73 protein-coding genes and 1 tRNA gene (2 of these 74 running past the window's edge) are annotated in these 115343 nt (G+C 30.1%); 61 read left to right on the forward strand and 13 right to left on the reverse strand.

Annotated elements, in window-relative coordinates; translation table 11 throughout:
* The 15 genes from nrfD to KO506_RS07580 form a co-directional block, all read left to right on the forward strand.
* A protein-coding gene (nrfD, locus tag KO506_RS07510; RefSeq protein WP_215994280.1) for an NrfD/PsrC family molybdoenzyme membrane anchor subunit crosses the window boundary here: on the forward strand, window positions 1-710 show its 3' end. Its footprint begins 745 nt before the window's first position; the window shows 710 of its 1455 coding nt (coding positions 746-1455); the start codon falls outside the window, past its left edge; the stop codon is at window positions 708-710.
* A gap of 2 nt (window positions 711-712) precedes the next feature.
* Window positions 713-1240 (forward strand): DUF3341 domain-containing protein, encoded by a 528-nt coding sequence (locus tag KO506_RS07515; RefSeq protein ID WP_215994281.1) that lies wholly within the window; start codon window positions 713-715, stop codon window positions 1238-1240.
* A gap of 10 nt (window positions 1241-1250) precedes the next feature.
* Complete coding sequence (locus KO506_RS07520; protein ID WP_215994282.1) at window positions 1251-1793, forward strand: c-type cytochrome; 543 nt, start codon at window positions 1251-1253, stop codon at window positions 1791-1793.
* A gap of 31 nt (window positions 1794-1824) precedes the next feature.
* Window positions 1825-3270, forward strand: coding sequence for a quinol:cytochrome C oxidoreductase (locus tag KO506_RS07525; protein ID WP_215994283.1), 1446 nt, complete (start codon window positions 1825-1827; stop codon window positions 3268-3270).
* Window positions 3271-3303: 33 nt separating this feature from the next.
* Entirely contained in the window at window positions 3304-4308 is a 1005-nt protein-coding gene (locus KO506_RS07530; protein WP_215994284.1) for a cytochrome c oxidase subunit II, read from the forward strand.
* A 33-nt stretch (window positions 4309-4341) separates the two neighbouring features.
* Window positions 4342-6123, forward strand: a complete 1782-nt coding sequence (locus KO506_RS07535; RefSeq protein WP_215994285.1) for a cytochrome c oxidase subunit I — start codon at window positions 4342-4344, stop codon at window positions 6121-6123.
* A 107-nt stretch (window positions 6124-6230) separates the two neighbouring features.
* Window positions 6231-7253, forward strand: coding sequence for a Holliday junction branch migration DNA helicase RuvB (ruvB, locus tag KO506_RS07540; protein ID WP_215994286.1), 1023 nt, complete (start codon window positions 6231-6233; stop codon window positions 7251-7253).
* A 50-nt stretch (window positions 7254-7303) separates the two neighbouring features.
* Window positions 7304-9031 carry a SulP family inorganic anion transporter gene (locus KO506_RS07545; RefSeq protein ID WP_215994287.1) on the forward strand — a complete coding sequence of 576 codons (1728 nt, stop codon included), beginning with the start codon at window positions 7304-7306 and terminating at the stop codon, window positions 9029-9031.
* Between the two features lie 72 nt (window positions 9032-9103).
* On the forward strand, window positions 9104-10513 hold the full coding sequence (locus tag KO506_RS07550; RefSeq protein ID WP_215994288.1) for an MBL fold metallo-hydrolase: 1410 nt from the start codon (window positions 9104-9106) through the stop codon (window positions 10511-10513).
* Window positions 10514-10517: 4 nt separating this feature from the next.
* Window positions 10518-10883: a rhodanese-like domain-containing protein gene (locus tag KO506_RS07555; RefSeq protein ID WP_215994289.1), complete on the forward strand. Its 366-nt coding sequence runs from the start codon at window positions 10518-10520 to the stop codon at window positions 10881-10883.
* A complete protein-coding gene (locus tag KO506_RS07560) occupies window positions 10865-11155 on the forward strand; it encodes a heavy-metal-associated domain-containing protein (RefSeq protein WP_252726817.1) in 291 nt (96 codons plus the stop codon). The genes KO506_RS07555 and KO506_RS07560 overlap by 19 nt, the downstream gene beginning before the upstream one ends.
* Window positions 11156-11233: 78 nt before the next feature.
* Complete coding sequence (locus tag KO506_RS07565) at window positions 11234-14524, forward strand: toxin-antitoxin system YwqK family antitoxin (protein ID WP_215994290.1); 3291 nt, start codon at window positions 11234-11236, stop codon at window positions 14522-14524.
* Window positions 14508-16433 (forward strand): DUF3857 domain-containing protein, encoded by a 1926-nt coding sequence (locus tag KO506_RS07570; RefSeq protein WP_252726818.1) that lies wholly within the window; start codon window positions 14508-14510, stop codon window positions 16431-16433. Before KO506_RS07565 ends, KO506_RS07570 begins: the two co-directional genes overlap by 17 nt.
* Window positions 16434-16439: 6 nt before the next feature.
* Window positions 16440-18404 carry a DUF3857 domain-containing protein gene (locus tag KO506_RS07575; protein WP_215994292.1) on the forward strand — a complete coding sequence of 655 codons (1965 nt, stop codon included), beginning with the start codon at window positions 16440-16442 and terminating at the stop codon, window positions 18402-18404.
* Window positions 18405-18453: 49 nt separating this feature from the next.
* Window positions 18454-18990 (forward strand): hypothetical protein, encoded by a 537-nt coding sequence (locus KO506_RS07580; protein ID WP_215994293.1) that lies wholly within the window; start codon window positions 18454-18456, stop codon window positions 18988-18990.
* Window positions 18991-19030: 40 nt separating this feature from the next.
* Here KO506_RS07580 and KO506_RS07585 read toward each other — a convergent pair whose 3' ends face one another.
* From KO506_RS07585 to KO506_RS07610, 6 genes are all read right to left on the reverse strand, one after another.
* Window positions 19031-23464, reverse strand: coding sequence for a chemotaxis protein CheB (locus KO506_RS07585; RefSeq protein WP_215994294.1), 4434 nt, complete (start codon window positions 23462-23464; stop codon window positions 19031-19033).
* A gap of 112 nt (window positions 23465-23576) precedes the next feature.
* A complete protein-coding gene (tsf, locus tag KO506_RS07590) occupies window positions 23577-24548 on the reverse strand; it encodes a translation elongation factor Ts (protein ID WP_215994295.1) in 972 nt (323 codons plus the stop codon).
* 25 nt (window positions 24549-24573) lie between these two features.
* The gene (gene rpsB / locus KO506_RS07595; protein ID WP_068362191.1) at window positions 24574-25356 is read right to left on the reverse strand and encodes a 30S ribosomal protein S2; all 783 of its coding nucleotides are present in this window, start codon (window positions 25354-25356) and stop codon (window positions 24574-24576) included.
* A 153-nt stretch (window positions 25357-25509) separates the two neighbouring features.
* Window positions 25510-25896: a 30S ribosomal protein S9 gene (gene rpsI, locus KO506_RS07600; protein WP_215994296.1), complete on the reverse strand. Its 387-nt coding sequence runs from the start codon at window positions 25894-25896 to the stop codon at window positions 25510-25512.
* Window positions 25896-26351 carry a 50S ribosomal protein L13 gene (gene rplM, locus KO506_RS07605; protein ID WP_215994297.1) on the reverse strand — a complete coding sequence of 152 codons (456 nt, stop codon included), beginning with the start codon at window positions 26349-26351 and terminating at the stop codon, window positions 25896-25898. The genes rpsI and rplM overlap by 1 nt, the downstream gene beginning before the upstream one ends.
* 996 nt (window positions 26352-27347) lie before the next feature.
* Entirely contained in the window at window positions 27348-28172 is an 825-nt protein-coding gene (locus tag KO506_RS07610) for an alpha/beta fold hydrolase (RefSeq protein ID WP_215994298.1), read from the reverse strand.
* Between the two features lie 185 nt (window positions 28173-28357).
* Here KO506_RS07610 and KO506_RS07615 point away from each other — a divergent pair, with 185 nt between their 5' ends.
* From KO506_RS07615 to KO506_RS07635, 5 genes are read left to right on the forward strand one after another with little or no spacing between them, the layout of a single operon-like run.
* Window positions 28358-29167, forward strand: coding sequence for a helix-turn-helix domain-containing protein (locus KO506_RS07615; protein WP_215994299.1), 810 nt, complete (start codon window positions 28358-28360; stop codon window positions 29165-29167).
* Window positions 29168-29196: 29 nt separating this feature from the next.
* Entirely contained in the window at window positions 29197-30120 is a 924-nt protein-coding gene (locus KO506_RS07620) for a phage tail protein (protein ID WP_215994300.1), read from the forward strand.
* Window positions 30121-30139: 19 nt separating this feature from the next.
* The gene (locus tag KO506_RS07625; protein WP_215994301.1) at window positions 30140-38635 is read left to right on the forward strand and encodes a LamG-like jellyroll fold domain-containing protein; all 8496 of its coding nucleotides are present in this window, start codon (window positions 30140-30142) and stop codon (window positions 38633-38635) included.
* A 3-nt stretch (window positions 38636-38638) separates the two neighbouring features.
* The gene (locus KO506_RS07630; RefSeq protein WP_215994302.1) at window positions 38639-39925 is read left to right on the forward strand and encodes a hypothetical protein; all 1287 of its coding nucleotides are present in this window, start codon (window positions 38639-38641) and stop codon (window positions 39923-39925) included.
* Window positions 39922-41940 carry a T9SS type A sorting domain-containing protein gene (locus KO506_RS07635; RefSeq protein ID WP_215994303.1) on the forward strand — a complete coding sequence of 673 codons (2019 nt, stop codon included), beginning with the start codon at window positions 39922-39924 and terminating at the stop codon, window positions 41938-41940. The genes KO506_RS07630 and KO506_RS07635 overlap by 4 nt, the downstream gene beginning before the upstream one ends.
* Here the strand turns inward: KO506_RS07635 and KO506_RS07640 are convergent.
* The 4 genes from KO506_RS07640 to KO506_RS07655 form a co-directional block, all read right to left on the reverse strand.
* Window positions 41929-42195 carry a type II toxin-antitoxin system RelE family toxin gene (locus KO506_RS07640; protein ID WP_215994304.1) on the reverse strand — a complete coding sequence of 89 codons (267 nt, stop codon included), beginning with the start codon at window positions 42193-42195 and terminating at the stop codon, window positions 41929-41931. The genes KO506_RS07635 and KO506_RS07640 overlap by 12 nt on opposite strands.
* A 1-nt stretch (window position 42196) precedes the next feature.
* Entirely contained in the window at window positions 42197-42445 is a 249-nt protein-coding gene (locus tag KO506_RS07645; RefSeq protein WP_215994305.1) for a hypothetical protein, read from the reverse strand.
* Between the two features lie 138 nt (window positions 42446-42583).
* Complete coding sequence (locus KO506_RS07650) at window positions 42584-42886, reverse strand: DUF6370 family protein (RefSeq protein ID WP_215994306.1); 303 nt, start codon at window positions 42884-42886, stop codon at window positions 42584-42586.
* A 73-nt stretch (window positions 42887-42959) separates the two neighbouring features.
* Window positions 42960-44645, reverse strand: coding sequence for a glutamine--tRNA ligase/YqeY domain fusion protein (locus KO506_RS07655; protein WP_215994307.1), 1686 nt, complete (start codon window positions 44643-44645; stop codon window positions 42960-42962).
* A gap of 111 nt (window positions 44646-44756) precedes the next feature.
* Here KO506_RS07655 and KO506_RS07660 point away from each other — a divergent pair, with 111 nt between their 5' ends.
* The 6 genes from KO506_RS07660 (at window position 44757) to KO506_RS07685 (ending at window position 46742) form a co-directional block, all read left to right on the forward strand.
* Window positions 44757-44972 (forward strand): zinc ribbon domain-containing protein, encoded by a 216-nt coding sequence (locus KO506_RS07660; RefSeq protein ID WP_068362205.1) that lies wholly within the window; start codon window positions 44757-44759, stop codon window positions 44970-44972.
* Between the two features lie 60 nt (window positions 44973-45032).
* Window positions 45033-45416, forward strand: a complete 384-nt coding sequence (locus KO506_RS07665; RefSeq protein ID WP_215994308.1) for a VOC family protein — start codon at window positions 45033-45035, stop codon at window positions 45414-45416.
* Window positions 45417-45436: 20 nt separating this feature from the next.
* The gene (locus KO506_RS07670) at window positions 45437-45865 is read left to right on the forward strand and encodes a DUF2452 domain-containing protein (RefSeq protein ID WP_215994309.1); all 429 of its coding nucleotides are present in this window, start codon (window positions 45437-45439) and stop codon (window positions 45863-45865) included.
* Window positions 45866-45872: 7 nt separating this feature from the next.
* Complete coding sequence (gene folB / locus KO506_RS07675; protein ID WP_215994310.1) at window positions 45873-46229, forward strand: dihydroneopterin aldolase; 357 nt, start codon at window positions 45873-45875, stop codon at window positions 46227-46229.
* A gap of 7 nt (window positions 46230-46236) precedes the next feature.
* The gene (locus KO506_RS07680) at window positions 46237-46617 is read left to right on the forward strand and encodes a VOC family protein (protein WP_215994311.1); all 381 of its coding nucleotides are present in this window, start codon (window positions 46237-46239) and stop codon (window positions 46615-46617) included.
* 54 nt (window positions 46618-46671) lie between these two features.
* Window positions 46672-46742: transfer RNA gene (locus tag KO506_RS07685), tRNA-Cys, on the forward strand.
* Window positions 46743-47123: 381 nt separating this feature from the next.
* On the opposite strand, the gene KO506_RS07690 is transcribed toward KO506_RS07685, so the two are convergent.
* Both KO506_RS07690 and KO506_RS07695 read right to left on the reverse strand, forming a co-directional pair.
* The gene (locus tag KO506_RS07690) at window positions 47124-48752 is read right to left on the reverse strand and encodes a sodium/sugar symporter (RefSeq protein ID WP_215994312.1); all 1629 of its coding nucleotides are present in this window, start codon (window positions 48750-48752) and stop codon (window positions 47124-47126) included.
* 195 nt (window positions 48753-48947) lie between these two features.
* Window positions 48948-53108, reverse strand: coding sequence for a hybrid sensor histidine kinase/response regulator transcription factor (locus KO506_RS07695; protein WP_215994313.1), 4161 nt, complete (start codon window positions 53106-53108; stop codon window positions 48948-48950).
* Window positions 53109-53606: 498 nt separating this feature from the next.
* Here KO506_RS07695 and KO506_RS07700 point away from each other — a divergent pair, with 498 nt between their 5' ends.
* The 13 genes from KO506_RS07700 to KO506_RS07760 all read left to right on the forward strand — a co-directional run bounded on the left by KO506_RS07700 (window position 53607) and on the right by KO506_RS07760 (window position 81604).
* Window positions 53607-55058: an arylsulfatase gene (locus tag KO506_RS07700; RefSeq protein ID WP_215994314.1), complete on the forward strand. Its 1452-nt coding sequence runs from the start codon at window positions 53607-53609 to the stop codon at window positions 55056-55058.
* A gap of 130 nt (window positions 55059-55188) precedes the next feature.
* A complete protein-coding gene (locus tag KO506_RS07705) occupies window positions 55189-57744 on the forward strand; it encodes a fibronectin type III domain-containing protein (RefSeq protein WP_215994315.1) in 2556 nt (851 codons plus the stop codon).
* A 34-nt stretch (window positions 57745-57778) separates the two neighbouring features.
* Window positions 57779-60931 (forward strand): glycoside hydrolase family 2 TIM barrel-domain containing protein, encoded by a 3153-nt coding sequence (locus tag KO506_RS07710; RefSeq protein WP_215994316.1) that lies wholly within the window; start codon window positions 57779-57781, stop codon window positions 60929-60931.
* A gap of 86 nt (window positions 60932-61017) precedes the next feature.
* Window positions 61018-64077 carry a glycoside hydrolase family 2 TIM barrel-domain containing protein gene (locus tag KO506_RS07715; RefSeq protein ID WP_215994317.1) on the forward strand — a complete coding sequence of 1020 codons (3060 nt, stop codon included), beginning with the start codon at window positions 61018-61020 and terminating at the stop codon, window positions 64075-64077.
* A gap of 202 nt (window positions 64078-64279) precedes the next feature.
* Window positions 64280-65785 (forward strand): sialate O-acetylesterase, encoded by a 1506-nt coding sequence (locus KO506_RS07720; protein ID WP_215994318.1) that lies wholly within the window; start codon window positions 64280-64282, stop codon window positions 65783-65785.
* Between the two features lie 16 nt (window positions 65786-65801).
* Window positions 65802-67316 (forward strand): sulfatase-like hydrolase/transferase, encoded by a 1515-nt coding sequence (locus tag KO506_RS07725; protein WP_215994319.1) that lies wholly within the window; start codon window positions 65802-65804, stop codon window positions 67314-67316.
* A 28-nt stretch (window positions 67317-67344) separates the two neighbouring features.
* Window positions 67345-68469 carry an alpha-L-fucosidase gene (locus KO506_RS07730; RefSeq protein ID WP_215994320.1) on the forward strand — a complete coding sequence of 375 codons (1125 nt, stop codon included), beginning with the start codon at window positions 67345-67347 and terminating at the stop codon, window positions 68467-68469.
* A gap of 305 nt (window positions 68470-68774) precedes the next feature.
* Complete coding sequence (locus KO506_RS07735) at window positions 68775-71843, forward strand: SusC/RagA family TonB-linked outer membrane protein (protein WP_215994321.1); 3069 nt, start codon at window positions 68775-68777, stop codon at window positions 71841-71843.
* A gap of 14 nt (window positions 71844-71857) precedes the next feature.
* Window positions 71858-73756 (forward strand): RagB/SusD family nutrient uptake outer membrane protein, encoded by a 1899-nt coding sequence (locus KO506_RS07740; RefSeq protein ID WP_215994322.1) that lies wholly within the window; start codon window positions 71858-71860, stop codon window positions 73754-73756.
* Window positions 73757-73821: 65 nt separating this feature from the next.
* Window positions 73822-76611 (forward strand): SusC/RagA family TonB-linked outer membrane protein, encoded by a 2790-nt coding sequence (locus KO506_RS07745; RefSeq protein ID WP_215994323.1) that lies wholly within the window; start codon window positions 73822-73824, stop codon window positions 76609-76611.
* Between the two features lie 28 nt (window positions 76612-76639).
* Window positions 76640-78373: a RagB/SusD family nutrient uptake outer membrane protein gene (locus KO506_RS07750; RefSeq protein WP_215994324.1), complete on the forward strand. Its 1734-nt coding sequence runs from the start codon at window positions 76640-76642 to the stop codon at window positions 78371-78373.
* 20 nt (window positions 78374-78393) lie between these two features.
* Window positions 78394-79305 carry a DUF1735 domain-containing protein gene (locus tag KO506_RS07755; protein ID WP_215994325.1) on the forward strand — a complete coding sequence of 304 codons (912 nt, stop codon included), beginning with the start codon at window positions 78394-78396 and terminating at the stop codon, window positions 79303-79305.
* Between the two features lie 133 nt (window positions 79306-79438).
* A complete protein-coding gene (locus KO506_RS07760) occupies window positions 79439-81604 on the forward strand; it encodes a hypothetical protein (protein WP_215994326.1) in 2166 nt (721 codons plus the stop codon).
* An 898-nt stretch (window positions 81605-82502) separates the two neighbouring features.
* Here KO506_RS07760 and KO506_RS07765 read toward each other — a convergent pair.
* Complete coding sequence (locus tag KO506_RS07765; protein ID WP_215994327.1) at window positions 82503-83465, reverse strand: T9SS type A sorting domain-containing protein; 963 nt, start codon at window positions 83463-83465, stop codon at window positions 82503-82505.
* Between the two features lie 868 nt (window positions 83466-84333).
* Between KO506_RS07765 and KO506_RS07770 the strand changes: the two genes are divergently transcribed.
* From KO506_RS07770 to KO506_RS07875, 22 genes are all read left to right on the forward strand, one after another.
* Window positions 84334-85914 carry a sulfatase family protein gene (locus KO506_RS07770; RefSeq protein WP_215994328.1) on the forward strand — a complete coding sequence of 527 codons (1581 nt, stop codon included), beginning with the start codon at window positions 84334-84336 and terminating at the stop codon, window positions 85912-85914.
* A 20-nt stretch (window positions 85915-85934) separates the two neighbouring features.
* Entirely contained in the window at window positions 85935-87515 is a 1581-nt protein-coding gene (locus KO506_RS07775; protein WP_215994329.1) for a sulfatase family protein, read from the forward strand.
* 90 nt (window positions 87516-87605) lie between these two features.
* Entirely contained in the window at window positions 87606-88514 is a 909-nt protein-coding gene (locus tag KO506_RS07780; protein ID WP_215994330.1) for a family 43 glycosylhydrolase, read from the forward strand.
* 75 nt (window positions 88515-88589) lie between these two features.
* A complete protein-coding gene (locus tag KO506_RS07785) occupies window positions 88590-90479 on the forward strand; it encodes a glycoside hydrolase family 97 protein (protein WP_215994331.1) in 1890 nt (629 codons plus the stop codon).
* A 68-nt stretch (window positions 90480-90547) separates the two neighbouring features.
* On the forward strand, window positions 90548-92089 hold the full coding sequence (locus KO506_RS07790) for a sulfatase-like hydrolase/transferase (protein ID WP_215994332.1): 1542 nt from the start codon (window positions 90548-90550) through the stop codon (window positions 92087-92089).
* Window positions 92090-92111: 22 nt separating this feature from the next.
* The gene (locus KO506_RS07795) at window positions 92112-94529 is read left to right on the forward strand and encodes a glycoside hydrolase family 95 protein (RefSeq protein WP_215994333.1); all 2418 of its coding nucleotides are present in this window, start codon (window positions 92112-92114) and stop codon (window positions 94527-94529) included.
* Between the two features lie 195 nt (window positions 94530-94724).
* Window positions 94725-96686 carry a Sip1-related alpha-galactosidase gene (locus tag KO506_RS07800; protein WP_215994334.1) on the forward strand — a complete coding sequence of 654 codons (1962 nt, stop codon included), beginning with the start codon at window positions 94725-94727 and terminating at the stop codon, window positions 96684-96686.
* A gap of 2 nt (window positions 96687-96688) precedes the next feature.
* A complete protein-coding gene (locus tag KO506_RS07805; RefSeq protein WP_215994335.1) occupies window positions 96689-99169 on the forward strand; it encodes a glycoside hydrolase family 95 protein in 2481 nt (826 codons plus the stop codon).
* A 1-nt stretch (window position 99170) separates the two neighbouring features.
* Entirely contained in the window at window positions 99171-101744 is a 2574-nt protein-coding gene (locus KO506_RS07810) for a GH116 family glycosyl-hydrolase (RefSeq protein WP_215994336.1), read from the forward strand.
* Window positions 101745-101748: 4 nt separating this feature from the next.
* Window positions 101749-102786, forward strand: coding sequence for a family 43 glycosylhydrolase (locus tag KO506_RS07815; RefSeq protein ID WP_215994337.1), 1038 nt, complete (start codon window positions 101749-101751; stop codon window positions 102784-102786).
* A 161-nt stretch (window positions 102787-102947) separates the two neighbouring features.
* Entirely contained in the window at window positions 102948-103190 is a 243-nt protein-coding gene (locus KO506_RS07820; RefSeq protein WP_215994338.1) for a hypothetical protein, read from the forward strand.
* Window positions 103191-103222: 32 nt separating this feature from the next.
* Window positions 103223-103342, forward strand: coding sequence for a hypothetical protein (locus KO506_RS17190; RefSeq protein ID WP_354667549.1), 120 nt, complete (start codon window positions 103223-103225; stop codon window positions 103340-103342).
* Between the two features lie 48 nt (window positions 103343-103390).
* The gene (locus KO506_RS07830; protein WP_215994339.1) at window positions 103391-105082 is read left to right on the forward strand and encodes a T9SS type A sorting domain-containing protein; all 1692 of its coding nucleotides are present in this window, start codon (window positions 103391-103393) and stop codon (window positions 105080-105082) included.
* A 28-nt stretch (window positions 105083-105110) separates the two neighbouring features.
* A complete protein-coding gene (locus KO506_RS07835; RefSeq protein ID WP_215994340.1) occupies window positions 105111-106250 on the forward strand; it encodes a lactonase family protein in 1140 nt (379 codons plus the stop codon).
* 111 nt (window positions 106251-106361) lie between these two features.
* On the forward strand, window positions 106362-107849 hold the full coding sequence (locus KO506_RS07840; RefSeq protein WP_215994341.1) for a ThuA domain-containing protein: 1488 nt from the start codon (window positions 106362-106364) through the stop codon (window positions 107847-107849).
* The gene (locus tag KO506_RS07845; protein ID WP_215994342.1) at window positions 107846-110386 is read left to right on the forward strand and encodes a GH116 family glycosyl-hydrolase; all 2541 of its coding nucleotides are present in this window, start codon (window positions 107846-107848) and stop codon (window positions 110384-110386) included. Before KO506_RS07840 ends, KO506_RS07845 begins: the two co-directional genes overlap by 4 nt.
* 5 nt (window positions 110387-110391) lie before the next feature.
* Complete coding sequence (locus KO506_RS07850; RefSeq protein WP_215994343.1) at window positions 110392-111057, forward strand: SGNH/GDSL hydrolase family protein; 666 nt, start codon at window positions 110392-110394, stop codon at window positions 111055-111057.
* Window positions 111044-111898: a sulfatase-like hydrolase/transferase gene (locus KO506_RS07855; protein WP_215994344.1), complete on the forward strand. Its 855-nt coding sequence runs from the start codon at window positions 111044-111046 to the stop codon at window positions 111896-111898. The genes KO506_RS07850 and KO506_RS07855 overlap by 14 nt, the downstream gene beginning before the upstream one ends.
* A 43-nt stretch (window positions 111899-111941) precedes the next feature.
* Window positions 111942-112439, forward strand: coding sequence for a sulfatase/phosphatase domain-containing protein (locus KO506_RS07860; protein WP_303436393.1), 498 nt, complete (start codon window positions 111942-111944; stop codon window positions 112437-112439).
* 12 nt (window positions 112440-112451) lie between these two features.
* On the forward strand, window positions 112452-113852 hold the full coding sequence (locus KO506_RS07865; RefSeq protein WP_215994345.1) for a sulfatase family protein: 1401 nt from the start codon (window positions 112452-112454) through the stop codon (window positions 113850-113852).
* Window positions 113849-115276, forward strand: a complete 1428-nt coding sequence (locus KO506_RS07870) for a sulfatase family protein (protein ID WP_215994346.1) — start codon at window positions 113849-113851, stop codon at window positions 115274-115276. Before KO506_RS07865 ends, KO506_RS07870 begins: the two co-directional genes overlap by 4 nt.
* Window positions 115277-115283: 7 nt before the next feature.
* On the forward strand, window positions 115284-115343 hold the 5' end (the start) of the coding sequence (locus tag KO506_RS07875; protein ID WP_215994347.1) for a sialate O-acetylesterase. 1473 nt of this gene lie beyond the right edge of the window; 60 of the gene's 1533 nt are visible here — the first part of the coding sequence; its start codon is at window positions 115284-115286; the stop codon falls past the right edge of the window.

Here is a 115343-nt window from a genome sequence, read left to right on the forward strand (position 1 = left end):
TTAATCCAGGTTGGCACTCAACTATTTTTCCACCTTATTTTGTAGCAGGAGCAATTTTCTCAGGATTCGCAATGGTACAAACCTTATTAGGTATAATGCGTAAGGTTACTAATATGGAATCTTATATTACACGTATGCACGTAGAGTATATGAATATCGTAATTATTTTAACAGGTGGTATTGTAGCTGTTGCATACGCAACTGAGTTTTTTATAGCTTGGTATACTGGTTCACCTTATGAATATTATACATACTTATCTATTGGTGCTGAAACAGGTCCTTATGGTTGGGCATTTTGGTCATTATTAATATGTAATATTTTTACACCACAATTATTATGGTTCAAAAAAATTAGAAGAAGTTTTATATGGTCTTTTATTATATCAATAGTTATTAATATTGGTATGTGGTTTGAACGTTTTGATATTATTGCAATCGTATTAAGTAAAGGTCATTTACCATCAACTTGGTGGCGTTTTGAGCCAACTTTTGTAGATGTTGGTATATTTATAGGAACTATAGGTTTTTTCTTTGTATTATTCTTATTATACGCAAGAACATTCCCTGTAATTCCGATTGCAGAAATGAAGACAATATTAAAGTCTTCTGGGGAGTCTTATAAAAAAATGAGAGAACAAGGTTTACCAACTAAACCAGCTATTAATGTAGTTGAAACAGAAGGTACATCAGATAAATCAACTAAAGAATAATTATGGAATCATCAAAAGTTATTCACGCGTTTTATAATGATGACGAAATTGTATTAGATGCAGTTAAGGCTGTTAAGGCAGATGGTCATCACATAGAAGAAGTATTTTGTCCTTTTCCAGTTCATGGATTAGATAAGGCAATGGGTTTAGCACCAACTAAATTGGCTATTACTGCTTTCTTTTATGGAATTACAGGTTTGTCTGTTGCTATATGGATGACAAATTACATGATGATTCAAGATTGGCCACAAGATATTGGAGGTAAACCAAGTTTTTCTTGGGCAGAAAATATGCCTGCTTTTGTGCCAATTATGTTTGAATTAACTGTGTTTTTTGCTGCACACTTAATGGTGATTACTTTTTATATGAGAAGTAAAATATGGCCATTTAAAAAAGCAGAAAATCCAGATCCAAGAACTACTGATGATCATTTTTTAATGGAAATACCTGTACATAATAATGTAGATGAATTAACATCTTTATTAGAAAAGACAGGAGCAGTAGAAATTAATTTAGTAGATAAGCACTAATAAATAGATAATGAAGAATTTTAAATTATTTATCGCTTTAATAGTTTTTGCAAGTATTATTTCTTGTAATAACAAAAGAAAACCGCAATTAGAATATATGCCAGATATGTATGAATCTGTTGCTTATGATGCTAATGGTGCTGAAGGAATAAACAATAAGCCAGTTAATAGTAAACCTGTTGCAGGTACTATACCTAGAGGAGGACATCCTGCTTATGATATTCCTGATACAGCAGAAGGTTATGATAAAGCAAAGGCTGAATTAAAAAATCCTTTAGAAGCTTCTGAAGAGAATTTAGAAAAGGGAAAAGCGCTTTATGAAATATATTGTATTTCTTGTCATGGTAAAAAAGGTGATGGAAATGGATATTTATCACAAGCTGAAAAATTTGAAGGAATACCAAGTTATAATGATAGAGACATAAATGCAGGTAGTATTTATCATGTTATTATGTATGGTAAAAACTTAATGGGTTCTCATTCATCTCAATTAACTTATAACGAACGTTGGCAGATAATTCATTACGTAGAAAATTTACGAGCTGAATTATAATATAATTACAAAAAGATAGAATACTAAAGATATGTATCAATTCTCAGGTAAATTAAAAACATTTTCATTAGCCCTAATAGCATTAGGTTTAATAGGAATTGTAATAAGTTTTGCTTCTGCTCCATCTACAATAGATGAGGCTAAGGAAATTATTGCACATCAATCTTCTCATGGAGATGATCATGCTAATACTCATGAAGATGTAAAAGAAACTCATCAAAGTACTGATGCTCATCATTCTCAGGAAGATGCTCATCATTCTGAAGTAAAAAAAGAACATCATGTAGAAACTGCTCATGGAGAACATCATGATGATGCTCATGCAGAACACGTTTTACATCAATTACAAAACAAGCCTTGGTCTGCTTTGTATGTTTCTTTGTTTTTCTTTTTAGGAATTTCATTATTAGTTTTAGCATTTTATGCAGCACAAAGAGTAGCACAGTCTGGTTGGTCTATTGTTTTATTCAGAGTGATGGAAGCAATTACGGCTAATTTAGTGCCAACTTCTATTGTTATGTTAATTGTAGTTATAGCTGCTGCTATGCACATGAACCATATGTTCCCTTGGATGGCTGAAGGTGTTTTTACTGTTGGACATGAAAATTATGATCCTATTGTAGATGGTAAGTCTTGGTGGATTAATTTACCAGGTTGGACTATTAGAAGTATTGTTTATTTAGCTATATGGAATGCTTACAGATGGTTTATACGCAAAAACTCTATTAAGGAAGATACAGCAAATGATAACAACAAAACATTTAAGTTAAATTATAATGTATCTGTAGGATTTATTTTCTTATTTATGTTAACAGAATCTATGATGTCATGGGACTGGATTATGGGGTTAGATCCTCACTGGTTTTCAACGTTATTTGGTTGGTATGTATTAGCAAGTTTGTTAGTAAGTGCATTAACAGTTATTGCCTTTGTAACAATTTATTTACGTTCAAAAGGTGCTTTACCAGCTGTTAATGATAGTCATATTCATGATTTAGCTAAATTTATGTTTGGTTTCTCAGTATTTTGGACCTATTTATGGTTTGCTCAATTTATGTTAATATGGTATGCCGATATTCCAGAAGAAACAACATATTTCGTAGCAAGATTTAATGAGTACAAATTACCATTTTTAGCAATGGTTGTAATGAACTTTGTATTCCCAATTTTATTATTATTAAACAGTGACTTTAAGAGTATGCCTTGGTTTGTTTTAATAGGGGGTGTTGTAATCTTAGCAGGTCATTATGTAGATATTTTTGTAATGGTTATGCCAGCAACTGTTGGTGCTCAATGGTCTTTTGGTATACCTGAATTTAGTGCTTTACTTTTCTTCTTAGGAATTTTTATATATACAGTGTTTAGTGCTTTTGCAAAAGCAAACCCTTTACCAAAAGGTAATCCGTATTTAGAAGAAAGTACACATTTCCACTATTACAATATTGAACATAGAGGAGAAGGATCAGATAATCATTAATAATAAGATTTAAACAAATAAGAAAAGATATATATGCTAGCTCTATTTTATATTTTTATAGGTGTTGCAATAGGTGTAAGTGTTTGGCAAATTACTAGAATTTTAAATTTTAGAGGTGTTATTGCCAACGATGAAGACAATGCGAAACAAGGTAAAAATGCAATTTATTTTATGGTTTTTTTATATGCCATAATGATTTACTGTTTAATTGCTTTAAATGTATTAATGTTACCTGAATCTGCTTCAATTGAAGGAGAACATGATGATAGATTATTCAATATTACTTTTTGGTTAATTGGTATTGTACAGTTTATTATGCAATTTTTAATTTTCTTTTTTACTTTTAAGTATAGAGGAAATAAAAATAACAAAGCAAAATTTTATGCTGATAGTCATAAACTAGAGTTAATCTGGACAGTTACTCCTGCAATTGTTTTAGTGGGTTTAATTGGTTATGGTCTTTGGCAATGGAATAATGTTATGGATTTATCTGATGATGATGCTATTGTTATTGAAGTATACTCTCAGCAATTTAGATGGGATGCACGTTATGCAGGAGAAGACAATGCTTTAGGAAGAGGAAACGTAAATTACATTAAAGGTATTAACACAATGGGTGTTGATATGAATGATAAAAATGCTCTTGATGATAAGCAAGTAACAGAATTATACTTACCTAAAGGAAAGAAAATTCATTTCCAATTTAGATCTCAAGACGTATTACATTCAGCTTATATGCCTCACTTTAGAGCACAAATGAACTGTGTTCCAGGTATGGTTACAGAGTTTGGTTTTACACCAAAATACACTACTGAAGAAATGAGACAGCAATCAGAAGTTATTGCTAAAACAAAAGGTATTAATAAAATTAGAAATGCTAAAGGAGAAGACCCATATGAATTTGATTACTTATTATTATGTAATAAAATTTGTGGTGCATCTCATTATAGTATGCAAATGAAAATTACAGTTGTTGAGCAAGAAGAATATGATAAATGGATTGCACAACAACCTACATTAGCTTCAGTTATTAAATAAATAAAAAATTAAGACACTACAAATAAATAGATTATGTCAGAACATCATCATAAAGAAACATTTGTAACAAAATATATTTTTAGTCAAGATCATAAAATGATTTCTAAACAGTTCTTAGTAACTGGTATGTTTATGGGAATTATTGGTGTATTTATGTCTATGTTATTCCGTATGCAAATTGCATGGCCAGAAGAATCGTTTTCATTGATTGAAGCCTTTTTAGGGCCTCATCAAACAGATGGAGTAATGAACCCAGATATGTATTTAGCATTAGTTACAATACATGGTACAATTATGGTATTCTTTGTACTAACTGCTGGTTTAAGTGGTACTTTTTCTAACTTATTAATCCCATTGCAAATTGGTGCTAGAGATATGGCATCTGGTTTCTTAAACATGGTATCTTACTGGTTATTCTTTATTTCAAGTGTAATTATGGTAATTTCTTTATTTGTTGAAGCTGGTCCAGCATCTGCAGGATGGACAATTTATCCACCTTTAAGTGCATTGCCACAAGCAATTCCAGGTTCTGGTGCAGGTATGACATTATGGTTAGTTGCAATGGCTATATTTATTGCATCTTCTTTAATAGGTTCTTTAAACTATATTGTAACAATATTCAATTTAAGAACAAAAGGAATGAAAATGACTAGATTGCCTTTAACAATGTGGGCTTTCTTTATTACAGCAATTATTGGTGTTGTTTCTTTCCCTGTATTATTATCAGCAGCATTATTATTAATTTTTGATAGAAGCTTTGGTACATCTTTCTACTTATCAGATATTTTTATATCAGGAGAAGTTTTACATTATCAAGGAGGTTCACCAGTGTTATTTGAACACTTATTTTGGTTCTTAGGTCACCCAGAGGTATATATTGTATTATTACCTGCATTAGGTATTACATCAGAAATTATTTCTACACACTCTAGAAAACCAATTTTTGGATATAGAGCAATGATAATGTCAATTATGGCAATTGCATTTTTATCTACAATTGTTTGGGGGCACCACATGTTTATTTCTGGTATGAATCCTTTCTTAGGGTCTGTATTTACATTTACAACCTTATTAATTGCAATTCCTTCTGCTGTAAAGGCATTTAACTATATAACCACATTATGGAAAGGTAATTTGCAGTTAAACCCAGCAATGCTATTTTCTATTGGTTTAGTATCAACTTTTGTAACAGGTGGTTTAACAGGGTTAGTTTTAGGAGACTCTGCTTTAGATATTGCTATTCATGATACTTACTTTGTAGTTGCTCACTTTCACTTAGTAATGGGTGTATCTGCAATATTTGGTATGTATGCTGGTATTTATCATTGGTTCCCAAAAATGTATGGTAGAATGATGAATAAAACTATGGGTTATTGGCACTTCTGGATTTCTATAATATGTGCTTATGGTGTATTTTGGCCAATGCATTTTATAGGTTTAGCAGGTTTACCTAGAAGATATTATTCAAATACAGCTTTTCCAATGTTTGATGATTTAGCAGATGTAAATGTTGTAATTACAATCTTTGCTTTAATTGGTGGAGCAGGACAATTAATATTTTTAGCAAATTTCTTTATCTCTATATACAGAGGTAAAAAAGCAACACAAAACCCTTGGAATTCTAACACTATAGAATGGACAACTCCTGTTGAACATGTTCATGGAAACTGGCCAGGTAAAATTCCTGAGGTACACAGATGGGCTTACGATTATAGTAAAAGAGTAGACCCTAATGATGATGATAGTGATTATTTACATGGACAAGACTTTGTATTACAAACAACGCCTTTATTAGATGGTGAAGAGCCTTCTTAAAATAAATAATTATAATATATTAAAACCTTTCCAAATTTTGGAGAGGTTTTTTGTTTTGTAACAAAAGCTACATTTAATCTGATTCAAATTCTCTTATATTTGTATATATGAATGAAAACTTAAATCCTGAAAACACAAATTTATCAAATGAGGATCTAGATGTAGAAAAAAAATTACGTCCACTTACTTTTGATGATTTTACAGGACAAGATCAAGCATTAGAAAATTTAAAAATATTTGTAGAAGCTGCTAATCAAAGAGATGAAGCTTTAGATCATACTTTGTTTCATGGGCCTCCAGGTTTAGGTAAAACAACCTTGGCTCATATTTTGGCAAATGAATTACAAGTAGGTATTAAAGTTACTTCTGGACCAGTTTTAGACAAACCAGGAGATTTAGCAGGTTTACTCACTAATCTTGATGAAAGAGATGTTTTATTTATTGATGAAATTCATAGATTAAGCCCTATTGTAGAAGAGTATTTATATTCTGCTATGGAAGATTACAAAATTGATATTATGATTGAATCTGGCCCAAATGCTAGAACAGTTCAAATCAATTTAGAACCTTTTACTTTAATTGGTGCAACAACTCGTTCAGGATTGTTGACATCACCAATGAGAGCACGTTTTGGAATTAGTAGTCGCTTGCATTATTATTCAACAGAACTATTAACTACCATTATACAAAGAAGTTCTCATATTTTAGGAGTACCCATTTCTATGGAAGCAGCAATAGAAATTGCTGGTAGAAGTAGAGGAACACCTAGAATCGCAAATGCTTTATTAAGAAGAGTTAGAGATTTTGCACAAATAAAAGGTGATGGTACAATAACCATACACATTGCAAAATATGCTTTAAAAGCATTAAACGTAGATGCTCATGGTTTAGATGAAATGGATAACAAAATTCTAGAAACTATAATTGATAAATTTAAAGGAGGGCCTGTAGGAATTAGTACAATTGCAACAGCAGTATCAGAAAATACAGAAACAATAGAAGAAGTTTATGAGCCTTTTTTGATTCAGCAAGGTTTTATAATGCGTACACCTAGAGGAAGAGAAGTAACAGAATTAGCTTATAAACATTTAGGAAGGACAAAGGGTAGAAATCAAGGTGAATTGTTTTAGATTTTAGAAAAAAGATAGCTTATTCATCAATAAGAAGGTTATAGTTAAACATGAATATAAAAAAAGTAATACCTATTTTAGAATGGTTACCTAATTATAATGCTTCTCATTTTAAAGGTGATTTATTAGCAGGTATAACTGTGGGTATTATTTTAATTCCACAGGGTATTGCATATGCTTTAATTGCAGGTTTGCCACCAATTTATGGTTTATACTGTGCTTTAGTGCCACAAGTTATGTATGTTATTTTTGGCTCTTCTAGACAAGTAGCAATTGGTCCTGTAGCTATGGATTCTTTAATAGTAGCAACAGGTGTTTCTACATTAGCATTAGCAGGTTCAGAAAGTTATATTGCCATAGCAATATTATTGGCTTTAATGGTTGGTGCCATACAATTAATATTAGGAATTTTTAGTTTAGGTTTTATAGTAAACTTCTTATCAAAACCAGTAATAACTGGGTTTACATCTGCAGTAGCTTTAATAATTGGGTTAAATCAATTTAGAAATTTATTAGGTGTAGATTTTTTACAGAGTGACCAAATTCAGTATGTTTTAGAAGATATTTGGTTACAAATTTCTGATTTTAATTATCATACAACAATCATAGGATTAATTTCTGTTATTGTAATAATAACCTTCAGAAAAATCAATAAAAAAATTCCAAACGCATTGATTGTAGTTATCATCGGAATTTTAATTATGAAATATTTTGGTAAGTCTTTTAATGATGTATCTATTGTAAAAGACATTCCATCAGGTTTGCCTGTTTTTGGTTTTCCAGAATACGATTTAGATCAAATTAAAGAATTATTACCAATAGCTTTAACTTTGGTAATGGTAGGTTATTTAGAAACCATTTCAATTGGTAAATCTTTAGAAGCTAAACAAGATGAATATAGAATAAGGCCCAACCAAGAATTAATTGCATTAGGTTTAGCAAATATGGTAGGTTCTTTATTTAAAGCTTACCCTACAACATCTAGTTTTTCTCGTTCTGCTATAAACCAAGAAAGTGGCGCAAAAACAGGAATGGCAGCATTAATTTCTGTACTTATGGTAATATTAACTTTATTGTTTTTAACTCCATTATTTTATCATTTACCAAAAACTGTATTAGCAGCAATTATTATAGTTGCCGTATTTAATTTGATAAATTTTAAAGAAGCTACATTTTTATGGAGAGCAAATAATTTAGATTTCTGGTTAATGATTTCTACTTTTTTAGCAACACTTTTACTGGGCATAGAATTCGGAATTATGGTAGGTGTAGGTTTGTCTTTAATCGTATTAATATATAGAACATCTAGACCTTATACTACAGAGTTAGGCAAAGTACCTGACTCAAACTTTTATCGAAATAAAAACCGTTTTGAAGAAGTAATTATAGAAGATGATATTTTAGTTTTTAGATTCGATGCACAAATATTTTATGCAAATTCAAGTTACTTTAGAGATAATTTAGACATAAGAGCTGCTAAAAAAGGAGATGCATTAAAATTGATTGTACTAGATGCAGAAAGCATTAATAGAGTAGATAGTACTGGAGTAGAAATGCTAAAAGAACGCATTAAATTTTATCAGAAAAAAGGAGTTAAATTTTATTTTGCAGGTGTAAAAGGTCCTGTAAGAGACGATTTATTTAGAAGTGGAATTTTACAAATTATAGATATCAATCATTTTTTTATGAGGTCTAACCAAGCTGTAAAATTTTATAAAACTGGAGATAGGAAACATCAAGAAAAATATGCAAAATATATTCATCAAGCATATAAGTAACTGATAAATATCATTTAAAAAATAGAAACTCAAAAGTAATTTTGAGGATTAATGAAAGTTGAATTTAAGATTATGATAATAGAACAAATTTATACAGGTTGTTTAGCACAAGGCGCTTATTATGTAGAAAGTAATGGAGAAGTTGCTATAATAGACCCTTTAAGAGAAGTCCAAAGTTATATTAAAAGAGCAGATAATAATAACGCAAAAATTAAATATATTTTTGAAACACATTTCCATGCAGATTTTGTGAGTGGTCATGTAACTCTAGCAGAAAAAACAGGAGCTAAAATTGTTTATGGTCCAACTGCTAAAACAAGTTTCGATGCTTTAATAGCAGAAGATAATCAAGTATTTAAATTAGGAGATATTACAATTACAGTTTTGCACACTCCTGGGCATACAATGGAAAGTACTTGCTATTTACTAAAAGATAAAAATGGAAAAGATTATGCGCTTTTTAGTGGTGATACTTTGTTTTTAGGTGATGTTGGTAGACCAGATTTAGCACAAAAAGGAGATATTACAGAAAAGGACTTAGCAGGTTTTTTATACGATAGTCTAAGAACTAAAGTAATGACGTTAGCTGATGATGTTATTGTTTATCCTGCACATGGTGCAGGTTCTGCTTGTGGTAAAAACTTAAGTAAAGAAACTGTAGGTACAATTGGCAATCAAAAAGAAACCAATTATGCATTAAGAGCAAAGATGACCAAAGAGGAATTTATAAAAGAAGTTACAGATGGTTTATTGCCTCCACCAGCTTATTTTCCTTTAAATGTAAAATTGAATAAAGAAGGTTATAAAGATATAGAAGATGTTATAAAAACATCAGCAAAACCTTTATCAGTAAAAGATTTTGAATTAGTAGCTAATACAACAGATGCTATTATTTTAGATGTGCGCCATCAATCAGAATTTATAAAAGGATTTATTCCTCAATCTATTTTTATTGGTGTAGATGGTGGTTTTGCACCTTGGGTTGGTGCATTAATAAAAGATATTAATCAACCAATTTTATTAGTATCTCCACAAGGTAGAGAAGAAGAAGTAATAACTCGTTTGTCTAGAGTAGGGTTTGATAATGTTTTAGGGTATTTAGAAGGTAGTTTTACTTCTTGGCAAGATGCTGCTAATGAAATTGATACTTTATCATCTGTTTCTGCGGATGTTTTAGAAGATAAAATAAATAATAATGCCACTGTTTTTGATGTTAGAAAACCAGGTGAATATGACAGTGAGCATATAGAAAATGTACCAAGTACACCATTAGATTTTTTAAATAATCATATAACCGAGTTTCCAAAAAAAGGAGATTTCTATGTGCATTGTGCAGGTGGTTATCGTTCTGTAATTGCAGCATCCATATTAAAAGCACGTGGTTTTCATAATGTAATTGATGTTACAGGTGGTTATGCAGCAATTAGAAATACAAATATTAAAAGAACAGATAAAGCTGTTTGCCCAACAACTTTAAAATAATAAAATGAGGCCTATTTTTTGTTTAATAATAGTAAGTCTGTTTTTTGTAAATTGTAATGCACAAGTAGCAATAAAAACAATAACTACTAAAGAATTAAAAACTTTATTAGAGCAAGACAACATCCTATTAATGGATGTTAGAAGTCCGAAAGAAATTAAAGAAGGTTTTATACAAACTGCAAAATTTGCCAATTATTTTGATGACAATTTTTATGAAATAGCAACAAAACATTTAGATAAAACCCAACCAGTTTATTTGTATTGCAGATCTGGAAACAGAAGTGGAAAGTCAGCAAAAATTTTACAAGAAAAAGGTTATGAAGTTTACAATGTTTTAGGCGGATATAATCAATGGAAAAAAGAAAATTAGAAATTATGAAAGCAGAAATTAAAATAGAAAACTTAAAATGTGGTGGTTGTGCAGCAACTATTAAAAAAGGAATTTTAAGTATAACAGGTGTAAATGAAATAAATATTGATGTAGAAAAATCACTTGTTTTAGTAACATCAGAAAAAGAAAACTTAGAAGAAATAAAATTAAAATTATCTAAACTAGGTTATCCAGAAGTTGGTGATAAAAATACAGTTTTACACAAAGCCATATCTTATGTAAGTTGTGCAGTAGGTAGAATAGATTCTTAGAAAAAATCAAAAATAAAAAAGAGGGTAAAAACGTTATAAACAAAAGTTTTTATCCTCTTTTTTTATTAATTTAGTTTTATGAAAAAAATAGTATTAGTAGCCCTTTTTATTGTAAGTTTTGTAAACGCCCAAGAAAAAATACCATTTATAGATTACGATGAAATTAGACTTGAAATAGAAGAAAGTAATAAAGAAAACAATCATCAAAAAACTATAGATCTTATTAACAAAATTAATAAGAACGACTCTGTTTATTATCCACTTTTAACCTCTAAATCTTATTATTTATTACAACTGAATAAGTTTGATGAAGTAATTAAAGTTGCAGATCAAGGAATAAAAGCAGACCATAAAACTTCTAAACTGTTTTTTTACACCAATAAAGGTGTGGCACTTACCAATTTAAAAAAGTATGATGAAGCTTTAGAAACCTATAATAAAGGTATTAAAATTTACCCTAAAAACTATTTATTATGGTTTAATAAAGGGGTTGTTTTAGAAACTCAAGGTAAAATTAACGAAGCTTTAGAAGCTTATAAAGAAACTATAATCTTAAACCCATTATTTAAGAAACCACATTTACAAATTGGTAATATTTTTTACAAGCAAAATAGGTTAACACAAGCTTTAATGGCATTTAATCTTTATATTCTTTTAGAACCAGATGCAGAAGGCAATTTTTCTATTTTACAAAATTTAAACAATACTGTTGTTGCAAAAAATGCAAATGTAAAAAATGAAGATTTACAACTTACAGATGCAGATGATGCTTTTGAAGATATAGATTTAATCTTAAATAGTAAAGTAGCTATTAATGCTGATTATGAAACAGGTAACCCGATAAACATTGCGTTAACAAAACAGAATCATGCAATGATTCAACAATTAAAAGATTTTGAAGGTAATGGAGGTTTTTGGGAGAAAAAATATGTGCCATTTTATAATTGGATTTTAAATGATAATCATTTTAACGATTTTACTTACACAATTTCTTTTTCCATAGAAAATGAAGAATTTAAAGAAATTGTTGACAAAAAATCTCAAGACATCATCGACTTTTTTAAACTTTTCAAAAATAAATGGATAGAAATTATAGCTAAAAATACCCTAACTATAAATGGCGAAAAACAAGAGGTTTTTTACGAATATGGAGATGGAGAGGTAAATGCTTTGGGTAAAAGATTAAATAATAAACCAGTTGGAGAGTGGACGTTTTATGATGGTTATGGACAATTATCTACCACTGGTTTTTATGATGATAAAGGTAATAAAACAAGTAAATGGCTGTGGTATAATAGTTCAGGGGAATTAAAAGAAACAGCTACCTACAAAAACGGAGTTTTAGAAGGCCAAAACACAATGTATTATGATAATGGAAAAGTACAAATAGATGCTTCTTTTAAAAATAATGATTTAACTGATAAATATGAGTTTTACAACAGCAGTGGTGCTTTAACACAGAAAAAATATTTTAAAGAAGGTTTGTTAGATGGTATTTATCAATCTTATTTTAACGTAGGTCAAGATTTATTAGAATTTAAAATACCTTATGAAAAAGATTTAATAGAAGGCGAAGCTTTAGAGTATTATGCAGATGGTACTTTATATGCCAAATCAGATTATATTAATGGTGTTTTAAGTGGTAAAAGAACAGTTTATCATTACAATCAAAAGGTTTCTTCTGAGGCAGATTATGTAAATGGTGCTTTAAATGGTAGTTATAAAACCTATCATTCTAATGGACAAATTTTTGAAGATGGGCAAGGAGAAAAAGGTGCGTATTCTGGAACATGGAGAACTTATTACGCAAATGGAACTCTGCAAAGTGAGTTCGATTATAAAAAAGGTAAACTAAATAATGTATATGTTTTTTATGATACTGATGGTAAATTATTCTACGACTATTTATACAATAGAGGAGAGATTATTGCTTATACATATTACAAAAAAGACGGTTCAGTTTTAAGTAAAGGAATAAAAAAAGATGATCAATTTAATTTTGTAGGCTATTCACCAACTGGTAATGTAGTTTCTAGAGGTTTGTATGATATTGAAGGTGGAAAGCTTGGCGAATGGAAATTTTATTCGAATAATGGCGTTTTAAATGCTAAAGGTACTTATGATGAAGACGTAACTGTTGGCGATTATTTTACGTATTACAAAAACGGAAATTTAGAAAGTATTACGCCTTATAATTACGATGTTGTAAATGGTTATTATGCTGCATATTATAAAAACAAACAGTTAAATGTACAAGGTTGGTATAAGAAAGGAAATCAACATGGTGAGTGGAGATATTATTACAAAGATGGTACAGTTCAGTCTATAAATTTTTATAACAGATCTCAATTACATGGGCAGCAAAAATATTATGATCCTAAAGGGAAACTGAATAGTATATTATATTACGAATATGGTAAATTAATAGAGGAACAGTATTTTGATGAAGAAGGTAAAGCAACCCAAAAAATAATATTTGCATCAGAAAACAAAGAAAATGTTTTAACTAATTTCTATGCAAATGGTAAACCACAAACTACCATTACTTATGTAAATGAGGTAAAACACGGAATTTATGCAGGTTATTATTTTAACGGAAAGGTAAAAACAACTGGTAATTATGTAAATGGAGAGCAAAATGGACTTTGGACCTGGTTTTACGAAACTGGAGAAGTAGAAAGTAAAACCACTTATTTAAATGGAAAAATAAACGGAAAATCTCAAAATTTCTACAAAAATGGTCAGTTAGAATCTGATTATACTTACGAAAACGGAAATCAAGTAGGCACAACAATTCATTATTACGAAGATGGTGTTATAGAAACTTCAACAGAATATGAGTTGAATGAATTAAATGGTAGAAAAGAATTTTACGATCCTACAGGTAAATTACAATTAATTAGGTTTTATAATTATGGCACATTAATTGGATACAGTTACAAAGATAAAACTGGTGTAGAATTGCCAATGATTCCATTAAAAAATGAAACTGGTAAAATCAGTGCATTTTATAGCAATGGTAAACCTTCAAAAATAATGGAATATAAAAATGGAGATTTAACAAATAGCTATAAATCATACTTTTTTAATGGTAAAATTGAAGATGAACTTACCTATAAATATGATGATATGGAAGGCATCAGAAAAGAATATTTTATGAATGGTAAGTTAAAAGAAACCATTGTTTATAAAAATGGAGAGAGAAATGGTAAATACACACTTTATTACGAAAACGGATCAAAAAAAGAAGAAAGCAGTTACGTTAATAACATTCAACATGGTACTAGTTTGTATTATAATGAGTCAGGGAAATTAATAATGAAAAAGAAATACGTTAATGGTACAGTACAAAATGTCGAAAATTTATAAGTTACAATTCATTATTTTCTTATTTGCTGTAAGTACAATTTCTGCTCAATTTTCAGAAGAATTTAATACATATAGTAAATTATATCCAGAAAATTCTAGAGTAAGGTTGTTACAAGAAACCGTAATTAAAATAACTCAAGAAGATGATAAATTAATAATTCTTGAACAAAATAAAGAAGAAGATTTATACTTAAATGAATCTGCAACTTACAATTCTAAAAGCAGTGTAAGTTCGTCTTTCTTTTTTGAACTTAACGAAATTAATGCATCCTCTTATACTTTCGAAAACGGAAAATATGTTGAATCTAAAGTAGAAAAATTTACAGAAAAAGATGAGTTAAACGATTCTTTTTACGACGATTCTAAGACTTTAAGTTTTATATATCCGAAGTTAAAGAAAGGTTCAAAATCAGTTTTAGAATATTCTCAGAATATTAAAAATCCGCGTTTTTTAAGTCCTTTTTTCTTTGGTGATTATTTTCCAATCATCAAAAATAAAGTAACCATTATTGCAGATAAAGGCATTGAATTAAGTTTTAAGGAGTTTAATACTACAAACGCAAACATTAAATTCACTAAAGAAGAAAAACGTAAGAAAACCATTTATACTTGGGTACTCGAAAATCAGGATGAATTTGAGTACGAATCTGGTACACCAAGTTACACTACTATTTTGCCACATATTGTGCCAATAATTAATTCTTATAAAGTAAAAAAAGAGACTAAAAAATTATTGGGCGAAGTTTCTGATTTATACAATTGGTATTACTCTTTGGTAGAAAATGTAAATAAAGAAGCCCCAGATCCTGCTTTAGTAAATATTGTAAATACAATAACTAAGGATAAAAATACGGACTTAGAAAAAGTAAAAGCCATTTATTATTGGGCGCAAAAAAACATAAAATACATTGCTTTTGAGTATGCTTTAGGAGGCTTTATTCCAAGAGAATCTAATGAGGTTTTTAGAAAAAAATATGGCGATTGTAAAGACAATTCTAGCATCCTTTTTAAAATGTTAGAAATTGCAGGTGTAAAAGGAAATTTAACTTGGATTGGTACAAGAAGTATACCATACACTTACCAAGAAGTGCCAACTCCTGTTGTAGATAATCATATGATTTTATCTTACGAAGAAAATGGAAAAACGTATTATTTAGATGCTACAGGTAGGTATATAAAATTTGGTTTACCATCATCATTTATACAAGGTAAAGAAGCTTTGGTTTCATTTGGTAACGAGTTTAAAGTTAAAACAGTGCCTGTGGTTGATGCTAAAGAAAATGCAATTATAGACAGCACAACTATCAATATAAAAGAAGATGTTTTAGTTGGTAATTCAATTACGCATATTACTGGTTATCCTAAAATAAATTATTTTAATTCTTTAGAGAACATTAACTCAGAATCTAAATTAAAAGGTTTTTATAATGCCAGATTTATCAAGGGGAATAACAAGTTTTTAATCAATAAATTAGAAGAAATCAATAAGTATGATTATGATGAGGATTTTATCATCAATTACGATTTTGAGATTAAAAATTACTTTAAAAAATTAGGAGACGAAATTTACATCAACCTAAATTTAAACAAAGATATTTCTGCTTTAAAAGCCGATAAAAAAAGAGAGTATGCTATAGAATACGATTTTAAAAGGTACCAAAGTTATGTTACCAAATTCAATATTCCAGAGGGTTATGCTGTAGATTATATGCCAGAAAATGTAAGTTTTTCTAATGATTTAATTACTTGTAAAATATCTTATGAGTTAAAAGAAAACGCGGTTTTTTACAAACAAGATATCGAATTAAATTTTTTAGTTTTAACCAAAGAACAACAAACGGAATTAAATAAACTGATTAAAAAAATAGAAAAACAATATAAAGAAATTATAGTTTTAAAGAAACAATAAAGCACTATGAAAAAATACATATTTACCTTACTTTTAGTCGTTACAACCTTAGTTAATTTTGCGCAAACCATTCCTTTTTATAAAAGTTATGATTGGGAAGAAAATCCTGCACATAATGTAGATAAAAGTAGTAATGAGAATTTAATTGCAATTAAAGAAAAAATAGTAACTGAGTTTCATTTCGAAGAGAAAGCTTTAGTAGAATATTTTTTAGAGCATAAAATATTATGGTTAAATTCTGATGATGCTATTGAGGAGTTCAATAAAATTTATTTACCATTTTCTTCGGATTCTGAATTGCAAATAAACAAAGCCAGAGTTATAGATACAGAAGGTAAAATTATAAACTTAGATGAATCTAAAATACTTACTGCACAAGATGAAGAAACAGGTAGACAATACAAGTATTTTGCTTTTGAAGGAATTACAAAAGGTAGTTTTATAGAGTATTTATATGTGGTAAAAAAAGACCCAGCTTATATGGGTAAAAAGCTAAATATTCAAGATGATTATCCTAAAAACAAAATTGAGTTCGATTTACTTTCGCCATCTAATTTAACTTTTGCATTTAAGAGTTTTAATGGTTTGCCAGAAGTAAAACAAGACACGTTAACAAAGGATAGATTTCATTATAAATTATACCTAAAAGATCTAAAAAAAATAGATAATGAATACCTTTCTGCTTACAAAGCAGCCAAAGGTTATGTAGTTTATAAGATTGATAAAAATATTGCGAATAATACATCAGATATAGTTTCATATAGCAAAGTTTCGCAGAATTTATACTCTTTTTATTATCCAAAATATGAGAATAAAACAACTGATTTAATCAGTAAATTTATCGAAGAATTAGAAATTCCAGAAAATGCTGATGAAGAAACCATTATTAGAAGATTAGAATCTTATATAAAAAGCAACGTTTATTCTAATGATGCTTATAGTGCAGAATTACAAGATTTAGATATGGTTTTAACCAAAAAAGTGGCTAATGAAACAGGTACGTTAAAATTATATATTTCTTTATTAAGAACCTTTAATATTAACCATGAACTGGTTTTAACAAGTAGCAGAGATCAAATTAAGTTTGATAAAACTTTTGAAGCGAATAATTTTTTAACTGATTTTTTAATCTATTTTCCTAAGTATAAAAAATATTTAGAACCATCAGCTCAAGAAAAAAGATATGGTTTTCCAACTCCTTTTTTAATGGATAATTATGGATTGTTTATTAAAGAAGTTAAAATTGGCGATTATAAATCTGCAGTTGGTAAAGTAAAATATATAGAGCCAGTACAAGCAAGTGAAACAGAAGATACAATGGTTGTAGATATTGCTTTTAATCCAGATGATTTAACAGAAAATATCATTCATTTTGATAGATCTTTAGGGGGTTATTATGCAGGTAATATTCAACCTTTTATGCATTTTATTATTGGTGATGATAGAGATGAATTGGTAGATAATATTATAGAAAGTATTACATCAGAATTAACGATAGAAAAACGAGAAATTGTAAACGGAGAATCAGAATTATTTGGTGTTAAGCCTTTGCAATTTATTGTTGATTTTACATCAGAAGCATTTGTAGAAAAAGCGGGTAGAAAGTACTTATTTAAGTTGGGTGATATAATTGGCCCACAAATGCAAATGTATCAAGAGAAAGAGCGAGTATTGCCTTTAGAGCAAGAGTTTCATAGAAGCTATTATAGAACGATAAACATTAAAATTCCTGAAGGATATAAAATTACTAATTTAGAGGATATTAATATTGATAATTCATACTCAGAAGATGGTAAAGAACTATTTTCTTTTAAATCTTTTTACGAATTAAATGGTGATGTTTTAAAAATTACTGCGGATGAACATTATAGAGAAAATATTATAAAAGTAGCTTTATATGAAGAATACAGAACTGTAATAAATTCTGCTGCAGATTTTAATAAAATAGTATTATTATTAGAGCCTAAATAATTAAAGTGGAATAGTTTTTGTTTCAAAACTTGAAATCGAAACTAACTTTATGACTAAAAAAATACTATTCATTGCACTTTTATATGTAGCACAATCTTTTGCGCAAGATAGTTTAAACAGGCCTTTTTTTACTGGCTCATTAAATTTTTCATTGGGTTTAAATGAAAACTATGTTTTATTTGAACCTGATGATGATGAGTACTTAATAGATTTTACTGGTTTTTATTTTAGAACTGGCTTTGGTTACGAATTTCAAAGAAAGTTTGCTGTGAGTATAAATGCGGGTTACGATTATCATAGTAGATATTCAGTGAGTGCAATACCAACTTATGGTAGTTTAAAATACAATATTACAGAAAGAGAAGATGATGCTTTTTTTGTAGAAATGAGTTATGGTAAAATGTGGAGACCATCTAACAGCTATCCAGATGGTAATTATTATGGCTTTGGAATAGGTTCTCAATTTTCTGGAGAAAATAGATGGAATCTAATTTTAAAATTAGATTTTCATAGAAAAGGAATTTTTGGTTTTGAAAACAATAGAATAGATAGTTTATCCTTTGGTGTTGGTTTTTCGTTCTTTTAGATTAAAAATAAAGAATAAACTATCTATTGTTTTTATATTATTAATCAATCCATTTATGTAGTACTCTAAATAATTCTTTTTTTATTACTGGTTTTGTAAGATAATCTTTACAACCAATTTCAAAACATTTTTCTTTTTCATCGTGCATAGCATAAGCACTTTGCATTATTATTATTGCATTTGGGTTAAGTTCTAGAATTTTTTTGGTGGCATCAAAACCGTTCATTTCTGGCATTCTAATATCCATTAAAACAATATCTATATTTTTATTTTTTATATATTGTTCAACAGCCAATTTTCCATTAGGTGCAAATATAGTTTTAGCTTTAGTCCCTTTTAAAAACTTGGTATACATTAGTTTTACAATTTCATCATCTTCTGCAACTAAAATAGTTTTATCCTTTAAAAAAGAGTAATTGTCTTCAGTAAGAATTTTGTTTTCTTTACGCTTAGGTAGACTGTCTTTTTCTATAATTTTTATAGGTATAGTAAATTTAAAAGTTGCGCCTTTATTTAAAGTAGAAGCTACAGTAATTTTACCCCCTAGATTACTAATAATACCCTTGCAAATAGATAAACCAAGACCAGTACCACCATATTTTGCATTATCACTATAATTTATTTGTTTAAAACGATCAAAAATTTCATCTAACTTATCTTTTGGTATTCCAATACCTTCGTCTTTTACAAAAAACTCTAACACTTCATTTTTAATTTCAAATCCAAATGATATTTCTCCTTTTTCAGAAAACTTTAAAGAATTGTTTAAAAGATTCGTAATTACTTGTCTTAGTCTTAAAGGGTCTGTTAAAACAGTTAAGTTTTTAGCTTCTTTTGGTATATAAGATTTTGTTGTAATGTGAGTTTTTTTCTTTGCTGTTTTTATTTGATTAAAGTTAATTTCTATATTTTTAACCAATTCAGTTATGTTACAGTTTTTTGGAGAAATTTTTAATTCATTAGCTTCTATTTTAGCTATATCAATAATATCATCAATTAAGCTTAAAAGTTGTTTAGAGTTTCCGTCTATAATATCTAAATATTGCATCTTTTCTTGAGCTGAAATATTTTCATCTCTCAATAATTCAGAAAAACCAATAACACCACTTATTGGTGTTCTAATTTCATGGCTCATGTTTGCTAAGAAATAGTTTTTATGAATGTTAGCAAATTCTGCTTTTTGCCTAGCTATTAAAAGTTGTTTTTCTATAGATTTATACTCAGTAATATCTTGTGATGCACCTCTAAGACCAATAGTTTCTCCATGTGCATCTTTTACTGTTTCACCTCTTGCCCAAAGCCAACCTTTTATTTTGTTTTCATGTATTACTTCTAATATTACTTCATAGGGAATGCCTGTTTTTTGTGTTTCATTTAGAGCAAAGTTTAATTCTACCCAACTTTTTTTACTAAATAAACGTTCTTGTTCAGAAAAACTTGGTGGTGGTAAATTAGGGTTTAATCTAAATGTCTTATACAATTCTTCTGTCCATGTTACTTTGCCAGTTTTTAAGTCTAGGTACCAACTACCAACATGTGTTAAGTTTTGTATTCTTTTAAGCTCTTTTTCATTATTAGATAATTGTTCTTCTTTTTTCTTTAGATCTGTTACATCTGCAAAAGTTGCAGCAAATTCACCTTTTTTAGGAGAAAAAACTCTTACAATATAATATTTATCTAGTTTAGTTGAGTAGCTTTCTAATTTTTGCTCAATACCTGTTTGTGCAGTATAACCATAGACTTCTAACCAATTTATAGAGTCATTTTTAATATCGGGGTTAATTTTACTAAAAGGTTTGCCAATTATTTCTTTTTCAGATAAATTAATTTGTTTTTCAAAAGATGTGTTAATAGAAATATATTCCCAATCTATAGGTTTATCATTTCTATCTGTAATAATTTTTGCGTGCGAAAAACCTTCATTTAAGTTTTGAAATAAATTTTGATATCTTAATTCTGTGTTGGCAAGTTCTATTTCTGTTTCTTTTAGTTTTGTAATTTCTACAAACGTAATAATTATACCATCAATTTTTTTATCAATAGTAATAAAGGGGCTAATTCTTGATAAATAAAAATTACCATCTTTATCTACAATTTCTTTTTCAATAGGTGTTAATTTTTCTAAAACTTTTTTAGAATTGTTTAAAATAGATAGTCTAATTTTTTCATTAAAATTTGATGCAAAACTACTAATTAACCTACCAATATCTGTTTCCTTTAAGTTAAAGTGTTTTTGAATTGCTGGTGTATATTTTCTAATATATAGCTCTCTGTCTAAGAAAAGAGTTCCTATATCTGTATTATCTAGTAGATTGGTAACATCGTTATTTAAATTAGTTAACTGTTTGTTTTTTTCTTGTAACTCTGCATTAACAGTATATAATTCTTCGTTAACAGACTGTAACTCTTCATTTGTACTTTGTAGTTCTTCGTTAGAAGCCATTAATTCTTCATTAGAAGATTGTAACTCTTCGTTACTTGTTTCTAATTCTTCAACAACATTTTGTAGTTCTGTTTTGGTAGATTTTAATTCGTCTTCTATTTCATCAATTCGCTGCTTAGATATTTTATCAATAGGTATGTTTTCTATGATAACTTGGTCATCTGTTTCTTTATCTTCTCCAAATTGTAAAAGATAAATATCATTTAAGTCATCTTCAGTAGGCTTGTGTAGGTATAAATCAAAAGAGAAGTTTCCGTTTTTCGTTTTACTTAAAACGTCTTTAACAATAACGTCTTTTTTTTCTTCTGCTAGTCTATTTACAGCACTTCTAATGATTGTTGATAGGTCATCATCGACTACTTTTAAAAGGTTGTTTTCAAATAAACCTTCTGTGTGATTTAACCTTATTCCAGCATCTCCCTTAATGTAAATAATATTGTAATCTTTATCAAAAAAGATAGATGAAGGACTGTATTTTTTACTCAAATATTTATGAAAAACATTTTCTGGATTTTCCTTAAATCTATATACAAGTGGATTTGATGCTTGTTGAGGCGGATTATTGTATAAGATTGAAGGAACCCTACCTGATGGGCTATTTTGTATAGGAATATGTTTGGTATCTGATATGTTTTGATAAATTTTCCATTTCGTATCTATTGTTTTATAAAACTTTGAAACTTCACCCAAAGATTCACTATTTCCTAAAAATAAATATCCAAATTTATTTAATGCAAATTGAAAGTTATACATTACTTTCCTCTGCACTTTGCTGTCTAAATAAATAAGTAGATTTCTACAAGATATTAAATCCATTCTAATAAATGGAGGCGATTTTATTAAGTTATGACTAGAAAAAACAATTTTTTCTCTTATTCTTTTTATAATTTGTAATTTATCTCCAATCTTAGTAAAATACTTGTCTAAGTAAATAGTATCTAATTCGTTTATTACATTTACATGAAATGTACCAGCACTTGCAGCTGTAATTGCTCTTGGGTCTATATCTGATGCAAATATCTTAAAATTGATATTTAATTTATAAGACCGTATATGGCTATCTAGAAGCATTGCAATAGAATATACTTCTTCTCCAGAAGAACAACCTGGCACCCAAACACGTATAGTTTCAGAATTTTTTTTGCCAGCACAAATTGAAGGAATAACCTCTTCTTGTAGAGTTTGAAAGGCTTCTGTATCTCTAAAAAAACGCGTTACACCAATTAAAAAATCTTGTTTTAAAGACTCTTTTTCTTTTTCATTATTCTTTAAAAATGTAAGGTAGTTGTATAATTCATCAATGTTATTGATGTTCATACGTTTTTCTAATCTTCTTAAAAGTGTATTTTTTTTATATTCTCTAAAATCAATATCAGAATATTTATGAACTTCTTGTAGTATCTTATTAATTAAAACCTCATTAGATTCTTGTATTGGAAACTCTGAATCTATAATTAAAGGTGGGTTTAATAGGCTATTGAATCTTTTAGCAATATCTTTTGGATTCAAAATAAAATCTACCAAATCTGTTGCAATAGAAGAATTTGGCATACCATCAAACTGAGCAGTTATAGGGTCTTGTACAAAAATAACACCACCATTTTCTTTAATAGTTTTTATACCTCTTGAACCATCAGAGCCTGTTCCAGATAGAATAACACCTATAGATTTTTCATGATATTCTTCTCCTAAAGTGTGGAAAAAAATATCTATTGGCAAATTTAAATTATGTTTAGGACCTTTGTCTAACAAGTATAACTCTCTTCCTTTAATATGTAAATTTTTATTTCGTTGATTTAGGTATATGCAGTTAGGTTGTATGGTTAATTTATCTTCAGCAGTAAAAATTTTCATTTTTGTATGCTTAGCCAACAATTCTGGCATTAAACTTATAAAGTCTGGTGATAGATGTTGAATAACAACAAAAGCCATTCCTGTGTCTTCAGGTATATTATCAAAAACTTGTTGAATTGCGTCTAATCCTCCTGCAGATGCACCAATAGCAACAACATATAATTCTGGCTTTTTCATTAAAATGAAATTTAGGGTTCCTTACAAAAATAGGTAAAAATGAGTTTTAATAAAATTAAAAGCCATCTATATAGTATAGATGGCTTTTTTAAATTATAAAAAGAATAAGTAATTATCCTAAAGTAACTCTTTTAAAAGTAGATACCTCAACATTACCATAAGTAGCAACGTATTGAGCAACATTTTTCTTTTCATCTTTAATAAAAGATTGATCTAAAAGACATTGTTCCATATCTAAAGTAGTGTTATCTGCAACGAATCTTTCCATTTTTCCTGGTAAAATTCTATCCCAGATTTTTTCTGGTTTACCTTCAGCAGCTAATTGCGCTTTTGCATCAGCTTCAGCTTGTGCTAAAACCTCTTCAGATAATTGAGACATAGAAATAAATTGAGGTACATTTTTTAATGTTTTACCTAATCTACCTAACTCAATATTATCTTTTTCAATAACTGCAATTCTAGCTTCTGTTTCAGCAGCTACATAAGCAGGATCAAAATCTTTGTAAGATAAAGTGGTAGCTCCCATAGAAGCAACTTGCATAGCAACATCTTTTGCTAAAACATCAGCATTATCTACAACAGCAGATAAACCAACTAAAGCAGCAATTTTACCAATGTGAGTGTAAGCCCCAACATAAGCAGCTTCTACTTTTTCAAAAGCAGTAATGTCTAACTTTTCACCAATTACACCAGTTTGTTCAACTAATTTATCAGCAACTGTCATACCACCAAAATCTGCAGCTAAGAAATCTTCTTTGCTATCATAATTTAAAGCGATATCAGCAAATTGACCACCTAAGGCAACAAACTTTTCGTTTTTACCAACAAAGTCAGTTTCACAAGCTAAAACAATAGCAACACCTTCTGTTTTTGCTTCGTTAATTCTTGTTACTGCAACACCTTCTGTAGATTCTCTATCAGCTCTTTTTGCAGCAATTTTCTGACCTTTTTTACGTAAAACATCAATTGCTTTATCAAAATCACCACCAGCTTCAACTAATGCCTTTTTACAGTCCATCATTCCAGCCCCAGTAGCTTCTCTTAATTTTTTAACATCAGCAGCACTTACTTTTACTGTTTCCATGTTATTTTTATTTTTAAAGTTAGAATTATTTTGTTTCTTCTGTACTTGTTTCAGCAACTTCTGCTTTAGCTTCTTCTTTTACAGGTGCAGCTTTAGCTTCTTTTACTTTTTCTTTATCTGCTTTTCTATCAGATAAACCTTCAGCAACTGCATCAGTTACAAAAGATAAAACTTTATCTATAGATTTAGAAGCATCATCATTTGCTGGTATAACAAAATCTACCTCTCTTGGGTCAGAATTTGTATCTACCATTGCAAAAATAGGAATGTTTAATTTTTGAGCTTCTGCAACAGCAATGTGCTCTTTTTTAATGTCAATTACAAATAATGCACCTGGTAAACGAGTCATATCAGAAATAGAACCTAAATTCTTTTCTAATTTTTCTCTTTGACGATTAATTTGTAATTTTTCTCTTTTAGATAATGCATCAAAAGAACCATCAGTCTTCATTCTATCAATCTGAGCCATTTTCTTAACAGCTTTTCTAATAGTAACAAAGTTAGTTAACATACCACCTGGCCATCTTTCTGTGATGTAAGGCATGTTTACAGCTTTTGCTTTTTCAGCAACAATGTCTTTTGCTTGTTTTTTTGTAGCTACAAATAAAATTTTACGTCCAGAGTTTGCAATCTTTTTTAAAGCTTCTGAAGTTTCTTCTATTTTAGCTGCAGTTTTATACAAATCAATGATGTGTACACCATTTCTTTCTGTATAAATATAAGGAGCCATATTTGGGTTCCATTTTCTTGTTAAGTGACCAAAGTGTACTCCACTTTCTAATAATTCTTGAATGTTTACGTTTGCCATTTTTAAAATGTGTTTACTTTCTGTTTCTTAAATCAATAATTAAGTAGTCTTTCGAGTCTTAATTATTTAGATACTAAACTGTTTAATATTAAATTTTAGTAATAATAACAGTTCTCTGAGAAAATATATTGCAGAATAAATTCTGCAAAAATATTAACGTTTCGAGAATTGGAATTTTTTACGTGCTTTTTTCTGACCGAATTTCTTACGTTCAACCATTCTTGGATCTCTTGTTAATAAACCTTCTGGTTTTAAGACAGCTTTGTGCTCTTCGTTAATAGAAACTAAAGCTCTAGTAATTGCCAAACGAATTGCTTCTGCTTGTCCTGTAACTCCACCACCATAAACATTAACTTTAATGTCGTAAGACTCTAAGTTTTCTGTTAACATTAAAGGTTGTTGTACTTTATATTGTAAAGTACCAGTTGTAAAGTAACTCTTGTAATCTTTTTTGTTTACAGTAATGTTACCTTTACCTTCTGAAAGATAAATACGAGCAACAGCTGTTTTTCTTCTACCGATTTTGTGTACTATATCCATTATTTGTAATCGTTAAGGTTAATAGCTTTAGGTTCTTGACCTGCATGTTTGTGCTCACCACCTGCATATACATACAAGTTTCTGTATAAAGCGCTACCTAAAGTATTTTTTGGTAACATACCTTTTACTGCTTTTTCAATTAATCTTGTAGGATCTTTCTCAAACATTTCTGTTGCAGTTAACGATCTTTGTCCTCCTGGGTAACCTGTGTGACGAATGTAAGATTTGTCTCTCCACTTGTTTCCAGTTAAATTGATTTTTTCTGCGTTGATAATAACCACGTTATCTCCACAATCTACGTGAGGAGTATAATTTGGTTTGTACTTACCTCTAATTAGCTTTGCTATTTTAGAAGCTAGACGACCCAACGTTTGCCCGTCTGCATCAACTAAAACCCACTCCTTGTTTACGGTAGCTGCGTTTGCTGATACTGTTTTGTAACTTAATGTGTTCATAATTACACTTTTAGTCTTTGTTTATTAATAATTTAATTTTTTCCTTAAAAAAGGAGTGCAAATGTACTTCTTTTTATTGGTTTGACAAATAGTGAGTTAGAATAATTGGGTTGCTTTGTGGTAAATTAAGAATATTCTAGAAAAATCTTTAATTTATTACTAAATAATAAGTGTTTTAATCCATTCTGGATGGATAAATGTATAAGAGAATATAATTGATATTTATGTTCTATTTATAAATAATAATTGTGTTTTAAGGTTTTTTTCAAAATTCATAATTACCTAACTAAATTATTAAGAGATATTTAAAATATACAGCAGGTTACTTTTGCTGTTAAACAAATCTCCATTTTTATGGATGATTATATAGACCAATCAGCTAAATGCAACAAAATCTAAATATATATGTATGCTATTTTTTGTTTTACCCATAAAAGTAGTTTCAAAAGAAACTTCTGCGAATAAAATTCCTAAAAGAATTTATACTACCAAACCTTTTAAAAAAAGTGACAGTAATAAATGGTTAAGTTTATGATGATGTTTTGAATATTGTAGAATGGTCTTCGGATTTTACTCAAAAAGAACTAGATGAAAGTAAACATCCTATCTTGTCAAACTTTATATCATAATTTTAAAGAACAGATGTAGGTTGCATTGCTGTAGATTTTAATAAAATCTTTTTTTATTTGGTTTTGTAGGGCGAATTGAAATGGGTAAAAAAGGTTGTGTAAATTGTAAGTATAATTTAGACTTCACCAGAATTAGAACATCAATGATGTTGAATTTTTAAGAAGAATTGTCGAGTTTAATCTTTTGAATACCCTAAATTTTATTATGTTCAGTTACAGACCAATTTAATGTTAAGGTGGGAGTATATTCCAAGGTAAGAATTGTTTTAGTTTCTGTGTCTAGTGCTGTAATTTCTGAAGATTTCCTAGAAGCTGTTTCAAAACAAGTTTTTAATGCGTTAGTAAATGATATATTTACCTTATCGTTTTATGAAATAAGTTTTATAAAAACATCCTTTAAAACAGTCTTTGATGCAATGTGTTTTGAATCTTCTAAAGAGATGAATTTTTTCAAATTCAATAAATTATCACACTTGTTTTTTAGCTTTTTAGTAGGAACAAAAAAATCATTTTTAGAAGCAATAATGGTAACAGGAGTTTTTATTTTTTTTAATGCTGATTTTTTAAAGTTTGGTGTCAATGAAAAGTCCATTTTAAAATTCGTAAAAACTTCTTTTTGATAATCTAAAGTTAATTTATCTAATTCATCATAAATAGAAGACAAACAATTCTTTAAATAAAAATATTTTTGTGTTTTTTGAAACTTTTTTAATGGAATTAAAAATTTGAAAATAGTTTGCCATAAATTTCCATGAATAAATGCTGCTGGAGAAATTAAAAAAACTTCTTTTATCTTTTTATCATCTATTAAAAGTGATTTTAAAACTGGGAATGCTCCAAAAGAAATTCCACAAAAAGTAATATTTTCAATTTGTAAATTATCAATAATTTCTAGTAGCCATTTTCCATAAGAATCATTTTTTTTATTCAATCTTACAAAATCACTTTTGTTGGGTTGCCCTATAATATCAATAGCGAAAATTTGATACTTTTCTGATAAAAATAAAGTTGTATCCAAAGCAAATGGAGCAGCAGAATTTAATCCGTGTAAAACAACTAAAGGAGGTTTTTCAATGCCATTTGTAATTATAACATTTGTTTTTCCAAAAGAAGTTTCAATAATTTTTTCTTTATATGGAGTTTCAAAAACACTTAATTTTTGCTGATAAATTTTTATGTAAGTTTTTGCCAATTTAAATACATTAAGTTGATATTTTTTACTTTATAAAATTGCATTTTTAGTCTGATTTTGCCAATATAATTAAAATAATTTTTTTCTTACTATTTTTGGAATAAAACAGATATACTTAACAATGTCGGTTTTTTACATAAATAAATTAACAAACTCGAATTATATTTACAGACTTAACTTTCAAAATGCAATTTATAAATAATCCTAAATTTCGACATTCTTTCTACAAAGATGTTACTCGAATTAATTATGAAGAGGATGCAAAACCTCAATTAATTAGTGATTATGGCTATACTTATATTATGATTAGATATGGAAAAATTAAAGCATCTAATTGTAAAAATGAAGAGGTAAACATACCTAAGGTATTTATTAAAGGTACAGGAAATTTTTTTAAAGTAGAAGCTTTTAAAGATAGTTCTTGGCTGTCTTTTGAATTGCCTAATCATATTCTGCATAATGTTACCAAAATTCATTCTACAAAAAATAGAAACACGTTTATTGACTTATCTTTTTATGTAGAAGATGATATTATAGAGAGTCTCTACTATGCATTGCGTGAAATTCATTCTATAAAAGAAATAACAGCAATTGCAGACCAGCATTTAAGAAATTATTATAGAGATTGGAGTGTATTATTACCTTCTGTAGAAATAGTGCAATACATTTTAAATAAAAAAGGAATGCTCCCAGTAAAAGAGTTAACAGAAGTTTTTCCATATTCAGCAAGAACCTTAGAAAGAATGTTTCATAAAGAAGTAGGTGCAACACCTTATCGATTTATTTGTTTAGTACGTTTTAATTATACCATTAGAGAGTTAAAAACAAACAAACACTATTCTTTACTAGAACTCATAGAACAATACAATTACTTTGATCAATCTCATTTTGAGAAAGACTTTAAAAAGTTTTTAGGACAAAGTATTAAAGAGTATAAAAATGATAATAATCCTTTGTTATCAAATGGATTAGCAAGAGCTTACGTAAAAAAATAATTAACCAAATTTTCTATAAAAACTAAATTATGAAACAGATTTCTATACTAGTAGTGGCATTACTTTTTTCAGCAACTATCTTCGCACAAGGAATAGCTGTGCAAGGTGTTGCAAGAGATAACGCCAAAGGTGCTATTGTAAATCAAACATTAAATTTTACTTTCGAAATTATAGATGAAGAAGATTTATCAATTTACTCAGAAACAGAAAATATTCAAACCGATAGTTTTGGAGTATTCTCTCATATTTTAGGACCAGGTAATAGATTACAAAATGTAGATTTTAGTCTACCAAACCTTAAAATTAAGGTCTCTATTAACTTTAATGGTAACCTTATTATTGTATATAATGAAGGGTTTTTATATACACCTTACGCCCATTATGCAAAAAAAGCAACTGAAGCCGAAAATGGAGTGCCCACAGGAAGTATTATGCCTTTTATGGGGGAAGAAGCTCCAGAAGGTTGGTTGCTTTGTGATGGAAATAATATACCAACTGGTTCTGAATTTGAAGCTCTAAAGACACTTTTAGATGATACAAAAACACCAAATTTGCAAGGTCGATTTTTAAAAGGTGCTGGCTACAACTCTAGAGAAAATGCTTTAGACCGTTTTAATTTTGATGAAACTACTATAGGAGAATACCAAAGTCAAGCTATCGAAAAACATTATCATGATAAAGGAACTTTAGCTAATAGTACAGATGGTAACCATACTCATTCTGCAGGGGTTTGGAAATATAATAGTGGAGGTGGAGAAAGAGATGTAGTTGGTTTAAATAGAGAGCCTAATAATGCTTCCCCAAGTTATTATTCAATTACTTCTAGCGATGGTAATCACACACATGCAATTTCAGGAAGAACAGGAGATACGCCTCAAGGTACAACTATCAATGTTAGTACTGAAGAGACAATGCCCAACAACTTCTCTGTAAACTACATTATAAAATTATAGTCTAATTGAATTATTTATTATGAAAAAAAGACTACTAATTTTAGTAGGGTTTCTGTTGTGTTTTAATTATGCAAAAGCCCAAGTACAAGAAAGTGAACATAAACTATTTACAGGTACAAGTGCTGTAGATTATAAGGCGCCAACTAGTGCTTCACCAGAAGAAAATATAAATATACAAATGCAAATTGGTGGAGCAATGCTTCACAAAACAATACAAACCAATAATAATGATGTTATTGGTAGTGCTTCATTTGGTTTTCCATATGGAGTCTTATTTATAGCACCAACTTTTATTAGAGATAAATTTGAGGTTTCTAAAGGATACTACACAAATCAAGTAAATATTACATGGCAAGTAGGCAACAATCAAGATGCTATAAAAAGTTTTGATGTTTATAGAAGGGTGTTGGGTAGTGCAACAGATTATGAACTTATTGCGGTTTTAGGAAGCAATACTTTTGAGTTTAACGATACTCAAGTAGAAGGTGGTGTTTTGTTTGATTATCAAATAAGAGCAAATGGAGTAGCTACAAATGGAGGTATAGGTGAGTTATATACAAATTATGTGCAAGGTATTGGTTTTCGTAACCCAACTGCTACAGTTTCTGGTGGCGTAACATTTGAAGGTGGTAGCCCAGTTAAAGACGTAACTGTTTTTGCAGAAACAATAGGTGCAGAAAATAGTAGTGCAACAAGTTTAAGCTTTAAAAATCAAGAAACTATTGCAGAAATTGAAAACATTAGCAATATAGATTCAGTTAAAACAACACTGCAGTTTTGGGTAAATAAAAATACCGATTTTTTTAGTTTAGAATCTTCTGTTTTAAAATTTACTTCAACTACAGAGAACCTTACAAATACCAATTATTCCATAGAAGCATCAGTAATAGCTAACGTTACTTTTAATATTAATTTTTTAAAAGATGGTATTCCTGGTTCACTTTTAACCTTACCTTCTATTCCTTCTGGAGAGTTAAATGCAGAAGGAGATGATATTTTGTTAAAAGTTAGTGATTTACCTGAAAATAATTTTGTTCATGTTTCTGTAATTTTAGAAAATAATAAAGAAGTTAGGTTTTTTATCAACGGAAGAGAAATAAATGCAGCGTATATAACTTATATGCAATCTCTTGCACCAGAACTTAAAAACGGATTTCTAGGTGTTTTTCCTCAAAATGGTTATGTTTTTCAATCTGAGAATAACGAAGCGATTACCAATCTAAAATTTATAGGAAATAATTTTAAAATTGATGAATTTAGAGCCTGGAACCGAGTTTTAAGTAATGATGAGATACGAAGAGATTACAGACGCTATTTAGCTGGTGGTGAGAATGGTTTGGCTATTTATTTAAGAATGGACGAGGCTCTTGGAGAGTTTTTATACGATTTATCTAAAGTAGGGTTTACACAAAATAAAAACGATGCTATAATTGTTGGAGATTTTGAGTTTTCTAGCATAAGACCCAGTCAAAGTCAATTAGGTGTTTTTGGAGTTACAGATAGAAACGGAAGTTATATTATTTCTGGTATTGGTTATAAAGGTACAGGAGAATCTTTTGTAATTACACCATCATTAGGTGTGCATAAATTTGAACCTGCTAGTCAAACTTTATTTTTAGGTACAGAAGAATCTGTAGTAAATCAGCTAAATTTTAAAGATGTTTCTTCATTTGTGTTTAGAGGAAGGGCAGTATACAATGTACAAGATGTTTTTAATCCAATTGCAACTACAATTCCAACAAATCTTAGAGATTTTGGCTATAATAAATACTTATTAGGAGACGTAGTTATCAATAAAGGCGAATATTATTATGTTGGAGGAAGTGTTAACAGCCAATCTGGTTTTTACGAAGGTGGTGTTTTACAACAATATCCAATAATTCCATTAGAAGGTGCTGCTGTTTTTATTGATGGAAATCCTGTTTTTGATGCAGACAATCAACCTGTTTTATCTGATGATGATGGTAATTTTACAATTAGTGTGCCTATTGGAAATCATAAAGTAGAGGTGCAAAAAGATGGCCATACGTTTGAATTAAATGGTCGTTTTCCTGAAACAGAAACGTTTTCTTTCTTTGAAGATCAAGTAGAAACGCAATACTTTATAGATGATACAAGGGTAACTTTAGTTGGTAGAGTAGTAGGAGGTAAAAATGAATTTGAAAAGCCTATTGGTTTTGGTACAGATGGTTTATTCGAGGTAATAAATAATGAGGGAGAGACTAACGAAAGTATTGAAATTCTATCATCAAAAAATAATATAGGTACAGCAAATATTACGTTTAAAGGAGATATAAACTCTAATGCTTTAGATAAAATTATTGCTACAAATGCGGAAACAGGTGAGTATAAAGTAGAGCTTATCCCTTTTCAATATCATATAGTACAAAATGGAATAAGTATATCAAGTAATCCTTCTTTAAATATCTTGAACAGTACAGAAACTATTGATTTAAGAGAGTCTACTATTCAAAAAACTTCCGAGTTTACATCAGAAGATAATAGAGTATTTACTTCAGAACCATATCATTTCGAAAAAAGTTTTCGCTACAATTCTGATGTTTCCTTACTATTGGTAAGTCAAGAATATGAAACCGAATTTAATATTGGTGGCACTACTTACAATTTTAGTAATCTTGCCATACCTTTTTATAAACAAAAATTTAACTATGAAATTGTTTTTGAGGTCATTCAAAAATATATCAATTTAGATGATGTCAATAATCCAATTGAAACAAAAGAAAATTTTACAGAAGGTGCTTTTAATATCACAAATAACCTTGCAGCTCCAAGATCAGATGCAGAAAATATTAGGTATGTAGATAGTAAATACATTTACACGTTTGCAGCAGGTATACCTAATATTTCAAAAACAGACGGATTTCAAAAATCTATCAATATCCAATATATTATAGAGGGTAATAATCCAGTAACTATTGAAAATATAGAAAACTTTAAGTCTCAAGGAATAATAAAAGGAGGTAAGTCTTCAGATGGTAAAACATTTGTAACTTCTGCACCAGAAACACCAGATTTTATTTTAAGAGATCCACCAGGTTCAAATAGTTTTGCGTCAATAGAAAGAGGTACTACTATAAGTTATGAAGAAAGCAGAATAAATAGTGATATTGAAGGAATTGGGGGAGGTTATTTTATTTCTGTTGGACCAGATGTTAGTTTTGATGCTGGAATTTTTTCAAATACATTAGAAGTTGTAGCAGAAACTTCAGGCACTTTTTCTAAAACTGTAGAGGAATTAGATGAAGGCGTTACAAGAAATACCTACACTTTTAACCAAACTTTTTCAACAAGCGATAGTCCAGAATTTGTGGGTTCTGAAGGAGATTTATATGTAGGGAATTCTAAAAATATTTTTTATGGTCTTTTTGATGATATGTATATTACAGAAAATATACCAAGAGGAAAAAATGGTGTAGAAATTCCAAATATAGTAATCACTGTATTAGATTTAGAAGATAATGAACATAATTTATACGTGTCTTCTTATAAAAACTATTTAATTGCAGAACAACCAACAAATACATTTTTTACATATTCCCAAAAATTTATTTTAGAAACCCTTATACCTCGTTTAAATGATTTAGCTAATAATCCAAATTTAGCAGACCCAGATGAGAGAAGAAGTCCTGAATTTTATACAGCACAAGCAAATTCTTGGAAACACATTATACAAACAAATGAAAAAGCAAAGTATGATGCAAGAGTAAATAGAGAAACAGTAAAAGAAGGTATTTTAAAAGTAATTACAGATAAATTTAGAGACGAAAACAATACCGAAACTCTAAATGATTTATTAGACAAAGAGTTCTATGCTAATCGTTCTTTTGACGCAGGTTTAGGAGAGTTTACCAATTCTGTTAGTTCTGTTTCAATTGTAACACATAATTACCAAACTGTTATCGATTTAGAAGACGAATTTCAAACAGCAGCAGGTTTCTTTTTAAATGACCAAGGAGCATCATTAAATATGACAAATACATTTAATGATATTGAAGATGATACAGACACAGATGTTAGAGAAACAACAACAACAATTTCTTACACCTTAAAAGATAATGATAGTGATAATGAATTAAGTGTAGATGTTGTAAATCTATTTGATGGTAATGGACCAGTATTTATTACAAGAGGAGGTTCCACATCCTGTCCTCACGAAGATGCTGAAATTTCTAACTTTTACAATTTAAATATTTTTGGGAGCGATGGTTTTACTCTTGGAAATGGAGGTTTACCACTTTCTGATGGTACAAATAATGTTTATGATTCTGAAATAAGTGTAGAAAATAAATTAATTTCAAATGTTCCAGAAGATGAAAGTGCTATTTTTAAATTGCTACTAAATAACAATAGTCAAACACAATCTGATTTACAATTTATTATTGAAGTAGATAATACTTCTTTAAATGGATTATCAACCAATATCGCTGCTAATGGACAAAATGTATTTTTACCATTTAACGAAACAATAGAATTTCCTCTAGAACTAAAAAAAATATCTGGTTCTAGTGATTATGAATATGAAAATATTAGAATTTATTTATACAGCCCATGTGCAACATCTGCAGAGCAAAAGGAAAACTTTATTGATGTTTCAGTAGAATTTAAAAAATCGTGTTCTAATGTAAATCTTTCTTCTCCCGAAGAAAATTGGATTTTTAATACTAATGAAGCCTTTTCAGTAGATATTGATGGTAATACAACATCAAATACATTACCCGTAATTTTTACTGATTTTAATCTAGATTTTAACGGTTTTGAAAAAATAGAATTGCAATACAGAAGTACAAGTTCATCAAATTGGAATAAACTAGCAAGCTACTATGGTTCTGAAGCCTTAAAAAATGAAGCAGGAGATGCTGAAGGAATAGTAATCAATATTTCTGATAGCGATTTTACTTATAATTGGGATATTGTAGGTAATAATATTGCAGATGGAGAATATGAAATAAGAGCAGTTTCATTTTGTGCTGATGATATTACGAACTTATCAGAAATAATTACAGGAACTATTAATTTAAATGCACCTGTAGTATTTGGTACACCACAACCTACTGATGGTATTTTAGATGTTGGTGAAGATGTTTCTTTACGCTTTAATGAAGCTGTTTTTGAGAGAACAACCACAAGTATTACAGTTACAGGTTTACAAAATCAACAAGAAATAGATCATAATGTATCCGTTTTTTTAGATGGATCTACAAACCAAATAGAATTACCAAACCAAAGATTAGCTAAAGAATCATTTACGTTGCAGTTTTGGTATAAAAATGCAACAACAGGTTCAGGGCTTTTAGTAGCTCAAGAAAATGGAATCAATGTTAAAGTTGATGGAAATCATTTAGAATTTAGTGTGGGTGGAGAATTGATTTCTACAGTTGATGTTAATAAACCAATAGACAGTTCACAATATAATTTCTATTCTTTTGTATATCAAAATGGAACATTTCCTCAATTGTTACTATTTGAAAATGGTGAAATTTTAGAAGAACGAACACTTACTCAAGAATTAGATATCAATACAAGTAGTTCTATGTTTATAGGAGGCGAAAATGTAGAGGGAAATATTCACGATATCCGTTTATGGTCTAAACCATTTACACCTGCACAAGCTACCTTAGCAAAAGATATTACACTAACAGGAAGAGAAGTAAACCTGCTAGGATATTGGAAGTTAGACGAAGGTTTTGGACAAACTGGTTTAGACAAAGCAAAACGTAAAAATGCTATTGTAAATTTAGATTGGGCAATTTTCCCAAAAGGCACAGGCTACGAATTTAAAGACAATGAATATTTAACCCTAGATAATGTTGGATTTATCCAGCCATCTAATTTTGAAGATAAAACGATTTCCTTTTGGATAAAACCAAACGAAACAAGTGCTGGGACCATTTTTTCTAATGGAAAAGGAGATGAGAGTGAACCTCTCTTAACCAACGGTTTTAGAAACAAATGGTCCATCAATCTAAAAACTGATGGTAATTTAGAATTGGTTACAGAAAATATAAGTTACAGCTTAACCACAAAAAGCTTATCTGCAAACAATTGGACGCACATTGCTCTTGTTCATAAAGTGGGTGGTTCTTTAAATTCATATATTGATGGTGAAGAACAACTTTCTATACCAGCAACTAAAGTGGGTGGTTTTACAGGAAATAAAATTTTAATTGGTGCACGTTTATTTGAAGATGCTTCAAATGAAAAAACTATAGATAATCATTTTACAGGTTTGTTAGATGAAGTCCGATTTTGGAATACAGCTAGAAGTTTAGAACAAATAAATAGAGATCGTTATTTTGAAATCGATAATAACGAAGAAGGCTTATTATTGAAGTTAGATTTTAATGAAGATGATAATAACACAACTGCTGGTCCTGCTTACAATCATTTAGCAGCAAATTTAGTAAAAGGAACAACTTTTGCGATTTTGAGTGATGGCTCATTACAATCGTATTCGCAAGATTCACCCCCATTAAAACCACAATTAAAGTTTACAAACATTCCTTTTTCAACAGTTATTAATGGTGATGAGATGATCATTACCCCAAATTTAACTGATGAAGAATGGAGTTTGTTTGAAGGTGAAATTATCAATTTTACAGTAGCAAGATTGTCTGATACACACTTTAATTCACAAGCATCACCAGTAACTTGGTCTGCTTTTGTAAATAGACAAGAATTGGAATGGTTTACCAAAGATCAAACCAAAGAAATTGTTGCCCAAAAAACAGTAGGTGAAACTTTTAGTTTTACGATGGATGTTATAAATATTGGAGGTAGCAATCAACCTTTTACTATTTCTGGATTACCAATTTGGATGCAAGCAGAGGTTACTTCTGGTTCTATAAATCCAGATTCAAGCAAAGAAATTACGTTTACTGTAGATGCAGATTTGGCAATGGGTACTTATGATGCAGATTTATTTTTAGAAACAGCTTCTGGTTTTAATGATCGTTTACAATTTAATTTACGTGTATTAACAGAAGCTCCAGATTGGTCTGTAAATCCAGTAGATTATGCTAATAGTATGAATGCGATTGGTAGAATACAAATCAATCAGAATTTTTCTAGAGATTCATTTACAAAAGTTGGTGCTTTTATAAATGATGAACCAAGAGGAGAAGCGTACTTAACTTATGATGCTGCTTACGATAGTTATTTTGCATTCTTAACAGTCTATGAAAATCAAAATGACAATGAAGTAACCTTTAAAATTTGGGATGCCATTAATGGTAAAATTATAAATGCTTTTATTGATGGGAAAGAAAGTGAAACTTTTGAAACGAATAAAATTATTGGCTCAAAATCTTCGCCTACTATATTTTCATCAACAGTAATTACTCAGCAAAATTTATCTTTAAATAAAGGTTGGACCTGGGCTTCTTTCTTTGTCGAAGACACTAGTTTTAATAATCTTAAAAATGTTTTTGAAGGCTCAATTTTAGAAAATCAGGATATTATAAAAAATATAGGACAGCAAGCATTTTACGAAGATGGAGATTGGTTTGGAGATTTTAATGAATTAACTGCCGAAAAAATGTATAAAATTCGTTTAGAAAATGCGAATAACTTGGAGCTTTTTGGCTCAGAATTAGATATTACTAATTTTAACATCAATATTTTTGGAATTGATGAAACCTCAATTAACCCAGCACCAAAATGGAATTGGTTGCCATATCCAATCCATAGAAATATAAGTTTACAAGAAGCACTTGCTTTTTATGAGCCAACTGATGGAGATGTTATTAAAGACCAATTTACTTTTGCTATTTATGATGCAACTTCAGGTTGGAGTGGAACCTTAAATTATCTGCAATCTGGAAGAGGTTATATGTTAAAATCATCACAATCACAAGTGTTTAATTACCCAGATGCAGATGTTTTATCGAAAACGCAAACCAAAATAACTAAAAATGCTGCAAAAGTTGATGTAAGTCAGTTTACAAAATACAGCAGTACAATGAGTATAGTTGCAGAGGTAATTGCAGATGAAAACTTTACAAAAGTTTTGGTGTATGATGATAAAAATACATTGAGAGGTAGTTCTGAAATTATCACATTAAATGATAAAAAAATAAGCTTTATAACTGCTTTTAGTTCATCAACAGAAAATTTAAGATTTGTATTAGCAAATGATTTAGGAGAGTTAGATGTCAACAAAAAATTTACATTTATTGATAACGAGGTATTAGGAGATTTAAAAAATCCTATTCAGCTTTCTGCAAAAGCACTTTCTTTAAATGAGTTGATTTTTGATAATACAATTTTATACCCAAATCCGTTTACAAAATCTATAATTATCGATTTTTCTAACGAAAGTATTACCATTTCTAAAGTAGAAATTTATAATACTATTGGTGTTAAATTGTTAAACAAAAATGTAAATAACAATCAGAAAATTGAAGTGAATACAGCTGATTTGTCAATTGGAGTGTATCTCATAAAAATTACTGATAATAGTGGGAAATTTGTGATGAAGAAAATTATAAAAAAGTAATAAATGAAAAATTTTGCATTGATTGCTTTTTTAGTGTTCATTGTTGATAGTTTTTTTGCACAAGAACCCAATTGGAGTGTAAATCCTAACAACTATCAACACACTATGACGTTTACCAATTTTTTAAATGTTGATGGTAAAACTTTAACATCTAAAAATGATAAAGTTGCTGCTTTTATTGATGGTGAAGTAAGAGGAGTAGCTAATGTTATTTATGTAGAAAGTAGAGATAAATTCGTTGCTTTTTTAACTGTTTTTGGTAATTTAAGTGGTAAAGAAATTAGTTTTAAAGTGTATGATAGTGAAAATGAAGCAATAATTAATATCGATAAAAAGGTTATGTTTTCTATTGATGGTAATTTAGGAAGTATTTTTCAATCTTTTTCTATTGCAAATCCTGCTTTGAATAATGAGGTAGAAATAATCAGTTTTTCTTTTAAAGATGTTGTAGAAAAATCAATAAATATTTCAGAAGATAAGATTGATATTGTTTTGCCAGCAAACACAGATAGTAGCAATTTAATTGCAGAATTTACCTTAAGTACTGGTGCAAAATTATATGTAAATAGAGTGCTTCAAGAACCTGGAGTTACAATTCAAAATTATTCAGATACTTTTGTTTTAAGTGTACTTTCTGAAGATGAAAGTGTTTTAAAAGAATATCAAATAAATGTTGTTTTAGAAAATGCAATATCAAATGTAATTGTAAATTTATCTACAACAGCGAGTACTTTAATCAATAAAAATTTAACAGAAATTACGCTTACCATAAGCGAAAGTATAGCAAGTATAAATTCAAATAATTTTGAGGTAACAAATGCTATAATACAATCTATTATTAAAGTTGATGAAAATACTTACTCACTTAATTTAGTAGCATTAAGTCAAGGAGAATTTTCTATAAAAGTTTTAGAAAACACTTTTTTAGAAAGTGATGCTAAAGAAAATATAGCATCTAATAAACTAGACTTTGTATTAGATACAAAGAATCCTTTTTTAGTTACTATCCAAAGAAATTTACCACAAAAAACTATTACAAATGCCAATAATTTGGAGTTTAAAGTGGTGTTTAGTGAGGCAGTTAATAATGTATTGAATGATAGTTTTATTAGTGTTACAGATGCAGAAATAACCATTAACAAAGTAACAGACAGTAGTTATGTTCTAACAGTTTCTAATATAGAAAATTTTAATGGTCAAGTTGGAGTGAGTCTAAATATAAATAATTCAATTACAGATATTGCAGGAAATTCTTTGCGAACATCATCCTTAAAAAACTATCGATTATGAAAAGAAATTTCTTGAATGTCATCCTGTTTTTTTTGACAAGTTTTGTAGTTAATACTTTGCATGCACAAGAACCAAATTGGTCTGTAAACCCAATAGATTTTCAACATAGCATGACGTTTACAACCTTTTTAAATGTGAATGGAAATCTACTAACTTCCGAAAATGATAAAGTTGCAGCTTTTATTGAAGGAGAGGTTAGGGGTGTAGCTAATGTTAAGTATATAGAAAGTAGAAACAAATATGTTGCTTTTTTAACGGTTTTTTCAAATTCTAATAACAAAGAAATTTTATTTAAAATTTATGACAGCCAAAATGAAGCGATAGTTGAGGTTGATAAAAAAGAAACTTTTGTAATTGATGGCAATTTAGGAGGTGTTTTTCAATCTTATAGTTTGGCAAATCCAGTGTTAAACAATCAAGCAGAATTGTTAGATTTTTCTTTTGAGAATATTACTGAAATTACCAAAACAACAGTTGACAATACAATTAATTTTGTCTTATCCCAAACTACAGATATTAGTAATTTAATACCAGTATTTAATGTTTCTGAAGGCGCAAAAATCTTTATTGATATACAACAACAAATTTCAGGTAATTCAGCTATAGATTATACAGTTTCAAAAACATATACAGTAGTTTCTCAAGATGAAGCAGTATCAAAAGAATATATTATAAATGTTACTAAAGAAACTAATACAATAAATATTATTACAATTTTATCTTCAAATGCTGATAAAAAAATAAATACAAATAGCATTCAAATTGATGTAAATTTTTCAAAAGGAATTATAGATTTTTCTACAGCAGGATTTGAACTCACAAACGCAGTAATTTCTGAATTTATTAAACTAGATAATCAAAATTATAAACTTACATTAATTGCTGTAGAAGAAGGTGTTTTCTCAATAATGATGAAAGAAAATCAAGTACAAGATGCAATAAGAAGTCAAAATTTAGCATCAAATATTTTAGAATTTTCTTTTGATGAAACTGCTCCAATAATTACTAATTTAGAGCTGCAAGAAGAACTTAATCAACAATTTTTTACAATTATATTTAATGAACCTGTAGAAAATGTAAATACGACAGATTTTGAGTTTGTAGGAACACAATCAAAAAATTATACAAAACAAGAACTGATACAGATTAACGATAAAGAATATCGCTTAACTATCACAAAAACAAATGACGATTTAGGAAGTGTTTATCTCAAAATTAAAGCTGATAGTGATATTAAAGATGATGCAAATAACACTATTCTTCTTCAAGAAACGCAGTCTTTTTATTTAGATAATTTAGGACCAATTATAAATACAATTCCAGATGCTACAGGAGAATGTGAGATTATAGTTATAGCAATTCCAAAAGCAATTGATGCAGTAAGTGGAGAAGTTTTAGGAACTACACAAGATGCTTTAACTTATGCTGAACAAGGAGAATATGCCATTACATGGAGTTTTGATGATGGCAATGGAAATATTTCTACTACAAATCAAAACGTATTTGTAAAAGATGAAACAAACCCAGAAGTCAAAACAAAAGATTTTGAGTTGAAATTAAATGCTACAGGAAATGGAACTTTAAAGGTTTCTGATATAGATGATGGTTCTTTTGATAATTGTGGAATTGAGTCTTACAACTTATCAAAAACTAATTTTACTACAGATAATTTAGGAGAAAACACAATTGTTTTTACAGTAGAAGATGTCAATGGAAATTCAACTTCAGTAAATGTAACAGTAACAGTGAGTCAAGAGTCACTATCAACAGACAATTTTCAGTTGAAAAATTACATCAATATCTATCCAAATCCAGTAAAAGAAAAAATATTTTTAGATATAAAGAATAGTTTAAATGTTCATAAAATTGAAGTGTTTTCAATTGACGGAAAAAAACTAATTTCTAAAAAAGAAAAAACTAATTTTATAAATGTAAAAAACTTAAAAACAGGGTTTTATTTTATGAAGATCAATTCTGAAAAAGGAATTTTGGTACATAAGTTTTTAAGGGAATAATTTATATATATCGTTTCTTTTTAAAAACCGAGCAATCGTAATAGTTTCGTCAGTATAGAAAATGCCTAATCTATAATCGCCAACTCTAACCCTGTAAGCATCAGGATGACCAGAAAGTTTTTTAACATTAGAAATATCAAAAATATATTTAGCTTCTTCAAGATTGACAAAAATATTCTTTAGAGATTTGAGCAACTTTTTATCTTTAATTTTTTTTAAATCTTTCTCTAAACTTTTTAGGTAGATTACCTCCATTTTATTCCAGTAATTTGAAGATGTTTTCTCTACTTACTGTGTCAGTTCTATCTGCTTGTTGCATTAATAATAAAAGTCCTAAATCTTCTTTTTGTTCTTGGGTTAAACTATCTAATTGTTCTTTTTCTTTAGATTTTACAAACAATTCAATAGCTTTTTCCATTAAGGCTTTTACGCTTAATCCTTCAAAAGCAGATAACACTTTTAGTTTCGTAAGAACAGTGTCATCTATTTCTATTAATTTTTTCATTTTAGCCTATGGAAGTTGTTATTGTGTAAATATACAATATATATATCATATATACAAAGATATTTATATATTATAAAATCAAAAGAATTAACTTTTGGATTAAAAATTAAATTTTATCGGTGAATTTGTGTCAAAAATCTAATCAGCAACATCAATAGAAGAAGCTAAAAACCTATCACCCTCAATTGTACCAGAAACTTTTCCAGTACGTATCACATTGCAAAAGCCAGTATTTATATTGTGAGCATCACCAAAATCATCAATACCAAAACCGTCTACAAAATACGCTTTGTCATTAACTCTTACAGCTAAACTACATCCACTTTCAGAATCTAATTCAAATTGACATTGACCACAAGAAATTTCGGCTACCTGTTTTATTTCTTTCTTATTTCCACAAGAAGCGAATATAAACAAACTTAAAACGATTATTTTTTTCATTTTATATAAATTAAAAAGTCCTCAAAATTATAAAAAATGAGGACCTATTATTGTTTACTATTTATGTACTATTTTATTTTTTTGCCCAAGAATCTCGCAACCCAACAGTTTTGTTAAAAACTAAGTTTTCTTTTGTAGAATCATCATCTACATTAAAATAACCCAAACGTTGAAACTGAAAACGTTCTCCAATTTCCGCGTTTTGTAAACTAGGTTCTAAATGAGCTTCAATAATTTCTAAAGAATTTGGGTTTATAAACTCCATATAATCTTTGTCTTTATGAGCATCTGGTGCTTCATCTAAAAACAATCTGTCATAAGCCCTTACTTCTGCTTTTACAGCGTGTTTTACAGAAACCCAATGCAAAGTACCTTTTACTTTACGCATGCTTTCTGGTGTGCCACTACCAGATTTTGTTAACGGATCATAAGTACATTGTATTTCAGTTATATTTCCATTTTCATCTTTAGTGCAACTATTTGCAGTAATAAAATAAGCGTTTTTTAAACGAACTTCTTTTCCTAATTTTAAACGGAAAAATTTCTTGTTTGCTTCTTCTCTAAAATCTTCTCTTTCTATATAGATTTCTCTAGAAAAAGGTACAGCTCTACTTCCAAATCCTTCTTCATAATCGTTGTAACTTGCATCTAAAAGTTCTTCTTCACCTTCAGGATAATTGGTGATTACAACTTTAACAGGGTCTAAAACAGCCATTACTCTTTTGGCAGTTTTGTTTAAATCTTCACGAATTTTAAACTCTAAAAGGGCAACATCAATTACATTCTCACGTTTAGAAACTCCAACAGTTTCTACAAAACTTCTGATAGCAGCAGGTGTATAACCACGTCTTCTTAGACCAGAAATTGTTGGCATTCTTGGATCATCCCAACCAGAAACAATATCTTCTTCTACCAGTTTAAGTAACTTACGTTTACTCATTATAGTATAACTTAAGTTTAAACGAGAAAATTCACGTTGTTTTGGTGGATGTGGATAATCAGTCTTACTAAAATCGTAGACATTATCTCTGAACCAATTGTATAATTTTCTATGAGGTTTAAACTCTAAAGAACATAAAGAATGTGATATTTGTTCAATATAATCACTCTCACCATGTGTCCAATCGTACATTGGATAAATGCACCAATTGTTACCAGTTCTGTGATGAGATTTGTACATAATTCTATACATTAAAGGATCACGCATCAACATATTATCATCAGCCATATCAATTTTGGCACGCAAAGTATGTTCACCTTCTTTAAATTTACCATCTTTCATCCCTTGAAATAATTCCAAGTTTTCTTCAACAGATCTATTTCTATAAGGACTATTAGTTCCTGGTTCAGTTGGTGTACCTTTTTGAATTCGCATTTCTTCTGATGTTTGCGAATCTACATAGGCTTTACCATCTTTTATCAACAAAATTGCCCAGTCATATAATTGCTGAAAATAATCTGAAGAATAACATTCGTTTGCCCAATTGTACCCTAACCAAGAAATATCTTCTTTAATAGCATCTACATATTCTTGCTCTTCTTTTGCCGGATTTGTATCGTCAAAACGTAAGTTTACAGGCGCATTGTATTTTTCACCCAAACCAAAACTAATTCCTATAGCTTTAGTGTGCCCAATGTGTAAATATCCATTAGGTTCTGGTGGAAAACGAAAACGTAAATCTTCTTTTGGCATTCCATTAGCCAAATCTTCTTCTATAATATGCTCTAAAAAATTGAGCGATTTATTTTCTTCAGACATCTATTTTTCTAAATAAATTAAGCAACAAAATTAAGCAAAATATTGTATTGCAATTAACTATCTTGTAACAAAAATGGAGTTTAAACAACTAATAAATAAAGACCAAACACTATGAGCGATAAAATAAGAAATTATACTTGCCCAAAATGCAATTCTAAAACCTATAAATTAGGACAAATGCGAGCAACTGGAGGAACTTTGTCTAAAATTTTTGATATTCAGAATCAGAAATTTACGAGTGTAACTTGCGAAAGATGTACTTACACCGAATTTTATAAAACCAAAACAAGTGCAATTAGCAACGTTTTTGATTTTTTCACAAGTTAGAACATTTAAGTTTTGTGTTTTTTTATCGTAATTTTGTTATTCTATAAACTAGGATGAAATATGCAGACTTTTACATTCAATCATATCGCTCTTTCTGTAAAAAATGTTGATGAGTCTATCGCATTTTATCAAAAAGTATTTAACCTTAAAGAAATAGAAAATACTGCTTCTAACTCTAAAACACGTTGGTTGGCATTAGATAATGGAAAACAGTTGCACTTAATTCCACGTCCTAATTTAGAAGTTAAAACCAATAAAGCAGTTCATTTTGCTTTGGCTACAACAAATATAGAATCGTTTGTAAATCACTTAAATGATTTAAAAATTGATTATTCTGATTGGACAGGTACACCAAATAAAGATTATGTTCGTAAAGATGGTATACAGCAATTTTACTTTCAAGACTCAGATGGATATTGGATTGAAGTTAACGAAGCCGTTTAATAAGTGATAGATTTCGGATTATGAGTAAGAAGGATAAAAAACCAGATTTAGTAGTTTTTAATGAAGAAAGTCAGCAATATGATGCCGCTTTAAAACCTTATGGAACATCAGCAAGTTCGCCTGTAATTAAACCTTTAAATACAGCAAGCTGGAAAAATGATGGAATTCAAAGAGTAAATAAACAATTCAAATCTAAGTTTGATGAAGTTAAAGCTCAATATGAAGAATTGATGCAAAAATTTCAATACAATGATTTGGTGTATAACGCAAAATTTAGTTTCGAGCCTATTTTTGGTGAAAATTATCACTTGTATAATAACAAAAACAACGAACCATTTTTATCGATCATAGCTCCAGAACAATGTAGTTTTGAGTATTTAGGATCCTTCAGATTAAATACAGATAAAATGTGGGAAAAAATAGAATCAGCTTCTAATCAAGAAGAATAAAATAATAATGGGAATAATTAAAGTAAATAATATAAAACTATACGCTTTTCACGGTTGTTTAGAAGAAGAAGCAAAAATTGGTTCTTGGTATAGAGTTGATGTAGAGGTAAAAGCAGATTTAAAAAAATCAGCAAAGACAGATAATTTAGCAGATACTGTAGATTATGTGCATTTAAATCATATTGTAAAAGAAGAAATGGCAATTCGTTCTGAATTGTTAGAACAAGTTGCGCAACGAATTTTAGATCGATTTTTTAGAGAAATACAAATGATAAAAAAAGCGAAAGTAGCTGTTGCAAAAATAAATCCGCCAATTGGTGGTAATGTAGAAGAAGTTGTTATCATTTTAACGAAAAAAAGATAATGCTTTTATGAATCTAAATCAAGTTACTGTTCCTTCTTTACATGTTGATAAAGCTATTGGTTTTTATCAAAAATTAGGGTTAGAATTGATTGTGAAATCATTGCCAAATTATGCAAGATTTGTTTGTCCTGATGGTAATGCTACTTTTTCAATTCATCAAGTAGATGAGCTTCCAAAAGGAGTAGGGGTTTATGTTTATTTTGAGTGTGAAGATTTAGATGATAAAGTAAATGAATTTATCAAAAAAGGAATTCATTTTGATGAATTACCAAATGATAAAACTTGGTTATGGAAAGAAGCAAGGTTAAAAGATTTAGATAATAACCAAATTGTTCTTTTTTTTGGTGGAGAAAATAGAATAAATCCACCTTGGAGAATCAAAAAGTAAAAAATACTTGCAGTAAAAGTAATTTTGCGTAAATTTGCAATCCTAAATACAAAAGGTGTCTTGGCCGAGTGGCTAGGCAATGGTTTGCAAAACCATGTACAGCGGTTCGAATCCGCTAGACACCTCGAAATAATTCCATCTAACTATCAATATGTTAGATGGGATTTATTTTTTTATTGTCTTCAGTTGCCTACAATATCTCTTTCTGCTTTGTTTTATCACTTATAATAATGATAATTTTTAAAACTTATCAAATCTTAATATCAAAGAATTCCATCAATGGTACTCTCATTACGTTACCTAATATAACAATAGCAGATATATTTGAAGTTACTAAACTTTTTTCAATTTTATAAAGATAAGTCACCTCTTCACCAAAAAAATCATTTCTATAATAAGGGTTTTATATTTATTAATTTGGTAATGAGGTTATAAGAATATAAAAAGTGAGAAAATTTAAATAAATTCTCTCACTTTTAAATATGTTTTAATTCTTTGTTTTTTTCTTACCAGAATAAACAATAAAGAACTAAAAGTAAAATACAAATTACTATAGAACCAATATTGAATAATGGAGTTGTTTTAAATAAATTCTTAGTAATTTCAATTCCTTTAGAGTCATCTTTACCTTTGTTTTGTATGTGGCTTAATGACATAATAATCAGCATGGTTAAAAGAGTGGTTATTCCCATTTGATGCATCCAAGGTTCTAAACCTGCAATAGGTATAAACTTTAAAGCTAATGCGATTGGGAAAGATAAAACAGCACCCCAAATAGCAGCGTTGTTTGTTGTTTTTTTCCAAAATAAACCTAATAAAAAGATGGCTAAAATACCAGGACTTAACATACCTGTAAACTCTTGTATGTATTGAAAAACTTGATCTAATCCGTTTAATAATGGTGCAATAATAACAGCAATTAACAAAGCAATAGCTCCAGAAATTCTTCCAACATTTACAGTTGTTTTATCATCTGCATTTTTGTTAATGTATTGTTTATAAATATCCATAGTAAAAATGGTAGAAGTAGAATTCAACATAGAAGCTAAAGAAGAAACAATTGCAGCCGCTAAAGCAGCAAAAGCTACACCTTTTAGACCAGTAGGCAAAAATTGTAATAACCAAGGATACGCTTTATCAGCTTGCTCTGTAGAAGGAATGTTTAATAGACCTACATCTCCTAAGTTTGCCATAATTGAAGGGTCATTTACTATTACATAAGCAGCAATACCAGGAACAACAACAATAAGTGGAATAATTAATTTTAAAAATGCCGCTAATAAAATACCTTTTTGAGATTCTTTTAAAGATTTAGCTGCTAAAGTTCTTTGAATAATATATTGGTTGAAACCCCAATAATATAAATTTGCAACCCATAAACCACCCACTAAAACCCAAATTCCAGGTAAATTGATATAGTTATCATTAGATTCTTCAAGAATCATATGAAATTTTTCTGGTGCAGCTTCCCAAATTTTAGAAAAACCAGCTAACATTCCTTCTCCTCCAGAAACTGTATTTAGCGCCAAATAAGTAGTTATTAAACCACCTAATACTAAGAATACAACTTGTATAACATCTGTCCAAGCTACTGCAGATAAACCTCCATATAATGAGTACGCAGCTGCAAAAAGTGCTAGACCAACAATTGCATATACCATATCTACACCCATAATGGTTTCGATAGCTAATCCACCTAAAAACAATACAGAAGTAAGGTTTACAAAAATATAAAGTGATAACCAAAATATGGCTAAAATTGTTTTAAGGTTAGTAGAAAAACGTTTTTCTACAAATTCAGGAATTGTATATAACCCCTTTTCTATAAAAATGGGTAAAAAGTATTTACCTACTATTATTAATGTTAATGCAGCCATCCATTCGTAAGAAGCAATTGCAATACCCAATGCAAACCCAGAACCAGACATCCCTATAAACTGTTCTGCAGAAATATTTGCTGCAATTAAGGAAGTACCAATAGCCCACCAAGGTAAAGATTTACTTGCTAAAAAGTAATCTTCTGCATTTTTTTGGTGTCCCTTTTTATCACGAGAAACCCATAAACCTACACCTAAAATTAAAATGGCATAAGCAATGAAGACTAAATAGTCCCACATTTCAAATCCTGCTTTCATAATTATTGTTTTTGATAATTTTGTTTACAAACCTATATAAAAAATGTAGCAAGGATAGCTACATTTTGTTTCAAAAAAGGAGCTAAAATGTCTCGAAAAGACGGTTTTGTCTTTATTGTTAGGCTTTCTCTTTTGTTGATGTTAAATATATAACTCTTGTTGTAAATACATTTAAAATGTGTTTTTTATATTCTTTTAGTCTGTGTTGTTATTTTTAATAGTTTCTTTGTGTTGTTTTATGTATTCTGTTGGGCTTATACCATATTCTTTATTAAAGCATTTGCTAAAATATTTTTGATTATTAAAACCAGTCATATATGCTATTTCAGAAATATACATGCTATTTTTTTTAAGAAGTTGTTCTGCTCTTTTTAACCTTATTTTTTTAATAAAATTAACAGGTGTTTCGTTTAGAATAACTTTTAGTTTTCTATATAAATTTGCTCTACTCATACCCACTTCAGAGGCAAGATATTCTACGCTAAATAGATGATCTCCCATAGATTCTTCTACAATACTAACCAGTTTTTTTATAAATTTTTCATCATTAGATTCAATTTCAATCTCAGATGGAGCAGCTGTAATTACTTTACTGTATTCCGTTTTAAGTTGTTTTCTAGAAACTAAAGTGTTTTTTACTTTCCATTTTACAAATTCCATACTAAAAGGTTTTTCAATATAATCATCTGCCCCTATTGATAGGCATTCAATTTTTGTCTCTGGAGAATTTTTTGCTGTTAGCATAAAAATTGGAATGTTTTTAATTTGTGGGTTCTTTTTTAATCTTTTTAACATAGATATTCCATCTTCTACAGGCATCATAATGTCACTAATTATTAGTTTTGGGTTTTCATTTATTATTTTTTCATATCCTTCTTTTCCATCAGAAGCTTCTAAAATGTTAAATTCTTCGACTAATTCTTCTTTTAACATCAATCTTAATTCAGAATTATCATCAACAATTAATACTTTAGGTTTTATGTTGTTTTTAGAGTTTAATTTTTCTTCAAATTCTGATGATACTTCTTCTATTACTTGAAATTCTGAATTTTTAATAAAGTTTTTTAATAACGGAGTACTTGTTTTTAAAACTTCTTTTTTATCGTATCTTTTTTTACTAATAGGTAAGTAAAAAGTAAATTCTGTAAATTTATTTTCTTCACTTTTTGCAATAATAGTTCCATGGTGTCTTTCTAACAATTTTTGCACCAATTCCATACCAATGCCTGTACCAGGAATTTGATTGCTATAAGGTTTTGTTGCTTGGTAATATCTATCAAAAATATGTTTTAAATCTTTTGCAGGTATACCAACACCATTATCTCTAACAATACATTTTATGTAATTACTTTTAGGAAGATTTAAACTTATAATTTCTTGTTCTTGCTCTTGTTCTTCTTCTTTTACTAATTTTGTGTAAATATTTATTTTCCCTCCTTCTTGGGTATATTTAAAAGCATTAGATAATAGGTTAAATAAAATTTTTTCTAATATATCTACATCATACCAAGCTTTTATAGTTTCTTCTTCAGAGGTAAGATTGTACTCAATATTGTAGATTCTAGCAAAATCATTAAAAGCATTTTTAATAATGCTAATATCTTTTACAATGTCATTTTTAGAGATGTTTAGCTTAAATTTACCCTGATCAAATTTTCTAATATCCATTATTTGGTTTATAAGCCTATGCATTCTTAAGCTATTGTTATAAATTCGTTGGGATGTAAGTGGACTTAATGTAAATTGTTTTTCTTTTACTACTTTTTCAATAGTTCCTAGGATTAATGATAATGGAGTTCTTAGCTCGTGAGAAATATCCGTGAAAAACGTCATTTTCATTTTATTTAATTCGTTATCTTTTTCTCTACTAATTGTTTCTTTAACAAGGTTGTTTTTTAATCTAAACCACCTTCTAATTAAAAGAACACTTACTAAAAATAGAATAAGACTAATAAGGATATAGGTTATTATAGCCCATGTAGATTTCCATATTGGAGGCATTATTTTAAAAGATAATTCTGTAGGTATTTCGTTCCATACACCATCACTATTAGAGCTTTTAACCTTAAACGTATAAGAGCCATAAGAAAGATCATTGTAGTTGGCGTTTCTGTTAGATGCGTTAGTATAAACCCAGTAATTATTTAGGCCTTCTAACATGTAAGCAAATTCATTTTTATTTGGAGTGGTAAGGTCTAATGAAGAAAAATTTACAACAATGTTATTTGTATCATAAGGTAATATAATTGGGTTTTCTAAATTAACATTTGTAAGGTTTGATGTATTTAGATCTAAATTAGTAGTATTACTTTTTGTAGGACCCAAAGTGGTAAAACTGGTAATTACGGTTGCAGGTAACAGGCTTTTTTGAGAAAATTTATTTGCTTGTACAGTGTAAAAGCCATCTGGACAGCCAAAGTATAAGGTATTGTTTAGTTTGTTGGCTGAACTTGAATTAAAAAGAAACTGACTTTCTTTGATACCATCTTCTACTTTAAATGGTATAAATTTTTCGTTTTTTAAATCGAAGCGAACCAATCCGTCTTGTGTACTAAGCCAAATATTGCCTTCATGATCTTCTTCTATTGATGAAATAGTGTTTGATGTAAGACCGTTTAATTTACTAAAGCTTTTAAAACTATTTGTTTCTTTAATATATTGATTAATACCTCCACTCCTTGTTCCAATCCAAATGTTGTTGCTTTTATCTTCATGTAAACTTAAAATAGCGTTAGATGTTAATCCGTTTTCTTTAGATGGAATAAATTCTTCAATAGTCTCATTATTTAAATCTACTTTAAAAAGTCCTTCTCCTCTAGTACCTATCCATAAAACTTGATCTTTTGTTAAAAGAAATACAGATGTATGGTTTTTAGAGAGTTTGGCAATAACTTCTTCTTTAAATTTAGAGATTTCATTTTCTGTATTAATTACCTCTACACCATTGTTCCAAAGACCTATCCAGATTTCATTTTTATTGATAACCGCAATGTCAGTTATGTTATTTTTAAAAGATTTTATTTTTGTTAATTGAAGGTGTGTTTTTTTAGGATTATAAGTTTCAGACTGATACAGTTCGTTGTCAGAAACTATTAAAAGTTTGTCTTTTTTATAATTTTTAGATATGTGATTAACATTTTTAATTTGTGTATTTAATTTAAACGATTCTTTAGTTTTTGGGTTATATCTGTATATACCACTATTCATTCCTACTAAAATATTAGTAGAAGAATAAAATAATATACTATTAGATAAATCATTGCCAATTTTAGAAGGAGTTTCAATTTTATTATATTCAAAAATAGAAGTTCTTACACGGTATTTGTTAATTCCTTTTAAAGATCCAATCCAAAGGTTGCCATATGTATCAAAAACAATTGAAGTAATAAAATTATTTTTTAAGTTCCCATTTTCAGATTCTTTAGAAAATTTCACAAAATTATAGCTATTGTTAAGTCTAATTGCTTTTACTAATCCGTTTTGGGTTCCAATCCACAAATCTTCATCATTAGGACTAATTGCTAAAGATGTTAACTGAGTATTCTGTATTTTTAAAGAGTTAGAAATATTTGGATAAGATTCTAATATTTCTAGGTTATAATCAGTTTTATTATAGTTTAAAATAAAGAGGCCATGAGTAGTAGCCACAACAAATCTATTATTACCAAAATCTTTAATAGCTATTATTTCTTTTTCTAAAGAAGTTTTTACAAAAATACCTTCACTATTAATTGCAAAGAGCCCTTTTGATGTTCCAATCCAATATCTGCCAAAATCATCTTCTATAAAGGAATTTATTTGGTATTGGGGTTTTAATGCTTTGCCAACTTGTTTATTTAGTTTCTTGAAATTTTTATTAGATTCTATTTTTACTAAATCTATACCTTTTAAATTAGCAAAAACATTTCCTTTAGAATCCTTATGTAAAATTTCTGTTGTTATGTTTTTATTATAACCTTTAAATTTATTTTCTTTTCTGTTAAAATGGATTAAATAACTTTCGCTACCAATCCAAAGGTCTTGGTTGTCATCTTCTATAATTGAGTTAATACTATTATTTGGTATTGAATTTTGGTTAAAAACATCTTGTTGATACGTTACTAAATTGTAACCATCATATCTATACAAACCATTATTACTTCCAATCCATAAATACCCAATACTATCTTCAAACAAAACATTTACTTTTTTATTAAAAGGAGCACCTTGAATAATTAAATCATTAAAATAAGTTTCATTAGTTTGAGAAGTGCTAAATGTTGCATAGAAAAAGATAAATAAGCCAAATACTTTTTTTAGTATAGATATTTCTTTAAAAAGAAAAAAAGAAGTTTTTTTTATTAAATCGATGTTCATAAGGTTAAATATAAAAGGATCATTTAAAAAGTCTTATAATGTTATCTATTTTAACTCAAATATATGCAATAATAACGGAGTCATTATGTTGCGTTGTGAAGGGGGTAATGTTGCATAAGTGTTATTTTTTCAATTAAAGGTGTGAGTTCTATAATCAAAGAGTTTTTGGTTATATTTTTTTGATGTAAAAAATGTAAATAAAGCAATGGTTTTTTAAAGTGTTTTATGTAAACTTAAAAAGTTTGGTTTTTACCCTTGTAAAAAAATGGGTGTTATTTAAAGTTTATTCATTTTTAAGATTTAAATAATGGTGTCTTTATGTTTATTTTATAGTGTTTTATTGTTAATTTGGGTGTTTTTTTATCCAAATTCGCTAATTCTGCAACATTAGTAGGGTGTTTTTTATATTTATATTTTTTCTTTTAATAATACATTTGAGCTTAGCAAGCTTGTAGCGTTTTGCTAATTAGTATATTAATGTAAAAAAATAGTAAGTAAATGAAAAGAAATTTTAGAATCTTCACTTTAGCTATAATAGTCTCTGTCATATTTTCATGTAGTAATAACAAAATAAAAGATCAAGTAACCAATAAGAAACCAAACATCATTTATATTTTGGCAGATGATCTTGGCTATGGAGATTTAAGTAGTTATGGTCAAGAAAATTTTAAGACACCAAACATAGATAAACTAGTTTCTCAAGGTTTAATGTTTACACAACATTATTCAGGTAATACTGTTTGTGCACCTTCAAGATCGGCTTTATTAACAGGTATGCATACTGGTCACACACCAATTAGAGGAAATAAAGAAATCCATCCAGAGGGTCAGCATCCAATTCCAGCAAATACATATACAATGGCAGAAGCATTAAAAAAAGGTGGTTATGTAACTGGTGCTTTTGGTAAATGGGGTTTAGGTTATCCTGGTTCAGAAGGAGATCCTACTAAACAAGGTTTTGACGTTTTTTATGGATACAATTGCCAACGTTTAGGTCATAATTATTACCCAGACCATTTGTGGTCTAATAATGATTCTATTGTTTTAAATGGTAATAAAAATCATCAAAAAAATCAGTATGCGCCAAATTTAATTCAGTCAGAAGCTATTAAATTTTTAGAAAAAAATAAAGACACAACTTTCTTTTTGTATGTACCAACTATAATTCCACATGCAGAATTGGTGGCTCCTGAAGCTATTATGGATAAGTATAGGAGTAAATATATGCCAGAAAAAGAATTTAAAGGGACAGATGATGGGCCTCAATATAGATTAGGTAAATATGAGTCTCAAAAAGAGCCTCATGCAGCTTTTGTTGCTATGATAGAGGTGATGGATAATCAAGTTGGTGAAATAATGGATAAAGTTAAAGAGCTTGGTTTAGAAGATAATACAATTATTGTTTTTACTTCTGATAATGGTCCTCATACAGAAGGTGGAGCAGATCCTAAATATTTTAATAGTAATGGTAAATTAAGAGGTGTAAAAAGAGATTTATATGAAGGTGGAATTAGGGTGCCAATGACAATAAAATGGCCAGGTAAAATTAAACCAGGCACAAAAACGGATTTAGTTTCTGCCTTTTGGGATGTTTTTCCAACATTCTCTGAAGTTGCAGGAGTTGAAACTCCTGATAATATAGATGGAATCTCTTTTTTACCAACTTTATTAGACAAACCAGAAGAACAAAAACAACATGATTATTTGTATTGGGAGTTTCATGAAAGAGGTGGTAGACAAGCCATAAGAAAAGGAAATTGGAAAGCTGTAAAATATAATGTGTTAAGGAAGCCTAATGCACCAATGCAGTTATTTGATTTGTCTACAGATATTGGAGAAACTAATAATATAGCTAAGGAGCATCCACAAATAGTTGAAGAAATGAAACAATTATTTAATGAAGCAAGGACACCTTCTGATGTATTTAAATTTAATCAAGTATCATTTTAGAATAAAAAAGAATAGAAATGCATGCTTATAATTAGAAACCTAAAACTTACTAATTATAAGTATTCTTTTTAAATATAAAAGTTAATAATCCATGTTGTTTAAATTTTTAAAAAAGACATATTTTATTTTATTGCTCTGTCTTCTTCAGATTGATACGGTTTCATCTCAGAAATTAAATACTATCAATATAAATACAAAACAAGGGCATAAAATAAATAAAGGAACAAGTGGGTTTAACGTTCGTATTGCAGATAAGGTTTGGAGTTATACGCATCCAGATTTTATAAAATCTGTAAAAGAATTAAAACCTGGTTGGTTACGTTATTTTTCAGGAACAATGGGCGATGCTTTTAGCAGTGCTACTGGTCAATACGATTTAGATTACATTTCTAAGTTCGATCATCCAAAACCATTTTTAAAAGGACATAGATACTTAAAAGTAAAAGGGCCACACAGAATTATAGATTTATACAAATTACTTAGAGAAGTAAATGGTAAATTAATTGTAACAGTAAATGCTTTTGCAGAATCACCAGAAATGATTTTAGAGTTGGCTAGATTTTGTAAAAACAATAATATAAAAGTTGAGGTTTGGCAATTTTGTAACGAGCCTTATTTTTATGTACCAAACAGAAATAGATATTGGTGGAATGATGGTTATGATTATGCAGCCAAAATGAAACCTTATGCAGATGCAATTCAACAAATTTTTCCTGATGCACAACTAACTCTTAACTATACTTGGGATGGCGTTTGGACTTTTATGAAAGAAATTAATAAGTATCAAGAAGAAAAAGGTGCTTATTGGAATGTGTTTTCTAAACATTCTTACGCACCACATACAGGCAAAAAAGAAACAAGAGAACAAGCTTATAAACGAGCAAATACTAAATTATTAGAAGCAACTTCTAAAGCAGCTATGACGCAAATAGAAGCTTACACTTGGCAAGATGTGCCAATGGTAATTACAGAGTTTGGTGTTTGGAATAGCCCTTTAAACGGAATTTATTCTGGTATTTATAATATCGAATATGTAATGCGTCAATTAGAACATAAAAACACACAATATATAGGAGCTCATGAAGTAAGTAACAAGTATTATCCCTTACATAAAAACAGCCAAGTAATAGAAGATGCCTTTAAAAATAATGTTGCTATAGATACAGATACTATTTCAACAGGAATTAGAAGAGATATTGAAGGTAAGGCGTATAAAATTTATAATGAAGCCGTTAATAATTCTGAGTTTGTTTTTAAAACAGATTTAGAAAAAATGGTTTTGGTTGATGGTTTAAAAAAGACCAAAGTTGATGGAATGTTTGCGCAATCATACAAAGGAAATAATGGTTTTAATTATTTAATAATTAGTAACAGAGGCAACCAAGCTAATAAATTTCAATTAAAAATTGATGATAAAATATTTAAAGGTGATTTATTTGCTTCCTATATTTCAGCAAATTCCATTGCAGTTAGAAATCCAGATATTACAACAACGGAGTTTAAAAATGGATTGATTTCTGTAAAACCTTTTAGCTTATCAGTGATTAAATGGAAAACGAATAATTATACTTTAGAGCAACCAATTATTTATAATGCTTCTGTTGAAAAAGATGGAATTCTATTAAATTGGGGGGAAATTGCAAAGGCAACTTCTTATAAGATTTATTACGGAACAGATGCTTTAAACTTATCAAAAACAATTAAAGTTTCTGGTCAAAATAGTTTTTTAGTAAAAGAAGTAAGTCAAAATAAAAAGTACTTTTTTAAAATAGAAGCTTTAAATAGTGATAAAAATAGTGCATTATCTAACAGTGTTTTTGCAACTTATAAAAAGCCGGAAACTCCAACTATTTTTAAGGTATCTAGAAGAGATCATACAGTTACGCTTTTTTGGCAAAGTGTTTCAGATGTAAAAAATTATATAATTAACTACAAAGACGAAAACAATAAAGATATTGAAATTGATGCGGATAATGTTTTTGGCTATCGAATAGAAAATTTAAAAGACAATACAAAGTACAATTTTACTGTAACAGCTTGTAATGGTTTGGGTAAAAGTAAACCATCAAAAAAAGAAACAGTTTTAGTTTCGTATAGAGTGCCATATAGTCCTAGAAATGTATCTGCAATTAAAAAAACAGAAACTTCCATAGCTGTTAAATGGATTCCGCAAAAAAAGGTGTTAAGCAATACTAGTTATAATGTTTATAGAGGCACAAAATTGCATGATTTTACAAAAATTGCAAGTAAGGTAAAAGACACATTTTTTATTGACAATTCAATAAAAGATAAAATACAATATTATTACACAGTTAAAGCAGAAACAGAAGTTGGTGAAAGTAATTTTTATCCAAATACAGCTACTGCATTATCATTAGAAAGCAACTCAGAAATTAATATTCAGATTGTTAGAAAACAAAAAGACGGTTATTTAGTTGAAGTGAATTTGCATAAAATCACTTTAAATCCTAAAAATTCTTACGGAGTAATTCTTAACAATGTATCTTATTTAAATGTAGAACATGTTAAAATATTTGGAGAAAAAATTACCGAAAAAACTAACAAGTTTAAAGTATTGATCCCTTTATCAAAATTAAAAGAAAAGTCTAAATATGCTATAAAAGCCTTTGTGTTAAAAGGGAAAAGACAGATAGAGAGCACAGTTGTAAATCAAATTGTAGATTAAAAAGAAATATATAAAACCAACTAATTTTTTTAAAATGAAAAAAGCTTTATTAATCATTATTATCTCATTGGCATCTTTAGCTTCTTGTGATAAAGCAGACACAAAACCAATTTATGTTGCAGACAAATGGGAAAATCCAGAATGGGAAAACCCAGAAATATTCCAAATCAATAGAGAAGAACCAACAGCGTCTTTTTATAGATATACTGATGAGAAATCAGCTTTAAAAAATGATAGTTGGAAAAACTCTTCTTTATATCAATCTTTAAACGGAACTTGGAAATTTTATTATGCAGATAGTGTACAAGCAAGACCTACAGGTTTTTATAAAGCAGATTTTGATATTTCTAATTGGGATAACATAGAAGTGCCATCTAATTGGGAATTAAAAGGACATGGAATTCCTGTTTATACAAACAGAACGTATATGTTTCCTGCAAATCCGCCTTATATTCCTCATAACATCAATAGTAATGGGAGTTATAAAAAAGAATTTGAAATTGCTGAAGATTGGGATGGAAAAGATATGTATTTGCATTTTGAAGGTGTAAGTGGAGCAATGTATGTTTGGTTAAATGGTAAAATGTTGGGTTATAATGAAGGTAGTAAAACTGCTGCAGAATATAAAATAACAGATTTTGTTAAAAAAGGAAAAAACAATTTAGCTGTACAAGTATTACGTTGGTCTGATGCTAGTTATATGGAAGATCAAGATTTTTGGAGATTGAGTGGTATAGAAAGAGATGTGTATGTGTATGCTACTGATAAAGTAACTTTAAGAGATTTTAGAGTAACATCAGACTTACAAAACAATTATAAAGATGGTGTTTTTAAAGTTGATGTAAAGGTTGATAATAACTCTAATACAGCAACAGAAAAAGAAGTAAAAGTACAATTGTTAGATGGTGATAAAGAAATTTATACTACTTCAAAAAAAGTACAATTATCTACAGGTAGAAATACGGTTAGTTTTGATAAGATTATTAAAAATGTAAAAACGTGGAATGCAGAAATACCAAATTTATATACGCTTCTGTTAAGTGTAAATGGAGAATCTACTTCTATAAAAGTTGGTTTTAGAAACATTGCTATTAAAAACAATCAGTTTTTAGTAAACGGAATGCCAGTTTTAATTAAAGGAGCAAATTTACACGATCATAGTGAAACCGAAGGTCATGTAATTTCAGAAGAATTAACGTTATTAGATTTAAAGGTGATGAAAGAAAATAACTTAAATGCCATTCGTTGTAGTCATTATCCTAAAAATCCACATTTTTATAGATTGGCAGATAAATATGGTTTTTATGTAATTGATGAGGTGAATATAGAAACACACGGAATGGGAACAACAAACCAAGGTTTAAATAATAATAAAAAAGACCAAGCAGTGCATCCAGCATATTTACCTCAATGGAAAGAAATGCACATGGATAGAACTGTTAGAATGTTTGAGCGTGATAAAAATTATCCATCAATTGTAACTTGGTCTTTAGGTAATGAAGCAGGAAATGGAGAAAACTTTTTTGCAACTTATAAGTGGTTAAAAGAGCAAGATGCAACAAGACCTACACAATATGAAGGTGCAACACAATACGCAAATACAGATATACAAGCACCAATGTATTGGCCAATTGAAAGAATGATAAAGTATGCAGAAAATAATCCTAATCGTCCTTTAATTCAATGCGAATATGCGCATGCAATGGGTAATAGTGTAGGTAATTTACAAGATTATTGGGACGTTATCGAAAAGTACGATATTATGCAAGGTGGTTTCATTTGGGATTGGGTAGATCAAGGAATCTTAACTAAAAACGAAGAAGGAGAAGCTTTTTGGGCTTATGGAGGAGACTTGGGTGCTGGTCATTTACAAAATGATAATAATTTTTGTTTAAACGGAATTGTAAACCCAGATAGAACAGCACATCCTGCTTTATACGAAGTTAAAAAAGTATATCAGTATGTTAAATTTAAAGCAGTAAATATTAAAGCAGGAACAATAGAAATCAAAAATATTTATGATTTTACAAATTTAAATACACTAGATTTTTCTTGGACATTACTTAAAAATGGAGAAGAAGTTGCTAACGGAACTTTACCAGTTTTAAATGTAGCGCCTTATACATCGAAAAAAGTAAATATTAAGCTGCCTAAATTAACAGATGCAAAGGCAGAATATCATTTAAATGTGTATGCAAAGACTAAAACAGCTACAGATTTAGTTGCTGCGGGTCATACAGCTGCTTACGAACAATTTGAAGTTTATAATCCTAAAACTAAAACTATTTTTTCTAAAAATGATGGTTCTTTAAAAGCAGATGTAACAGATGCAACTATAGATGTTTCAGGAAATGGATTTAATTTATCTTTTAGTAAAGAAAACGGAGAATTAACTTCGTTAGATTACGGAAATGGAAATATTTTATTAAACGGAATTAAGGCTAATTTTTGGAGACCAACAACAGATAATGACTTTGGTTACAATATGTCTAAGAAATTAAATGTTTGGAAAAAAGCAACCGATAATCAAGAGTTAAAATCAATAGAAAGTAAAAATATTGATGCAAACACAACTTTAGTTAGTGCAACTTATCATTTAAGTGGTGTAGAAGGAACTTTGGTAATCGATTATACAATTGATGCAAAAGGAAAGATTTTAGTAAATACAAATGTTTCTGATATTAAAGATAAAACACCAGTTTTACCAAGATTCGGAAATAATTTTGTGGTGAAAAATGATTACAACAATGTAGAATGGTTTGGTAGAGGTCCTTTTGAAAATTACCAAGATCGTAAAAGTGCTGCATTAGTTGGTTTGTATAAAGCTCCTGTAGAAGATTTGTACTTCGAGTATATTCGTCCGCAAGAAAATGGATATAAAACAGATACACGTTGGGTGACATTTACAAATAATGCAGGAAACGGAATAAAAATAACAGCTTCAGATTTAATCTCTTTTAGTGCACATCATCAATATAATGATGATTTTGATGCTGGTGCAAAAAAACAACAACGTCATACAACAGATATTAAAAAACGTGATTTGGTAAATATTAATATCGATTACGGACAAATGGGTGTTGGTGGAGATAATAGTTGGGGTAAAATGCCTCATAAAGAATATCAAATAAAAGCGAAAAAACTAAATTATAGTTATACAATAGAACCTTTAAATAGCGGAAAGTAATTTATATTTAGCGCTTATTTTATTAAAAGTAAGCGCTATTTTTTTATTATAGAATTGTTCTTATTCACATTAAAAGTTTAAATAATATGCGTGTTAAAAATTTAATATTTCTTTTTGTATTTAATATTATCTTTTCGGGTTTTGCAAATAATGAAAATCCTAAAAATGATATAAAACGAATTAGTTTTGATGCAAACTGGAAGTTTATTCAACAAGATATTACTGGTGCAGAAAAGGTTTTTTTTGATGATAATTCTTGGAGAGTTTTAAATTTACCTCACGATTGGAGTATTGAAGGTGAGTACAATAAAAACAACCCAATGGGTGCAGGTGCAGGTTATTTGCCAGCAGGTTTTGGTTGGTACAGAAAAACGATTACAGTTCCAGAAAATTGGAAAGGAAAACACATAGAAATAGCTTTTGATGGTGTTTTTATGAATAGTACAGTTTGGGCAAATGGGCAAAAATTAGGAACAAGACCTTATGGTTGGGTTTCTTTTGCTTATGACGTTAGTAAAATTGCTAAAACATCAAAAACAATCACCTTTGCAGTTCGTGTTGATAATGATAAACAGCCTTCTGCACGTTGGTATACTGGTAGTGGAATTTATGCTCATACTTGGATTGATATTAAAAATAATACACATGTTAAAAGAGATGGAATTTTTATCAAAACCAAAGGGAATAAAGTCTTTGTAGAAGCTGAGTTGTTTACAAAAGAAGAAAATCGTAAAAAAGTAAAATTAATTACTTCTATTATTGATGAAAATGGAGTTGTAGTTGCTTGTAATAAGGACAAAATAAAATTAGAAAAAGAAGGATTAGTAACTTTAGATTTAGAGATTAAAAACCCAGAATTATGGTCTATAGAAAATCCTTATTTATACACTTTAAAATCCGAGGTTTTTATAGGTAGTAAAGTTGTTGATGTTGTAAAGACCAAATTTGGTGTTAGAGATATTGAATGGATTGCAGAATCTGGAATGTGGATTAATGGTAAAAATGTAAAACTACAAGGAGTTTGTAATCATCAAGATGCTGGTGCTCTAGGGGCAGCAGTTCCGTACAAAATTTTAAAGTTTAGAGTTCAACAATTAAAAGATATGGGTGTAAATGCAATAAGAACTGCACACAACCCACAAACACCAGGGTTTTATGACATTTGTGATGAATTAGGAATGTTGGTGATGGATGAAATTTTTGATGGTTGGAAGAGAAAAGCAAAAAATGATTATGGAGCGCATCATTTTAATAAATGGTGGAAACAAGATTTAACAGATTGGATTAAACGAGATAGAAATCATCCATCAATTGTAATTTATAGTGTTGGTAACGAAACTAAAGGAGCAATTGCAAAAGATTTGGTAGCAACATGTAATCTTTTAGATCCTACACGTCCTGTAACTTCTGGTCACTCAAGTTCGGAATATATGAATGTTTTAGGAGTAAATGGAGGTAGTGAAAGAAATGGATATATGGAAAACCTATCAGAACAGCAAAAAGGAAAGGTTTTTATAGGTACAGAAAACACACATACTTGGCAAGTTAGAGGTTATTACAGAACTAAAACTTGGTATAGAGATGGATTGAAAAAAAATGTTTATCCTATTCAAGATTTGACAGAGAAAGAAGTTTTTACTCATGATTGGACAGCTTTAGAAAATAAAACAAACAGAAAACAAGTTTTTAATTCTAGTTACGACAATGCTACTGTAAGAGTTTCATCAAGATTAAATATAGCACAATTAAGAGATATCCCTGCTTATGCAGGTTCTTTTAGATGGACAGGTTATGATTATATAGGAGAAGCTGGTTACGTTCATGGTGGTTGGCCTTTTAAAGCATTTATGGGAGGTGCAATTGATTTAGCAAACTTTGAAAAAGACCTATTTTATTTATATCAAAGTCAATGGACAGAAAAGCCAATGGTACATATTTTACCACATTGGACGCATCCAAAAGTGGCTTTAGATACAGAAATTCCGGTTTGGGTTTATTCAAACACAGATGAGGTAGAATTGTTTTTTAATAACGTTTCTTTGGGTAGGCAAAAACCAGGGCAAGCATGGGATAAAATGCAATGTCAATGGCTGGTAAAATGGCAACCAGGAACTTTAAAAGCGGTAGGTTATAAAGAAGGAAAAGTAGTTTCTGAAGAAATTATAAGAACAGCTAATCAACCATCAAAAATTAAATTATCTGTTGATGGAGCTGCTTTAGGTGATATTGAAGATGACATAGTGCAAGTACGCGTAACCACTACAGATGATAAAGGTGAATTTTATCCTTATGGAGAAAATAGAACTTATTTTAATGTTTTTGGAGCAGGTAAAATAAAAGCTTTAGATAATGGAAGTCCAGTAGATGTAGAACAACATGTTGGACCAAATAATAGAATCGCTTTTTACGGATTAACACGTGCTTATATTGCAGCAACAAGTAATAAAGGAGCTGTTAATTTATTAGCTAGTTCTATTTTAGGAGAAAAAAAATTAATCACATCTAATAAAGTTAGTATAGATACTAAGATTATCAATTTAAGAGGAAATATAATCAATCCAAAAATTGAAGTTTATTATACTACAAACGGTGATATACCAACAATAAAATCAACTAAATATAAAGGAAGTTTTACTGTTGATTTAGAAACTACAGTAAAAGCTTTAATAGTTGTTGATGGAAAAACTATTCAAATTTTAGAAGAAAAATTCGGAAAAAATGAAGGCTTTACTTGGAATGAGACTATTGTAAATAATGCTAATATTGGAGAACAAGCAGAAGAAGCAACACTAAAAAATGCTTCTATTTCATCTAAAGGAAAAAACTTTAACGGTAAAGGTTTTGTACGTTTTGATAAAAAAGAAGCGTCAATTTCTTGGTATCAAGAAAATGACGGAGGTGCAAGAAATGCAGATTTAATTATTCGTTATAGTACAAACAACAAAAATAAGATTGGTGCTTTTGTTAAAGTAACAGTAAACGGAAAAGTGATTAATAATAAGCAACTTCTATCAAATACTAAAAATGTAGCAAATAATTGGAAAAAAGTAAAAATTCCAATTATGATAGATCGTGGAGCTAATACTATTAAAATAGAATCTTTAGAAGATAGGGTAGTTTTAATTGATGAAATTCTTGTTAATTAAGTTAAAAGATTTCTTTGTCTAAAATGTGTTCATTTTAGATAAAATAATTTCAAAAATCGTCTAAATCATTTATTATTAGACGATTTTTTTATGCTTGCAACATTTGTTACCCATAGTTGATATTTGTATCGATTCTATATTTCCTTGTTATTTATACATTTGTATGAGTACCAAAAGATTAATCATTCAATCAAACAAAAAAATGACGTTACAAAAGAAGGCTGTAAATGGTTTTACAAATCGATTATTTTTATTTACGGTATTATTTTCTTCACTTTCATTGTTTTCTAATGATTTAAAATTAGGATCTCTTTTTCAAGAGCATATGGTTTTGCAAAGGAATATGCCAATTAATATCTGGGGTAAATCTTTACCAAGTAAACAAGTAAACGTAGCTTTAAATAATAAAATGATTACAGTTGTTTCTGATGCTAAAGGAAATTGGAAAGCTGTTTTACCAAAATTTAAAGCAGGAGGTCCGTTTAAATTTAGTGTAACTTCAGAAAACGAATCTATAATCTTTAAAGATGTTATGATTGGTGAAGTTTGGATTTGCGCTGGGCAATCTAATATGGTATGGCCTCATAAAAAAATTAAAGAAATTCACAAATTAGATGCACTATCAAAAAATATTAGAACTTTTGAAATGCCTCAAACTGTAGCGTTTCAAAAACAAGATAATATTCAAAACGGAGTTTGGGCTTTAAAAAATCCTTCTAGTGCTGTTGCTTTTTCTTTTTCATATTTCTTACAAAAAAACATAGGCGTTCCTGTTGGTGTTATTCTAACAGCTTGGGGTAGTTCTTCTATAGAAGGTTGGTTGCCAAGAGAGGCAACAAAACAATTACCTCACTTCAATGAAATAATGGAAACTTTTGATGCAGACCAAGAAAAAAATCAACAAATAAAATCAATATTAAACACCAAAGGGAAAAGAAAAAGGGAAGATGATATTTTTTTAAGAAGGCAACCAAATATTCTTTACAATGCTATGATGAACCCTATTATACCATACACCTCTAGAGGTCTTGTTTGGTATCAGGGAGAGTCAAACACAAAAACAAAAGAAACAATGCTTCAATATAAAGAAACATTTACTTTTTGGGCAGATTATCTAAGAAATCAATGGCAACAATCTCCTTTAGAAATTATTGTAGTAGCATTACCTGGTTATATTGGTAAAACAAACAAAAAACCACGTTTTGATGCAGAAAATCCAACAGAAAAATCTTGGGCTTGGATGAGAGCATCTCAATTTGAATTAGATAAAATAAAAAATGTATCTGTAGTTACAACAATAGATTTAGGGAAAGCTTTTAATATTCATCCAAGTGATAAGTTGCCTGTAGGTAAAAGAATAGCTCTTTTAGCAGAAAAAGTAACTTTTAATAAAAAAGGTTTGTTTAATGGACCTATTTTCAAAAATTATAAAATAAGAAAGAATAAAATTATTATAAAGTTTTTTGATGCAAAAGGCTTAACAACTAATGATGCAAAAGTTCCTAGAGGCTTTTGGATTTCTGATAAAAATAAAAAATGGCATAAAGCAACAGCAGTTATCAAAGGTAAAAAAGTAATCATAAAAGCAGAAGGTGTAGAAAAACCATTACATGTGCGTTATGCATTTTCTGCAAAACCAGATGTTAACTTGGTTAATAAAATAGGTTTACCAGCAAGACCTTTTAGAACAGATACATTTCAAAATTAAATCATCAAAAAAAAACATGAAAAACATAATAATTAGAACGTTAATTCTTATCAGTATACTTAGTTTAAGTAGTTGTGCAACAAATCAAAATAAACAGAAAGAGGATAAAAAGAAACCTAATATTTTATTCATTTTTACTGATGATCAAAGAGCAGATGCTATAGGGGCAAGTGGAAATCCATATATAAGTACACCAAATATAGATAAACTTGGAGAAGGAGGAACACGTTTTGAAAACGCTTATGTAATGGGTGGAAACCATGGGGCAGTTTGTGCAGCAAGTAGAGCAATGTTAATGAGTGGAAAAAGTCTTTTTCATGTGTATGATAAATTAAAAGGCGTAAAAACAATGCCAGAATATTTTGGCGAGTTTGGTTACGAGTCTTTTGGTACAGGTAAATGGCATAACGAACCTTCTAGCTTTGTTAGAAGTTTTGATAAGGGCAAAAATATTATGACAATGGGGATGGCAGATCATTACAATGCTCCAGTTAGAAATTTAACTTCTGATGGTAGCTTAACAAAACCAGTTAAAAAAGGTTTTTCTACAGATTTAATTGCAGATGCAACTCTAGAATATTTAAATAATTATGCAAAAGGAAAAACAGAAAAACCATTTTTTTGTTATGTTGCATTTAATGCACCTCATGACCCAAGATCACCAAGAGAAGATTATATAGGCATGTATAAAGAAGATGCAATTCCTATTCCAGGTAATTTTAAAGGTTGGCACCCTTTTAAGTTTGATAATATGAATATTAGAGACGAAACACTTGGTCCTTGGCCAAGAACACCAAAACTAATAAGTCAATCTTTAGCAGATTATTATGCATTAATTAGTCATATGGATGATAGAATTGGAGATATTATTAAAACCTTAAAAGCTCAAAATTTATACGATAATACCATTATTGTTTTTGCTTCAGATAATGGTTTGGCAATAGGAAGCCATGGTCTATTAGGAAAACAAAATTTATACGAGCATAGTGTAAAAGTGCCTTTAATAATTAGTGGTCCAGGTATTGACAAAAATCAAAAAAAGAACGCTTTGGTTTATTTATACGATCTTTTTCCAACATTAGCAGATTTATGTGAATTGCCACTACCAATAAATATTGATGGAGAAAATTTAGCGCCTTTACTAAAAGGGAAAAATATAGAAACACGTAAGTCTTTATATACTGCCTATAGAAATACGGTAAGAGCCGTAAGAACAGAAGATTGGAAATTAATTACATACCCAAATCAAAATTATCAACAACTATTTAATTTAGAAAAAGATCCTTTAGAGTTAAATAATCTAGCAGAAAATATAGAGAATAAAACAAAAGTAGAAGAATTGTCAAATTTAATGGCAAATTGGTATCAAAGTTCAGATGATACTGCAAACATGTCTCCAAAAAAGATTCTTCCAATGGAGTACGATTATAAAAAACTAAAGCAAAGACCAGATGATAAACAACCTAAATACACTTTAGATAAATATTTTAAAGGGGTAGATTTATCAAAAATAAAAAAAACGAAACACTAAACTAATTAATAAAACAATCACTTTTCTTATGATAGATAGAAGAAAATTTATACAACTTTCTGCACTAGGAACAGCAGGAGCTCTTTTAATGACAAATTGCAAAAGCATAATGAGTACCAGTAATGTGCCTAATTATTTAAATGATTATAAGAGTACTTTTTCAAATGATCCTCGTAAAGCATCTATAGATTGGTTTAAAGATGCTAAATATGGGATGTTTATTCACTATGGATTGTATTCTATTTTAGGAAGACATGAGTGGGTAATGTATAACGAAAAAATTCATGTAGCAGAATATGCTAAACTAAAAGACAAATTTACCGCAGAAAAGTTTGATGCAGATTTTATAACAGATTTAGCATTAGAAGCAGGTATGAAATACATCAACTTAACTACGCGTCATCATGATAGTTTTTGTTTGTGGGATACAAAATATAGCGATTTTAAAAGCACAAATTCTCCTGCAAAAAGAGATTTAGTGGCAGAGCTTTCTGAGCAGTGTAATAAAAAAGGATTAGCTTTTTTCTTGTATTATTCTCATGGTAGAGATTGGCAACATCCGCATGCACCAAATAATGATAAATGGGGAGGTGCAGCAAGACCTAAATACAAAACTAAAGAACCTTTCTATAAATATGGAGATGAACATCATTTAGAAAAGTATTTAGAGTTTATGACCAATCAAGTAGATGAGTTATTAACTAATTACTCTCAAATAGCAGGTATTTGGTTAGATGGTTTTTCTACGCCAGCTTCTGGAGACAGAAATAAATTTAAACTTCAAGAATTGTACGATTTAATTCACTCTAAACAACCACAAACATTGGTTTCTTATAAACAAGGAATGATTGGTACAGAAGATTTTTTAGCACCAGAACGTAAATTTAAAAAAGGTAGTACAGAAACACCTTTAGAAATTTGTGACCATTTGCAACGTAAAGGTTGGGGATACACAAAAACTCAAGACGGAAAACACAAAAATAAAGAAGAGGTAATAGCTATGTTAAAAAAAGCAGCAAGTTACCCAGCAAATTTATTATTAAATACAGGGCCTTTACCTTCAGGAGAAATGCATCCAGAAGATGTAAAAGTTTTAAGAGAGGTTGGTAAAGAAATTAAAAACAGAGGTTGGGAAGGTATTTTGAACTCTTAAAATTCTTTCAATATGAAATATATGATAAAGTTAGTCATATTCTCATAAAATAATTAGAAGTATTGTCTAAAAGGCTTATTTATAGTGGGGTGTATTGTTTAAAAGCAACATTTTTAACCCTATTCTGAGAAATTTCATTCTTAATATAGTGTTAATATTGCACACATATCTATCAATTTAATATAGATATATAGATAGGAAGAAAAGTCTTCTAATGAAATAATTAATCAAAAAACTTAATTTAAACTTTTAATTATTATGACTGTAAAATTTCAAGATTCTATTAATTCAGAAAATTTAAATTTATGAAAAAACTCAACTTATTATTACTATTATTATCCATTTCTTGGGGGTCTTTTTCTCAAGAAATAATTAAAGGTGTTGTAAAAGATTTTGGAGGAATCCCATTACTTGGTGTAAGTATTATTGAAAAAGGAACAAAAAATGGAACAATTACAGATTTTGATGGTGTTTATCAAATAGAAGTAGCTCCAAATTCTACTTTAGTTTTTTCTTATTTAGGGTTTAAGACTCAAGAGATAAAAATAAATGGAAAAACGAGTATCAATATTACAATGGAAGAAGATGCAGAAAATCTTGATGAAATTGTGATTGTTGGTTATGGAAAACAAAAAAAAGAAAGTGTTTTAAGTGCAATTAGCCAAATAAAAGGAGAAGATCTTGTAAAAGCAGGTTCTCCTAATGTAGTAAATTCTTTAAGTGGTATAACACCTGGTCTTAACATAGTGCAATCTTCTGGAAAACCAGGATTTGATGAAGGTGAGATATATATTCGTGGAAATGCAAATCCGTTAATACTTGTTGATGGTGTTGAAATTGTTGGTGGTATTGCCAATATAGATCCAAGAGATATTGAGAATGTAAGTGTTCTAAAAGATGGGGCAGCAACTGCGGTATATGGAGTTAGAGGAGCAAATGGGGTTATAATTTTTACAACAAAACGTGGTAAAATAGGACCACCTAAGTTTAGTTCTTCTAGTCAATTTGCTGTAAAAACATTAAATAATAGGCCAAATATGTTAAATGCTTATTCAGGATTAAGCGCATTGAATGATGCTGTTTTAAATGACCAAGCTTATACGTCTGGGTATACAGATCCAGAAGATTTGATAAATTGGCAAAATGGAGGTTCTCCATATCTTTATCCAGATACTAATTGGCAAGATGTAGTGCTTAAAGATTATGCTACTAGTTTAAATCAAACCCTTAGTATGCGAGGAGGAACAGATTTGGTAAAATACTATGCTTCTGTAGGATATTTGCAGGAAGGTGATATTACCAAAACAGAAAAACTTTTTAATTTTGACCCAGCATTTGATTTTAAGAGATATTCTTTTAGAGGAAATTTAGATTTTACATTAAGTAAAACTACTCGTTTAAAAACAAGTGTTAGTACTCGTTTTGAAAACACAAATCAACCAGGTAGTGGTAGTATTAGTTTCTTAAACTTATATCGTGCTTCTCCACTAACTACACCTATTTATCCAGCAGAAGTAATGGAGTTATTTGCAGACCCTTTGTATCCAGGGATATCTGAATGGAGGCTAGGAACAGGAGCTGGTAGTGATGATTATAATATGTATGCAGATTTAAATGCTAATTATACTGGTTCTCAGCAAAATACAAAGACAGTTTTTTCTATGGATTTTGAATTAGAACAAGATTTAGATTTTATTACTAAAGGACTCTCTTTTACAGGAAAATACAATTATGTAAGTAATTATAATACTGTAAGAAAATATATATATGATGGGCCAAGATTAGATCGTTATTATTTAAATACTGATGGTACTTGGATTTCCACAGAAGGTAGAAACTATGAACGTAGAACATATACAGAAGGTAATGAGTCAATAAGTTACAGCCAACAAATAAGCTATTACAGAGCACAACTTAACTACAAAAGATCTTTTGGTAAGCACAATGTAACAGGTATGGGGCTTTTTAGCAGAAACGAAAGAATTATTAATACTACATTTCCTTATTATAACGAAGATTGGGTAAGTAGGTTTACTTATAACTATGCGTCAAAATACTTTTTTCAGGTTAGTGGAACTTACAATGGAGATGAAACTTTTGCAGAAGGGTATCGTTTTAAGTTTTTTAAATCTATTGAAGCTGGGATTAACTTAGCGAAAGAAGATTTCGTTAAAAAGAATATTCCTGCACTTAATAACTTTAAAATCAGATATTCTTATGGAGAAACCGGTTCTAAAGCAGGCTTAGGAGGTAGTAGATGGGAGTATTTAAGTTATTATGAAAATATAACTAGTACAACATTAAGAAGTCGTTATTTCTTTGGAGAAGATATAAATCCATTACTTACAATTATTGGAGAAACACAAATAGGAAACCCAGAATTAACTTGGGCAACAGTATCTAAACAAAATTTAGGTGTTGATTTTGGACTCTTTAATAATAAATTATCAGGTACTGTAGACTTCTTTAATGAAAAAAGAGATGGGTTAATAGGCGTACCTAGTAGTGCAATTGTTCCTTTGTTTTATGGTTCTACAGCAACCCTAGCTTTTGAAAACTATGGAGCTTCAAAAAGACAAGGATATGAAGTTGCCTTAACATATAAAGGGAATATAAAAGGAGATTTTAAATATTCTGTTACAGGTTTTTATGGATTTAATGAAAATAGAATCTTAAAAAGTGTTGCTGATGGAGCTGGAACTCCAGAATATAGCCAATTATCAGGAAAACCAGCAGGAACTACTGCTTTGTTACAAGATGATGGATATTTTCAAAACATAGATGAAGTAGTAAATTACCCAGATTTTGCAGGTGGTCCAGGTTTAGGAGACTATAGATATGTAGATTATAATGCTGATGGAAGTGTGGTAGCAAGTGATACCGATGATTTTGTTAAATACGATTTACCAGCTTCTCCTGAACATAGTTTTAGTTTAAATTTCAATTTTAATTATAAATCTTGGAATTTAAGTGCATTGTTAAATGGAATTTCTGGGCATAAAGGACTAGTTAATACAAATATAGCATATGCATTGCCTGGAGGTAACCCTACAGGACGATATAGTCAGTTAGATTATTGGACACCAACAAATACAGATGCAGCTTACCCAGCTGTTCATGTTCTAAATACTAACAACTTAACCAACTCTACAGCTCGTATTGTTAATTTAGATTACATCAAACTAAGAAGTTTACAATTAGGTTATAATTTTGATGTAAGTAACGTTAAGAATATTAGTAAGTTAAATGTTTATGTGAGTGGTAATAATATTTTCACGATATCTAACATAGATTATGGTGATCCAGAAGGTAATAATCCAGGGTCGTACCCAGTTTTATCAAGGTTTAATCTAGGACTTAATGTGAGTTTATAAAAAAATTAATAATCATGAAAAAAAATAAATATATAATAATACTATTAACGGCAGTTTTTTTTATTAGTTGTGAGGATTATTTAGATAAAGTAGAAGGAGCTGATGGATTAGACCAAGAAGCTGTGTTTACAGACGTACGTTTGGCTACAAATTTTTTAGATGGTGCTTATGGGTACCTAACTACAGAAGTGAGTAATCAAATAGGTAATTTTACAGATAGGTTGCCTGCTATGACTATGGGAGGAGAAGGTTATCCAGGAAGAATTAATCAGCAGCATCCAGAAAATTATGGCTTGTATGCTCAAGGAGATTATTCAAGTTTAATGAATAAAGGCTTAGATGCTCAAGCTACTCCTGTTTTTGCAAGAAGATATAAGACTAGTTGGAGAGGAATAAGAATAACGAGTACTTTTCTAGAAAATGCAGATTTTATACAAAATAGTAATCAAGAGGAAATTGATGGCTTAAAAGGTCAAGCCTATTTTTTAAGAGCTTTTTACTATCATATTTTAACAAAGAGACATGGAGGTTTACTTTATTTAAAAAACACTATAGAAGTAAACGAAACTATTACAGCAGAAAGAGAAAGTTACGAAAGTAATTATGCAGATATGTTAGAAGATTTAAATTTTGCAATAGAATTATTACCAAAAGAATGGGAAGGAGCAAATCTTGGTAGAGTAACAAAAGGAACTGCTATGGCCTTAAAATCTAGATTAACTTTATTTGCAGCAAGCCCATTAGTTAATACAAGTAGTAGTTCTGAATCTTGGAGCAATGCAGCAATAGCAGCTTCAGATTTAATTGAATTTGCCAATAGTAATGGCCTGTATACTTTAGCAGATGCTAGTACAGCAGCTAATTTAGAGGTAGATCATGATGGAGCAGATTTGTTTGTTTCAGAACCAGAAAAATTACAACCCTATAGAAGTTTGTTTGTAGGTCCAGGAGCTAGTAAAGCTATTCCTAGTGAAGTTATACATATGGAAGCAAATCTAAATACGGTTCTTACAGGAAGCCGTACGATTCCTATCCCTAGATTGGCATTAACAACTGGTTTTGATATTTTAAAAGGAAATGGACAACCTGCAGGTATTGGTGCTTTGGCAAATTTTGTAGATAAATTTGAAACTAAAAATGGATTACCAATAGACGAAGACCCTAGTTACAATCCACAAGAACCTTTTATCAATAGAGATCCAAGGTTTTACAATGCTATTTTATTTGATGGTGTTCCATGGACACATGTACAAAGTGGTCCTATTAATGCAACAGGAATTATTGATTTAGCAGTGGTAAACGAACAAGGTAATAGAGGTTTAGATTTAAGCAGTTCATCTCTTGCTCTTTGGAAAGTTAAAAATTTAACAGGTTATCGTATTAGAAAATGGGTTCCTAATGGTTATTGGTATCGTTCTACAGCTTCGTTAGATTTTTATGTTAATAATATTGTGTTTAGAATGGCAGAAGTTTATTTGAATTATGCAGAGGCTGCTAATGAGGCTTATGGGCCAAATGGAAGAGCTCCTGGAGCAAGTTTAACTGCACTTGAAGCTGTAAATAAGATTAGAAATAGAGTAGGTATGCCGAATATAGACTCAAGATATAGTGGGTCTAAAGAATTACTAAGAGAAAGAATTAGAAATGAGCGCGCAATTGAACTTTGTTTTGAAGGACATAGATACGATGATTTAAGAAGATGGAAAGTAGCGCATTTAGAAGAAAACTTAAAAGTAGAATATTTAGAAATGCGTTGGCAAGGAGTATCAGCTACTTATCCTTCAGGATTTAGTTATGAGAATGTTGAGCAAGATAACTTAAAGAAAACTTTTAACGAAAAAAATTATTGGTGGCCAATACCAAATTCAGAATTAGAAGCAGTACCATCATTTGGGCAAACTCCTGGATGGTAAAATTATCTTTTTCTTAAGAAAATATAAACTGAACTAATGAAGAACTTAAAAAACAAATGTAATAGATGAAACGAATCATATCAGAATTAAAAATTTTTATTTTTGGCTTTCTTTATGTACTAACAATTCAGTTAGGAGTTGCGCAAAACAATTCTCCTAGCAGCCTAGTTCAAAAGGATTCATTAAAAATAGAAAACGATAGAATTTTAAAAACCCCTTTTGGTGTTTTTAATTTAAGTAAAACCACAGGTGCAGTTTTTAGCATTTCTGGTGAAGAACTTAGGCAAACTGCAGGAGATAATTTATCAGAAGCCTTAAGAGGTAGAGTACCTGGTTTAAGAATAATAAAATCTAGTAGTATTTCTGGTTCAGAAGCCTATACTTATGTGTTAAATGGCGGAACACCTTATATTTTAATAGATGGGCAACCAAGAGGTTTGCAAGTAGATTTAAGAGAGGTAGAAGAAGTATTAGTGTTAAGTGATGGTACATTTAATTCTCTGATGGGAAATTTAGGAGATAATGGACTAATCTATGTAATTACAAAGGGAGGTAAACCTACCAAGTTTAATATTGAGGTAAATTACCAAGGAGCTGTTAATATGCCTACAAAAATGCCAGATTTACTTTCTGCAGCAGAGTATGCTAAAGTTATAAATCAAGCATCAACAAATGATGGTTTTGGAACTGTTTACAGCCAAGAAGCTATTAATGCTTATGAAAATGGAAGCGATCCTATTAAATACCCTAACGTAGATTATCAAGATGAATTTGTATCTGATCTTGCAGTTTCTCAATATGGTTCTATTGGAATTTATGGAGGAAATGAAAAAACTTCTTATAGTGCTTTTTTAGGGTTTACAGGCTATGAAGGGTTAGAATCTGTTGGAACCACTAAAGGTAAAGATATTAACTTTAGAACTAAAATTAATACAAAAGTAAACGATTTACTAAATGTTCGCGCAAGTGTTTATGGTAAATTTACAGAAAACGAAAGAGCAGTTTTAGGCCCTAACACAGTTTTTTCATGGATTTCAAACGTACCTGCAAATGCTTTTCCATTACAAGTAGGTGACTCTGCTTATGTAGTAAATAATCAATATAGCAACAATTTGTTGGCTGAATTAGAAGCAGGAGGTATAAGAACTGATTATACAGCGAATTTAGTTTTTGATTTAGGGTTAGATTTTGACTTAGAAGACTATGTTCCAGGTTTAAAATATAGCACTTATTTAATGATGAGAACATTCGATGCTCAATCGTTAATCTCTAATAATACTCCAGGGTTATATACTTTAGAATATTTACAAGATCAACAAGGGTTAGATTCCTTATCAGTAAGGTCTCATACAAGTAATAGTGTACAGATTGGTGTGAGCAGGTCTAACACAAATTTTTTAACTACTATAAGTTATGGTGGAAATTTAAGTTATGCTAAGAATATTAATGAAACAGATGTTTTAAATTTAAATTTAAGCCATTTACTTTATTATCAACCTAATAATGCAGCTTCAGCTCCAGATAATAGAAATATTACAGTTAACTTAAATGGTTCTTATTCTTTAAAAGACAAATACATCATGTTTGCAAATGCTAATATGAGTAGCAGTTCTAAGTTTATAAATAGTAACAGAACTAGCTTTTATCCTACTGTTGGTTTAGCATGGGTTGCCTCTAATGAAAATTTTTTAAAGGATAATGATATTTTCGATTTCGTAAAATTGAGAGCTTCTTATGGTCAAATAGGAACAGAATATACAGCTTCTACTTTTTATTATTTAGATACTTGGGGAGGTGGTAGTAACAATGGAACTATCTATTTAGGAACAAGTAATACACCACAAGGTAAGTATGGTTTTAGATTAGCAAATGTTGCTAATGAAGATATAGATTGGGTAGTTTATAATCAGTTTTATTCTGGTATTGAATTAAAAATGTTGAAAAAATTAGATATTTCGTTTAATTATTTTAATATTTTAATTGATGGTCAATTAACAAAAGCAAGTGCCTTATATGCAGATGCTTTAGGTAATGATACTTATTTACCGATGTTAAACTTTAAAAAAAGAAGAAATAAAGGTTTTAATGCAAACTTAACTTTTAGCGAAACAGAAAAACCTTTTAAATATCGTGTAGGTTTTAATGCAGGATATAATAAAATTATTGGTGAAAAAATTGACGAAGTACCTTATCCAGATCAATATAGGCTAGCAGAAGGGCAGCCAGAAGATAGAATTATGGGATATGTAAGTGATGGTTTATTTACTGCAGAAAATATTGGAGATGCATTACCACAGTTTGGAGAAGTACAAGTTGGAGATATTAGGTATGTAGATCAAAATAATGATAACGTAATTGATGCTAGAGATCAAAGAGCTATTGGAAACAATACACCAAGATTCAATTACGGAATTAATGTAGGTTTTAAATATAAAGGCTTAAACTTAGATGTAGTTGGTATGGGTGTTGCAGATTATGATATTAACCTAAATAGTTATTCATATTATAAACATTACGGATTAGCTACTTATCATGGTAGTGTAAATAGCGATTTACCTAATGGAAATCAAAATCCAAGATTAAGTACGCTGCAAAGTGTTAATAATTACAGAAATTCAGATTATTGGATTGTAGATGGAAGTTTTTTTAGAATTTCTAATTTAGAGTTAGGTTATACTTTACCTAAATCAGTAATGTCTAAAACACCAATTAAAGATGTTAAGTTGTTTTTAAGAGGTAGCAATTTGGCGGTATTTAGTAAACTTAAAGACTTAGATCCAGAAGATCCAGCAGCAGGATTGTCTGAGTATCCAATGATGAGAAGTTTTGTAATTGGAGCTACAATGAATTTTTAATCAACCAATGGTAAAAAAATATAATAAGATGAAATTTAAAAGCAAAATAGTAATAGTTTTTACCTTAACGCTTGGTATGTTTGGATGTAGTGATTTTTTAGAAGATCAAATACAATACAATACAGAAGAGATGATTACAGAAACTATAGGTAAATCTAGAGGAATTATAGATGATCTTTATTCAGATTATTCATTTAATTATTTTAATGATTTTTCTATTGAATATTTAACAGATAATGCTGTAAAAAATTCTTCACAAACAAATTTAGTAACAGGTAATTGGAATTCAGTAGACAATCCTTATGGATATGTGTGGCAGCAATCTTACCATAATATGAGACAAATATTTCAGTATATTGAGTTGGTGCATAATGAAGGGCAAATTTTTAACCCAGATCCAGCTCAAGCTGATTTAAATGAAAGAACAATTGCAAGGTATTATGGAGAAGCTCACTTTTTAAAAGCATGGGCAGAGTGGGAGTTGTTAAAAGTTTTTGGTGGTCCTTCAGGTAGTGGAACAATGTTAGGTTTTCCTATTGTAAATAGTACATTAGAAAATGAAGAGTACGCAGAATTAACTCGTAATACTTATGATGAGTGTGTGGCTCAAATTATAGCAGATTTAGAGGTGGCAATAGAAAATTTACCTCTTGTATATACAGGTACAGCAGCTAACAATCCTGCTTTTGATGTTACACAAACTGGTAGAGCAAGTGGTTTAGCAGCTTATGCTTTAAAAGCAAAAGTAGCTTTGTATGCTGCTAGTCCAGCATTTAATCCAACAAATGATGCAACAAAATGGGAAACTGCAGCACAATATGCACATGATTTAATTGAACAAAATGGAGGTCTAAAATCTTTACAAGCATTTAATTTTAGTAGACAGAATAATCCAGATCATATATGGAGAATGCGTAATGGTTTTAATAATAATAGTTTAGAAAAAGGATTATACCCACCATCATTATATGGAAGTGGTCAAGTAAATCCATCACAAAACTTAATTGATGCTTTTCCTGATGCTAGAGGATATCCTATAGATAATACATCAAGTACTTATGATGCTAACACGCCTTATGCTTCAAGAGACGATAGGTTTTATAAATTTGTTTTTTATAATCAAGATCAGTGTTTTACATCAGAATCGTGTAGTGAATTCTCTCCTTTAGAAATTTATGAAGGAGGTCAAGATTACTATGGAGGGTTTAACCAAAGTGGTGGAACAAGAACAGGGTATTATTTAAAGAAATTTTTAAGCAATTTAGATTTCGATCCTGCAACAGTTAGTGCTACAACAACATTACCTAAAGTATATGTACAATTGGGTTTAACAGATATTTACTTAATATATGCAGAAGCATTAAACGAAGCTTATGGAGATCCAAATTTAATTCCTGCTGGTTTAAACTATTCTGCTAAAGAAGTTTTGGCAAGAGTAAGACAAAGAGGGGGTATTATTGTAGATCCTTTTTTAGATGCAGCTGCATCTACACAATCTGATTTTAGAGCTTTAGTTAAAAATGAAAGACGTATTGAATTATGTTTTACAGGTGATAGATTCCATGATTTAAGAAGATGGAAAGATATAGTTAATACAGAAGATATAGAAGGGGTAAAAGTTGTAAAAAATGCAGATGATACTTTTACTTATCAAAATATTGATGTAGAAAGTAGAATATATGGAGAAAAAAATTATTATTTACCATTACCTTATAACGAGTTATTGATTAATACTAATTTAGAGCAAAATACAGGGTGGTAAACAAACAAAGATTAAAGATTATGAAAAACAATAAATTAACAATAATTCAATATTTAACGCTGTTATTATTAATAACATTTAGTTTTGGTTCTTGTGCTTATGAAGATTTTTTAGAGAATGAGTTTGAATTTACTTCAGTTTATTTACCAAAAGAACAAATAGACAGAACTTTTATTATGGATGAAGGCATGATAATTGGTGTAGGTGCTGTTTTAGGAGGCAGACTAGAAAATACAGAAAATGTAGAAATAACTTTTTCTTTAAATGATGATTTAGTAACTGATGCAGGGTATACAGTATTACCTGATAGTTATTATGAATTGGTTGATAGTGAAGGGAATGCAGTTGTAGACAATAAAATTACTATTTCTGCGGGTAAATTACAAGGTTTTGTTTATGTAAAGGCAGACTCTATAAACTATCTAAACGATGCTATGTCTTTAGGTAATAATTATGCTTTAGGGTTTCAGTTAGACAATGTTGTAAAAGCAGATTCTATTTTAGCTAATCTTAAAACTACTGTAATAAGCTTTTCTTATATAAATCAGTTGTATGGAAATTATTTTCAGAATGGACAATATGTAAAAAATGACGGAACTACTTCAGAAACAATTGAATATTCTGGTGATGTTTTAGAGGGTGTATCAATAACTATGATAAACCCTACAACAGTTCAATGTGATGGTATTGCTAATTTAAGAGGAAATAATGATAAAATGAATCTTGTAATTGCAGATGATAATACAATTACTATAGAAAGTGTAACAGGAGCTATAGCAATAACAGATGATGGTGGGTCTTTTTATGATCCTGCAACTCGTACAATAACACTAAACTATTCTTTTGAATCTCTAGGAGTTAATTATACTGCAAATGATGTATTAGGATTTAGAAATAGAGTTGTAGACGGTGTAAATCAAACAGGTATATAATTAAGTTGTAATATTAAACTTATTAATAAGACTTTATGTGAAATTATTGTTTTGATTAGTATTAGGTAAATAAGGCTGGTATTTTATATTGGCCTTATTTTTTTGGAATATAGTTTTGAAAAAAAATATGAAAATGAAAAAAATCCACTTAACTTTTATCGCATTATTAACTTTTATAAGTGCTATTGCGCAAACTACTATTTACACCAACAATATGGATTATGTTATTGGTGACGTTAAACAAGCTTTTATTCAAAATAAAATAACTACAGAAGCACAAGCAGATTATTTACTTATAGGTTTTAAAAACTTAGGGGTAAATGGTATTCGTATACCAATTTTTGCAGAAGGGCATACTCCTAATAAAACCATGTTCGACTATTTTTATAACAAAGCAGTAGCAGCAGGTTATCCTATTTTTGCAAATCCTGCTCAACATGCAGGTGGTCAAAGAGTTGCTTGTGGTATTTTAGATATAGCAGACATCTGTACAGTAAAGGATGATGATAGTAAAACAAATGCTTTGATAGACAGAATCATTCAATTTTCTTACGAATATAAATGTGCATGGATCAACCCTTTTAACGAAGATGGTGCTCCTGGAGGAGCTTGGAGTGCTAGTCAAATAAGTACTATTTATAGCAGTTTAAAAGGAAATTTAAACGGAGCAGAATTAGTGGGATCTTGTGCATGGGGAATTCCAGCAAGTATAAATGTAATGAAGCAAACAACTATAGCAGATAACATTACAGTAGCTACTACACATAATTTGGGTTTTAATCACGAAAGTTGGAAAGAGTTTACGAGCTTGGCAAAAGCAGAAAATTTGCCAGTGTGGGATTCTGAAGTTACTCACAATGACAAAAATAAAACAGGTAGTCGTTTAGAAACAGCTATTGCTTCTAAAGTTGATGGTTTAGTCATGTATGATATTTGGAGAACCATCAACCAAAGTAATGGTTCCATTAATGGTGGTGGTAGAAATCAAATGGCTTTGTATTTAAAAAAAATGCCAACATTAACAGGCAATTATCAAATTAATTCTGGGGTTTTAAACGAAGGTACATCTGTAATTACTTCAGCTGGTAGTAATGTAAAACTAGCTCCATTACCTGCTGATGGGGTTTGGTCTTGGACAGGCCCTAATAATTTTAAGGCAAATACTAGAGAAATTGATTTAACAAATATTACAGATCTAAATGCTGGAGATTACGTGGCTTCGTATATCAGCCCACAAGGAGATGTAAATCATATTGTAATCACTATAGGATTAGATTGTAACAATGGTGCAAATATTACACCATATTACAGAATAAACGATGTGTCTTGGCTAGTAAATACTAGCATTACGTTAAATGAAGGAGATAAATTACAAATAGGTCCACAACCTACTTCTGGAAATTGGACTTGGACAGGCCCTAATAATTTTGTATCAAACTTAAGGGAAATAACATTTGGAGATATTACAGAAGATAATTCAGGGGAATATACTGCAACATTTCTTAATGGTACTAGTCAATGTGGAATGTCTGTTACCTTTCATGTAACTGTTGAGAGTGTAAATGTACCTTTTCCAGACCCTAATGCAAGATATTATATAGATGCTCCTGGTTTTAATGTTAGATTAGGTGCCAATGGCGAAGATGCTTTTACTACTTCAACATCAACTACTGGTTCTCAAGTTGAGTGGACAATTACAGAAAGCACATCAGAAGGGTATTACTATATAAACTGTATTGGTAGTGTAGCAAACCCTAGAATAAGAACTCAAAGAACTACAGTACCACAAATGACAGGAAGTGGCTCTACAGGAGGGCAAACAAAATGGCTATTAACACCAAGTACAAATAGTACATTTTATTTAGACACAGCTTTAGATAACACATCTTATCCACGTTTACAAATCGATAATAACAAACAACCTGCAATGACTGTAAATTATATAACAAACGAATCTGTTAAGTTTACTTTTACAGATATTAGAAAAGGTTTTGTAGGAGATGAAAGTGATAATATATTGTCTGTAGATAAAAACCTATTATCTAGATTAGAGTTATTGTTTCCAAGTTATTTAAACTCCTCAAAAGATGTTCTAAAACCTTATAATGGTATTAATCAGATAAAAAAATATCAGATAGAAGTATATAACATAAGAGGACAAAAAATATTTAGTTCAGGTTCAATTGAAAAAGGTTGGTTGCCTAATAAAAACAGCAGAGGTATTTTTGTATATGTTGTTAAGTATTACAATTTAGAGAATCAATCTATTATTAAAAGAGGGAAAGTTTTAGTTCAGTAGTTCAAAAAACAATTTACATCTAGAGTTATAATAAGTGATGATTTTCTAATAATACTTGTGTTATTCATCATTTATAGTTAAAATAAAGCTATATGTAACATTTTTACTCCTAATATTAGAAAATAGATTCTATAAGAATATTTAATATTGTATGGAAAGTAGTAAGGAAATTTTTAGTGTAGTATAAATACTCATTGTGAGAACTTTTTTTTTATTGACCTCAAATATTATGAGGGACAAAAAAATATTATCTGATAATAATTATAACAAGGTTGCCTTTTGTAAAATCAAGTATAGCTATTCTAGTGATAAAAGAAGTGATTTTGAGTTATATAAAGTAATGTTTTAAAAAAATAAATTTGTTGATTTTTTTGTGATTAATTCAGCATCTGGTAATTCAGGTGCTGTTTTTTTATGCAAAATTTTTTAGTAATGCATTTAATAATAAATAATCAGTCTTTATAAGGTTTAAATGAAACTAAAGACTCCTTTTTTTTAACTGATAGTATTGAAAGAAAAACCTTTATAGAAGCGTTAAACAACGTCTTTATTAAGCGGATTTTACCATAATAGTAAAATGATTAATATCACAAAAAAAGCAGCTGTAGGTAGATGGAAAGTTAAAATTTGATATAATAAAGATGGTATTTAGGTCTAGTACCCTGTAGAGTTTTATATCAATTATTTTTCATTTAATCTAGGAGTAGAAAGACACATAGTTTTTATAGAAGAACCTAGTTTTTTGTGATTTTTAACTTTCTTAGTTAATCAGTAAATATTAATTTTGATAAAAGTTATAATAAATACTCTTCTTTTTTTAGTTTAAAAAAGATAAAAAAAAGAGTGCTAATAAAATAAAAGCACTCCTTTTTAGTAATTATAGTTTTTAATAGAATAGTTATTCTTTCACTATTTTTCGAGTAGCTATTTTACCATCTGCTACTATTTTTACAATGTAGATACCACTATTTAAGTTTGAAACATTTAATACTATTGATTTATCAGTAGGGTTAATTTTATTGTATTGTTGTACTACTTTACCAACTATAGAGGTAATACTGATATCAACTTTATTTACGGCTGTTTTTAATATAACATTTATTTTATCTTTAGAATATGAAGGATATAATAAATAGTCATTAAAAGTAACATTGTCATTAGATGCAGTTGCACCTAAATTTGTATATGTAATATCATCAAAAAAACATTCGCCAACTGGGCTTTGAAAACCTTGATGTAACAATGTTCCTCCAGAAATATCTTCATAAACATCATCTGTAGCAGTAACAACTGTTATCCAAGTTGGGGTTGCTGCATCCCCATCATCTGAGTATTCAGCCGTTAATGTAGATCCATCAATACTAACTCTATACCAACGAGGTACACCAGAAGTTTGTGCAGCTAAATTTGCCTTTTTTAATGTTGGAGCAGCAGGGCTAGTTCCACTTGGTTCATATCTTTTAATTTCTATATTTTGCCAATCAGATCTTATATGGTTAGCTACAATAAATAAATATCCTTGTTTTATTACATCAGGGTATTGAGATGTACCATGTGCTTTTAATAGAATACCTGTTTTTCTTCCATTTCCAGACATTGTTTGTTTCCAAGTCACAGAATAATCTTTACTATCAGGAAACTCATCTAAAGTAAAGGTACCTATGTTTCCGTCCACATAGTCTGTTACTTCTAAAGTATTACTACCACCATAAGCAACTACGGTTGCACCTCCTACATACGAAGATATATTTGAAGCAGCTTCACCAGCAGTATCATTTTCAAAATTGTATTCTTGGGCATGTAAAGTAACACATAAACATAAAAAAGTTAGAGTAAAAATGTAATGTAATTTTCTCATCATAAAGGTTTTAAATTATTAATTATAGTTACCTGCAAATTAGATCAAAATAGAGAAATCAATAACCTGTTTTTGTTTCAAAAGAGTACAAAAAAGTTAATCTTAAGTAAGATACTGCTGTTTTTTGTAGAATGTTTATAGAGTAAAAGATCAATTAAAGAATCTCAATTAGATAAGTATGATATTAAACTAGCAACATAATCATTTAGCTAATTATCTAGTTTTTTGAGTCAAACCCTAATGTAGAGTTTAATTTATAAGAGAAGATAAAATAGGTTCTAACTTCAAGATGTAATTTGACTTAATTGTATATAATAATGTTCTTTTAATCTTAAAAACGTTTTTACATAATAAAAAGAAATGTTTTTAAAAGTATTTGTTATTTAAAAGCAGAAACAAAAATTATAAATCAGATGTAGGTTTAAAATTGTCTCTACAGTTAATATAGGTACTCTCTAAACAACTACTATTGCTGCAATTCATTAAATCTGCAACATTTATAGTCGATAGCTGCAACAATAGTTTCTCCAAAAAGGATTTGATATTTTTATATTTGAATTTGCTTCTAGTGTTGGTTATTTTAGAATAATTGATGAAGAAAATTAAATACTAAATTTATAAAATGAAATTACAATTTATGAGGAAATTATTGCTTCTATTTATTTTGATGAGTGTAATTTCATGTAAAAAAATAAACCAAAACTATACAATCTTTCAACTGAAATAGAATTACAAATTAATTTAACAAAATAACAACCTAAAAAGCTAAAATAAATGCTTCCAATTTTAAGAAATCTGAGAAGATAAAATACAGAATTTAGAAAAAAGAGCATTAGAAAAAAAAACAATTTTTTATAAATCAAAAAAAACAATGGCAAAATTTCGTTACCAATTACTAATTATAGCGATACTTATTTTATCAGCATGTAGTACTTCTAAAATAAAAAAAGAAGGCAAAAGTGTAGTTGCTAAAAAACCAAATATCATTTACATTTTAGCAGATGATTTAGGGTATGGAGATGTAACATCTTTTAATCCTAATAGTAAAATACCAACAGTTAATTTAGATAAAATGGCTGAAAATGGTATAAAATTTACAGATGCACATACCTCTTCAGCTGTTTGTACACCAACTAGATATGGTATTTTAACAGGACGTTATAATTGGAGGAGTCGCTTAAAAAGTAGTGTGTTAGGTGGTTATTCAAAATCACTAATTACACCAAATCGTATAACAGTTGCAGATATTTTAAAAAACCAAGGATATTCAACTGCTTTTATAGGTAAATGGCATATGGGTTGGGATTGGAGTTTTGAAAACGAATCTGAAGTTAAAAAAATTAATAGTTTAAATATAATTCAGAAAGTAAATTACAAAGAACCTATTAAAAATGGGCCTTCTACCCACGGATTTGATTATACATTTGGCTTTTGTGGTTCTTTAGATATGCCTCCTTATGTTTTTGTAGAAAACGACATGCCAACAATGGTGCCAACAAGAAATACGGTTAATAAAGACGCAAAAGGACATTGGAGAAATGGACCAACATCTGATGATTTTGTACATGAAACCGTTTTACAAGATTTAACAGATAGAGCAATTACTTATATAGATGAGAAAGCAAAAGAAGAGAAGCCTTTCTTTTTATACTTTCCATTACCAGCACCTCATACACCTATTTTACCTACAAAAGAATTTTTAGGAAAAAGTAACACCAATAAGTATGGAGATTTTGTAATGCAGGTAGATGATGTTGTTGGTCAAATTAGAGAAAAATTAAAAGATTTAGGCATTTCAGAAAATACATTATTAGTTTTTACAAGTGATAATGGATGCTCTCCAAGAGCAAATTTTGAAGAGTTAGAAAAATTTAATCATGATCCAAGTTATGTGTTTAGAGGTATGAAATCTGATATTTATGAAGGAGGACATAGGGTGCCTTTTATTGTAGAATGGCCCAACAAAGCATTAAAAAAAACAAGTTCTAATCAAACTATTTGTACAACAGATTTTTTTGCAACCTGTGCAGATATTACAAACTATCAAATTAAAGAAACAGAAGGAGAAGATAGTTTTAGCATGTTGCCATTATTGTTAAAAAACGAGAATCAAAAAATTAGAGAATATACAGTTCATCATTCTATAGACGGGTCGTTTGCAATAAGACAAGGAGATTGGAAATTGTGCGTTGCAAAAGGTTCCGCAGGTTGGAGTTATCCAAAATTAAGTGAAATTAGAAAACAAAAATTAGATTTACCAGCAATGCAATTATTCAATATTAAAAAAGATGTTGGAGAAACTAAAAATCTAATAACAAAAATGCCTCAAAAAGCAGCAGAGCTAAAAGCAGCGCTTAAGAAAATTATTTTAGAAGGTAGAAGTACAGAAGGAGAAATACAAACCAATGAAGGAATGGAAGGCTGGAAACAGATAAAAGAAATTGTAAAATAAGAGGATAATTATAGAAAATAATGATCATTCAAAAATATCAACTTTTAATAATATCAATATTAATTTTTACTGCTTGTAGTAGCTCTAAAGTAAAAAATGAGGTTGGTTACAGTGTTATTAAAAAACCAAATATCATCTACATTTTAGCAGATGATTTAGGTTATGGAGATATACAAGCCTTTAATTCAGAAGGAAAAATACCAACAGCTAATTTAGATAAAATGGTTTCTAATGGAGCCATGTTTACAGATGCACATACTTCTTCTGCAGTTTGTACACCTACTAGATATGGTATTCTAACAGGGCGTTATAATTGGCGTACGAAGTTAAAAAGAGGTGTTTTAAGTGGATATTCAAAATCATTAATTAAACCCAATAGAACAACAGTTGCAGATGTATTAAAATCGAAAGGTTATACAACAGGTTTTATTGGTAAATGGCATTTAGGTTGGGATTGGGAATTTGAAAATGAGGTTTCAGAAGAAAGCTTAACAAATAAGAAAACAATTCAAAAAGTAAATTATAAAGCTCCAATTAAAAACGGACCTTCAACTCATGGTTTTGATTATTCTTTTGGATTACCTGGATCTTTAGATATGCCTCCTTATGTATTTGTAGAAAATGATTACGCTACACAAGTACCAACAAAAAAAACAGTTGGTAAAGATGCAAAAGGATATTGGAGAAATGGACCAACTTCTAATGATTTTGTTCATAAAACCTTACTACAAGATTTAACAGATAAAGCTATTAGTTATATAGATAAAAAATCTAAAGAAGATGCACCTTTCTTTTTATATTTTCCTTTACCAGCACCACACACACCTATTTTACCATCAAAAGGGTTTTTAGGAAAAAGTAATACAAATGAATACGGAGATTTTGTAATGCAAGTAGATGATGTTGTTGGTCAAATTAGAAAAAAATTAAAAAACCTAGGTATTTCAGAAAATACATTATTGGTGTTTACTAGTGATAATGGTACATCTCCAAGAGCAAATTTTAAAGAATTAGCAAAATTTAATCATAACCCAAGTTATGTGTTTAGGGGTATGAAAGCAGATATTTATGAAGGTGGGCATCATGTGCCACTTATTGTTGAGTGGCCAAATAATGTAGAAAAAAATAAAAATATAAATCAAACAATTAGTACAACAGATTTTTTTGCAACCTGTGCAGAAATTACGGGTTATAATATTAAAGAAACAGAAGCTGAAGATAGTTTTAGTATATTACAATTACTAACTAGTAATAGCAAAAAAGAAGTTAGAGAGTATATTGTTTATCATTCTATAGAAGGTGCTTTTGCGATAAAGCAAGGAGATTGGAAATTGTGTTTTACACAAGGTTCTGGTGGTTGGAGTTATCCTAAACCAGGTCAAATTAAAAAACAAAAATTAGATTTACCAGCAATGCAATTATTCAATATTAAAAACGATGTTGGAGAAAGTAAAAATTTAATAGCAAAAATGCCTCAAAAAGCAGCAGAACTAAAAGCAGCGCTTAAGAAAATTATTTTAGAAGGTAGAAGTACAAAAGGAGCTACTCAACAGAATGAAGGGATGAAAGGTTGGAAACAAATAGAATCAATAATTAATTAGGTTTTATAAAAAATAGATGTTTTTAGTGCTTTAATGGTTTTTATTACAAATTATTTAACATCATTAGAGTCTTTAAATAAAGTATAAGTTATGAGAAAAATAAGTTTAGTATTTTTTTTAATAGTAATAGTTAGTAATTTCTCTAATGCACAAAATCCAATTTTAAAGAAATCAGATGCCGGATTTATATATGCAGCAGATCCAGCAGCAGAGGTTTTTAATGATACCGTTTATGTATATACTTCTAGAGATGTAAAAAATGCTGTAGGTTATAGTACAATGCAAGATTACGCTGTTTTAGAGTCTACAGATTTAAAAAAATGGATAAACCATGGTGTTGTACTTAAACCAAGAGAGTACAGTTGGGCACAAGGACAAATGAATGCGCCTGATGTAGCCTATAAAAATGGATGGTATTATTTTTATTTTCCTTACGATAAAACACGTATAGGTGTTGCAAAAAGTAAAACACCAATAGGTCCATGGCAAGAAGCAGTTTCAGATAAAATTACAACTATTTTCGATCCTACAGTTTTTGTAGATGATGATGGTCAGGCTTATATTTATGGTAATGACCATAAAGTAAATATTGGCGAACCGGGGTCTCATATTATGGGTGCAAAGTTAAAAGATAATATGATTGAATTAGATGGCCCATGGGTTCAGTTAAGTAAAGAAAAAGTTAATGAAGCAGTGCACGTTTTTAAAAGAAACAATATCTATTATTTTCATGCTAGGGTAGGTAAAGTTACTAAGTATTGGATGGCAGATACTCCATTGCCACAATATGCAACTTTAAAGGGAGAATTAGCTCCTGATGCACCAAATGCACCAAATCATGCATCTGTTATAGAATTTAAGAATAATTGGTATTTCTTTTACCATAGAGGAGACATTAATGATGGTTCGTTTCATAAAAGATCTACTTGTTTCGAAAAAATGACGTTTAGAGAAGATAATACAATTATGCCCATTATATACACTTTAGAAAAAAAGTAAATTTTGATAACTAATTAATATCAATAAAACAAAAAGTGTAGAGAAATTTAATAAAAAAAAGAAACCATTATCAAAATGAAAAAAATAATTTACTTTCTAAGTTTATTCTTGTTACAATATAGTTGTGCTAAACAACCTCACCTAGAGTTAGTATCACCAGACGGAAAACTTACAGTAAAGTTAGAAAATTCAGAAAATAAGTTAACATATAATTTGTACAAAAATGATACAGAAATTATTCTAAATTCTAAGATTTCAATTTTACAAAATTCAAAAGTAGAAATTGTAAACACTAAACAAAAACAAGTAAATAAAAGTTGGAATCCTGTTTGGGGTCAGTTTAGTGAAATTAACAATCATTATAATGAATTAGAAGTTACTTTAAATTATGAAGGAGTTCCTGCAACTCTTTTTATAAGATCCTATAATAGTGGATTGGCTTTTCGTTTTAAAGTATCAGAATTGCCAAAAAACAGTACATCTTCGTTTTTTATTGAATATGGATTGTCTAATAAAACGCAATTATATTCTCCAGCAGATTCAGGAAAACTTTTAGAACCTGTTTCTGTAGAAAATTTGTCGCAATTAGATGCAAAAAAACACCACTTAAAAATACCATTAGTGGCAGAAGTTTCTCAAGATAAATATGTTTCAATTTTAGAGTCAGATTTAATCAGTGCTTCTGGTTTTGATGTAATGAGTATACAGGTTGATAAACAAAGCAAACAGTTATTTTCTAAAAACGATTTTACGTCTAAAGAAGACAATTTTATAACGCCTTGGAGAGTCATTCTGGTAGAAGATACTATAGGTGATTTATTAATCAATACAGTGCCGTTAAACGTTGCAGCCGAAAATAAAATAAAAGACCCATCATGGATTAAGCCAGGTAAAACTTTATGGGATTGGAGAGTGCATGGATATACAGCAAAAGATGGATTTACTTATGGAATTGATAATGAAAGCTATTACAGATTTATAGATTTTGCTGCAGAAAACGACATCGAGTATTTTATGATAGATGATGCTTGGTATACACATGTAGAGCCAGGTAAAATGACTCTGTCTGAAAAATTAGATTTAGAAAAAGTGATTGAGTATGCTAAAGAAAAAGAAGTAGAACTGTTGCTTTATTATGATAGAAGACATGGGAATTATGGAGATGAAAAATTATTTCCATACTACAAATCTTTAAATATGAAAGGGATTAAGTACGGTTTTATGGGGCCAAAAGTACCTTTTACTAGAGATGCTATACGCATGAGTGCAGAGAGTAATTTATTGATAGATTTTCATGATGGACCTGTTCCTTTTACAGGTGTATCCAGAACCTATCCTAATGCTATTACAAGAGAATTTTGTCATGCACAACAAGACTATAGAAAAGCTTTTACACCTAAAACTTTTATAAGAATGGCACTGATTAATGCGTTACAAGGTCCTTTAGATATGAACAATGGAATTTTTGATGTGACAAGTGTTAATGCAGGAAAAAGACAAAAAGGACCTAAAAAAAGAAATTCTCTACAAACTACATCTGTAGCAGAAACAGCAAGAACCTTAATTATTTTTAGTGGTTTGGTATGTATACCAGATGCACCAGAAGCCTATGCAGAAAAACTTGATTTATTTGAATTTATAAAAGAAATGCCTGTAGGTAAATGGGATGAAACTAAAATTTTACATGCTAAAATGGATGCATACATTTCTACAGCAAGAAGACATGGAGATGAATGGTTTATAGGATCAGTTCATAGTAAAGGTGGTACGTTAGATTTTTTATTAGACTTTCTTAAAGAAAACAAAACATATACTGTTACTTATTACGAAGATACTATAGAAACAAATAGTAAAACAAACCCAGAAGCTTACCAAGTAAGAACAGCAACAGTTAAAAAGGGAGATGTAGTTAAAGCCAATATAGTGGCAGGTAGTGGACATTGTATGTGGATTAGACCTGAATAAATTAAAATATTTGATAGCCTAGAAGGATGAAAAAGAGTAAAAGAAAGATGTTTTTTCTAATATTGCTGATGTTTTGTTTTACAACAAATGCACAGAATAAGCAACCCAATATTATTTTAATTTATGCAGATGATTTAGGAAAAGGAATCTTAAGTCATTATGGGCAAAAAATAATTAGTACACCACATATAGATCAGTTAGCAAAAGAGGGCGTTACTTTTGAAAACGCTTATTCAGGTATGGTATGTGCACCTTCTAGGGCCTCGTTAATTTCTGGATTAAGAGATACTAATCCAAATAATTTTGAAATTACCAAAGGAGGTATTTATAAGAAAATTAGTAATGGTAAATATACCAATCAACAAATTCAGAGCAAAATAGATAATACGCTAACACCTACCGATAAAAACGCCATTTTTTTAGGGGAAGTCGCTCAAAAACAAGGATATATAACAGGTCAGTTTGGAAAGTTAGAATGGGGTTTTGCAACGTCTCACAAACAAATGGTAAGGCATGGTTGGGATGAGTATTATGGATATTTAGATCATGTTAGAGCACATGGTTTTTATCCTCCTTTTTTATTCAGAAATGGAGAGGTAGAATATATTGAAGGAAATACACATGCTGATGCTGGTAAGACCAAAGAAAATGAAACACCAGAAAAATACAAAGAACGTTGGAATATGAACGGTAAAACCGTGTATTCTCAGCACTTGTTTATGAGTAATGTTTTAAACTTTATTAGTAAAAATAAAGAGAAACCATTCTTTTTGTATTTCCCTACACAATTACCACATGGTCCAGTTTCAGTACCAGCTGTACATCCAGATTTAGCCAACAATAAGCAATTAACTCCCATAGAAAAGGAGTATGCGTCTATGGTAAAAATGTTAGATGATAATGTGGGTCAAATAATGGCACATTTAAAAAATTTAGAGATTGATGAAAACACTTTAGTGATTTTTACATCAGACAATGGACACGAGATTTATTATACTCAAGAAGGGCGCGTGTACAAGCCTTATAAAAATGTAAAAACAGGAGTGCGTTTTGATGATTTAAAAGACAAATTTTATAGCAATTTTGGAGGTGATGTTTTTGATGGTAATGGAGGTAGAGCAGGTTTAAAACGAAGCAATTTACAAGGAGGTATTCAAACACCATTAATTGCTAGATGGCCTAAAAAAATTGCCAAAGGCAAAACAAGTGATTTGTTAGTGGCTAATTATGATTTTGTAGCCACCATTGCTGACATTACAGGGTACAAAGGAAAAGTAAAAACAGATGGGCTATCGTTTTATAAAGAATTAATAGGAAAAGGAAATAATAAAGAACATGATTTTGTGGTATATGCTTCGTTTATTGGGCCAACCATTATTACCAAAGATGGATGGAAACTAAGAACGCATTTACCTAAAAATGCTTTTGAGTTGTTCTATTTACCAGAGGATTATAAAGAGGAGAATGATTTGTCTCAAAAATATCCTGAAAAAGTAAAAGCACTTAAAAAAGAAATGTTAAAAGCTTGTGCAGGTAATTTAGAGAACGGAGTTTTTACGTTTGGTAAAAATTCTATAGATGTAGAAAAAAAATCAAAAAAACATAAATAAAAAAGTCAATAGCCATAATAGTATGATAAAAAGAAGTACATCATTTTTAAGAAACCTAGTTTTACTAGCAAGCATTGTTTTTTTATTAGCATCATGTGTCAAAAAAATAGAAAAGGATACAGCAAATTTAAAATTATGGTATCAAAAACCAGCTAAAGCAACTCCTATAATACTTTTAGGAAAGCCAAATAAGGATAATCCAGAGTGGTTAAAAGCGTTGCCTTTGGGTAATGGGTCTTTTGGAGCTATGGTTTTTGGAGATGTAAACAAAGAACGTATTCAGTTAAATGAAGAAACCATGTGGTCTGGAAGCGTAGATGATAATGACAATCCAGCAGCATTAGAAGCACAAGCCGAAATTAGAAAATTACTTTTTGAAGGAAAATACAAAGAAGCAACAGAACTAACAAGACAAACCCAAGTGTGTATAGGTGCAGGTACTGGACATGGTAAAGGAGCGAATGTAACTTTTGGATGTTTCCAAACATTAGGAGACCTTTGGTTAGATTTTGAAAAAGAGAACGATTATCAAAATTATCAAAGAGAGTTAGATTTAGAGGATGCAGTGGTTAGAGTTCAGTATAGTCAAGATAAAGTTACTTATAAAAGAGAATATTTTGTAAGCCATCCAGATCAATTAATGGTGGTAAAACTAACAGCTGATGTACCAGGAAGTATTTCTTTTAAAAGTACTTTAACCAGACCTGAATTGTATCAAACAAAAGCAGCACAAGATCAACTAGTAATGCAAGGAGCTCTTTCTGATGGAAAAGGAGGAAAAGGCTTAGAATATATAACTCGTTTGTCTGCTAAAAATAAAAACGGAACTGTAATTTATAAAGATAATTATATTGAAGTAAAGAATGCTGATGAGGTAATCCTTTATTTAACGGCATCTACCAATTATGTATTAGATTATCCTAATTATAAAGGTAGAGATCATAAAACCATTACAACAGAAAATCTAAAAAAAGGAAAAGAAAAATCTTACGATGAAGTTTTAAAAGAACATACTCAAGATTATCAAAAGTACTTTAACAGAGTAAGCTTGCAATTAACAACCAGTTTAGATACCATTCCTACGGATGTGAGGTTAAAAAACTTTAAAAAATCAACAGAAAAATCAGATTTACATTTGGTTGAATTACTCTATCAATATGGTCGATATTTATTGATTTCATCTTCAAGACCAGGAACTATGCCTGCGAATTTACAAGGAATTTGGGCAAATCAATTGCAAACACCTTGGAATGGAGATTATCACACAGATGTAAATGTACAAATGAATTATTGGTTGGCAGAGGTTGCCAATTTAGGAGAAATGCATTTGCCTTTGTTTGATTTAATGGCTTCTCTTCAAGAGCCAGGAGCAAAAACAGCTAAAGTGCATTACAATGCCAAAGGTTGGGTAGTTCACCCAGTAACCAATGTTTGGGGATTTACATCACCTGGAGAAAAGTCAGATTGGGGAATGCATGTAGGAGCAGGAGCATGGTTAACAACGCATATTATGGAACACTATTATTTTACTTTAGATAAAGAATTTCTAAAGAAAGAATTTCCGGTTTTAAAGGGAGCTACTGAATTTTATATGGATTGGTTAATTCCAGATCCTAAAACAGGTAAGTTAATATCTGGACCAACAGTGTCTCCAGAAAATAAATTTAAAGCTCCTGATGGTAGTGTTAGTAAAATATGTATGGCACCTGCTCACGATCAGCAAGTTATCTGGCAGTTGTTTCAGAATTATATAGACGCTGCAACTACATTAAACATAACAGATGAATTTTTAGAACATGTAAAACAAGCTCAACAACAACTACAAGGGCCTAAAATTGGAACCGATGGTAGGTTATTAGAATGGAATGAGGAGTTTGAAGAGATTGAAAAAGGACACAGACATATTTCTCATTTATATGCATTACATCCTGGTTTCCAGATAGATGTTGATAAAACACCAGAATGGGCTACAGCAGCCAAAAAATCTTTAGATTATAGAATTCAGCATGGTGGAGGTGCAACAGGTTGGAGTTCTGCATGGTTGATTAATCAGTATGCACGTTTGGGTGATGGAGACAATGCAGAAAACAGTTTAAAGACTCTTTTATCTAAAAGAATTAGCTACAATTTGTTTGGTCAGCATCCGCCTTTTCAAATAGATGCCAATTTTGGTGCAACAGCAGGGATTTCTGAAATGTTATTGCAAAGTCATACTGGTGAAATTAGATTGCTTCCTGCTTTGCCAAGTGATTGGAAAAACGGAGCAGTAAAAGGTTTGTGTGCTAAAGGAGGGTTTGTAATAAATATTAAATGGAAAGATGGAAAATTAACCAAAGCACAAATTTATTCTAAGAATGGTGGTGTTGCAAATATAAAATACAAAAGTAAAATCATAAATGTTAACACATTAGTTGGTCAGAATATAGATATTCAATTATAGTAAAAGTGTAGAGAATTTAATCATTAAGTAAAAATTTAAAAATGAATTATTATCATGTATAAAATATATTCTTTTATTTTTTGTGCGTTTTTTTTGATGTCATGTTCAGTTAAAAGCATCAATGAGAACCAAAGTTTTCAGTTTAAAAATATTCCAAATAGTATAGATATAAATCAGTTGAAAACAAAAGGTGTTTTGCAGTTAAATAAACAAGTACTTACGCCTGATTCAAAAGGAATTATAGCAGAAATAACACTAGAACTCCCACAGTTTAAAAAAGGAATTTACTATCGTCCATTTTCAGAGAAATTAGCAGCAGGAAATAGGGTAGAACCGCTTTGGTTTGATCATATTTCAGAGTTAAGCAATTATAAACATCAAGCACCAAGAATGGATAGCCATGTTAATTTGGGTGCATTTATGATGTTGCAAAAAGAGAATGGAGAATATTTAGCTTTGTTACCATTAGTTTCCAATCGTATAGGAAATACTTTTAGTGTGCATGATAACAATATGTACATCACCATGGCTACTTATGGTATAGATACAGAAAACGTGCAAGTCCCTTTTATGAGTTATGCACAATCTAAAAACCCGTATGAAGCAGCTAGAATGGTTTGGGAACAAGCTATGGAAATGAATGGTGTTAAAGAAAATATCAATTGGAGGTCTGATAAAACATATCCAGAAGCCTATAATTATTTAGGATGGTGTTCTTGGGAATATTACAAGCATAAAATTAACGAAGAAATTATTTTAAATGCAGCCAAAGACATCAAAAAAAGTTCCATTCCTTTTAGATGGATGTTGATTGATGATGGTTACTTAGATCATAAAGGAGGACAATTACTGTCTTTTGGAGTTGATAAAAAGAAGTTTCCTAATGGTTGGGAGCCTATTATTGCTCAGAAAGATGAGAAAATAAAATGGATGGGAATTTGGAGAAACTTTAATGGTTATTTTGGAGGACTTTCATTAAACCATCACATACCTGAGTTGCAAGATCACTTGGTAAAGAGAAATCCAGAAGGCAAAAAAGCAATGTATATGCCTAAAATTTCAGAAGAAGGAGCCAATGCTTTTTATCATGAAATGACTCAAGCAACCAAAGAAAGTGGTTTTGATATCATTAAGGTTGATTTTCAATCGGATAATTTTAGAAACAATACAGGAGCTAGTAATGCTATTTTAGGAGTACACTATAACAATATTGCTTTAGAAGAAAATTGTGTAGACAAAGATTTAATGTTATTAAACTGTATTGCCCAACAAAATTTTAATGTCTTTAATCATAGAAATAGCGCTTTAATTAGAGGAAGTGTAGATTATAAAACCACTAAAGATCGTTTAGATATTACCTTGGTACAAAACTTTGCCAATGCCTTTTGGTTGGGGCATACACATTGGTTAGATCAGGATATGTTTTTTGCCAATTTTAAAGAAACTGCAAGATTAATGGCAGTGGCTAGAGCTTTGTCTGGAGGTCCTGTTTATTTGTCTGATGAACCAGAAAATATTGAAGATACTGTTTTAAAGCCTTTAACTTATGCTGATGGACGTATTTTAGGAACTTTAGCTCCTGCAGTTCCTTTGCCAGAAAGTTTAATGCAAGATCCTTATGCTGATGGAAAATCATTCAATGTAATTGCTCCGTTAAAAAATAAAACAGCCGCAATTATGGCTGTTAATTTAAGTCAAGATGATAAAGATGTAAACGCTAAAATTTCTTTAAAAGATTATGCTTTTGCTGGGGGAATGATACAACCATACAATGGATTATGGGAAACTCCTAAAGAAGGAATTTTGTTGTATGATTATTACAAAGAAACAGCACAAGTGTTAAAAGATGATTATCAATTTACATTGGCATCAAGAAAGGAACGTCTTCTTTTGTTAAATCCTATCAAAGAAGGGTGGGCTGTAATTGGTAGACCTGACAAATATTTATCTGCAGCTACTTATGAGTTAGAAGCTATAAGTCAAGAAAGTTTAAAGATTAGAATGATAGAGGATGGAACTTTATTGTTGTGGTCTCATGGAAAAACTCCTGTTTCAGAAAATTTTGAATTCACAGATGTAGGAAATGGTTTATGGAAAGGTAACTTGATAAAACCAGCCGAAAATAGCATATATATTATTCATAAAAAAGAATTGTAATTATGAAAACTATCATCACTTTATTATTGTTGATTTTTGCAAGTATACCATCACATGCCCAATTTTTATTGAGTTATGATAAGCCTGCGAGTGAATTTACAGAAACTCAAAGAAAAGACTACAAAAAAAATGGCTATATGCAAGAAGCTTTGCCTTTGGGAAACGGAAGACTTGGAGCAATGTTTTCTGGAGGAATTGCCGAAGAACATATCATGCTAAATGACATTACTTTGTGGATGAATAGTAAGCGTGGATTAGATTCAGTAGCACAATCTGGAACTAGAATAGGAGCTTATAAAAATTTTGAGAAAGTTAGAGATGCTTATAGAAATGGACGTTACGGAACTTCAGAAAACAGTATGGAGGGTATGTCTACCAAATATTTAAGTAGTCATCAACCTTTAGGAAATTACGCTCCTTTTACAGATGTATATATCAATACAGGACATCAAAAAAAGGATGTGACTAATTACCAACGTTCTTTAGATATTAAATCTGGTGTAGGAACTGTTAGTTATACTATTGGAAAAAGTCATTTTACTAGAGAGTTTTTTTGCAGTTACCCAAATGACGTAATGGTAATTCGTTATACAGCTCAACTAGCTGATTTAGATTTAACGGTTGAGACGAATACCTTGCATAAAATTACGGGATTAAATGCGGAAGGAAATCAAATTGTATTGAACGCAGAAGCTGCTATGGAAAAAGATCCTATTCAATTTCAGCAAAGAGTTTGGATAGATGCAGGTGATGCTATTTTAAAAGCAAATAAAGATGGTTCTATCCATATAAAAAACGCAAATGATGTTAAGATTTACATTATTGCTTATACAGATTACTTACCAAAATATCCATCATTTAAAGGTCGTGATTTTGTAGCTGATGCTGAAAATAAAATGAAAGAGGCTACTTATTTAGGGTATGATGAATTAAAGAAAAATCATCAAAAAGATGTAGCTGCATTGATGAATCGTTGTCAGTTTAATTTAGATTATAAATCTTCAGGTTTAACAACAGATAAATTGATAGCACAAGGTTCTAGCCTTGAATTAGAAAATCTATATTTTAATTATGCACGTTATTTACAGTTAAGTTCTTCTAGATCTGCACCTGTTCCATCAAATTTACAAGGTTTGTGGAACGGACATTTAAAACCAGCTTGGAATGCCGATTATCATACAGATATTAATGTAGCTATGAATTATTGGATGGTAGAAACAGCTAATTTACCCGATTCTTTTTTACCTTATGCAGAGTGGTTAAAAGTGTTAGCACAATCAGGAAAACATGTAGCAAAACAAAGCTTTGGTATAGATAAAGGTTGGAGTGCAGGCTTAAATAGTAATGTCTTTGGATTTGCTGCTCCAAACGTTCACGGAAGACGTATGCAACAATCAGGAGCATGGTTGTGCCAGAATTTATTTGAACATTATGCTTTTAATCAAGACAAAAAATATTTAGAAGAAATTTATCCTGTTTTAAAAGGAGCAGCTGAGTTTTATTTAGCCTTTTTAGACCCATGGAAAGATGGTACTTTGGTTGCATATCCAACTTGGTCTCCAGAAAATGCCTATTTACTAAAAGAACATGGTAAATTAAATAAACAAGCCTATGGTGCTTCTTATGAGCAACAGTTAATATTGAATTTGTTTACAGATTGTATAGAAGCTGCTACAATTTTAAACAGAGATGCAGAATTAAGAAAAAATTTGCAACAAACAATACCTAAACTATGTCCTCAAAAAATAGGGCAATATGGACAGGTACAAGAATGGCCAGAAGATTGGGATAGACCAGATGATTATCACAGGCATATTTCACATTTAATAGCCCTACATCCAGGAAGAGATTTTTCACCTTTAACCACTCCAGAATTATCAGAAGCTGCTTTGGTTACTATGAAACATCGAGGTGATATTTCTACAGGTTGGAGTACTGCATGGAAAACTAATTTTTGGGCAAGGTTACAAAATGGAGATAAAGCGTATCAGTTTTATCAATTTTTAACAGCCAAAAGAACGTATACTAATTTGTTTGATTTTCATCCGCCTTTCCAAATTGATGGAAATTTTGGTGGAACTGCTGGAGTATGCGAAATGTTGTTGCAAAGTCACTTAAGAAGTGTAAATAACAAAGCAGAAAATATAGAAGAAGCTGCTTTTGTTGCTTATCAAAAAAAATCAGAAAACAACAAGCAATTTATTCCTGTTACTCCAAAAGAAACTATTGCCAATGCACCATATATTTTACACTTATTACCTGCATTACCATCGGCATGGAAAAATGGAAATATAAAAGGTTTGAGAGCTCGTGGAGGTTTTGAAGTTGATATAGAATGGAAGAATGGTGAATTGGTTAATGCAACAATTCATGCCAAAACAACTGGGAAGTATAGAGTTTATTATAAAGGAAAATTAAGTCAAGTGTTTTCATTAAAAAAAGGAGACTCAATAATTTGGAATACAAATCATAAAAATAAATAGCATGAAAAATTTATTTACCAAAGTTATCTGTTTAATTATAGTAAGCGTTTTAAATGCTCAAGAAAGTAAAGATTGGCCTGTATTAAAAACCTACGATCAAGAGCATATTCAAAAAATAAAAATGCCTGTGGGTGGATTAGGTACAGGAACCGTTTCTCTAACAGGTAGAGGTTCTTTAGAAGATTGGGAGATTATGAATCGTCCAGCTAAAGGTTTTAATCCTACTTTAGAAAATTGGGGGCCTGTAAAGAAAAAAGGGCCATTTTTCGCTATTTATATTGAGGATGGAAATGGAAATAAACAAACACGTTTGTTAGAAGGGATGCAAACAGAAACTTCATACGAAGGTGCATTAGGTGCTGTCTCTAATAATCATGGATTACCACGTTTTAGCAATGCATCTTTTAAAACAGCCTATCCTTTTGGTCAAGTTTTTTTGAGTGATGATGCGTTGCCTGTAGATGTTGTGGTAGGAGCATACAATCCATTAGTCCCAGGAAATATAGATGACAGTAGTATTCCTATGGCGGTTTTGAACTATAAAGTTAAAAACACAAGTGATAAGAATATTACAGTATCACTGTCAGGAACCATTCAAAATTTTATTGGTTTTGATGGGAATAGAGGAAAAGCCATAAAGAACCTAAATACTATTAGAGAAGAAGATGGCGTAAAAGGAATCCATTACACAAGTAATGGTGTAGATCCTAAAAGTGAGCAATGGGGTACAATGAGTTTTGTGTCCTTAAACGAAGGACAAACAACTTACAGAACTGCATGGCAAAAAAAGACAAGTAGATGGGATAAGAAAAGATTAGATTTTTGGGATGATTTCAGCGAAGATGGTGTATTAGGAAAAAGAGAAAATAATCAAGCAAATGCGCCTATGGGATCTATTGCTGTAAAAAACACCTTAAAATCAGGAGAAGAAAAAACATTTCGTTTTTTAATTACTTGGCATTTCCCTAACAGACAAACTTGGGATAAACCAGGTTTTCAAAAGTACATAAAAGCGACTGTTGGAAATTATTATACAACACAATACAAAAATTCTTGGGATGTGATTTCTAAAACCATTCCTCGTTTAAATGAATTAGAAAACAATACCAAAACTTTTGTGAATTCACTTATTAATAGTGATTTACCTAAGGAAGTAAAAGAATCTTCATTGTTTAATTTGGCACATTTAAGAACTCAGTTGGCTTTTAGAATTAAAAGTGGACACTTTCTAGGTTGGGAAGGAACTTTTGAAGATAGAGGATCTTGTTTTGGTTCTTGTACACATGTTTGGAATTACGAGCAAACAACTGCTTTTTTGTTTGGAGAATTAGCTAAAACCATGCGTGATGTAGAATATCAATACGCTACTGATGATAAGGGGATGATGAGTTTTAGAGTGTATTTACCTTTAGAAAAAGGACAGTTGTGGGGAAAAGCTGCTGCTGATGGACAAATGGGAGCTATCATGAAGTTTTATAGAGATTGGCAATTGTCTGGAGATGATACTTTTCTAGAAAAACATTGGCCTATGGTTAAAAAATCTTTAGAGTTTTGTTGGATTCCTGGAGGATGGGATGCTAATAAAGATGGAGTAATGGAAGGTTCTCAACACAATACCATGGATGTAGAATATTTTGGTCCTAATCCGCAAATGGGTTTTTGGTATTTAGGAGCGTTGAGAGCTTCAGAAGAAATGGCTAATTATTTAGGAGAAAAGAAATTTGCTAAAACTTGTAAAAATTTATACAAGAAAGGATCACAATGGATGGATGAAAATTTATTCAATGGAGAATATTACGAACAACATATAGAGCCTCCAATGTCTGAAGATAATGTAGCTAAATCTTTAATGCATGTTACTTCTAACAAAGGAATTGATTTGACCTCACCAGATTTTCAGTTAGGAAATGGAGTTTTGGTAGATCAGTTGGTAGGACAAGTATTTGCTCATTTGGTAGGTTTAGGATATTTAGGAAAAGAAGAAAATGTCAAAAAAACTTTGGAATCTGTTATGAAATACAATTACGTAGAGAATATGACTTCTCATGCTAATTTCCATCGTTCTTATGCTTTGGGTGATGAATCTGCGTTGCTAATGGCTGCTTATCCTAATGGAAGACCAGACAAACCATTTCCATATTATACAGAAGTAATGACAGGTTTTGAATATACAGCTGCTGTTGGAATGTTACAAGAAGGTTTAACAGAAGATGGATTAAAAACGATACGTAATATTAGAGATCGTTATGATGGAAAAAAAAGAAGTCCTTTTGATGAAGCAGAAGCAGGACATCATTACGCACGTAGTATGATGGCTTGGGCAGGTATTTTAGCAATGACTAAATTTCAATACTCTGCTGTAGAGAAATCGATGGGTTTTACCTCTAAACCCGGAACTTATTTCTGGAGTAATGGTTATAGTTATGGAACTTGTATGGTAAAAGATAAAGAAGCTGAGCTAACAGTACTTTCAGGGAATTTAACTTTAAATCAATTTTCTTTAGACAAAATCGGAACTAAAAACCTGAAAAATAAGACTATAAATTCTGGAAATACAATTAAAATTAAACTATAAAATAATGAAAAATCATATAAAAATAGCATTTACTTATTTAACAATAATGGTAGCTACCATATTAGTAAGTGCATGTGGAAGCAGCCAATCAAAAAAAACAGAAGATTATCAAGAAGTTCAGAGTACAAAAGAAGTAAGTTTTTCATATTCAGAAATAGAAGGAATAGGAAAAACATCAAAATATAATAGAAGAGACCCCAGTGATGTTATTAAAGTAGGGAACAAATATTATATCTGGTATACTCGCATGGATAAGCCTGTAAGATCTGGTTATTGGGGAACCATTTGGTATGCTACTTCCGAAGACGAAGGTCATACTTGGCAAGAGCAAGGAATGGCACTTGGTTTAGGAGAAGAGGGAACTTTTGATAGTCATTCTGTTTTTACTCCAAACATATTAGCTTATGAAGGTAAGTACTATATGTATTATACAGGTGTACAACCTACTCCAGGAAATCCTAATAAGAAGTTTGAAGGTAACCATACAACAGATTTTACAGCCATTGGAGTTGCGGTTGCTGATAGCCCTGATGGACCTTTTAAAAGACCTGAAAATAATATTGTAATAGCTCATAGTGAGGTGTCGTCTGATTTTGATAGTTATAGAGTAGATGATGCAAGCATGCTGGTTAAAGATGGAAAAATATGGTTGTATTACAAAGGAAGGTGTATAGAGCATGGAAAAGAAGGGCCTAAACGTACTCAAATGGGAGTAGCTATGGCAGAAAATCCAATAGGACCATTTAAAAAATATACACATTCATTGGTAGAAAAAGGGCATGAAGTGATGATTTGGAACCAAAATGGAGGGATAGCTTCATTAACTTCTTTGAGCAAGTCCATTCACTGGGCAAAAGATGGTTTAGATTTTTCTCCTCTAGCAGAAAACTTAACTAAAATTCCAATGGCTCCAGGTTTATACAGACCACATTTAGAAAATGGAAATACTTCAAATCAAGTACCTGGTTGGGGAATTTGCATGAGACAAAGTAAAGGAGAAGCACATTTATTTAGATATGAAATTAAAAATATGGGTTTATAAAAAATAGAAAGAAATAATAAATGAATTAACTGATATCAGTTTAACATAAAGATTAAAACTGAATAATCAATAAAACTTTAATTATGTTTAAAAGTATTCGAATAGAAGTTCTTAGTTGTTTGAAAAAGAGTAAAATTACATTACTTTTTTTACTCACAGTCATGTTTGTAAATTTTACCTATAGTCAGTCTATATCTATAGATGCTAACGATACAAGACAATATATATCTATGATGGGAGCAGATATGGAAAGAAGTGCAGGAAATTTGCACAATGTGGCTACAAATAGAGATTCTATTATTAAATGGGTAGTTAATTTATACCCTAACCCTGCTACAGAAGGGCAAGTAACTATAAATTTTGGTAGTAATAACACAGCAAAACAGCTAAAATTCAAATTTTAAATTTAACAGGAAAAACTATTCTTAATGATGAAATAAATATTTATAACAATAAAATAGATTTAAAATTAAATTCACTAATAACAGAAGGTCTTTATTTAGTAAGGGTTTTGGTGTCAGATGAGTATCGAACTTTTAAATTAATTGTTCAATAGAGAAAATATTTATAACAATAAAATTAAATTAATTTAAAACTATATATAATGCTTAGCTTTTATTCTAATAAAAAACCAGTATCATCAAAATTATCAATAAGTATAAAAAAAATATATTGCTTATTGTTTGTTTTGTCTTTTAGTTGCACATCTACAGATGCTCAATCAATAACAATAAATACTTCTGATTACAAACAAACGATTGATATAATTGGTGGTGATATGGAACGAAGTTCCAAAGTTGTACAATTTACAGTTAACAACAAAGAAGATGTAATTCAATGGGGGTTTGGAGATATAAAATATAATTATTGCAGGGTACAATTCGATAAAAATCAAGAAGCTGTAGAGGGTACTAAAAACTGGGCGTTTTATGACAGGCAAATAGCTACAATGCAAGAAGTAAAAGCGGTAAATCCAAACATTAAGTTTTGGGCAACCTTAAAATCTGATTATGATGGCTATGGAAGTAATAATAATATGCCAGATTGGATTGTTAAAAACTTTAACGCAAGTAATCCTAGTCAAGCAATAGTAGATACAGATAAATGGGCTGTTTTTTTAGCAGATTATTTAGAATATATGGAAGCTAACAATGTACCTATTCACACACTTTCTACAGTAAAAGAATGGAATGGTTATATTAATGCAGAGAAATCTAGAGATATTATTCTTAAATTAAAAGATGAATGTACTGCTAGAAATATTACAATGCCATTGATGAATGATTCTGCTTCTTGGAGTATGGCTGCAGGTAGAGGGTTTATGAATGGTGTTAATAATTTAGGAACTAAAGATCTTTATGGAGGTTTTTCTAATCATGAATACGCTTCTAATGATACTCCAGAAGTAGAATGGCCACAAAACGTAGCGATAGCCAATGCTATGGGAAAAAAATTATATCAAGATGAAACCATTACAGGAGCAGGAACGTTAGATGGAGAAGAACCACCTATTTTTAGATATGCTCAAAGAGCAGTACTTTATCAATCTGGTGTAAGTGGAGAAATAATGTTCGAAATTTGGTCAAGAGGTACAAATAGTGAAATCCGTTCTATTTATTGGAAATGGGGTGGAACTGCCCAAAGGCTTATGGGGTATTATATTGCAAAACATTTTACAAACAATGTTTTAGATAGTAAGTATATAACTTCTACTTCAGAAAACGTAATTGGTGGAGAATATTCAGCTACTCAATATGGAGGTGTTACAAAAATGGCTTTTCGTAAAGATAATAAGGTAATTCTTTGGGTGATGAATTTTACGTCTCCAAGTTTAACTACAGTAGATTATCCGTCTTTTAAAATTAATTTATTAAATAGTTTTATAGATGGTAGTGTTGAACATAAGTATTGGAATTCTGGTTCTGTTTCAGCAGGAACTGTGAATATAGAAGGAACTGATGCTACTTTTACACCAACATCTTCTACTTCATTTGATGCAGAGCTTAAAGAAAATAGTATCAATGTTTTTACTTTTAATGTATCTGAAGATGCTTTGTCAACAACAGATTTAGAGTTAATTGATTTAACAATTTTAAAGAATCCTGTTCAAAACGAATTAATGTTAAGCAAAACGATTAAAGACTATAAAATAATCAGATTAACAGGTAGTGTTCTAAAAAAGGGGTCAGATAAAATTAAAAAAATAGATGTTTCTAATCTTTCATCAGGCATGTATATTTTACAAGTAATTACTGATGAAGATAAACAAGTTGCGTATAAATTTATTAAAGATTAGACTTTGTTAAAATAAAAAATAGAAAGTGATGTTTAATAAATTTCTCACATTAATAATTTTTAGCTTATTAATTATAAGTACTAGTTGTTCTGTTTCTAAAAAGACAGAAAAACAAGGAACATTTATCAATATAGATGATAAAACAATTCCTTTAACCATAGGAACTTATACAAAAGAAACTAGTGAAGGAATTTATCAAGCGGATTTTAACTCTAAAACAGGGGCTATAACAAACTTAGATTTTATAGTTAATGCAGAACAAGCTTCGTTTATAAGTGTAACAAAGGATAGAGAAAAAATTTATGCCGTAAGTGAAATTGATACTGGTAAATTAAGTGTTTTTAATAAAGATAACAATGGTCGTTATCAATTACAACAAGAAGTTGAAACAGGAGGATCTACTACTTGCCATGTCACTTTAAATAATGATGAAACATTGGTTTCAGTTGCCAATTATAGGCAGGGAAGTATTGTAGTTTATAAAGTAGAGAATGATCGTTTGATAAAGTTATCATCATTCAAACATCAAGGTTCTAGTGTGCATTTTAGACAAAAAGTGCCACATCCACACAGTACTTATTTTTCAAAAGATGAAAAATATATTTATGTGCCAGATTTAGGAACAGATGAAATTATTTCATATCCAATAAAAGAAGGATTGCCAACTGCTGGTAAGATAGCCTTAAAAATGAATCCTGGAGATGGACCAAGACATATGGCAAAACATCCTACCAAGGAATTATGGTATGTAGTGGGAGAAATCAGTAGTGTTGTTTGGGTTTTGAAGCCTAAAGAGGATGGAACTTTTAGTGTAGTAGACAAACAAAATTTATTACCTGAAGGAATAGAAGGAAGAAGTACAGCTGCGGATATTCATGTATCTCCAGATGGAAAATACTTATATACTTCTAATAGAGGACATCAAAATGGGTATCATTGTATTTCTGTGTTTAAGGTTTTACCCTCTGGAAAATTGGAACTCAAAGGACACGTAACTGAAGGCATCAATCAACCTAGAAATTTCACTTTGTCCCCTAATGGTCAATTTTTATTAGTTGCCAATCAATATGGGAATGATATTATTGTTTTTAAAGTAGGTAAGGATGGTATGTTATCATTAACAGAGCATCGAGTAGAAATAAGTATGCCTGCTTGTTTAAAGTTTTAAGAAAAAATAAATTTTATAGAGAATTAAATAATGAAACCTAAAAAAAACATTCACCTTTTACTTTTATATATATGTTGTGTACAAAACTTTAGTGCCCAGCATAAAATAAAGGTGCTTAATTTTCAGGCAGATAATGGGTTTCAACACAAGTCTAAAGAAGTAGGCCTACAAATGATTGAGGATATGGGAAAAATCAATCATTGGCAAGTAGTAACATCTAAAGATACTGCGTACATCACAACTAAAAATTTAGAGTCTTTTGATGTCATTGTTTTTAATAATAATTGTGGAAATAAAGGAGCTATTTTTTCAAAAGTGCAATACGAAGCGCTTCAAAATTATATAAGAAGTGGAGGAGGTTTTGTAGGGATTCATTGCGCAGGAGCTATTTGGAAAGAAGATAAAGAATTTCAAGATTGGTATGAAAACTTGATAGGAACACGATTAGAAAAACATCCTAAAGTACAAAAGGCCAAATTATTTGTAGAAAACCAGAATCACGTAGCTACGAGTCATTTACCTAAGGAGTGGTTAATTACAGATGAGTGGCATACATTTTCTTACAATCCTAGGGAAAAAGTGAATGTGTTGTTGTCTTTAGATGAGAATTCTTATGAAGGAACTCCAAAAATGGGTGGAGATCACCCTTTTACTTGGTATCAATATTATGATGGAGGTCGTTCGTTTTTTACATCTTTAGGTCATACAGTTGAGATTTATAGAAATCCAAACTATCAAAAGTTAGTAGAGGGTGGAATTATTTGGGCATCAGGAAAAAGAGAAAAGGAGTTAGTGCTTCCTGTTCAAAATGGACTGATGGTTGATTTAAATCCAGATGAAGGGATTACTCTAGAAAAAGGAAATAGAGTGAGTTCATGGAAAAATAGTGTTAAAAACAATGTTGTTCAATCTTTTGACAAACAGAATAAAGGAAGAAAAATACCAGGTTCTGGTATGCCAAGATTAAAAATGAATGTTGCTGAACTAAATGGGCACAATAGTGTTGTGTTTCATCGTCAGGAATTGATAAATCATCAAGAAGATGCTTTTGATCATTTAACGACCGGAAGTGGTTATACATGGTTTGCGGTAATATCGGTTTATGAACAAGTACTAGGAAAACCTGGAGTTAACTCCTTTTTCGGAAACCTACGAAACACCAATATTGATAAGCAAGGAAATTATGAAGGTTTTTGGGCAGGATTGAGCGATACGAATCAAATTTGGATGGGAGCTAGAAATGCTTTGGGTAAAGGTTTGTGGAATCAAAATAGTCCGCATGTATTAAATCCAGAAAAATTAGAAACATCGAGGTATTATTTGGTTATGGGAAGAATGGAAGCTGGCACTGACAAATCAAAAATGGAATTGTTTATAAATTCAGTAACTCCCATAGCAGAAGATGTTTTTCCGATAAATACAAAAGCAAATCCATCTAAAATGGCCATTGGTCAAGAGAGAAATGCGACCAACCATCCAGGACATGAATCTTTTGATGGAGAAATTGCAAGGTTTTTAATTTATAAAAAGCCATTGTTAAACGATGAGTTTAAAAGCGTAAAAAAATATTTAATGAATACATATAATATAAAAAAATGAAAAAGATACATCTTTTAGTCGTATTACTTTTTGTGTTAGTTCAATCAAATGCTCAGGAAAATACATGGCCTGTTTTAAAGTCTTATGATCAAAATCATACAGATAGAATAGCCATGCCAGTAGGGGGAATTGGAACTGGAACTATTTCATTAACAGGGAGAGGAGCGCTAGAAGATTTGGAAATTATGAGTCGCCCAGCCAAGGGATTTACCCCAAAATACGCAGGCGTAGCTGTGATTAATAGAGCACCATTTTTTTCTATTTATTATAAAGAAGAAAATAAAGAAGCTCAAGCATTGCTTTTAGAAGGGCCTTCACCTGTTAAATATGATGAAGGATATTATGGTTCTAGAGCTCCAAACCACGGATTGCCAAGATTTTCAAATGCTACTTTTCAAACAGCATATCCTTTTGGTGAAGTTTTATTAACAGACAAGGAAGTTCCTTTAGAAGTAACAGTTGGAGCATTCAATCCATTAGTTCCTGGAAATACAGAAGATAGTAGTTTACCAATGGCTGTGTTAAGTTATAAGGTAAAAAATACAAGTAACAAATCTATTACTATTTCGTTGGCAGGAAACATTCCTAACTTTATAGGTTTTGATGGTAAAGAAGGAAAATCCTATCAAAATATTAATACTTACAAAGAAGAAAATGAATTCAAAGGAATTCATTACACCGCTAATAAAGAAATTGATAAAGAAAGTATGCAATGGGGTACTTTTAGTATGGTAACCAATAGCCAAGAAGAAATTTCTTATCGTACCGCATGGAAACCTGGAGAATGGGGAAATAGTACTTTAGAATTTTGGGATGATTATACAGATGATGGACTTTTGGAAGAAAGAACATCAGATCAAAAAAACAATATGGGATCTTTAGCCGTAAAAACTACATTAGCTCCTAATGAAGAAAAAGACATCCGTTTTTTCATTACGTGGAATTTTCCTAATCGTTCTGCATGGGGAGATGAAAAAGTAAATGTTGGTAATTTTTATGCTACTCAATACAAAGATTCTTGGGAAGTAGCTCAGAAACATATTCAAAGAATTCCAAAGTTAGAGCAAGAGACTAAAACATTTGTCAATGCTTTTATTCAGAGTGATGCTCCAGCAATTATTAAAGAAGCAGCACTTTTTAATTTGGCACATTTTAGAACACAATTGGCTTTTAAAACCAAATCTGGCCACTACTTAGGTTGGGAAGGAATTAAAGATAATGATGGAAGTGGAACAGGTACTTGTACACATGTTTGGAATTATGAGCAAACCATTCCCTTTTTATTTGGAGATGTGGCAAAAAATATGCGTAATGTAGAGTTTGGTTATGCCATTGATAAAAGAGGAATGATGAATTATCGTATTAATCTACCATTAAAAACTAAAGGAACTAGTTTTGGTTTGGCTGCTGCTGATGGGCAAATGGGAAGTATTATGAAATATTACCGTGAATGGCAATTGTCTGGTGATGATGAATTTTTAAAAGAAAACTGGACAAATGTTAAAAAGGCTTTAGAATTTTGTTGGATACCTAATGGATGGGATCCTAATAAAGACGGTGTTATGGAAGGGAGTCAGCACAATACCATGGATGTAGAATATTATGGACCTAATCCTCAAATGGGATTATGGTATTTGGGTGCTTTGCGTGCCACAGAAGAAATGGCCAATTATTTGGGAGAAAAATCTTTTGCTAAAACCTGTAAATCCTTATATGAAAACGGTTCTAAATATTTGGATGAAAACCTTTTTAATGGAGAATATTATGTGCAAGAAATTGTACCACCAATGCATTTAGACAGTATTGCAAAAGGGTTAATTCGTGTAAAAAGACGCTTGGTTGCTGATGATCCTCAGTATCAATTAGGAGAAGGAGTGTTGGTAGATCAGTTGGTAGGACAAGTGATGGCACATATTTTAGATTTGGGATACTTGGTAGATAAGGGGAATGTGAAAAAGACAAATGAATCGATTTTAAAATACAACTATCGTGAAAGCTTATTAAAGCATCCTAATTTTATGAGGTCGTATGCATATGGAGATGAATCTGCTTTGTTAATGGCCGCTTATCCTAATAAAAGACCCAAACAACCTTTTCCTTATTTTACGGAGGTAATGACCGGTTTTGAACACACGGCTGCAGTAGCTATGCTTTACGAAGGTCAAGAAAAAGAAGGTTTAAAAACCATTCAAGACATTAGAAATCGTTATGATGGTAAAAAAAGAAATCCTTTTAATGAAGCAGAATACGGACACCATTATGCACGTAGTATGATGGCTTGGGCAGGTGTTTTAGCAACCTCAGGTTTTCATTATTCAGGAGTAGAAAAATCAATAGAATTTACTTCTAAACCAGGAACTTATTTTTGGAGTAACGGTTATAGCTGGGGAACTTGTGAGGTGAAAGATAAAGAAGCAGTGTTAAAAGTTCTATCGGGAGCAATAACCTTAAAACGTTTTACTTTAAAAGGAATTGGAACTAAGAAATTAAGAAAAAAAGTAATAGGTGCTAGCCAAAGTTACACGATAAAATTATAAGAAATATGAAAAAAATAACAAGCATACTCTTAGTAACTTTCTTTGTCATCATCGCTATTGCGTTTAACAAGAAACAGCAAAAAGTATTAATTGTTGGAGATTCTATTTCTATAGGATATACACCTTTTGTGCAAGAAAATTTAAAAGATATTGCCTTAGTAAAACACAATCCGGGAAATGCTCAACATACAGGAAAAGGATTAAAAAATATAGAAAAGTGGATAGGCGATGAAGATTGGGATGTGATTCAGTTCAATTGGGGATTGTGGGACTTGTGTTACAGACATCCAGAGGCTAAAACTCAAGGGAAAAGGGATAAAAAAAATGGGATGATTACATTCTCTTTGGCAGATTATGAAAGTAATTTAAGAGCGATTGTAAAAAAAATCAAACAAAAAACAGATGCCAAACTAATATTTGTAACCACTTCTTATGTGCCGACTCAAGAAGCAGGAAGGTATACAGAAGATCCTACCAAGTATAACAAAGTTGCTCATCGTGTGATGGAAGAAAATAGTATTGAGGTGAATGATATGTATGAAGTTTCAAAAAAAATCCATCAAAAACATGGAAAAGGAGAGGATGATGTGCATTATCATGAAAAAGGGTATCAAGAATTAGGAACACACATTTCATCATTTTTTAAAAAAGTCATATATGGAAATAAATAGTAAAATATGGTTGATTTTAGCATTGTTCGCATGTAATGCTTTTAGTCAAGAAAACAAGAGTAACAAACCTAATTTTGTCATCATATATACGGATGATCAAGGTTATGCAGATTTGGGTTGTTTTGGAGGTGCTCATGTTCAAACACCCAACATTGATCAAATGGCCAAAGAAGGAGTGAAGCTTACTAGCTTTTATGTAGCAGCACCTTTGTGCACTCCATCAAGAGCAGCATTAATGACAGGAAGTTATCCTAAAAGAGTTGGATTGGCAACAGGGAATAATTTTCCTGTACTTTTAGCATCAGATTCAAAAGGGTTAAATCCAGAAGAGATTACCATTGCAGAGGTATTAAAACAAGCTGGTTATAAAACAGGAATGTTTGGAAAGTGGCATTTAGGAGATCAGCCAGAATTTATGCCAAATAAGCAAGGTTTTGATGAGTTTTTTGGACTGCCTTACAGTCATGATATTTTTCCACTCCATCAAAATCAAAAAAAATTTAATTTTCCATCCTTACCAGTATTAGATAACGAAAAGGTTGTTGAATTAGATCCAGATCCGGATTATTTAAATAAAAGAATTACAGAAAGAGCTGTAAAATTTATTGAACAAAATAAGGAGAATCCTTTCTTTGTTTATGTACCACATACAAGCCCACATCGTCCTTTGTTGGCATCACCAAAATTTATGGAAAGCGCTCCTAAAGAAATAAGGGAAGCGTTAAAAAATGAAAAAGGAATTGACTATAAAATTAGGGATAAAATATATCCACAAACCATAGCAGAAATTGATTGGTCTGTAGGTCAAATATTAGATGCATTGAAAAAAAAATGGACTTGAAGAAAATACCTTTGTCATTTTTACATCAGACAATGGTCCAACCATAGGAAGTGCAAAACCATTAAAAGGAAAAAAAGGAAGTACTTATGAAGGAGGTATGAGAATGCCAACAGTGGTTAAATGGCCAGCTAAAATTAAGAGAGGAACTGTAAATAATGAATTGATGTCTGCCATGGATTTATTACCTACGTTTGCTCATTTAGCAGGAGTAGAATTGCCTAAAGATCGTGTTATTGATGGTAAAAATATAACGCTTACATTACAAGAAAAAAGTAAAAGTCCACACAAATCCTTTTTTTACTATAGCAAAGAAAAGTTAGAAGCAGTTAGAGTTGGACAATGGAAATTACGAGTGTCTAAAAAAAGATTGCCAGAACTTTACAATTTAGAAAAAGATATTGGAGAAACAAAAAATGTAGCAACAGAACATCCAGAAATAGTAGAAAAGCTTAAGATACAAATGCAAGTGTTTGAGCAGGAGTTAAATAAAAATAGCAGACCCGCAGCTTTTGTGAAAAATCCTAAGCCATTAACAAAATAAAAACTTAAAAGAATGAAGCAATTAATTTTATGGAGTTTAGTATTGTTATGCTTTAATTCGTGTAGTGCTCAGAAAAATAAAAAACCTAACTTTATCATCATTTTTACAGATGATCAAGGCTATGGTGATTTAAGTTGTTTTGGAGGTGAGCATGTGTATACGCCAAATATTGATCAAATGGCAGAAGAAGGAGCTAGGTTGACTAGTTTTTATATGGCCTCTCCTTTGTGTACGCCTTCAAGAGCCGCCTTAATGACAGGGGCTTATCCTAGAAGAGTTGGTATGGAACCACCTTCTAGTTTGGCGGTAGATTTACCTAACATTCCTAAAGGGAAAAAGTTTCCTGTGTGTTTAGCTGCGGATGGAAATGGCTTGAATCCTAACGAAATTACTTTGGCAGAGGTTGCTCAGTCTGTAGGGTATAAAACAGGAATTTTTGGAAAATGGCATTTGGGAGATCAACCAGAATTTTTACCTACCAAACAAGGTTTTGAAGATTTTTTTGGCTTGCCTTATAGTCACGATATTTCACCAAAACATCCAAGACAACAATTTTTTAATTTCCCAGATCTTCCGCTTTTAGAAGGAGAAGAAGTAATAGAATTAAATCCTAACAAAGATAATTTAACAAAAAGAGTTACGCAGAGAGCTATTCAATTTATCAAAGAACACAAAGATGAAAATTTCTTTTTATATGTTCCGCACCCAATTCCACATGGGCCTGTGGCAGCTTCTAAAGAAATTAAAAAGGAGTATGCTAAAGTGTTAGAGAGTGGCGTAAAATCGTCTTCAAATATATACTCAACAGCTATTTATGAAATTGATTGGTCTGTTGGTCAAATTCTAAAAACTTTAAAAGACCAAGGGATTGATGACAATACTATTGTGTTATTTACAAGTGATAATGGTGCTACTAGAAAAGGCTCTACAAAACCTTTAAGAGGGTATAAAGGGCAAACTTTAGAAGGAGGAATGCGTGTACCAACTGTCATTCGTTGGCCCGCAAAAATTAAAGCCGGAATTGAAATTGATGAATTGTTAACCAGTATGGATGTGTTGCCAACTTTTGCAAAATTGGTGGGAGCAAAAATGCCAAAAAATACCATTGATGGAAAAGATATATTGCCTGTACTTTTAAATCAAGAAAAAACGCCACATGAATATTTCTTCTATTCACACTGGGGAACTTTAGAAGCTGTAAGGTGGAAAAATTGGAAATTGAGAATTATAGAAGGAAAAGAAGCACTTTATAATTTAAAAACCGATATAGCTGAAACAAACAACCTTAAAGATGAGTATCCTGATATGGTAACTCAGTTAAAAAAAGCAATGCTAGATTTTGAAAAAGATATGAAAGAAAATGCACGTCCTGTAGGACATGTAGAAAATCCAAAAACTTTAACAATAAAATGATGAAAATATTCAAAAACATAGCCTTATGGAGTTTAGTATTGTTATGCTTTAATTCGTGTAGTGCTCAGAAAAATAAAAAACCTAACTTCATCATCATTTTTACAGATGATCAAGGGTATCAAGATTTGGGATGTTTTGGTTCTCCAAACATAAAAACACCGAACATAGACCAAATGGCATCCGAAGGGATGAAATTTACTAATTTCTACGCTCAAACCGTTTGTGGCCCATCAAGAGCTGCTTTATTGACGGGTTCTTACCCCATGCGAAATGCTCGTAATGATAAAGGAGATACACCTCATCCTAAACTTGCTTTGAGTGAAGTAACCATAGCTGAAGTATTAAAACCTGTGGGCTATAAAACAGGAATGATTGGTAAATGGGATTTGGCAGGACATAACCCTGAAAAATTCAATCCAGATTTACTGCCAATGCATCAAGGTTTTGACGAATCTTTTTTTACGCCAGGAAGTAATGATGCCAGAGTTCATTTGATAAGAGGTAATCATTTGGTAGAAAGAAATGCTGATATGTCAACACTTACCAAACGTTATACAGATGAAGCTATTCGTTTTATAGAAAAAAACAAAAAAGAACCTTTTTTCTTATATTTAGCGCACACTATGCCACATACTAAATTAGCGGTTTCTGATGCTTATAGAGGAAAATCAGAAGGTGGTTTGTATGGAGATGTTATTGAGGAAATTGATGATAATGTAGGACGAATTTTAGAGCATTTAAAACAAAAAGGATTAGATGAAAACACTTATGTAATTTTTACTAGTGATAATGGTCCTTGGTGGATTAAAAAAGATCATGGTGGACATGCAGAACCATTAAGAGGTGCAAAAACTTCAGCTTGGGAAGGTGGTTTTAGAGTTCCTGCTATTATTAGAGCTCCTGGAAAAGTACCTGCTGGAATAACATCAGAAAATATTGTAGCAACCATAGATTTATTGCCAACCATTGCAAAAATTGCTAGAGCAGAAGTGCCAAAAGATAGAGTGATTGATGGTTTGGATATTTCAAACATTATTCACGGAAAATCAACAGCATTAGATCGACCATTTTTCTATTATCAACACCATATTTTACGTGCGGTTAGAAAAGGAAAATGGAAATTACATTTGGCACATGAGCCAGATCCAACTTCTATAGTTTATAAAAAATGGCCTGTTCATAGTGCACCAAAAGATCGTGTATTATTCTTTAAACCAATGTTGTATAATTTAGAAAAGGACATTGCCGAAACTACTGATGTTGCCAACGAAAACCCAGAAGTTGTATCAGAATTGATGGAGTTATTAGCTTGGGCAAAGGAAGATATTGGAATCTATAAAAACAGAGGGGAAAACGCAAGACCATTAGGTAACGAGCCTTATTTTACACCTAATAATATTGTGCCATTAAAAGAGAAAAAATAAAATAATAATGAATAAAAACTTATATATAATTAGAACTTTAGTAGTACTTTTTTTAAGTATTACCAGC

The organism is Polaribacter vadi (assembly GCF_018861005.1).
GTDB lineage: Bacteria > Bacteroidota > Bacteroidia > Flavobacteriales > Flavobacteriaceae > Polaribacter > Polaribacter vadi_A.

Bases quoted from the DNA above. Each gene is read 5' to 3' on its own strand.
- KO506_RS07515 (WP_215994281.1), top strand. From the start codon at position 713: ATGGAATCATCAAAAGTTATTCACGCGTTTTATAATGATGACGAAATT.
- KO506_RS07520 (WP_215994282.1), top strand. From the start codon at position 1,251: ATGAAGAATTTTAAATTATTTATCGCTTTAATAGTTTTTGCAAGTATT.
- KO506_RS07525 (WP_215994283.1), top strand. From the start codon at position 1,825: ATGTATCAATTCTCAGGTAAATTAAAAACATTTTCATTAGCCCTAATA.
- KO506_RS07530 (WP_215994284.1), top strand. From the start codon at position 3,304: ATGCTAGCTCTATTTTATATTTTTATAGGTGTTGCAATAGGTGTAAGT.
- KO506_RS07535 (WP_215994285.1), top strand. From the start codon at position 4,342: ATGTCAGAACATCATCATAAAGAAACATTTGTAACAAAATATATTTTT.
- ruvB (WP_215994286.1), top strand. From the start codon at position 6,231: ATGAATGAAAACTTAAATCCTGAAAACACAAATTTATCAAATGAGGAT.
- KO506_RS07545 (WP_215994287.1), top strand. From the start codon at position 7,304: ATGAATATAAAAAAAGTAATACCTATTTTAGAATGGTTACCTAATTAT.
- KO506_RS07550 (WP_215994288.1), top strand. From the start codon at position 9,104: ATGATAATAGAACAAATTTATACAGGTTGTTTAGCACAAGGCGCTTAT.
- KO506_RS07555 (WP_215994289.1), top strand. From the start codon at position 10,518: ATGAGGCCTATTTTTTGTTTAATAATAGTAAGTCTGTTTTTTGTAAAT.
- KO506_RS07560 (WP_252726817.1), top strand. From the start codon at position 10,865: ATGGAAAAAAGAAAATTAGAAATTATGAAAGCAGAAATTAAAATAGAA.
- KO506_RS07565 (WP_215994290.1), top strand. From the start codon at position 11,234: ATGAAAAAAATAGTATTAGTAGCCCTTTTTATTGTAAGTTTTGTAAAC.
- KO506_RS07570 (WP_252726818.1), top strand. From the start codon at position 14,508: ATGTCGAAAATTTATAAGTTACAATTCATTATTTTCTTATTTGCTGTA.
- KO506_RS07575 (WP_215994292.1), top strand. From the start codon at position 16,440: ATGAAAAAATACATATTTACCTTACTTTTAGTCGTTACAACCTTAGTT.
- KO506_RS07580 (WP_215994293.1), top strand. From the start codon at position 18,454: ATGACTAAAAAAATACTATTCATTGCACTTTTATATGTAGCACAATCT.
- KO506_RS07585 (WP_215994294.1), bottom strand. From the start codon at position 23,464: ATGAAAAAGCCAGAATTATATGTTGTTGCTATTGGTGCATCTGCAGGA.
- tsf (WP_215994295.1), bottom strand. From the start codon at position 24,548: ATGGAAACAGTAAAAGTAAGTGCTGCTGATGTTAAAAAATTAAGAGAA.
- rpsB (WP_068362191.1), bottom strand. From the start codon at position 25,356: ATGGCAAACGTAAACATTCAAGAATTATTAGAAAGTGGAGTACACTTT.
- rpsI (WP_215994296.1), bottom strand. From the start codon at position 25,896: ATGGATATAGTACACAAAATCGGTAGAAGAAAAACAGCTGTTGCTCGT.
- rplM (WP_215994297.1), bottom strand. From the start codon at position 26,351: ATGAACACATTAAGTTACAAAACAGTATCAGCAAACGCAGCTACCGTA.
- KO506_RS07615 (WP_215994299.1), top strand. From the start codon at position 28,358: ATGCAATTTATAAATAATCCTAAATTTCGACATTCTTTCTACAAAGAT.
- KO506_RS07620 (WP_215994300.1), top strand. From the start codon at position 29,197: ATGAAACAGATTTCTATACTAGTAGTGGCATTACTTTTTTCAGCAACT.
- KO506_RS07625 (WP_215994301.1), top strand. From the start codon at position 30,140: ATGAAAAAAAGACTACTAATTTTAGTAGGGTTTCTGTTGTGTTTTAAT.
- KO506_RS07630 (WP_215994302.1), top strand. From the start codon at position 38,639: ATGAAAAATTTTGCATTGATTGCTTTTTTAGTGTTCATTGTTGATAGT.
- KO506_RS07635 (WP_215994303.1), top strand. From the start codon at position 39,922: ATGAAAAGAAATTTCTTGAATGTCATCCTGTTTTTTTTGACAAGTTTT.
- KO506_RS07640 (WP_215994304.1), bottom strand. From the start codon at position 42,195: ATGGAGGTAATCTACCTAAAAAGTTTAGAGAAAGATTTAAAAAAAATT.
- KO506_RS07645 (WP_215994305.1), bottom strand. From the start codon at position 42,445: ATGAAAAAATTAATAGAAATAGATGACACTGTTCTTACGAAACTAAAA.
- KO506_RS07650 (WP_215994306.1), bottom strand. From the start codon at position 42,886: ATGAAAAAAATAATCGTTTTAAGTTTGTTTATATTCGCTTCTTGTGGA.
- KO506_RS07655 (WP_215994307.1), bottom strand. From the start codon at position 44,645: ATGTCTGAAGAAAATAAATCGCTCAATTTTTTAGAGCATATTATAGAA.
- KO506_RS07660 (WP_068362205.1), top strand. From the start codon at position 44,757: ATGAGCGATAAAATAAGAAATTATACTTGCCCAAAATGCAATTCTAAA.
- KO506_RS07665 (WP_215994308.1), top strand. From the start codon at position 45,033: ATGCAGACTTTTACATTCAATCATATCGCTCTTTCTGTAAAAAATGTT.
- KO506_RS07670 (WP_215994309.1), top strand. From the start codon at position 45,437: ATGAGTAAGAAGGATAAAAAACCAGATTTAGTAGTTTTTAATGAAGAA.
- folB (WP_215994310.1), top strand. From the start codon at position 45,873: ATGGGAATAATTAAAGTAAATAATATAAAACTATACGCTTTTCACGGT.
- KO506_RS07680 (WP_215994311.1), top strand. From the start codon at position 46,237: ATGAATCTAAATCAAGTTACTGTTCCTTCTTTACATGTTGATAAAGCT.
- KO506_RS07690 (WP_215994312.1), bottom strand. From the start codon at position 48,752: ATGAAAGCAGGATTTGAAATGTGGGACTATTTAGTCTTCATTGCTTAT.
- KO506_RS07695 (WP_215994313.1), bottom strand. From the start codon at position 53,108: ATGAACATCGATTTAATAAAAAAAACTTCTTTTTTTCTTTTTAAAGAA.
- KO506_RS07700 (WP_215994314.1), top strand. From the start codon at position 53,607: ATGAAAAGAAATTTTAGAATCTTCACTTTAGCTATAATAGTCTCTGTC.
- KO506_RS07710 (WP_215994316.1), top strand. From the start codon at position 57,779: ATGAAAAAAGCTTTATTAATCATTATTATCTCATTGGCATCTTTAGCT.
- KO506_RS07715 (WP_215994317.1), top strand. From the start codon at position 61,018: ATGCGTGTTAAAAATTTAATATTTCTTTTTGTATTTAATATTATCTTT.
- KO506_RS07720 (WP_215994318.1), top strand. From the start codon at position 64,280: ATGACGTTACAAAAGAAGGCTGTAAATGGTTTTACAAATCGATTATTT.
- KO506_RS07725 (WP_215994319.1), top strand. From the start codon at position 65,802: ATGAAAAACATAATAATTAGAACGTTAATTCTTATCAGTATACTTAGT.
- KO506_RS07730 (WP_215994320.1), top strand. From the start codon at position 67,345: ATGATAGATAGAAGAAAATTTATACAACTTTCTGCACTAGGAACAGCA.
- KO506_RS07735 (WP_215994321.1), top strand. From the start codon at position 68,775: ATGAAAAAACTCAACTTATTATTACTATTATTATCCATTTCTTGGGGG.
- KO506_RS07740 (WP_215994322.1), top strand. From the start codon at position 71,858: ATGAAAAAAAATAAATATATAATAATACTATTAACGGCAGTTTTTTTT.
- KO506_RS07745 (WP_215994323.1), top strand. From the start codon at position 73,822: ATGAAACGAATCATATCAGAATTAAAAATTTTTATTTTTGGCTTTCTT.
- KO506_RS07750 (WP_215994324.1), top strand. From the start codon at position 76,640: ATGAAATTTAAAAGCAAAATAGTAATAGTTTTTACCTTAACGCTTGGT.
- KO506_RS07755 (WP_215994325.1), top strand. From the start codon at position 78,394: ATGAAAAACAATAAATTAACAATAATTCAATATTTAACGCTGTTATTA.
- KO506_RS07760 (WP_215994326.1), top strand. From the start codon at position 79,439: ATGAAAAAAATCCACTTAACTTTTATCGCATTATTAACTTTTATAAGT.
- KO506_RS07765 (WP_215994327.1), bottom strand. From the start codon at position 83,465: ATGATGAGAAAATTACATTACATTTTTACTCTAACTTTTTTATGTTTA.
- KO506_RS07770 (WP_215994328.1), top strand. From the start codon at position 84,334: ATGGCAAAATTTCGTTACCAATTACTAATTATAGCGATACTTATTTTA.
- KO506_RS07775 (WP_215994329.1), top strand. From the start codon at position 85,935: ATGATCATTCAAAAATATCAACTTTTAATAATATCAATATTAATTTTT.
- KO506_RS07780 (WP_215994330.1), top strand. From the start codon at position 87,606: ATGAGAAAAATAAGTTTAGTATTTTTTTTAATAGTAATAGTTAGTAAT.
- KO506_RS07785 (WP_215994331.1), top strand. From the start codon at position 88,590: ATGAAAAAAATAATTTACTTTCTAAGTTTATTCTTGTTACAATATAGT.
- KO506_RS07790 (WP_215994332.1), top strand. From the start codon at position 90,548: ATGTTTTGTTTTACAACAAATGCACAGAATAAGCAACCCAATATTATT.
- KO506_RS07795 (WP_215994333.1), top strand. From the start codon at position 92,112: ATGATAAAAAGAAGTACATCATTTTTAAGAAACCTAGTTTTACTAGCA.
- KO506_RS07805 (WP_215994335.1), top strand. From the start codon at position 96,689: ATGAAAACTATCATCACTTTATTATTGTTGATTTTTGCAAGTATACCA.
- KO506_RS07810 (WP_215994336.1), top strand. From the start codon at position 99,171: ATGAAAAATTTATTTACCAAAGTTATCTGTTTAATTATAGTAAGCGTT.
- KO506_RS07815 (WP_215994337.1), top strand. From the start codon at position 101,749: ATGAAAAATCATATAAAAATAGCATTTACTTATTTAACAATAATGGTA.
- KO506_RS07820 (WP_215994338.1), top strand. From the start codon at position 102,948: ATGTTTGTAAATTTTACCTATAGTCAGTCTATATCTATAGATGCTAAC.
- KO506_RS07830 (WP_215994339.1), top strand. From the start codon at position 103,391: ATGCTTAGCTTTTATTCTAATAAAAAACCAGTATCATCAAAATTATCA.
- KO506_RS07835 (WP_215994340.1), top strand. From the start codon at position 105,111: ATGTTTAATAAATTTCTCACATTAATAATTTTTAGCTTATTAATTATA.
- KO506_RS07845 (WP_215994342.1), top strand. From the start codon at position 107,846: ATGAAAAAGATACATCTTTTAGTCGTATTACTTTTTGTGTTAGTTCAA.
- KO506_RS07850 (WP_215994343.1), top strand. From the start codon at position 110,392: ATGAAAAAAATAACAAGCATACTCTTAGTAACTTTCTTTGTCATCATC.
- KO506_RS07855 (WP_215994344.1), top strand. From the start codon at position 111,044: ATGGAAATAAATAGTAAAATATGGTTGATTTTAGCATTGTTCGCATGT.
- KO506_RS07865 (WP_215994345.1), top strand. From the start codon at position 112,452: ATGAAGCAATTAATTTTATGGAGTTTAGTATTGTTATGCTTTAATTCG.
- KO506_RS07870 (WP_215994346.1), top strand. From the start codon at position 113,849: ATGATGAAAATATTCAAAAACATAGCCTTATGGAGTTTAGTATTGTTA.